This is a genomic window from Streptomyces zagrosensis (assembly GCF_014203645.1).
Lineage (GTDB): Bacteria > Actinomycetota > Actinomycetes > Streptomycetales > Streptomycetaceae > Streptomyces > Streptomyces zagrosensis.
Genome location: NZ_JACHJL010000015.1, coordinates 115,344 through 214,212, shown reverse-complemented (window position 1 = coordinate 214,212; position 98,869 = coordinate 115,344). Strand labels below are relative to the sequence as shown.

Annotated in this window: 71 protein-coding genes, 1 tRNA gene and 5 pseudogenes (1 of these 77 running past the window's edge); 40 read left to right on the top strand and 37 right to left on the bottom strand. The window is 69.9% G+C overall.

What is annotated here, in order from left to right:
- Window positions 1–182 precede the first annotated feature (182 nt).
- Window positions 183–1,862, bottom strand: a complete 1,680-nt coding sequence (locus FHS42_RS26015; protein WP_184576064.1) for a hypothetical protein — start codon at window positions 1,860–1,862, stop codon at window positions 183–185.
- Window positions 1,863–2,466: 604 nt separating this feature from the next.
- On the opposite strand from FHS42_RS26015, the gene FHS42_RS26010 reads away from it, so the two are divergent.
- Window positions 2,467–3,630 carry a Rieske 2Fe-2S domain-containing protein gene (locus tag FHS42_RS26010; protein WP_184576010.1) on the top strand — a complete coding sequence of 388 codons (1,164 nt, stop codon included), beginning with the start codon at window positions 2,467–2,469 and terminating at the stop codon, window positions 3,628–3,630.
- Between the two features lie 13 nt (window positions 3,631–3,643).
- On the opposite strand, the gene FHS42_RS26005 is transcribed toward FHS42_RS26010, so the two are convergent.
- From FHS42_RS26005 to FHS42_RS25995, 3 genes are all read right to left on the bottom strand, one after another.
- Entirely contained in the window at window positions 3,644–4,459 is an 816-nt protein-coding gene (locus tag FHS42_RS26005) for an SAM-dependent methyltransferase (RefSeq protein WP_184576008.1), read from the bottom strand.
- Between the two features lie 126 nt (window positions 4,460–4,585).
- Entirely contained in the window at window positions 4,586–5,551 is a 966-nt protein-coding gene (locus tag FHS42_RS26000) for an aminoglycoside phosphotransferase family protein (RefSeq protein WP_184576006.1), read from the bottom strand.
- 126 nt (window positions 5,552–5,677) lie between these two features.
- A complete protein-coding gene (locus tag FHS42_RS25995) occupies window positions 5,678–6,157 on the bottom strand; it encodes a GNAT family N-acetyltransferase (RefSeq protein ID WP_184576004.1) in 480 nt (159 codons plus the stop codon).
- Window positions 6,158–6,418: 261 nt separating this feature from the next.
- On the opposite strand from FHS42_RS25995, the gene FHS42_RS25990 reads away from it, so the two are divergent.
- Both FHS42_RS25990 and FHS42_RS25985 read left to right on the top strand, forming a co-directional pair.
- A complete protein-coding gene (locus FHS42_RS25990; protein WP_184576001.1) occupies window positions 6,419–6,718 on the top strand; it encodes a hypothetical protein in 300 nt (99 codons plus the stop codon).
- A 53-nt stretch (window positions 6,719–6,771) separates the two neighbouring features.
- Window positions 6,772–7,569 (top strand): exodeoxyribonuclease III, encoded by a 798-nt coding sequence (locus tag FHS42_RS25985; protein WP_184575999.1) that lies wholly within the window; start codon window positions 6,772–6,774, stop codon window positions 7,567–7,569.
- A 167-nt stretch (window positions 7,570–7,736) separates the two neighbouring features.
- Here the strand turns inward: FHS42_RS25985 and FHS42_RS25980 are convergent, their stop codons facing one another.
- Window positions 7,737–8,504, bottom strand: coding sequence for a MerR family transcriptional regulator (locus FHS42_RS25980; RefSeq protein ID WP_184576062.1), 768 nt, complete (start codon window positions 8,502–8,504; stop codon window positions 7,737–7,739).
- 461 nt (window positions 8,505–8,965) lie between these two features.
- Between FHS42_RS25980 and FHS42_RS25975 the strand changes: the two genes are divergently transcribed.
- From FHS42_RS25975 to FHS42_RS25965, 3 genes are read left to right on the top strand one after another with little or no spacing between them, the layout of a single operon-like run.
- Window positions 8,966–10,615, top strand: a complete 1,650-nt coding sequence (locus FHS42_RS25975) for a flavin-containing monooxygenase (protein ID WP_184575997.1) — start codon at window positions 8,966–8,968, stop codon at window positions 10,613–10,615.
- Complete coding sequence (locus FHS42_RS25970; RefSeq protein WP_184575995.1) at window positions 10,612–11,637, top strand: alpha/beta fold hydrolase; 1,026 nt, start codon at window positions 10,612–10,614, stop codon at window positions 11,635–11,637. The genes FHS42_RS25975 and FHS42_RS25970 overlap by 4 nt, the downstream gene beginning before the upstream one ends.
- Complete coding sequence (locus tag FHS42_RS25965; protein ID WP_184575993.1) at window positions 11,634–12,530, top strand: SDR family oxidoreductase; 897 nt, start codon at window positions 11,634–11,636, stop codon at window positions 12,528–12,530. Before FHS42_RS25970 ends, FHS42_RS25965 begins: the two co-directional genes overlap by 4 nt.
- 214 nt (window positions 12,531–12,744) lie before the next feature.
- On the opposite strand, the gene FHS42_RS25960 is transcribed toward FHS42_RS25965, so the two are convergent.
- Entirely contained in the window at window positions 12,745–12,939 is a 195-nt protein-coding gene (locus tag FHS42_RS25960; RefSeq protein WP_184575991.1) for a hypothetical protein, read from the bottom strand.
- 217 nt (window positions 12,940–13,156) lie between these two features.
- Window positions 13,157–16,585, bottom strand: coding sequence for a S41 family peptidase (locus FHS42_RS25955; protein ID WP_184575989.1), 3,429 nt, complete (start codon window positions 16,583–16,585; stop codon window positions 13,157–13,159).
- 291 nt (window positions 16,586–16,876) lie between these two features.
- Here FHS42_RS25955 and FHS42_RS25950 point away from each other — a divergent pair, with 291 nt between their 5' ends.
- Window positions 16,877–17,506: a TetR/AcrR family transcriptional regulator gene (locus FHS42_RS25950; protein ID WP_184575987.1), complete on the top strand. Its 630-nt coding sequence runs from the start codon at window positions 16,877–16,879 to the stop codon at window positions 17,504–17,506.
- Window positions 17,507–17,621: 115 nt separating this feature from the next.
- On the top strand, window positions 17,622–19,850 hold the full coding sequence (locus FHS42_RS25945) for an MMPL family transporter (RefSeq protein ID WP_184575985.1): 2,229 nt from the start codon (window positions 17,622–17,624) through the stop codon (window positions 19,848–19,850).
- A 335-nt stretch (window positions 19,851–20,185) separates the two neighbouring features.
- On the opposite strand, the gene FHS42_RS25940 is transcribed toward FHS42_RS25945, so the two are convergent.
- Window positions 20,186–22,219, bottom strand: coding sequence for an MDR family MFS transporter (locus FHS42_RS25940; protein WP_184575983.1), 2,034 nt, complete (start codon window positions 22,217–22,219; stop codon window positions 20,186–20,188).
- Window positions 22,220–22,616: 397 nt separating this feature from the next.
- On the opposite strand from FHS42_RS25940, the gene FHS42_RS37455 reads away from it, so the two are divergent.
- From FHS42_RS37455 to FHS42_RS25925, 3 genes are all read left to right on the top strand, one after another.
- The gene (locus tag FHS42_RS37455; RefSeq protein ID WP_184575981.1) at window positions 22,617–23,957 is read left to right on the top strand and encodes a serine hydrolase domain-containing protein; all 1,341 of its coding nucleotides are present in this window, start codon (window positions 22,617–22,619) and stop codon (window positions 23,955–23,957) included.
- A gap of 178 nt (window positions 23,958–24,135) precedes the next feature.
- The gene (locus FHS42_RS25930; RefSeq protein WP_184575979.1) at window positions 24,136–24,918 is read left to right on the top strand and encodes an SDR family NAD(P)-dependent oxidoreductase; all 783 of its coding nucleotides are present in this window, start codon (window positions 24,136–24,138) and stop codon (window positions 24,916–24,918) included.
- 226 nt (window positions 24,919–25,144) lie between these two features.
- Window positions 25,145–28,321: an ABC transporter substrate-binding protein gene (locus FHS42_RS25925; RefSeq protein WP_184575977.1), complete on the top strand. Its 3,177-nt coding sequence runs from the start codon at window positions 25,145–25,147 to the stop codon at window positions 28,319–28,321.
- A gap of 130 nt (window positions 28,322–28,451) precedes the next feature.
- On the opposite strand, the gene FHS42_RS25920 is transcribed toward FHS42_RS25925, so the two are convergent.
- Entirely contained in the window at window positions 28,452–29,276 is an 825-nt protein-coding gene (locus tag FHS42_RS25920) for a maleylpyruvate isomerase family mycothiol-dependent enzyme (RefSeq protein WP_184575974.1), read from the bottom strand.
- Between the two features lie 197 nt (window positions 29,277–29,473).
- The gene (locus tag FHS42_RS25915) at window positions 29,474–30,325 is read right to left on the bottom strand and encodes an EamA family transporter (protein ID WP_184575973.1); all 852 of its coding nucleotides are present in this window, start codon (window positions 30,323–30,325) and stop codon (window positions 29,474–29,476) included.
- Between the two features lie 206 nt (window positions 30,326–30,531).
- Between FHS42_RS25915 and FHS42_RS25910 the strand changes: the two genes are divergently transcribed.
- Window positions 30,532–31,323, top strand: coding sequence for a maleylpyruvate isomerase family mycothiol-dependent enzyme (locus tag FHS42_RS25910; protein ID WP_184575971.1), 792 nt, complete (start codon window positions 30,532–30,534; stop codon window positions 31,321–31,323).
- A gap of 74 nt (window positions 31,324–31,397) precedes the next feature.
- Here FHS42_RS25910 and FHS42_RS25905 read toward each other — a convergent pair whose 3' ends face one another.
- Together FHS42_RS25905 and FHS42_RS25900 are read right to left on the bottom strand one after the other, a co-directional pair.
- Window positions 31,398–32,258 carry a maleylpyruvate isomerase family mycothiol-dependent enzyme gene (locus FHS42_RS25905; RefSeq protein ID WP_184575969.1) on the bottom strand — a complete coding sequence of 287 codons (861 nt, stop codon included), beginning with the start codon at window positions 32,256–32,258 and terminating at the stop codon, window positions 31,398–31,400.
- Window positions 32,259–32,399: 141 nt separating this feature from the next.
- Window positions 32,400–32,798, bottom strand: a complete 399-nt coding sequence (locus tag FHS42_RS25900) for a DUF4873 domain-containing protein (protein WP_184575967.1) — start codon at window positions 32,796–32,798, stop codon at window positions 32,400–32,402.
- A gap of 199 nt (window positions 32,799–32,997) precedes the next feature.
- On the opposite strand from FHS42_RS25900, the gene FHS42_RS25895 reads away from it, so the two are divergent.
- Window positions 32,998–33,906 carry an AurF N-oxygenase family protein gene (locus FHS42_RS25895; RefSeq protein ID WP_184575965.1) on the top strand — a complete coding sequence of 303 codons (909 nt, stop codon included), beginning with the start codon at window positions 32,998–33,000 and terminating at the stop codon, window positions 33,904–33,906.
- Between the two features lie 101 nt (window positions 33,907–34,007).
- Here the strand turns inward: FHS42_RS25895 and FHS42_RS25890 are convergent, their stop codons facing one another.
- Both FHS42_RS25890 and FHS42_RS25885 read right to left on the bottom strand, forming a co-directional pair.
- Window positions 34,008–34,211, bottom strand: coding sequence for a DUF397 domain-containing protein (locus FHS42_RS25890; RefSeq protein ID WP_184575964.1), 204 nt, complete (start codon window positions 34,209–34,211; stop codon window positions 34,008–34,010).
- Window positions 34,212–34,223: 12 nt separating this feature from the next.
- Window positions 34,224–35,075, bottom strand: coding sequence for a helix-turn-helix domain-containing protein (locus tag FHS42_RS25885; RefSeq protein WP_184575961.1), 852 nt, complete (start codon window positions 35,073–35,075; stop codon window positions 34,224–34,226).
- Between the two features lie 143 nt (window positions 35,076–35,218).
- On the opposite strand from FHS42_RS25885, the gene FHS42_RS25880 reads away from it, so the two are divergent.
- Window positions 35,219–35,665 (top strand): ATP-binding protein, encoded by a 447-nt coding sequence (locus FHS42_RS25880; protein WP_184575959.1) that lies wholly within the window; start codon window positions 35,219–35,221, stop codon window positions 35,663–35,665.
- A gap of 117 nt (window positions 35,666–35,782) precedes the next feature.
- Here the strand turns inward: FHS42_RS25880 and FHS42_RS25875 are convergent, their stop codons facing one another.
- From FHS42_RS25875 to FHS42_RS25865, 3 genes are all read right to left on the bottom strand, one after another.
- Complete coding sequence (locus tag FHS42_RS25875) at window positions 35,783–36,715, bottom strand: aminoglycoside phosphotransferase family protein (RefSeq protein ID WP_184575957.1); 933 nt, start codon at window positions 36,713–36,715, stop codon at window positions 35,783–35,785.
- Window positions 36,716–37,057: 342 nt separating this feature from the next.
- Entirely contained in the window at window positions 37,058–38,704 is a 1,647-nt protein-coding gene (locus FHS42_RS25870; protein WP_184575956.1) for a penicillin-binding transpeptidase domain-containing protein, read from the bottom strand.
- A 789-nt stretch (window positions 38,705–39,493) separates the two neighbouring features.
- Complete coding sequence (locus tag FHS42_RS25865; protein WP_184575954.1) at window positions 39,494–39,967, bottom strand: MarR family winged helix-turn-helix transcriptional regulator; 474 nt, start codon at window positions 39,965–39,967, stop codon at window positions 39,494–39,496.
- Window positions 39,968–40,235: 268 nt separating this feature from the next.
- Here FHS42_RS25865 and FHS42_RS25860 point away from each other — a divergent pair, with 268 nt between their 5' ends.
- Both FHS42_RS25860 and FHS42_RS25855 read left to right on the top strand, forming a co-directional pair.
- Complete coding sequence (locus FHS42_RS25860; protein WP_376772697.1) at window positions 40,236–40,985, top strand: DODA-type extradiol aromatic ring-opening family dioxygenase; 750 nt, start codon at window positions 40,236–40,238, stop codon at window positions 40,983–40,985.
- Window positions 40,986–41,063: 78 nt separating this feature from the next.
- Entirely contained in the window at window positions 41,064–41,999 is a 936-nt protein-coding gene (locus tag FHS42_RS25855) for an NADP-dependent oxidoreductase (RefSeq protein WP_184575950.1), read from the top strand.
- 289 nt (window positions 42,000–42,288) lie between these two features.
- Here FHS42_RS25855 and FHS42_RS25850 read toward each other — a convergent pair whose 3' ends face one another.
- Window positions 42,289–44,055: a dolichyl-phosphate-mannose--protein mannosyltransferase gene (locus tag FHS42_RS25850; protein ID WP_184575948.1), complete on the bottom strand. Its 1,767-nt coding sequence runs from the start codon at window positions 44,053–44,055 to the stop codon at window positions 42,289–42,291.
- A gap of 279 nt (window positions 44,056–44,334) precedes the next feature.
- Here FHS42_RS25850 and rsmI point away from each other — a divergent pair, with 279 nt between their 5' ends.
- The 6 genes from rsmI (at window position 44,335) to FHS42_RS25820 (ending at window position 50,775) form a co-directional block, all read left to right on the top strand.
- Window positions 44,335–45,195 (top strand): 16S rRNA (cytidine(1402)-2'-O)-methyltransferase, encoded by an 861-nt coding sequence (gene rsmI / locus FHS42_RS25845; RefSeq protein WP_184576060.1) that lies wholly within the window; start codon window positions 44,335–44,337, stop codon window positions 45,193–45,195.
- Window positions 45,196–45,858: 663 nt separating this feature from the next.
- Entirely contained in the window at window positions 45,859–46,407 is a 549-nt protein-coding gene (locus FHS42_RS25840; RefSeq protein WP_246495399.1) for a hypothetical protein, read from the top strand.
- A 278-nt stretch (window positions 46,408–46,685) separates the two neighbouring features.
- Window positions 46,686–47,840: a TatD family hydrolase gene (locus FHS42_RS25835; protein WP_184575946.1), complete on the top strand. Its 1,155-nt coding sequence runs from the start codon at window positions 46,686–46,688 to the stop codon at window positions 47,838–47,840.
- A 151-nt stretch (window positions 47,841–47,991) separates the two neighbouring features.
- The gene (gene rsmA, locus FHS42_RS25830) at window positions 47,992–48,834 is read left to right on the top strand and encodes a 16S rRNA (adenine(1518)-N(6)/adenine(1519)-N(6))-dimethyltransferase RsmA (protein ID WP_184576055.1); all 843 of its coding nucleotides are present in this window, start codon (window positions 47,992–47,994) and stop codon (window positions 48,832–48,834) included.
- Entirely contained in the window at window positions 48,831–49,073 is a 243-nt protein-coding gene (locus FHS42_RS25825; protein ID WP_184575945.1) for a hypothetical protein, read from the top strand. Before rsmA ends, FHS42_RS25825 begins: the two co-directional genes overlap by 4 nt.
- Before the next feature lie 970 nt (window positions 49,074–50,043).
- The gene (locus FHS42_RS25820; RefSeq protein WP_184575943.1) at window positions 50,044–50,775 is read left to right on the top strand and encodes a hypothetical protein; all 732 of its coding nucleotides are present in this window, start codon (window positions 50,044–50,046) and stop codon (window positions 50,773–50,775) included.
- Here FHS42_RS25820 and FHS42_RS25815 read toward each other — a convergent pair.
- A pseudogene (locus tag FHS42_RS25815) lies at window positions 50,765–51,682 on the bottom strand (RNA-guided endonuclease InsQ/TnpB family protein); the annotation flags it as partial. The gene FHS42_RS25820 and the pseudogene FHS42_RS25815 sit on opposite strands and share 11 nt — an antisense overlap.
- Before the next feature lie 332 nt (window positions 51,683–52,014).
- Between FHS42_RS25815 and FHS42_RS25810 the strand changes: the two are divergent.
- The 4 genes and pseudogenes from FHS42_RS25810 to FHS42_RS25795 all read left to right on the top strand — a co-directional run.
- Complete coding sequence (locus FHS42_RS25810) at window positions 52,015–52,983, top strand: 4-(cytidine 5'-diphospho)-2-C-methyl-D-erythritol kinase (protein ID WP_184575941.1); 969 nt, start codon at window positions 52,015–52,017, stop codon at window positions 52,981–52,983.
- Window positions 52,984–53,252: 269 nt separating this feature from the next.
- Window positions 53,253–55,115: an ABC-F family ATP-binding cassette domain-containing protein gene (locus FHS42_RS25805; RefSeq protein ID WP_184575938.1), complete on the top strand. Its 1,863-nt coding sequence runs from the start codon at window positions 53,253–53,255 to the stop codon at window positions 55,113–55,115.
- 346 nt (window positions 55,116–55,461) lie between these two features.
- Window positions 55,462–57,474: an outer membrane protein assembly factor BamB family protein gene (locus FHS42_RS25800; RefSeq protein ID WP_184575936.1), complete on the top strand. Its 2,013-nt coding sequence runs from the start codon at window positions 55,462–55,464 to the stop codon at window positions 57,472–57,474.
- Between the two features lie 335 nt (window positions 57,475–57,809).
- Window positions 57,810–58,469: pseudogene (locus tag FHS42_RS25795) on the top strand (response regulator transcription factor); the annotation flags it as partial.
- A gap of 602 nt (window positions 58,470–59,071) precedes the next feature.
- Here FHS42_RS25795 and FHS42_RS25790 read toward each other — a convergent pair.
- Window positions 59,072–59,305, bottom strand: a pseudogene (locus tag FHS42_RS25790) (hypothetical protein); the annotation flags it as partial.
- 70 nt (window positions 59,306–59,375) lie between these two features.
- Window positions 59,376–61,073 (bottom strand): sodium:solute symporter family protein, encoded by a 1,698-nt coding sequence (locus FHS42_RS25785; protein WP_184575932.1) that lies wholly within the window; start codon window positions 61,071–61,073, stop codon window positions 59,376–59,378.
- Between the two features lie 106 nt (window positions 61,074–61,179).
- On the opposite strand from FHS42_RS25785, the gene galT reads away from it, so the two are divergent.
- The 4 genes from galT to FHS42_RS25765 all read left to right on the top strand — a co-directional run bounded on the left by galT (window position 61,180) and on the right by FHS42_RS25765 (window position 66,068).
- The gene (gene galT, locus FHS42_RS25780; protein WP_184575930.1) at window positions 61,180–62,256 is read left to right on the top strand and encodes a galactose-1-phosphate uridylyltransferase; all 1,077 of its coding nucleotides are present in this window, start codon (window positions 61,180–61,182) and stop codon (window positions 62,254–62,256) included.
- Window positions 62,253–63,218 carry a UDP-glucose 4-epimerase GalE gene (gene galE, locus FHS42_RS25775; protein ID WP_184575928.1) on the top strand — a complete coding sequence of 322 codons (966 nt, stop codon included), beginning with the start codon at window positions 62,253–62,255 and terminating at the stop codon, window positions 63,216–63,218. The genes galT and galE overlap by 4 nt, the downstream gene beginning before the upstream one ends.
- Before the next feature lie 119 nt (window positions 63,219–63,337).
- A complete protein-coding gene (gene galK / locus FHS42_RS25770) occupies window positions 63,338–64,492 on the top strand; it encodes a galactokinase (protein WP_184576053.1) in 1,155 nt (384 codons plus the stop codon).
- A 790-nt stretch (window positions 64,493–65,282) separates the two neighbouring features.
- Window positions 65,283–66,068 (top strand): response regulator transcription factor, encoded by a 786-nt coding sequence (locus tag FHS42_RS25765; RefSeq protein ID WP_184575926.1) that lies wholly within the window; start codon window positions 65,283–65,285, stop codon window positions 66,066–66,068.
- Here the strand turns inward: FHS42_RS25765 and FHS42_RS25760 are convergent.
- Entirely contained in the window at window positions 66,027–66,524 is a 498-nt protein-coding gene (locus tag FHS42_RS25760) for a MarR family winged helix-turn-helix transcriptional regulator (RefSeq protein ID WP_184575924.1), read from the bottom strand. The genes FHS42_RS25765 and FHS42_RS25760 overlap by 42 nt on opposite strands.
- A gap of 134 nt (window positions 66,525–66,658) precedes the next feature.
- Between FHS42_RS25760 and FHS42_RS25755 the strand changes: the two genes are divergently transcribed.
- Window positions 66,659–67,576 (top strand): methyltransferase domain-containing protein, encoded by a 918-nt coding sequence (locus FHS42_RS25755; RefSeq protein WP_184575922.1) that lies wholly within the window; start codon window positions 66,659–66,661, stop codon window positions 67,574–67,576.
- A pseudogene (locus FHS42_RS36305) lies at window positions 67,573–67,926 on the top strand (VOC family protein); the annotation flags it as partial. The gene FHS42_RS25755 and the pseudogene FHS42_RS36305, both read left to right, overlap by 4 nt.
- A 466-nt stretch (window positions 67,927–68,392) precedes the next feature.
- Here FHS42_RS36305 and FHS42_RS25745 read toward each other — a convergent pair.
- From FHS42_RS25745 to FHS42_RS25735, 3 genes are all read right to left on the bottom strand, one after another.
- Window positions 68,393–68,983, bottom strand: a complete 591-nt coding sequence (locus tag FHS42_RS25745; protein ID WP_184575918.1) for a Uma2 family endonuclease — start codon at window positions 68,981–68,983, stop codon at window positions 68,393–68,395.
- Window positions 68,984–69,119: 136 nt separating this feature from the next.
- Window positions 69,120–69,809, bottom strand: coding sequence for a TetR/AcrR family transcriptional regulator (locus FHS42_RS25740; RefSeq protein ID WP_184576051.1), 690 nt, complete (start codon window positions 69,807–69,809; stop codon window positions 69,120–69,122).
- Window positions 69,809–70,819, bottom strand: coding sequence for an acyl-CoA desaturase (locus tag FHS42_RS25735; protein ID WP_184575916.1), 1,011 nt, complete (start codon window positions 70,817–70,819; stop codon window positions 69,809–69,811). Before FHS42_RS25735 ends, FHS42_RS25740 begins: the two co-directional genes overlap by 1 nt.
- A gap of 352 nt (window positions 70,820–71,171) precedes the next feature.
- Between FHS42_RS25735 and ppc the strand changes: the two genes are divergently transcribed.
- Complete coding sequence (ppc, locus tag FHS42_RS25730) at window positions 71,172–73,919, top strand: phosphoenolpyruvate carboxylase (RefSeq protein WP_184576049.1); 2,748 nt, start codon at window positions 71,172–71,174, stop codon at window positions 73,917–73,919.
- A 217-nt stretch (window positions 73,920–74,136) separates the two neighbouring features.
- On the opposite strand, the gene FHS42_RS25725 is transcribed toward ppc, so the two are convergent.
- The 6 genes from FHS42_RS25725 to FHS42_RS25700 form a co-directional block, all read right to left on the bottom strand.
- Entirely contained in the window at window positions 74,137–75,318 is a 1,182-nt protein-coding gene (locus FHS42_RS25725; protein ID WP_184575914.1) for a sialidase family protein, read from the bottom strand.
- 489 nt (window positions 75,319–75,807) lie between these two features.
- Window positions 75,808–76,968, bottom strand: a complete 1,161-nt coding sequence (locus tag FHS42_RS25720; protein WP_312867038.1) for a serine hydrolase domain-containing protein — start codon at window positions 76,966–76,968, stop codon at window positions 75,808–75,810.
- A gap of 327 nt (window positions 76,969–77,295) precedes the next feature.
- The gene (locus FHS42_RS25715; RefSeq protein WP_312867037.1) at window positions 77,296–77,955 is read right to left on the bottom strand and encodes a hypothetical protein; all 660 of its coding nucleotides are present in this window, start codon (window positions 77,953–77,955) and stop codon (window positions 77,296–77,298) included.
- Between the two features lie 162 nt (window positions 77,956–78,117).
- Window positions 78,118–78,708, bottom strand: a complete 591-nt coding sequence (gene pth, locus FHS42_RS25710; RefSeq protein WP_184575912.1) for an aminoacyl-tRNA hydrolase — start codon at window positions 78,706–78,708, stop codon at window positions 78,118–78,120.
- 209 nt (window positions 78,709–78,917) lie between these two features.
- On the bottom strand, window positions 78,918–79,508 hold the full coding sequence (locus FHS42_RS25705) for a 50S ribosomal protein L25/general stress protein Ctc (protein WP_184575910.1): 591 nt from the start codon (window positions 79,506–79,508) through the stop codon (window positions 78,918–78,920).
- 379 nt (window positions 79,509–79,887) lie between these two features.
- Entirely contained in the window at window positions 79,888–81,549 is a 1,662-nt protein-coding gene (locus FHS42_RS25700) for a penicillin-binding transpeptidase domain-containing protein (protein ID WP_184576043.1), read from the bottom strand.
- Between the two features lie 182 nt (window positions 81,550–81,731).
- Here FHS42_RS25700 and FHS42_RS25695 point away from each other — a divergent pair, with 182 nt between their 5' ends.
- Window positions 81,732–82,907, top strand: a complete 1,176-nt coding sequence (locus FHS42_RS25695; protein WP_184575908.1) for a LysR family transcriptional regulator — start codon at window positions 81,732–81,734, stop codon at window positions 82,905–82,907.
- Between the two features lie 173 nt (window positions 82,908–83,080).
- Window positions 83,081–83,938 (top strand): serine hydrolase, encoded by an 858-nt coding sequence (locus tag FHS42_RS25690; protein ID WP_184576041.1) that lies wholly within the window; start codon window positions 83,081–83,083, stop codon window positions 83,936–83,938.
- 320 nt (window positions 83,939–84,258) lie between these two features.
- Here FHS42_RS25690 and FHS42_RS25685 read toward each other — a convergent pair whose 3' ends face one another.
- From FHS42_RS25685 to FHS42_RS25675, 3 genes are all read right to left on the bottom strand, one after another.
- Window positions 84,259–85,236 (bottom strand): ribose-phosphate diphosphokinase, encoded by a 978-nt coding sequence (locus FHS42_RS25685; protein ID WP_184575907.1) that lies wholly within the window; start codon window positions 85,234–85,236, stop codon window positions 84,259–84,261.
- Window positions 85,237–85,309: 73 nt separating this feature from the next.
- The gene (glmU, locus tag FHS42_RS25680; protein ID WP_184575905.1) at window positions 85,310–86,767 is read right to left on the bottom strand and encodes a bifunctional UDP-N-acetylglucosamine diphosphorylase/glucosamine-1-phosphate N-acetyltransferase GlmU; all 1,458 of its coding nucleotides are present in this window, start codon (window positions 86,765–86,767) and stop codon (window positions 85,310–85,312) included.
- 136 nt (window positions 86,768–86,903) lie between these two features.
- A tRNA-Gln gene (locus FHS42_RS25675) sits at window positions 86,904–86,975 on the bottom strand.
- 1,625 nt (window positions 86,976–88,600) lie between these two features.
- Here FHS42_RS25675 and FHS42_RS25670 point away from each other — a divergent pair.
- A pseudogene (locus tag FHS42_RS25670) lies at window positions 88,601–90,022 on the top strand (sensor histidine kinase); the annotation flags it as partial.
- Window positions 90,023–90,979: 957 nt separating this feature from the next.
- Here FHS42_RS25670 and FHS42_RS25665 read toward each other — a convergent pair.
- The 3 genes from FHS42_RS25665 to FHS42_RS25655 all read right to left on the bottom strand — a co-directional run bounded on the left by FHS42_RS25665 (window position 90,980) and on the right by FHS42_RS25655 (window position 92,713).
- Window positions 90,980–91,330, bottom strand: coding sequence for a hypothetical protein (locus FHS42_RS25665; protein WP_184575901.1), 351 nt, complete (start codon window positions 91,328–91,330; stop codon window positions 90,980–90,982).
- Between the two features lie 330 nt (window positions 91,331–91,660).
- A complete protein-coding gene (locus tag FHS42_RS25660; RefSeq protein ID WP_184575899.1) occupies window positions 91,661–92,164 on the bottom strand; it encodes an SUKH-3 domain-containing protein in 504 nt (167 codons plus the stop codon).
- A 3-nt stretch (window positions 92,165–92,167) separates the two neighbouring features.
- Window positions 92,168–92,713: a YwqJ-related putative deaminase gene (locus FHS42_RS25655; RefSeq protein WP_184575897.1), complete on the bottom strand. Its 546-nt coding sequence runs from the start codon at window positions 92,711–92,713 to the stop codon at window positions 92,168–92,170.
- A gap of 189 nt (window positions 92,714–92,902) precedes the next feature.
- Here FHS42_RS25655 and FHS42_RS25650 point away from each other — a divergent pair, with 189 nt between their 5' ends.
- The 4 genes from FHS42_RS25650 to FHS42_RS25635 form a co-directional block, all read left to right on the top strand.
- A complete protein-coding gene (locus tag FHS42_RS25650) occupies window positions 92,903–93,748 on the top strand; it encodes a hypothetical protein (RefSeq protein WP_184575895.1) in 846 nt (281 codons plus the stop codon).
- Between the two features lie 135 nt (window positions 93,749–93,883).
- Window positions 93,884–94,858, top strand: a complete 975-nt coding sequence (locus tag FHS42_RS25645) for an SMI1/KNR4 family protein (RefSeq protein WP_184575893.1) — start codon at window positions 93,884–93,886, stop codon at window positions 94,856–94,858.
- A 5-nt stretch (window positions 94,859–94,863) separates the two neighbouring features.
- On the top strand, window positions 94,864–98,142 hold the full coding sequence (locus tag FHS42_RS25640; protein ID WP_184575891.1) for an SUKH-4 family immunity protein: 3,279 nt from the start codon (window positions 94,864–94,866) through the stop codon (window positions 98,140–98,142).
- A gap of 337 nt (window positions 98,143–98,479) precedes the next feature.
- Window positions 98,480–98,869, top strand: partial view of a cellulose-binding protein gene (locus tag FHS42_RS25635; RefSeq protein WP_184575889.1) — the 5' portion only. 1,008 nt of this gene lie beyond the right edge of the window; the window shows 390 of its 1,398 coding nt (coding positions 1–390); it begins with the start codon at window positions 98,480–98,482; its stop codon lies off the right edge, out of view.

Below are 98,869 nucleotides of genomic sequence, written 5' to 3'. Positions count from 1 at the left end.
AGACGACACGACACGTCATCCCTGCCGCCGAAGCGCCGATCTCATTCCTGACCAGCGGAAACGCAGCGATCACCTTCGGAAAGACAACGGGTTCTAAGGGCCGCTGCGGGTTTGTGGTCTGGTCAGCGACCGCGAGGGTGGGGGCATGGCGGCCGGCGGCGGTGGGGTTGTGGCCCTGACGGCTAGGGCGCGGGCGCTGGGGGGCGCAGGCGCAGGACCACGTCTTCCTCGCGTACGGGCATGGAGCCGATGTGCAGGGTGACGCACACGTCGCTCAGCGGAAGGCCCGCGCGCAGGCATGTATAGATCAGCGCGGCCGGCAGCCCGGGGTCCAGTGGCGGGCCGGTGAGCGCGACCTCCACCACCCGTCCGTCGAGCAACCCCACCAGGCAGCCCCCATCGGGCAAAGCGACGGCGGCCAGCAGACTGCCGGGTAGGCGGTGCAGGGTGTCCCGGACCCAGCGCAGGGCGGCGACCGTGGTGGCGGCGGGGCGGTGGCAGAGCACTACGGACGCGCTCTCGATGCGACGGCGGTTCCGCTCCTCCTCGTCGCAGGCCAGATGCAGATAGGTGCCGTCCTCCTCGTCTCGGTCGGTGGCGACGGCCGCGGGCTGCCGGGACACGGCCACGGTGTGCTGCCCGCTGTCTGACCTGCTGACCGTGGTTGTCACGAGCCAGGATGTGACGGGTGCGGCCGGTGGGTCAGGAGGCGCCAGGGTCAGCACGGGCGGCCCGGCCGGGCCCGGCTCGGGGAGTTCCAGCAAGTGGTAGAGGGCGTTACGTAGTCGGTCGAGGGCCTGGCCCGGCTCGGCGAAGGCGAGGTCGGCGATGGTCGCGTAGCGCGTGGGGGTGTGCTCCTTGATGGCGGACTCGATCTGCTGCCGCACGTCGCCGTGGGGGTCGAGGCGGGGCGCGACCTGCCCCAGCCGGGCGATCGCCGTGTCTGAGACGGCGTCGGTGCCAAACGCCGCGAGCAGCAGGGGCTTGCCGAGCGCCGCGCCGTACAACGACACCGAGCCGTGATCGCCGACGACGGCCGAAGCGGCGACCAGCGCCGAGCGCCAGGCGTGGATCGTCGGCACCAGCAACAGGCCCGCCTCAAGCGCTGCGGCCTGCGCGGTACGGATCTGCCAAGAGCCGTGCGCCGCCCATACGTTGGGGTGCAGTATCGCGGCCACGCGGTACTCGTCGTACGGCAGCGCGGCCAGCACCCGCGCGGGCAACTCCGGGTCGCGCCCGAGGAGCGATGTCGGGCCCCAGGTGGAGCTGAGCACCACAAGGCGCTGGCCATCGGCAACGCCCAACGCGCGCCGGTAGCTCGCCGCGCTGGGCAAACTGGCGGACAACTCGTCAAAGCACGGATCGCCGATGAGCAGGGTGCGGCCCGCGGCCTTCGGGTGCTCGGCCAACAACTGTTCTGCCTGATCCGGGTGGGAGACGGCCAGCCACGCACGGCCGGCCTCAAGCAACGCGTCCGGCACGACGCCGGACAGCCGGGTGTGCGGAGTGTGGGAGTCAGGGACGAGTTTGTGGAATCCCACACCGTGCGGCAGCACAAGAACGGGGCAGTCGCTCTCCGGTAGGGCGATGTTCTCGCTGGCCGAGAGGATGAGGTCGGGCGTGCAGGTGGTGAGTTGCGACCAGGGCATGACCCGGCAGCCGGTGTCCCGCAGAAGATCGAGGACGCCGTCGCTGAAGGCGGACGTGGGGTCGTACGCGAAGACGACGGTGACCCTGCTGTCACCGCGGAGCAGGGCGGGCAGCGCCTCCAGCACCCGTACGGTCGAGGTGACCGTACGCGCCGCCACGACCACCGTGCGCTCGCCGCCGAACGTACGCCACCGATGGGCGTCTTCCCCCACCGGAACGCGCAGCTCACGGAGGTCTTGCGGGTCCCGGACGTCCTGCAGGTCGGGGCCGTTACGCGAGCTCACGGCCGCCCCGAGTAGCTACCGGCATCCCGCCGTCCGCCACGGCGGACGAGCGGCTTGCGGCTTGCGGCTTGCGGCTTGCGGCTTGCGGCTTGCGGCTTGCGGCTTGCGTTGACGGTCGCCTTATCGTTTTTCACAACGCGTCGCAACCTCTCTGGCGCACACATGTGCTGATGGGACGAGTACACCGTACTGGCCTCGGTCAGCCGCCGGTCGTGGTCTGTCGTACCCGCCTCGGCCCGTTCGGTCGGCCCAGGGGCTTCAACAGGCCGAGTTCAGGACTCCCCAGTCATACGCACGAGCCGCACACACCGCGTGCGCAGCGGTCGTGGCGCAAACCTCTTGCGGGCCCATTTCACGTCTTTCAGTGAGATGCGGGGGAAGGACCGTTTCAGCGTGCGCGGCGGTTGTCACGCTGAGGTGTGCGCGCGCATCGCTCGGCTGCCACTACCGAGGCGAGGCGCGCGTCCCAGCCCAGCCCAGACAAGCCCAGCCCAGCTGAACACCAGCTGAAACACCAGCTGAAAGGAACGTCATGACTCTGCCGAAGCCGGGCCACTTCGATGAGCAGCCGCCTGTGCCCTCTCCCTCGGCGCGGCAAGGGAAGGCGTCAGAGATATCACCGGCGCAGCGAGCCGAGGAAGCCGGGCAAGCCGAACGCGCCGAGGAGGCACAGCAGATGCGACCGGAGCGGCGACCAAAGCCGGCGTACCCCGTACAGCAGTTGCGGGTACCGGTGGCGCGTCCGTGCCCGGATGGGTGGTTCGCGGTGGCGTCGAGTGCTGAAATGCGGCCGGGGAGGGTGGTGACGCGGCGGTTGGCGGGGGAGGACGTGGTGCTGTACCGCACGGCGAGCGGACAGTTACGGGCCGTGCGGCCGTTTTGCCCGCACCTGGGGGCGCATCTGGGGCATGGCGGGCGGGTGCGAGGTGAAAACCTCGTGTGCCCCTTCCATCACTTCGAGTTCGGCCCGCAGGGGGCCTGTGTCAAGACGGGGTACGGCACGCCTGCGCCCAAGGCCCGGCTGGCGGCTCTGGAGTGTCGAGAGGTCGCCGGGCTGGTCTTCGTATGGCGGCATGCGCGGGGCGAGGGGTCTTCGTGGGAGATCGTCGCACCACCGGCTGAGGACTTCTGTCAGCCGTACCTCACGGTTCGTACCCTGGTGGCACACCCCCAGGACTTCATGGAAAACGTCATTGACACCGGGCATTTCGCACCCGTCCACAAGATCGCCTTGAAGGTCATCGACGCGCCGCGGTTCGACGGACCGCGGATGGAGGCCGCATACCGGCTCGGGCGTACCCTTCGCACGGCGGACACGCCCGCCCCGGCGGGGTCCTCGATGCGGGCGGTGGTGCAGGGGCTTGGCATTTTCTTCACGGAGTCCCACGTCGAGAAGGTCGGCCTGGACTTTCGTGCGTGGTTTTGTGTGGTGCCGCTGGACGCCACCCGCATCGATCTCCGGCTTGCCGTCTCCCTGCGGTTTCCCCGGGTACCCCACCGCGGGGCCGCACGCGCACTGGCCACCGTGCTCGCTGGGCCGCTCTCGTGGGTGAGCACATGGGATACCAACAAGGACATCCGCATCTGGAGCAACAACACTTATCTGGAACATCCCCGGCTTGCCCAGGGCGATGGGCCGATCACGAAGTACCGCCGGTGGGCCCGGCAGTTCTACAGCGATTGGCCCACCGGCTAGCGGCCCGCCGTCGTCAGTTCTTCCGCGCGACGCCGCCGTACATGGCGATGTCACGGTCGTCGATGGCCGGGTCGGTGGTGGCGTCCGGCTTCCAGCGGTGGACCTGGGTCACGCCCGGCTCCATCAGGTCGAGGCCGGCGAAGAACTCCTCGGCCTCTTGCTGGGTACGCAGCCGCATGGGCATGCCGCGCCGCTCGTACTCACGGGCGACGCGGCCAACCTCCTCCGGGGCGAAGTCGGCCGTGCCGATGGTCATGGCAAGGAAGCTGCCTGATGGAAGCGGGTCCAGCAGGCGCCGGACGATGCCCATCGCGTCGTCCTCGTCCAGGAGGAAGTGCACGATCCCGATGATCATCAGCCCCACCGGTTCCGCCAGGTCGAGCGTGTCGCTCACCTCGGGAGCGGCCAGGATCGCGGCGGGGTCGCGCATGTCGGCGTCGATGTAGGCGGTGCGGCCCTGGGGGGTGCTCACCAGCAGGGCCTGGGCGTGGGTCAGCACGATGGGGTCGTTATCGACGTAGACGACGCGCGAGTCGGGCGCCGTGCGCTGGACGACCTCGTGGAGGTTGGGTTCGGTGGGGATGCCGGTCCCGATGTCGAGGAACTGGCGTACCCCTTGCTCGCGGGCGAGGTACTGCGCGGCCCGGTGCATGAAGAATCGATTCTCTCGCATGTGTACGGGGAGGGCGGGCCACTCCCCACACATCGACTCCCCGGCCTCCTGATCGACGAGATAGTTCGTCTTGCCGCCCAGGATGTAGTCGTAGACGCGCGCGGAATGCGCTTCTTGGGTGTTGATTCGGTCGGCGGGGTAACCATTTTTAGCCATCGTGCTCGCTCCCTCGTCGCTGACCGCCCACGGTGTGCACGGCGTAGGGGGAGTCTACGGATTACATTGAGGGGGCACGCAGTTGGGAGCCGGGTTGCGGTAGGCCGGAGACAGGGTTTGAAGGGCTTACGGGGCAGGTCGGGTGGGCTGTGCGGTGGGCAGGGTGAGCCAGGCGCGGTCGCGCTGCGCGCGCAGGAGGGGCAGCGGGCTGTCCTCTCCCTCGTAGCAGCGGTCCGCGAGTCGCACCAGCGTGTCGAAGCGCGCGAGCAGCACCCCGCGTAGCCAGATTGCCGGCCCGTAGCCGGCGAGTTCGGCCGCGCGGACGGCGGCCGGGGCACCCACCGAGATGGTAAGACCCGCGATGTCCTCGGCCGGGTCACCCAGCGCCGCATCGGTCCAGTCGAGTACCCCGCCGACCCGTCCACCGGCTGTGACCAGCAGATGCTCACCCTTGAGGTCGTGATGCCCCACGGTGGCCACTGGATCGGGCGCGGACGGTTGAGCTTGGTCGGGCGGTACGGCAAACGCTGCGTCACGCGGGTGGTGGGTACGCGAAAGGCCGGCCGGAGCCGCGCTGAGTTGGGCTCGGTGAACTGGCGAGAACTCGCCGTCCCGAACCAGCCGTTCACCGGCCCGCAGCGCGGTGCGCCACAGCTCGTCCAGCGCCCGCGGCGTCGGCTGGGGGAGGCCGACCGCCACGGCCTTGGCCGGCTCCACCGAGCGCAGCCCGGCGAGCAGCCCGGCCAAGTCGGCCTCGCCGGCGCGGGATACGGGGCGGCGTTCGGCGGAGGTACCGGGCAGCTTGGTGTCGAGGGTGTAGGTGCGGCCGGCGGTCCATTCGCCGTGCGCGACGCTGGCCGGCACCGCGGCCCCTACCCGCGGGCGGACGAGGTCGCGCAGCGCGATCTCGCGCCGCTGGCGCACGGAGCCGTCAATGTCCAGGGCGAGCCGCAGCACATGATCGGCGCCGACCCACCAGGAGGAGTGCTCGCCACCCTCCTCGATGGGGCGGACGTCGGCGTGCGCGCCGCCCGGCAGAGCGGTGGTGGCGAGGAGTTGACGTACGGCGGCGGGCGACGGCAGGTGGGGCATGGGCGCTTCGTTTCATTCGGCAGCGGCAGCGGCGCCGGAAACCGCCGGAGCGCGCGCAGGACGTGCGGCGGCCCGCAGGCGCGCGCGGCCGGCCAGGCCAGGCCGTGATGTGAGCGAGGCGAGGCGCTACGCGAGGGCTTTGGTGTAGCAGCGGCTCTCGGTGTGGAAGCGGTAGAACCCGAACTTCTGCTCCTGGAGCGCGTAGGCGCACGACGCGTAGAGCGCCATGGCCTCCGGTTGCTCGGTGCCGGTCTCCAGCACCATGCGGACGCGCCCCGCGGCGCGGGCGCTGTCTTCGAGGGTGGCGAGTATGCGGCGGGCCAGGCCCAGGCCACGGGCCGCGGGGACGACGTACATACGCTTCAGCTCCGCGTCACCGGTGGCGTACCCCTCGTCGATACGGTCCTGGACTCGCCAACCGCCGCTGGCGACCGGGCTGCCATGCGCGTCGTACGCGAGCAGATAGAGACCGTGCGGCGGGTCGAACTGCCGGGGGTCCATCTCGGTGAGATCGGACTCGCCGTAGCGCTCGACGTACTCCTGTTGCACCAGGTCGTTGAGTTTCGTGGCATCGGGGTGGTCATACGGCACGGGCACGATCTGCATTCTGGTTATCGTACGGGCGTGCTGTTTGCGGTGTCCTGGGCTTTTCGGCGCGGCCTGGCAGTGAAGTGGCCACGAGGTGAGCGGCCAGCGAGGCGGTAACGTCCCTAGCCGCCACGGGCCGGGGACAGTCTGAGACGTTGGTCACACTTTGTTCGTCTTTGTGGGCGTGGTGCCCGCTTTCCCCCTCCCTCTCGGTGTAGAGGCGAGTCCCTCACGGTGGAGGGGCGCGGCGACTGCGCTGAGCGACGGAGAGGAACCACCATGACCGAGCCGCAGACCGACGCGGAGATCCTGCGTGCGGTGCGCCGCGTCCAGGGCTTGGAGCAGCATCACGAGGCGCTGCGGGCCCGCTTGGACGGCATGCACGAGGCGCGGACGCCGGAGGACGTGGCCGAGCAGAATCGCTGTGGTGAGGCGATGGCTGCCGCGGCCGAGCGGCTGCTAGCCGAGTCCGTGTTCGCGCTGGAGGAGATCGGCCTGTCGCTGGCCGCCCGTGCCGTTGAGGTCACCGCCGAAGCGGAGGGGATCGCGATTCCCCAAACGGCGCTGGGCCGGGGCTGAGCTGCGCGCCGCGTAGGCTGCTTGGCGTTTGGCTGGCGACTGGGGAGCATGAGTTGCGTACGGTGACGACGGTGAACGTGAACGGTCTGCGGGCCGCCGCGAAGAAGGGCTTCGTGCCCTGGCTGGCGGCGACCGAAGCGGATGTGGTGTGCCTCCAGGAGGTGCGGGCCGAGCCGGGCCAGTTGCCCGCCGAGGTGCGGGAGCCCGCCGGTTGGCACGCGCTGCACGCCCCCGCGGCGGCCAAGGGTCGGGCCGGGGTGTCGCTGCTCACGCGGGAGCGCCCGGAGCGAAGCCGGGTCGGCTTTGGGTCCACGGAGTTCGACGGCAGCGGGCGCTACCTAGAGGCGGACCTGCCCGGGCTGACCGTCGCGAGCCTCTACCTTCCCTCCGGCGAGGTGGGCACGCCGCGGCAGGAGGAGAAGGAGCGCTTTATGGGCGAGTTCCTGCCCTATCTGAAGGAACTGCGCGAGCGGGCCGCTGCCGAGGGGCGCGAGGTGCTGGTGTGCGGCGACTGGAACATCGCCCACCGCGAGACCGACCTCAAGAACTGGAAGGCGAACCGCAAGAGCGCCGGTTTCCTGCCCGAAGAGCGGGACTGGCTGGGCCGGGTCTTCGATGAGACCGGCTATGTGGACGTCGTACGCCGTCTGCATCCGGACGCCGAAGGCCCGTACTCCTGGTGGTCATATCGGGGTAAAGCCTTTGATAACGATAGTGGCTGGCGCATTGACTACCAGGTGGCGACTCCCGGTCTCGCCGAGCGCGCCGCCTGCGCGCTGGTGGAGCGCGCTGCCTCTTACGATCTGCGCTGGTCGGACCATGCGCCGGTGACGGTCACGTACGACCGGTGACGGCTGCGTATGGCCGTGGCCGTTGCGTATGACCGGTGGCCTTCGCGTACGAGATTCGCGTACGAGAGGTGACTTTCGCGTACGAGGGGTAGGGCTTTCGCCCGCCGCGGCCCCGGCCCCCGCTGCCCGTGCTCCGGGGATGTGCGGTTGTCCGCTGCCGTTTAGGTTTAGGCGCTCGGGCTCGGTGGGGGCGCGGGGGTGGGGCCGGACTCCGCCGCTGGCTGGCCGAGCCACTTCTCCAGTTCTGTACGGATTCTGCGGTCCATGGCCAGGGACAGTTCCGCATCGACGATGCTCTTCGCGCTCTGCCGCAGGCTCTCCAGCGTCTTGGTGATGTGCGTTGCCTCGTCCTGGGTCAGGCCCTCGCCGGCGGAGGCGCGCGCGATGGCGTCGGCGAGGACATGGGTGCGTACGAGCTCCGTGAAGCTCTCCGTGACGGCTTCCATGTGGTGCCGCAACTCCCGCCCGGCGGCGAGGACTTCGGACAGCGGGACGCCCTTGACGACCAGGTCGTGGGAGGCGTCGAGCAGTCGGCGACTCACATGGACGAGGTCGTCGCCGTCCACGGCCAGATAGCCGAGGTCCAGCGAGGTGGCGAGGTTGTCCGGGGTGACCTCGCCGGTGAAGTAGTCGGCCAGTTCCTGCGGGGTCAGCTTGACCGGGGTCTCCTCCGGCCAGGGAACCGTAATGGTGGCCTCAAGGCCGAGGACCTCGCCGACGTCGCGGCCACTTTCGAAGGCGGTGAGCAGCTCCGCGATGCCGCCCAGGGTGTGGCCGCGCTCCAGGAGGGCCGCGATGGTGCGCAGCCTGGCCACGTGGTGCTCGGTGTACCAGGCGATGCGACCCTCGCGGCGGGGCGGCGGGATGAGCTTGCGCTCCCGGTAGAAGCGCAGCGTCCGCACGGTGATGCCGGCCTCTTCGGCCAATTCCGCCATGCGGTACTCGCGCTCCTGTTGAGCCTTCGTCGTCTTCGCCACCCAAGCAGCCTATGTCGAGCCGAACGGTTGTCGTGGGGGCGTGACGTGCGGTGGAGGTGCGGGGGCGGAAAGGACGCCAAGGGCGGGAGGGACGCCAGGGGCGGTAGAGGCCGGGGCGTACCGCGTACGACGTGTGGTGTGCGGCCAGCCGCGGCGCTCTGCCCCCGTGCGGGGATCGCCATCGGGCTGTTTCGGTGCCGCCTCGCGACCTCGGGTGCCGCCGCCCCGGCGCGCTCGCGTGGGGCATCCGCACTGCACCGGTACTGCCCCTTCGGCGCGCTCCCGGGCTCGAACAGTGCGGATGCAACCGGCGGTAACTTCCCTCTGTCCAACCCCTACCGCTCGGTATGTTCCTGCCTTACGCTCCTAACCGTGCCAGTGATTGCTGGCGCGGTTCCTCGGATTCGGGAGGCGGCGGCATGGCCGAGCATGAGCGGGTACGGGTGGCGGTGATCGGTACCGGATTCGGTGGACTGGGAGCGGCGGTTCGGCTGCGCCGCGAGGGCATCACCGACTTCGTGGTCCTGGAGCGGGCTGACTCGGTGGGCGGCACCTGGCGCGACAACAGCTATCCCGGCTGCGCCTGCGACGTGCCCTCCCACCTCTACTCCTTCTCCTTCGCGCCGAACCCCGAGTGGCCGCGTAACTTCTCCGGCCAGCCACACATCCGCGCCTACCTGGAGCGGGTCACCGACACCTTCGGGCTGCGCCCGCACATCCGGTTCAACTCCGAGGTGCGTGGCATGCGGTGGAACGGCGACGAACTGCACTGGGAGATCGACACCGCGGGCGGCTCGTACACCGCCGACGTCGTCGTCTCCGCCACCGGGCCGCTGTCCGACCCCCAAATCCCCGCCATCCCAGGACTGGACAGCTTCCCAGGGCGGGTCTTCCACTCGGCGCGCTGGGATCACGACTACGACCTGCGCGGCAAGCGCGTGGCCATGATCGGAACGGGTGCCTCCGCCATCCAGATCGTGCCCGCCATCCAGCCCACCGTTGACCGGCTCACCCTCTTCCAGCGCACCCCGCCGTGGATTCTGCCGCGCGCTGACCGCAAGATCTCGGGCGTCGAGCAGTGGCTGCACGGCAAGGTGCCCGCGACCCGGGTGCTGCGCCGCGGACTGCTGTGGGGCATGCGGGAGTTGCAGGTCAGCGCGTTCACCAAGCGCCCCAACCAGCTCGGCCTGGTCGAGACGCTGGCCAAGGCGCACATGCGTAAGGGCGTCAAGGACCCGGCGCTGCGCGCCAAGCTCACCCCCGACTACCGCATCGGCTGCAAGCGCATCCTGCTGTCCAACAGCTACTACCCGGCGCTCGCGCAACCCAACGTGGACGTGGTGGCCGCCGGGCTCAAGGAGGTGCGCGGCTCCACGCTGGTCTCCGCGGACGGCACCGAGACCGAGGCGGACGCGATCGTCTTCGGCACCGGCTTCCACGTCACGGACATGCCCATCGCCAAGCGCGTCACCGGGGCCAACGGCACCACCCTGGCCGAGGAGTGGAAGGACGGGATGGAGGCGCTGCGTGGGGGCACCGCCGCCGGCTTCCCCAACTTCATGACCATCATCGGCCCGAACACGGGCCTGGGAAACAGCTCGATGATCCTGATGATCGAGTCACAACTGAACTACATGGTGGATTTCGTGCGGCAGCTCAACGTCCTGGGCGGCAAGGCCGCGCTCGACGCCCGCCCATCGGCCGTGCATGCCTGGTCGCACCGGGTGCAGGAGCGGATGAAGCGCACCGTGTGGAACGTCGGTGGCTGCGACAGTTGGTACCTGGATGCCAACGGCCGCAACACCACTGTCTGGCCGGGCACCACCAGCGAGTTCCGCAAGGCCACCCGCGAGGTCAACCTCGCCGAGTACGAGGTGCTGCGCGCGCCGGTCCGCCCGGTCAACGAGCCCGTGGGCGTGGGGGGCGCGAAACGTGCTGACATGGGTAGGTCTCCCAAGCCCACTCACACCACCCAGTCCACCCAGTCCGCCAAGCGAGCCACCGCGTCCGCGGCCACGGCGGCCACGCGGCCGGCGGCCGGCGGCCCATCTACGGAGGCCACAGCGTGAACCGGCTGAGCCACGCCACTCAGGGCAGGTACGCCCCGCCCGCCCCGGCCCGCGAGTTGACCGTCACATCTGCTGATGGCGCCCGCATCTACACCGAGCAGCACGGCCTCGACGATGCCCCCGCCGTCGTCCTCGCGCACGGCTGGACCTGCTCCATCGCCTTCTGGGCGCCGGTGATTCGGGAGCTTCGTGACGACTACCGGGTCATCGTGTACGACCAGCGCGGGCACGGCCGTTCCGCTGCGCCCCAGTACGGCGGCTACACCACCGACACCCTCGCCGACGACCTGGTAGCGGTGCTCGACCAGACGCTGGGCACGGCGCCGGACGGCACCAAGGAACAGGCCGTCCTGGTGGGCCACTCGATGGGTGGCATGACCATCATGGCCGCGGCCAGTCGCCCCGAACTCCGCGAGCGGACCGCCGCCGTCTTGCTGTGCAGCACGAGCGCAGGCCAACTGCTGGCCGAGGCGCTGGTGTTGCCGACGCCCAGAGGCCGGGTCCGTGCGCGATTGCACACCGCGGTGTTGGGCTCCGCCGCGCCGCTCGGGCCCGTCACGCCCCTCGCCCGCCGGGTGCTCAAGTACGTGACGATGGGGCGCGGCGCGACCGTCGAGATGACCGACGCCTGCGCCCGCATCGTGCACGCCTGTCCGCGCCAAGGTCGCGCCAAGTGGGGCCACATGATGGGCGATATGGACCTGGATCGGTATGTCGGTGAGCTCACCGCGCCGACCGCGATCATCGTCGGGACTGCCGACCGGCTCACCCCGAAGGTGCACGCGCGAAAGATCGACGCCGCCCTGCCGAACTCGCTGGGCCTGACCGAGCTGCCCGGCATCGGTCACATGACCCCGATGGAGGTCCCCGACACGGTGGTAGGTGCCATCCGTGGCCTGGCCACCACCTACCTCACCCCATCCGCCCTGGCCACGGCCACGGCACCAGCACAGACGGCACCAGCACAGACGGCAGCCGTGCCCGACGCGGCGACAGCGACGGCGAAGGAGCAGACGGCATGAGTGGACGCAGCAGCCTGGAGGGACAGGTCGCGGTAGTGACCGGAGCGGCACGCGGGGTGGGAGAACTCCTCGCCCGCAAGCTCTCCGCACGCGGTGCCACGGTGGCGCTGGTCGGCCTGGAGCCGGAGGAGCTGGGGCGGGTGGCCGACAGCCTGCACGGTGACGGCGCGTACTGGCACGCCGACGTCACCGATCACGCCGCCATGTCGCAGGTCGCGCGGGAGGTGAAGGATCGGTTCGGCAAGGTGGACATCGTCGTGGCCAATGCGGGTGTCGCCACCGGCGGCCCGTTCATTGACTCCGATGAGCGGTCGTGGAACCGGGTCATCGAGGTCAACCTCATCGGCAGCGCCACCACGGCCCGCGCCTTCCTGCCGGTCCTGCTGGAGAGCCGCGGCTATCTGCTCCAGATAGCGTCCCTCGCCGCGATCACGCCCGCGCCGCTGATGACCGCGTACTGCGCGTCGAAGTCCGGCGTCGAGGCGTTCGCCCACAGCCTGCGCGCCGAGGTCGGCTACAAGGGCGTGCGGGTTGGCGTCGGCTATCTGAGCTGGACCGACACCGACATGGTGCGCGGCGCCGACGAGGACGAGGTGCTGCGCGACCTGCGCGCCCGGCTGCCCTGGCCGTCCAACCGCACCTACCCGCTCGGCCCCGCCGTGGACCGCATCGTTGCGGGCATCGAGCGCCGGTCATCGCATGTGTACGCGCAGTGGTGGCTGCGGGGCATGCAGTCCTTCCGCGGTTATCTGCCCGCCCTCATCGGCACCGTCGGCCAGCGCGAGATGCGGCACTTCGCACCGCGCCTTGAGGCCAACCGGGCCGCCCGTACCGGCCTGGTCGGCGCGGGCGGCGGCGCGGACGAAAAGGCCAGGAGCAACCGACTGGACTGACCCGCCCGGGACCGGCTCCGGCGATTGGCTCCAGTGGCCGGCTCCGGCGGCCGACTCCAACGACCGGCAGCGAATATCGGCAGCGGATATGGAAGAAGAGGGACGCGCCGGCAAGCGCGTCCCTCTTCTTCGTGCAAACGTCCCGTCCGTGCCCGTGCCGTGCCAGGCCCGCATCGGGTGGCGGGCGCTGGCGTCGGCGTGGCGAGCCGCGTCGTCAGGTCAGGCGGTCGTCCACGTCGTTCACGGTGTCCTGGCCGCGCTCCTTGGCCTTGTCCATGCCCTTGCGTCCGCGCTCCTTGGCGTCGCCCTGCTGGCCTTTCTGGCCCTTGTCCTTGGACTGGCCGAGCTTGTCCTTGGCCTGCTTTTGTGCCTGTTCGGCCTTGTCCTTGAACTGGTCGGAAATGCCCATGCTGTTCACTCCCTGGGGATGGTCGAGGGTGGGCCGAGATCAGCCTGACATGGCTCAACATTCTTCGCATTTCGGGCAGTATCTCACCGTGCTGGGCGCGCGCTGCCGCGACGGTCAGCGCACCGCGGCTGTGCTCAGCACGCTGCCGCGCCGGACGAGGGCCGCGCCCGCTCGGGGCGGGCGCGCCGCCGGCCCCTGGTCCGTCTCCGCCGCCGTCCTAGGCGCGCGGGGGCAGCGGCGGGCGGCTGCGGTCGGGTACGTCGGAGTAGTTGGGGGGCTCGGTGGCCGGGTGGCGCTCCAGCAGGTCGAGCGCGGTGCGTACGGCGACGGCGAGTTGCGGATGGCGGCCCTCGGCCCAGTCCAGCGGGGAGCGCGGCGCCTCGATGTCCGGCTCGATGCCGTGGTTTTCCACGCCCCAGCCGTACGCGTCGAACCAGGCCGCGTTCATCGGCACGGTGATCAATGTGCCGTCCACCAGTCGATGCCTGCCGGTCATGCCGACGACTCCGCCCCAGGTGCGCTGCCCGACCACCGGGCCGAGGCCAAGGAGTCGGAACGCGGCGGTGATCATGTCGCCGTCGGATGAGGTCATTTCGTCGGCGACGGCCACCACGGGCCCGCGCGGCGCGTCGCTGGCGTAGCTGACCGGCTGTGCGTCGCGGGTCAGGTCCCAGCCGAGGATGGTACGGGTCAACTTCTCCACGACGAGCTCGCTGATGTTGCCACCCGCATTGCCGCGTACGTCCACGATCAGCGCGGGCCGCGACATCTCCACTCGCACATCCCGGTTGAACTGCGCCCAGCCGGAGCCGCCCATGTCGGGGATGTGGAGATAGCCGCACTTGCCGCCGCTGAGCTCCCGTACCACCGCGCGCCGCTTGGCCACCCAGTGCTGGTAGCGCAGCGGCCGTTCGTCGATCAGCGGCACGATGGCGACCCGGCGCGGCGGCCCGTCGCCCTCCGCGGGCTGGAACGTGAGCTCCACCGTCGTTCCGCCGGCCGCGGCCAGGAGCGGCGCGGGGCCGGCCACCGGATGTACCGGGCGCCCGTCCACATGGGTGAGCGTGGCGCCCTCGCGGATGCCGGAACCGGCCAGCGGGGAGCGGGCCTTGGAGTCGGACGAGTCGCCTGGCAGGATGCGCGACACCACCCAGGAACCGTCCTTGGCGTGCAGGAAGTTGGCGCCAAGCAGGCCGATGGCCCGCTGATAGTGCGGCGGGCCCTCGTTGCGGCGTGCGGGCACGACGTAGGCGTGGGAAGTGCCCAGTTCACCGAGGACCTCACGCAGCAGGTCGGCGAACTCGTCGGGCGATGCGACACGGCCCAGCAGCGGCCGGTACTGGTCGAGGATCGCGTCCCAGTCCACGCCGCCAAGACCCGGCTCCCAGAAGTACGCGCGGATCAGCCGCCCTGCCTCCGCGTACGCCTGCCGCCACTCGGCCGCCGGATCGACGTCGTGCAGGATGCGCCGCAGGTCCATGAAGACCGTGGTGTCCACGTCGGGGCTCTCGCTCGCGGGCACCACGCGCAGATCGCCGTCGTCGTTGACGACCAGCCGCGAGCCGTCCCCGCTGACCGCGAACCAGTCCACGGCGCTGGTGAGCTCGGTGCGTCGCGCCTTCGCCAGGTCGAAGTGTTCCAAGGTGGGGCGGCCCGAGGTGTCGGCCGGGTTGGCGAACGTCTCGCCGAGCGCGCCGGAGATCGGCCAGCGCAGCCAGACCAGGCCGCCGCCGCTGACCGGTCGCAGCGAGGAATATTTGGACGCGGCGACAGGGAAGACCGTGACCCGGCTGGCGAGGCCCTCCACCTCTACCAGCACCGTGCTGTCCAGGTCGCCCGTGGTGACCGCCGGGTCGAGCCCGCCGGCTGCCGGGCGGCCCTCGGGCGAGAGCGCGAACGGCGAGGGGGTGGCCGAGGAGAGCGGCACCAGGTACGGGCGGCAGCCCAGCGGGAAGGACAGGTCCCCGGTGTGGACGTCGTAGACCGGGTCGAAGCCGCGCCAGGAGAGGAAGGCCAAGTAGCGCCCGTCGCGTGTGAAGACGGGCTGCTCGTCCTCGAACCGCCCATCGGTGACGTCCACGATGGCCCGGCCCAGGGTGCCGGTGGGTCGCAGCCGGGCGATCTTGATCTTGCGTAGGGAGCGCCCGATGTGCGGGTGTGACCAGGCCAGCCAGGCCGAGTCGGGGGAGAACGCCAGATCGCGTACGGGCCCGTTGGTGGACCGCGCCAGCTCGCTGACGTCGGGCTCATCGGGCGCGTCGGACGCTGCCCCGTACTCGGTTGCGGTGCCCACGCCCGGGATGGGGTCGGTCATGGCCCGGGCCTCGTCGTCGGCGTCGGGGGCCGCGTCCACCAGGAGCAGCCGCCCGTCGTGGGTGGCGACGGCCAGCCGCTCGCCGTCCGGCGATGCGGCCAGCTCGCGCACTCGGCCCAGCTTCCCGGTGGCCAGCCTGCGCGGCTCGCAGGGCCCGGAGGCCCGGGGGAGCTGCACGATCTCGATCGCGTCCGCGCCCTCCGCGTCGGTCACGTACGCCACTCGCCCGGTCGGCCCGAGCATCTGCGGCAGCCGCACCCGCACCCCGGGTGTGTCGGCGATGGTGCGGGCCGGGCCGTCGCGGTGGGTGAGCCAGTACAGGCTGCCGCGCACGCCCACCGCGCTGGCCCGGCCGGTCTCGTCCACGGCCAGCGCACCGATGTGCGCGGCGGCGGGAATTTGGTACGAGCGCCGCCCAACGCGCGGCCCGCCGAGCCGCACCGGCAGCTTGCGGGGCACGCCCGCCGGGCTCAGATCGTCCACCAGCCACAGATCGCCCGCGCACTGGTAGACCACGCGCGAGCCGTCGGTGGCGGCGTGCCGTGCGTAGAAATCGGCGTGGTCGGTGTGTCGGCGCAGGTCGGAGCCGTCGGGCAGACAGGAGTAGAGGTTGCCGATGCCCTCGTGGTCGGAGAGGAAGCCGATCCGGCCGCCGACGAACATCGCGCAGTCCAGATGTCCGTACACCTCGGGCACCAATCGGGTGCCGTGGAGCCACAGTCGGCCCATCGCCCCGCCGCGATACCGCTTCCAGGAGGCGGGCTCGTGCGGTGGTTTCCCCGTCAGCAGGAGGGTGCACCGGTTCGCCGGGCCTTCTCCGCACAGCTCTTCGCCGCTGAGTTCGACCGCGCCCAAGTCGGCGGAGTCCAGGTCGGCGACGGCGATGTCGGAGACCGGCCCCCACGGCAGCCGCCCGCCCGGGCTGCCATCGGTGGGCAGGCTGTAGGCCCAGGAGTAGTACGAGAACGGCTGGCCGTGCGAGGAGACCGCCAGGACGTCCGAGCGCCGGTCCTTGTCCGGCGGCGTCCAGCCGCACACCCGGGTGTCGGTGCTGCCCCAGTAGGTGAGCCGCCGGGCCGAGCCGCCGCTGACGGGGGTCAGATAGACCTCCGGGTCCAGGCTGCGCCAACTGGTGTACGCGATCTGTGAGCCATCCGGTGAGAACCGTGGGTGCCCCACTCTGGTGCGATCGACGGTCAGCCGCCAGGACCGCTCGGGCGTCGCGCCGGGGGCGGGCAGCGGTGCGACCCACAGATCGTCCTCGGCAGCGAAGCAGAGCAAGTCCCCGTGCAGATGCGGAAAGCGGAGATACGCGCCGTCGCTAGCAGTCACCCGCCCATGCTTTCGGTCCTGGAGGCATGCGGCAACTCGGTCGGTGGCGGGGTCAGCGCGGTGAGTGCGGCCAGCGCGGTGAGCGCAGCTAGTGCAGCCAGCCCGGGCAGGCACAGCCAGCACAGCCAGCCCCGGGCAGGCGCAGAGAGGCGCACTCCACGCGTGCGAAGTGTTTTACCCGCGCATGGTTGCGTTGTGATGCAGGACACGATCGAAACGGAAACGTTTCGCTGAACCTCGTCGTATGCTGAGCGGGTACGAAACCGTTTCGTTCGGATAGGGGGTTACTACATGCAGATCGCAGAGGGCAAGACGCCGACGCGGCGGAGCAGGTTGACCCCCGAGCGAGAGGGCGAGCTTTACAACGCCGTCATCGATCTGCTCCGCGAGGTGGGCTATGAGGCGCTGACGATGGACGCGGTTGCCACGCGCACGCGAGCCAGCAAGGCCACGCTCTACCGACAGTGGAAGGGCAAGCCGGAGTTGGTCGCCACCGCGCTGCGGTCGCTGAAGCCGGTCGCGCTCAGAGAGATCGACACCGGTTCGCTCCGGGGCGATCTCCGAGAGATGGTGCGATGCGGAGAGCACAACGCGGAACGTGACGCCGATCTGCTGCGCGGGCTCGCCCACGCGGCGCACGACAACCCTGACCTAGAGCAGGCGCTTCGGGAGCTGTTGATCGCACCCGAGCTCATCGCTCTTGACGCGCTGCTGACGCGCGCCGTCGCTCGGGGGGAGATCGCCGAGGGAACGCCCGCCACGCACTTCGTACCGCACATGATGACCGGGGCCTTTGTGGCCCGGCCGCTGATTGACGCCGCGTACGCGGACGACGCTTTCCTCTACGAGTACATCGACGCCGTGATTCTCCCCGCTCTCGGTGCCGACCCTGACGTCACGCCTCGAACTGTCGTCACCTAGATTCACCTACACCCAGTAGTTGTCGCAAGACTCCGTCCTGGCGCGCCGCTCTCGTCGCCGGGTTGGCCCCGCACGTCCCTGCCACTCCACTATTTCGACGGGAGCACCCCTTCTCGTGGCCACCTTCCTATACAAGCTCGGCCGATTCGCCTTCAGGCGACGCCGGTTCGTCGCCTTGTTCTGGGTAGCGCTGCTGGCGGTCGCCATCGCCGGCGCCATCGCCGCCCCCAAGCCGACCAACGAGAGTTTCTCCGTACCGGGCACCGAGGCGCAGGAAGCCTTCGACCTGATGGAGAAGCGCTCACCCGAGGCCAATGCCGATGGCGCCAGCGCGCGCATCGTCTTCAGCGTTCCTTCCGGCCAGAAGATTAGCGACGCGAAGAACAAGGCTGAGGTCGAAAAGGTCCTTGAGGAGGTCAAGGCTAGCTCGGACCAACTGGGCGCCATGCCTGACCCGTTCAAGGACGACACCATCAGCGAGGATGGTACGACCGCCTTCGTCTCGGTCACCTACAAGGTCACCTCAATGGAACTTGAGGACGAGAGCAAGGACGGCCTGAAAGACGCGGTTGACGAGGACGACAAGGCCAACGTGACCGTCGAGGTCGGCGGTGACGCGCTGGAGGCCATGCCCGAGCAGGGCGCCACCGAGATCATCGGTATCGCCGTCTCCGCCGTGGTCCTGGTCATCACCTTCGGCTCGCTGGTGGCGGCCGGGCTTCCGCTGCTCACCGCCCTGATCGGCGTCGGCATCGGCATCTCGTCTATCGCCGCGCTGGCCAAGGCCCTCGACCTGGGCAACACCACATCGACGCTGGCGATGATGATCGGCCTCGCAGTCGGCATCGACTACGCGCTGTTCATCGTCTCCCGGTACCGAGCCGAACTGTCCGAGGGCAGGGAACGCGAGGAAGCGGCCGGACGCGCCGTGGGCACCGCGGGTTCCGCGGTCGTCTTCGCCGGTCTGACCGTCGTCATCGCCCTGGTCGGCCTCGCGGTCGTCAACATCCCGGTCCTCAGCAAGATGGGCTTCGCCGCCGCAGGCACCGTGGCCATCGCCGTCCTCATCGCGATCACCATGATCCCCGCGATGCTGGGCTTCGCGGGCAAGCGGGTCTACGGCCGCAAGGACCGCAAGAAGAGCGAGAACGGCATTCCGCCAGTCTCCTCCAAGCCCAAGATGGGCACCCGCTGGGCCCAGTTCGTGCTGCGCCGCCCGGTGGCCGTGCTGCTCTTGGGCGTGGTCGCGCTCGGCGCGGCGGCGGCCCCGGTCAGCAAGCTGGAACTCGGCCTGCCTGACGACGGTGTGCAGCCGACGAAGACGACACAGCGCAAGGCGTACGACACGGTGTCCGACAGCTTCGGCCCCGGATACAACGGACCGCTGCTGGTCGTCTTGGACGCGGCCAAGGCCGCCGACGCGAAGGGCGCGGGCAAGACCGTTGTCAGCGCCATCGACAAGCTCGACGACGTCGCCAGCGTCACCGAGGCGCACTTCAACGATGCCGGCGACACGGCGACGATCACCGTCATCCCGAGCTCCAAGCCGAGCAGCTTGGAGACCGAGGACCTGGTCGCCAAGATCCGTGACGAAGCGGACGGCTTGCAGGCCAAGACCGGGGCCAAGGTCCTGGTGACCGGCACCACGGCGATGAACATCGACATCTCGGCGAAGCTCGACGACGCGCTGGTGCCCTACCTCGCGCTCGTGGTCGGCCTGGCCTTCGTGCTGCTGATGATCGTCTTCCGCTCGGTCCTGGTTCCGCTCAAGGCGGCGCTCGGCTTCCTGCTCTCCGTCGTCGCAGCGCTCGGCGCCGTGGTCGCGGTCTTCCAGTGGGGTTGGCTGTCTGGCCTGTTCGGTGTCGAGCAGACCGGCCCGGTGATGAGCATGATGCCGATCTTCATGATCGGTGTGGTGTTCGGTCTCGCGATGGACTACGAGGTCTTCCTCGTCACCCGGATGCGGGAGGCGTACGTCCACGGCGAGAGCGCCCACGAGGCCGTGGTCACCGGCTTCACGCACGGTGCCCGGGTCGTCGCAGCGGCGGCAGTCATCATGATAAGTGTCTTCGCGGGCTTCATCGGCTCGCACGACCAGATGGTCAAGATGATCGGCTTCGGCCTCGCCATCGCGGTGCTGTTCGACGCGTTCATCGTCCGCATGACCATCGTTCCTGCGGTGCTCGCGCTGTTGGGCAAGAGCGCCTGGTGGCTGCCCGGCTGGCTGGACAAGATCCTGCCGAACGTGGACGTGGAGGGTGAGCAGCTTCAGAAGCAGCTCACCTCGCCCCCGAACCAGTCCGGTGGCGACTCGGACCAGGACTCGCGCCTGACCCGAGTGTGAGCGCGGGTCCGCGCGGTCCTCTTCGGGGTCCTCGTGCGGACCGGCCGGGTCTGCCGCCAGTCGGCAGGCCGCGGTGATCGTCCCCACCGACCAAGACGTCTGGGAACGCGAGAGGGTAGCGATCCTCCCGCCGCCCCGGGCAGTGCCTGCCCGTGGGGACGGGGACAGGCACACACAGTGAGATACGGCGGCGGCTCCCTAGGGCAGGGGGCCGCCGCCGGCGTTAGCCGACCGGGGCGCGCGGGCGACGCAGCGGCGGGCCGACTCCAGTGCCGGGGTGCCGGGGATGCCGGGGCGGCGGGCCGCTGCTGGTTGGGTGGTGGAGCGGTGGGTCGTCAGACCGCTGTGCGTTCCCTGTTCCGGGCGTCCTCGTCCAGGAGGCGGGCGGCGATGCTGTCCAGGGCACGGTCAAGGCGGGCCCGGTCCTGCGGGGTGCCTGCCAGGTCCCAGTCTTCGAGCCGGTCATCGAGCCAGCGCCGCCAGGCTGCGCTGAGCCGGTCGAGTTCGCGCTGCCCGGCTGCCGTGACGCTGTACCGGTCGCCGTCACGTTCCGCGAACCCCGCCCCCACCGTCTGGTCGAAGGCGGGCACCAGCACCTCGGGCGGCATCCGGTGCGCCGCCGCCACCTCGCCGATCCTCGCCTCGCCGCGGATGCGAACCCGCCAGTGGACCTGACCGAGCACCCAGGCGTCGGCAGGGGTCAGCCGGCTGCCCGAGTCGGCGAGGATATCGCTGCTCACCGCGGACTTCGCATGCCGCATCACCGTGGCCACGGCCCGCTCCAACCGCTGGTCGGCGTCGGCCGAGTCCGGCGGGGCGAAGCCCTCACCGAGCTCGGCGGCCCCGGCGCGGGCGCTGTCCCGCAGCGGCACTTCCTTGAGGAACCAGGCGATCAGGAACCCGGCGAGCGCGACCGGCACGACCCACTGGAAGACGTAGTTCACGGTGTCCGCGTACGCCTCGATGATGGGGCGCGCTCGGTCGGCGGGCAGTGCATGTAGGGCCTGCGGACTTTGTACGGCGGTGGCCGGGGTACCGGGGGAGTCGGCGAGCCCATCGGCGAGGTTGGGTTCGAGTTGGCCGCTGTAGAGGCTGCCGAAGACGGCGGTGCCGAAGGCGCTGCCCAGGGTGCGGAAGAAGGTCACGCCCGAGGTGGCCGAGCCCAGTTCGTGGTAGGCGACGGTGTTTTGCACGGCGATGGTCAGCACCTGCATGGCCAGGCCGATGCCAAGGCCCAGGATGAACATGTACAGCGACTCCAGCCAAGGGCCGGTGCCGGGCCCCATCGTGGACATCAGGTACAGCCCGAGCGCCATCACCGCGGTGCCGATGATGGGGAAGATCCGATACCGGCCCGTGCGGCTGACGACTATGCCCGACAGCATCGAGGTGCCGAGCAGGCCGACCACCATCGGCAGCGTCCGCAGCCCCGACGCGGTCGCCGAGACGCCGTCCACGTACTGGAGGTAGGTGGGGAGATAGGTCAGCGCGCCGAGCATCGCGAAGCCGACGATGAAGCTGAGGGCCGAGCAGACGGTGAAGACCGGATTGCGGAACAGATGCATGGGCAGCATCGGTTCCTTGGCCCGTAGCTCTACGAACACGAAGGCCGTGAGCAACACGAGGGAAGCGGCGAACAGGCCGATGATGGTGACCGAGCTCCATGCGTACTCGTTGCCGCCCCACTCCAGCCCGAGGACCAGGCCGGACGCGCCGAGCGCCACCAGCACGATGCCGATGTAGTCGATCACCGGCCGCATCGCGGACCTGACCACCGGGATCGTTCGGGCCGCCATCACCACCATCACGATGGCGATGGGGATGTTGACGTAGAAGCACCAGCGCCACGAGGCGTGGTCGGTGAACAGTCCGCCCAGCGTTGGCCCGACCACGGTGGTCACGCCGAACACGGCACCCAGCGCGCCCTGGTACTTGCCGCGCTGCCGCAGCGGAATCACGTCCGCGATGAGCGCCATTGCGGTGACCATCAGTCCGCCGCCGCCGACGCCCTGGATGGCGCGGGCGACGACGAGCATGAGCATGCTGTTGGCGGCGCCCGCGAGGATGGAACCGCCGACGAAGACGATGGCACTGATCTGGAAGACGATCTTCCGGCCGAAGAGATCGCCGAACTTGCCGGCCAGCACCGTGGCGACCGTCTCGGCGAGCAGGTACGCGGTCACCACCCACGCCATGTGCCCGCCGCCTCCGAGGTCGGCGACGATCGTGGGCAGCGCCGTGGAGACGATCGTCTGATCGAGCGCGGCCAGCAGCATGCCGAGCACGATCGTCACGAAGACGAGGTTGGTTCGGCGCTTGCTCAGGGGGGCGGGCGGGGCGGCTGCGGGCTCGGCGGTGACCGTGGTCATGGGCGATTGCCTTCGACGGGTGCTCGCGGGGGCGCTTTCGGCCTGCTCGCGCGGTGTTCGCGGGCCGTTCTCGGATCGCTTACGGGCGCGTTCGCTGGCTGCTGGCGGGCTGCTTTCGGGATTCTGTGGGGGTTTCGGGGTCCCTTACGGGGGCTCGCGCGGCCCGCTGGGCACGGGCCGTTACCGGAGTGGGGGCCTCCAGCCTTGGTGGTTTCGCACCGGTTCGCCACTGTTGGTGCTGCGGCAGTGTTCGACTGCCCGCTTCCCCCGCGATCATGCCCGCGGTGTCCTGCCGCCGACCCGCCCGCCGGGACCCGGCATAAGACGGCCACCGGGCGCATTGCACCATTGAGGGTGCACAGCGCGGCGAATCGGAAAGTGGAAGTAGGCAACAGTGGTGGACGTCCAGGGCGCGGTGGCGCCCGGTTTTGAACCGGTCCGGGACGCCTTCGCGGCCAACTTCGCGCAGCGCGGCGAGCAAGGAGCGGCGGTGGCCCTCTACCGCGACGGCCGTAAGATCGTCGATATCTGGGGTGGGACGCGCGACGCCTACGCTCCCGCTGACCAGGGCTTGCCCACTCAGCAGGGGCATCTCGCCGAGCGCAGTGGCGCCGAGCAAAGTGGCGCCGAACCGTGGGCCGCCGGTACGGCGCAGGTCCTGCACTCCGCGACGAAGGGTCTGTCAGCCGCCGTGCCGCTGCTGCTGCACCAGCGCGGTCTGGTGGACCTGGACGCGCCGGTCGGCACGTACTGGCCCGAATTCAAGGCGAACGGCAAGGAACGCGTTCTCGTTCGTCACCTGCTCTCCCACCGGGCCGGCCTACCGGTCATCGATGCGCCGCTCAGCCCGGCCGAGGCGATCGACGGGGTCAGCGGCCCGCGGGCGCTCGCGGCGCAGGCGCCGCAGTGGGTGCCGGGCACGGAGCACGGCTACCACGCGCGGACGTACGGCTGGCTGCTCGGCGAGTTGGTGCGGCGGATCACCGGCCGCACCATCGGCACCTGGGTCGCCGATGAGATAGCCCGCCCGCTGGGGCTCGATCTGTGGATCGGGCTGCCGGACGCCGAACGCGAGCGCGTGGGCCGCCTCGCTCCGATCCAGGCGCCTGAGCCATCCGTGACGCCGGGGCTGCGGGTGCGGGCGAAGCAGACCGTTACCGATGCGTACCAGGACCCGCGTTCGCTCACCCGGCGGGCGTTCGGCGCGATCGACCCGCTCCCCGACCAAAACGCCCCGGTCTTCCGCGCCGCTGAACTCCCCGCGTCGGGCGGCATCGCCACGGCCCGGGCGCTGGCCCGCTGCTACGCCGCGATGCTCGGAGATGTGGCGCCGGACGCGGGGTATGGCCTGGTCCAGGGCGCGGGGCGCGACGTGGTCGGGGAGGCCGGGCGAGGCCCGGACGCCGAGGCCGGGAGCGCCGGCGGGGCCTTGCCCGGCGGCCGGCGGCTGTTCGCCCCGGCGACGCTGACCCTGGCGCGCACCGAGGAGTCGGCGGGCCCCGATCGGGTGCTGGTGGTGCATACGCGCTTCGGGCTCGGCTACATGCTGCACGGTTCGGCGTCGCCGCTGCTGGCCCAGGGGTCCTTCGGGCACCCCGGCAGCGGTGGTTCGCTGGCCTTCGCCGACCCGGAGTCGGGGATCGCCTTCGGGTACGTCACCAACGGCATGCAGAAGAACGTGACGGCCGACCCGCGGGCCCAGGCGCTGGTGCGCGCGGTGCAGCGCAGCCTGGCCTGACGGGGCGCGTGGCGGGCTGTGGCGAGCCGGCGGCCGGGCTGCGTGTCTCCTGGTTCGGTGCTGCTCGGTGCTGTTCGGTGCTGCTTGGTGCTGTTCGGTGCGGCCATCTCTTACCGCAATCCCACCCGCCACTTAGGCTGCGGATGCGGAGTGATCAACGGCTGAAGGGTGGCACGCGATGCGACGGTTCGAGGGTTACGGCGTACTGATCACCGGCGCGGGCCGTGGCATTGGCGAGGTCACCGCTCGCCGGTTCGCCGACGAGGGGGCGAGCGTGCTCGTGACCGACCTCGACGGGGCGCGTGCGGAACGGGTCGCTGAGGGCATTCGGGCGGCGGGCGGGGTGGCCGCTGCGCTGGCGTGTGACGTGGGGGATCGGGCGGCCGTGGAGGCGGCCGTGGAGCATGCCGTCGAGCGGTTCGGCAGGCTCGATGTGCTGGTCAACAACGCGCTTTCGTGCCACCCGGACACCGAGCACTTCGAGGACCAGCCCGACGAGGAGTGGGAGCGGGACCTCGACATCACGCTGACCGGCGCGTTCCGTTGCGCCCGGGCCGCCCTGCCACAGCTCGCCAAGGCCGGCGGGCGGGGCGCGATCGTCAGCGTCGGTTCGGTCAATGGCGAGCAGGACTTCGGCAACCACGCCTACAGCGCGGCCAAGGCCGGCCTCGCCAGCCTGACGCGTACGTTGGCGGGCCGCGCGGCGGCACAGGGCGTACGGGTCAACCTCGTGGCTCCGGGCACCGTTCGCACGCTCGCCTGGGAGGGCCGCGAGGACAGCCTGCGGCGCGCGGGTGCGGCGTATCCGCTGGGCCGGGTGGGCGAGCCGGCGGACATCGCGGCGGCGATCACGTTCCTCGCGTCGCGCGACGCGGCGTGGATCACGGGCGTCACGCTCCCGGTGGACGGCGGGCTCTTGGTGAGCAACATCGGGCTGCGGAACGCGCTGTCGGGGCAGTGAGGCGCGGGAGGGGCCGCTTTCGTATCGAGTGTGGACCGCCTTCGTGCGCCGGGGCAGAATCGGGGCTCCGCGACGTTGCTTGAGGGGGACCAGTGCGGTTCGACGTGCAAGAAGGCGACACCCAACAGGGGTTGGGGTCGCCCGGGGGTGGGCTTGAGGTTCGGGGCACTGACTGCTTCCGTTTCGGTGGAGCGTCCGCTGCTCCAAGGGGGCGTTAGTGGTGGTCATGCCCGATCCGGCCGCGTGCAGGGCCGTACTCATCGGCACCGGCGACTACGCCAAGGCCCAGGGCGTGCCCGCGGTGGCGAACAACCTCACCGCGCTCGCCGACGTCCTCACCTCGCCCGGCTCGTGGGGGCTCGCCCGCGAACACTGCCGCGTGCTCGCCGGACCGTCCGCGGCGCAGGCCATCGACGCCGTGCGCACCGCCGCAGCCGAGGCCACCGATGCCCTCCTGGTGTACGTCGCTGGGCACGGCCGCTGCGCGTCGGGTGGCGGCGACCTGTCCTTCGTGGCGCCCGATACGGTGGAGGCCGGGCCCGCCACCGGGCCCGCCACCGCACTCGCCTACGGTGCGCTGCGCGATGCCGCGCTCGCCGGGCGGGCGAGTCATCGGGTGATGCTGCTCGACTGCTGCTTCAGCGGCCTGGGGACCGACCAGCCGGCCGGTCCCGCGGCGGTGGCCGACGCGGCGCAGTTCGCGGGAGGTCTCCTGCTCGCGGCGGCCCCCAGCACCGTCGCCGCGTACGCGCCCGCGGGCGACAGGTACACGGCGTTCACCGGTGAGTTGCTACGCGTCGCCGCCAACGGCATCGCGTACGGGCCCGAGTCGCTCCGCCTTGACACCGTCTTCGAGCACGCCGCTACGGCCCTGGTGGCCAGGGGCCTGCCGCGGCCCGAGCGCCGCGCGCACGAGCACGCCACCGCGGCCGGTCGCATGGCATTCGTCCACAACGCGACCGCGGCGCCCGGGAGTTCCGGCGCAACGACCATCCTGCGACGGGCGCCACAGCAGGAGGAGACACCGCAGGACAAGGCGCCGCCTGTGCTCGCGCCTGCACCTTCGTCCGCGCCCGCGCAGGGCCCCGAGCAGCCAACGTCGTACGAGCTGTCCCCGCCCGCACCGGCCGCCGGGTCCCCGGCGGCGTCCCTCGCAGCACCGCCGCCCGCTCCCGCAGTGCCGGCTTCCCCTCCCGCAGCACCTCCGCACTCACCTCCCGCAGCGCATCCGGCGCAGGTCGCGCCGGGAGCGGCGGCGCCACCTGGCGCCTTCGGGGCGCCACCGGCCGCTTTCGGGTCCGCCCCGCCACCGTTCGGCGCGGCACCGGGCCAGTCCGCCGCGCCCGCCGCGCCCCCGGTAATAGCCGCACCCCCTGCACCCCCGGCATCCCCCATCGCCCCCGCGCCCCCTGCCACCCCCGCGTCCGCCGCCCCGTACGGTGCCCCGCCCGCTCCTCCCTACGGCCAGGCCCCCTCGTACGGTGGCGTCCCCGCCGACCCGTATGCCGTCCCGCACCCCCAAAGCGGCGGACCCGACGACCCGTTGCGGCGACGGAAGAGGGTGCGGTACATCAGTGTGGCGGTGGCGCTCGTCGTGCTCATCGCGACGGCCGTCACCGTTCTGGTGTGGCCGGATGGTGACTCGTCCAAGGACGATCAGGTGAAAAAGCCGCGGGTGAGCCCTAGCGCGAGCGACGCGTCGGACCCGGAAGAAGGCGGCGAGTCGGGCCCATCGCCCAGTGCCCCGTCGTACGACGCCGCGACCAAGGGCGTGGTGAACGCGTCGAAGCGTACGGGTGGCACGCTGAAGTTCGTCGGTACGACGGACGCCGACTCCTGGGACCCGCAGCGCGGCTACTACGGTTTCATGTGGAACTTCGCCCGCTTCTACACCCGCCAACTCGTCACCTACGCGGCCGAGCCGGGCGCGGAGCAATCTCGTCTCGTGCCGGATCTCGCGACCAGTCGGGCCAACGTGACGAACGGCGGCAAGACGTACACGTACACCCTGCGCAGCGGACTCAGCTGGCAGGACGGTACGCCGATCACCTCGCGTGACATCAAGTACGGCATCGAGCGGGCGTGGGCGAGCGACGTGATCAGCGGCGGCCCGACGTATCTGGTGGAGACGCTCGACCCCAAGGGCGAATACAAGGGCCCCTACAAGGACAAGGCCACGAACAAGCTGGGCCTGCGCGCGATCGAGACGCCCGACGACCGGACGATCACCTTCAAACTGCCGCAACCCAACCGGGACTTCGAGCACATGCTCGCGATGCCCGCCGGTTCGCCGGTGCCGTCATCGGAGGACACCCGGGAGAAGTACGCGCTGAAGCCGTTCTCTTCGGGCCCGTACAAGTTTGTGTCATACGACCCGAACGAGTCGCTGGTCCTGGTGCGCAACGAGGAGTGGCGGCGGGAGAGCGACCCCGTCCGTGCTGCGCTGCCGGACCGGATCACCGTGGACCTCGTGACCAGCCCCAGCATGCGCGACAACGCGCTGCTTTCGGGCGGCTATGACCTGGACCTCAACGCGTACGGCATCGACGCCGCCACGCGCGCCCGAGCGTGGCGCGACCCGAAGCTGAAGGCCCAGCTGGACAATCCGTACACCAGCACCATCCGGTACGCGGCGCTTGCCACGAACGTCCGGCCGTTCGACAACGTCCACTGCCGCAAGGCGGTCTTCTACGCGACCGACAAGAAGGCCATCCAGATCGCGGCCGGCGGCCCGGAGCAGGGCGGCGAACTGGCCCCCCACCTGCTGCCACCGGGCGTGGCGGGCAGCGAGGAAGGCTACGACCCGTACGGCACCGGCCAGTCGAACGGCGCGCCGGATCTGACCCGGGCGCGGCAGGAGTTGAAGGAGTGTGGCAAGCCGGGCGGATTCAGCACCACCCTCACGGTTTCGGAAGACCGGCCGCAGGAGGAGGCGGTCGCGCAGACGCTCCAAAGTTCGCTGTCGCGCATCGGCATCAAGGTGAAGATCGAGCGGCTGCCCATGGCGGAGTACTTCACGGCGATCGGCGCGCCGGACAGGGTCAAGAGCAAGGGCTACGGCATCGTCTTGATGCGGTGGAGCCCCGACTACCCGACCGCGTCGGGCCTGTTGACGCCGCTGGCCGATGGCCGGCGCATCACACCGCAGGGCAACGTCAACGTCGCCCTCCTCGATGACCCCGCGATCAACAAGCTGTTCGACAGCACACGGACCGCCGCCGACGACCAACAGGCCACGCGCACCTACGAACAGCTCAACCGGAAGATCTCGGATGCTGCCGTCTATCTGCCGATGACGTACCAAAAGTCGCTGAGCTGGCGCGGAACTCGGCTCACCAACGCCTCCACAAGCAGTGCGTACGGCGGCGGCTACGACTTCGCGTCGCTCGGCGTCGCTCGGTGAACGCGCGGGGGCGGGGCGCCCGCCACCGATGACGGGCTGGGGCCGGCTTCGAAGCCGGCCCCGACCCAGGTCTCAACCCCGACCCAGGTCTCAACCCCAGCCCAGCCCCAGCGCAGCCCCGGCCCTTGGATCACACCGGAGGTACGAGGGTGAAATAGCGGTCGATGAGGGCGCGGTCGCCCTTGGCCTCGGTGAGCCGGTCCGCGGGGAGCCGCTGCCAAAGAAAGAGCATGAGGTCCGACGCCGTACCGGCCAACTCGACGTCACAGGGCCCGGCAACCTCCTCGTACCGGACGGTGTCGCCGTCGAAGCACACGGTCCACTCAGCGGCGCCATCGGTCTGCCGGAACCGGTACCGCTCGCCCGAGCCGGTCGCGACGTCCGGCGTCCAGGCGCGCCGGGCGGGGGCCATCACCGTGAGGCTGTGGTGAACGGCGTCCACCGCGAGTTCGGCGTCCACCGGTCGGGCCGCACCGAGCGCGTTCTCGGCGTCCCAGCGGTGTACGGCGGCCTCAATGGCCTGTATCCGCAGCCAAAACCCAACGGTTCGGTCATCCGACCAGGTCCACACCGGCTCGCTGACGTGGACCTCCCGGAACAACCTCTCCAACCTGGCCGCCCCGTCCGCGTAGTGATCCACCATGCTCACCGGCACCGGACCGCGATGGGGCTGGGCGTCCCCTGGCAGTGGCCAGCCCTCGTGGTCGGCGGGGAGTTCGCGCAGCAGCGTTGCGGCGTCCGGCGGTTCCGCGAGCCGGTCCTCGATGACGCGGATCACGAACCGGTGTACCCCGCCGAGGTGTACGACCAGGTCGGCCATCGACCAGTTCGGGCAGGACGGTACGAGGGGCGCGGGCTGGCCGACGCCGCCGCCCGCGTCGTGCGGGTCAGCAGCCCGGCGTGCGGCGGCCTCGAAGGCCAGCGCTTCGCGTTGGAAGTGGGAGATGTGGTCCATGGGTTCACCCTGCCGCTCGGTCGGTGTTGGACGGTGGTGCCACGGGCCGTGTACGGGCCCTGCCGCGCATGTGGAGGGGGTGCAGTGATGGTGGGCGCCGGCTGTGGCGGAATACCGAACAGTGTCCCGGATCGCGGGCCCGCCGACCGGGGATCAGCCAATCCCGGGGCGTGGTCAGGCGGTTCACTGAGTGGGCATCACCCCGCATGCAGCATGAGCCCGATGCCCGCGACCATCAGCCCGGCCGCCGCGAGGCGGGCCGTACCGAAGCTTTCCTTGAAGAAGAGTGCGCCGATCGCCGCACCCACGATGATGCTCGACTCGCGTAGCGCGGCGATCGGGGCGAGCGGGGCCCGCGTCTGGGCCCACAGGACGAGTCCGTACGCGAACACCGACAGCACGCCACCGAGCAGCCCGCGCACCGCGACGGGTTTGAGCTGAGTGCCGAGTGCGCGGCGCCGGGTGGCGAGCGCGTACGCGGGGATCACCAGCCCTTCCAGGATCATCAGCCAACCGATGTAGCCGATGGAGGTGCCGGACGCTCGGACGCCCACGCCGTCCACGACGGTGTAGGCGGCGATCGAAAGACCCGTCGCCAGCGCGGCGGCGAGCGCGGGCCAGTGCGGCCGGGCGCCCGAGCCTCGAATGCCCCACAGGGCGACGCCGACGAGGCCGGCCGATGCGACGATGACCCCCGCCGTCTGCCAACCGTCCGGCGTCTCATGGACGAAGATCGCGGCGAGTACGGTCACCACCAGCGGCGCGGTGCCGCGCGCGATCGGATACATCTGCCCAAAGTCGCCGAGCTGGAACGAGCGCATCAGCAACGCCTGATAGACGATGTGGAGCAGGGCCGACGCGATGAGATACGGCCAGGCGCCGTCCGCCGGCATCGGCGCGAAGGCGGCCATCCCCAGGCCACACACCAGGCCGCCGCTGGACACCAGCGTGAACGCGAGCAGTTGGTCCTTGATCCCGTGCGCGATCGCGTTCCAACTCGCGTGCGTGACGGCGGCGGTCAGCACCGCCGCCGCGACGAGGGGCGTCACGTCCGCGACCCGTGGATGACCTCGACCGGCCTGCTTCCCGTAACAGGGAGAGATAGGTCCATGACGACCACGTTAACTTAAGTTGTATAGCCAACATGATGAGGTGCGTCACCCTGGCTGCCACCCCGAGCACCTGAACGGTCGGGTCTCGCTGACTCCTCGCCACCGCCCCCTACGCAGGCGGCGCGGACTCTAGGGTGACGGTCATGACACTGTTGGAGTACGGCCACTATTGCGATGAAGTCACCCGTCAGTCCAGGGAGTTGGTCGCGTTAACCGATGGCGCCGACCTGTCGGCGACCGTGCCGAGCTGTCCGGACTGGACCCTGGAACAGCTCATACGCCATGTCGGCAGTTCGCACCGCATGGTCGATACGGTCGTCCGTACGAGGGCTGCCGGCCCGGTGACCGACGACTTCTCCGGAATCACCGATGGCCCGCAGACCGGCGGCGCGTCCGCCCTCGTCGGGTGGTTGCTGGACAGTGCGGAGCAACTCGCGGAAACACTGCGGGAGGCGGGTCCTGACGTCGAGGTCTGGACCCCGATCCCGGGCGGCACCTCGGGGTTGTGGGCCCGCCGCACGGTCCACGAGACCCTCGTCCACCGGGCGGATGCCGCCCTCGCGACGGGGCGCCCGTTCACCTGCGACCCGCAGGTTGCCGTGGACACGATCGACGAATGGCTGGAGATCCTCACAAGCCCGGTGATGGCCGCGCGCAACGCGCAACTGGCCGACCACGGCCGCCCCGGAACCAGCATCCATCTGCACGCCACCGACACCGCGCCGGAGCTCGCCGCGGAGTGGCTGATCGAACTGGCCGACAACGGATTCACCTGGCGCCGCGCCCACGCCAAGGCGACCGTCGCCGTACGCGCTCCGCTGGCCGATGTGCTCCAGGTCCTCCTTCGGCGGCTGCCCGCGGACAGCGAGCGGGCAGAGCTGATCGGCGACGCGAAGCTGCTGGACTTCTGGCTGGAGCACACGGCCTTCGGCTGAGGGGTGACGGGCGGGGCCGGGGGCGGGGGTGTGTGTGGCTCGGTGTGTTGTGGCGGGGCCCGAGCCGCCGCACCTCAGCGGATGATCGAAACGAGCTGGCACACGGCCGCAGCCAGCCGCTGGTCCCCCTCGACGCTGCCGCGTGCCAGGGCATCCGCGGGCTCGATGCCGCGTACGCACACCCGCCAGGTGGTCTCAGCGTCCAGGCGTACGGTGGCGGCCCACTGCCCGGACGCCGGTGGCGCCAGCGACCAGCCCCGATCCCCGGCGGTCGCGGTCCACTCGCCTCCGGCCGGGCCCGGCACGCTCAGCCTGACCTGGGTGCCGGGGTCCGCGGCCGTGTCGCGCAGCGTGTGCGGCAGGGCCCGCGCGAAGGTGTCGATGACAACGGCCAGGGGGCGTGGGTCGGGGTCCGTTGGCTGGCCCGTCGCGTGGCGGATCTGCTGCCGGTGCACCCAGTGTTCGGTGAACTCGCGGGCGCAGTCCAGCCACGCGGGGGCCGGTTCCGCCCCCGCCCAGGACACTCCAATGGGCGCGTTTTCATGCAGGTCGGCGGCGCGGAAGAGGTCGGCGACGGCGGCGCCCGTCAGCTCCAGCGTCTGCGTGAGCACGGCTGGGCTGAGCCGCGCGCAGGCGTCCACCCACTGTTGGTTGAGGCGGTGGATGTACGCCTCCAACGTCTCGCCCGCCGCGAGCCCGGGCCCACCCCGATGCCCGTCACGGTCCCGGGAGATCCGCCCGTAGTCGTCCCCCAGGAGATGGGCCACCAGGTCCCGTACGCTCCAGCCGGGCACGGCCTCCCTGTTCCAGTCGTCGGGCGCCAGGCCCCGCAACTGTGCGAGCAGCACAGCACGCTCGGGCGCGAAGAGTGCCCGTGCGTCGAGGGGAGCACCGAGCCAGGCGAAGCCGTCGTACGGATGAGGCTGGGAGATCATCCTGCGATGCTGGCAGCGGCCTGGCCGCACCGCCACCGAAATACGGCCCCCGTGGGCTGCTCTCCCGGGGTGTGGGCTGGGTTGATGGGTTGGGTTGATGGGCTGGATTGCCGGGTTGGATTGACGGGCTGCGCCGATGCGTCAGGTCACGCTCGGCGGGTCGTACGGGCCGGCGACGCGGAAGGGTGGCGTGCTGGTGCCGGTGATGCGGTAGCGGTGCCACAGGTCGGGGTCGGAGAGTTCGCCCTGTGCCTCGCCCTGCGGGGTGCGGATGCGCGCGGATACGCGCTTGCCGCCGCACAGGGTCACGAGCTCCGGGTCACCGGCTATCCGCCCGTACCAGTGGAAAAGCCCGTCGATCGGCTGAAACGTCCCGCGCAACACCACCTCAACGGGCCGCTCTTGGCCCTCGACGAGGAGGGTCGCGAGGCCGCTATAGCCCGCGGCGTCCTCCTGATCCGCGTGCTCGTCCCGATCCTCGTCTGCGTCCACCACATCAGGGCTGGCCGACGACTGCTGCGGTGGGGGAATGCTGGACATGGGCAAGGCTCCTTGCAGCGTTCCGTGACGCCGTAGTCGGTACGCGAGGAGGGCGCGCTGCGCGAACCCTCCCGGTTCGCGGGAGCGTTGACGGCCCCGTCGAATGCCGGGCCCTTGACTCCCGCAACGAGAGATTCCATGCTCCTCGGAGTGGCTGTTACCTCCAGTAACACCTTAGATCGCGAAGGAGTGGAGCGCCATGGTCCGTTCACTGCCCGATACGAAGGTGGGCGACAGGGAAAAGACCGCCTCGCGCCTACTGGCCTCATCGGCGAAGAAGTTCTACGACCCCGAGGTGGACATCGACTGGGATGCGCCGCTGATCGACGGCAAGCACTACATGCTGCCGCACCGCATCTCCCTCTACGGCACCCCCCTATGGGACCGCATGAGCGAGGATCAGCGGCTGGAACTGGGCAAGCACGAGGCGGCGACCATTGTCAGCGTCGGCCTGTGGTTCGAGCTCCTGCTGATGAAGCTGCTGGTCAAGGCCGCGTACAACGGCGACACGACCACCCGACACATCCAGTACGCGCTGACCGAGGTCGCCGACGAGTGCCGGCACGTGACGATGTTCGCCCGCTTCGTCGAACGCATCGACTGCCCGGCGTACGGCCCGCAGCCCTACCTCCACCAGATAGCCAAGATCCTGCCGACCATCGCCTACGGCCCGGCGATGTACGGCTCGATCCTGGTCGCCGAGGAGATCACCGACCGCCTCCAGCGCGAGACCGTCAACGACGAGTCGGTCCAACCGCTCATGCGCATGGTCAACCGCATCCACATCATGGAAGAAGCGCGGCACGTCACCTTCGCCCGCGAGGAGGTCCTACGCGGCATGTCAGGTCTAGGCCGCGCGGAACTGCGCTACCAGCGGCTGCTGATAGCCACCGTGTCGTACTGCATCTGCCGCAGCCTGATCCACCCCCGCGCCTACGCGGCGGCCGGCCTCAACCCCAAGGAAGCCTGGCACGCGGCCCACGCCAACCCGAACTACCGAGAAACCATGCGCTTCTACGGCGAACGCATCATGCCCTTCCTCCAGGACGCGGGCCTGGTAGGCGCCCCGGGCATGCGGCTTTGGCGCCGGTCGTACTTGCTGTCCTGAGCGGAGGCTACGGGTGCGTGGGGGCACCCGTAGCCACCCGGCACCCGGGCGGTGCGCACCATACGGGCTCGCCTTCCGGTGGCACCCTCGGTACGCACGCGTCAGGGACGCGCCCCGAGAGCGCTTAACTCGCCAGCCTTGATCGCGCGTACGAAGGAACCCAACGGCCCTACCGTGGTGCGGATGACCACGGCAGGGGCTTCGCTCTCGCGGAGGTGGATCGTGCCGTCCGGGGTGGCGGCGAGGTTGATGCAGTTGTTGGCCTCTTGGCAGTAGGACGACTTTTGCCAGTTCAATGTGGGCACTGCAATTGCCTTTCATAGCGACTGTGCGATGTCTCGAATGAACGTACGTGACTCCGCTGGCCCGAGCGCCAGAGCCTCCAAGCCATCGAGAACATCGCGGTACTTGTCCAGTTGTGTCGGAGCGTCCACGAACAGGGCTCCATGCGACTCGTCGAGTTGGACGGTGTCGAGCTGAGCAACCGGCCCGTGAGCGTAGAAGATGGTCTGCCCACTACCGGGGAACGCGCCGGCTTCGAACGGGAGGGCCAGAACGGTGATGGAGTCGCGCTCGCTCATCGTCAGGATGTACTCCAACTGCGCACGAGCGGTGGCCTTGCCGCCAAACCGCATGCGCAGTGCGGCTTCATGAATGATCGCGGTGTACTCAATCGGTGGGTCTTGATGGAGGACGGCCTGGCGCTTCATGCGGTGAGAGACGCGGTGCTCCAACTCATGCGGCGGCAGAGGCGGACGGCCTTGCCCGAAGTTAGCTCGCGCGTGATCAACGGTTTGAAAAAGCCCAGGCAACGAGGCGACTTGAGCCGTGCGCATCTTCACCGCGTGATGTTCCAACTCCGCCAAATCCTGGAAGCCGCTGGGCAGAACACCCCGATACTCATCCCACCAGTAGCGCGCTCGGTCGCCGGTCATCGCGGTGAGTGCGGCGATGAGGTCCTGGTCGGCACAGTCGTAGTGGCAGGTGAGGCTGCGTACCCGTGCAGCGCTCAGCCCGACGCGGCCTGTCTCGATGCTGCTCATCTTCGCGCGATCGACGCCGAGCATGGACGCCGCTTCGTGCATCGACAGGCCGGCGCGCTCCCGCAACTTGCGTAGCTCGCTCCCTAGGCGCTGCTGACGGTACGTGGGTGAACTCCGTGGCGGCATGGGCTTCCTCTCGTCGGTCACGCACAGTCTGCCGACGTCAACTCAGCGAGTCCACTGGAGTAGTAGTTTTTGGCAATTCGTAGTAGGTGTACTCCGTTGTGCTCTACCGTGTGTCGCACGGCACTCACTCTACGGAGGCACGTATGAGCTGCGACCCGCGTCCCCGGTCCGAAGACTGGGACTACACCCTTGAGTTCGGCCTGAATCCGCTTGCCCCCACCGTCGCCCGGCGCGCCCTGCGGTTGATCCTCGACATGCACGGGGTGCGTGAAGTTGCCGGCGAGGCAGGACTGTTGGCGGCCGAACTGGTCACCAACTCCCACCGGCACGCCCCGGGGCCCGCGTTCCTGAGTGTGCGGCGGCATGGTGAGCGAGGCGTGCGCGTAAGCGTCTTCGATACGAACTCGACGCTGCCCGCACTGGACGCCGATTGGGACCAGCGCCCCGACGCCGAGTACGGGCGCGGGCTGGGGCTCATCGACCGGTGTGCCGACAAGTGGGGCGGTGTCGCCATCGGGGAAGAGGTGTTCGGGCTCGGCGGCAAGGCGATCTGGTTCGAGCTGGCGGAGGAGGGGCGCGACGGTGCGTAGGGCCCATGCGCTGCCCCGTAACACGTGGGCCAGGCTCCGCGCAGTAACACGTCAACCACGCACCGCCCACGGCACGTAAGCCAAGAACCGCCCCGAAAGAGGCGGTGGCGTGGGCCGCTACGTCCCCTCCGTGAGCGTCTTCGCCATGTGCTCCGCGAATCCGATGATCCGGCCCAGGTCCAGGCCGCCACGGGCCACGCGGAATCCGTGGCGGCGGCCCCAGAACGCCCCCTGGACGGCATGGAACTGGGCCCACCGCTGGACGCGTACGCGATCGAGTTCCGCCGCCTCGGTGAAGACGTCCAGCGCGCGGCGGAGGGCCTTGGGCAGGTCGTCCGCCTCGAAGAGCGTCAGGGCGCGTGACTTGAGCAGCGTGCCCGCGTCGTACGCGGGATCGCCCGCGCAACCCTTCGGATCGACGGCCAGCCATGGTTCGCGGTCGGCCCGCAGGATGTTGCCGGGGTGGAGGTCACCGTGGATGAGGGTGTCCGGCTGGGTACGGCCCAGCTCGCGTACGGTCGCCACGGCGGCGTCCACCACCGGGCGCGAGAGCGCATGCGGCAGCTCCTGCGCGTCCTTGCGTAGCTGCTGCTCCCACGCGTTGGCCTGCTCGCGCAGCCGGGGCAAGTCAGGCGGCGCGGGGACGGCCAGCCGACGATTGATCCGCCCCGCGGTCAGCACCACCTCGTCGTTGTCCTCGATCTCCGCGAGCCGGGTCGTGTGCACCCGCTCCAGCAACATGGCGAACTGCTCAGCGTCGCGCTCGTACAACAGAACCGCTCCGTGCCCGCCCCACGCCGCGAAGGCATCCGGCTCATGGACGTTGCCGGGGTGCGGGAACGACACCTTCAGTACGGCCGTCTCCCCGGACCGCCGCCGCACCGGTACGACGACTCCGACGCCCCCGTGCATGATCGCGCCGTCCGGCACGCATTCCCAGCGCATCAGCAACTCGTCAACGATGCTCGGAAGCGCGGCGATCCAGGTTGCCCCGGACTCTCCCTCGCGCTCGACGGTGGTGTGTGCGAACGCCTCTGGTACTGCGATCACCGATGTGTCCCTCCCCGTTTCCTGCACAGCCGACCCTCGCGCAGCGGAGCCCGTCGCCGGTGCCCACCCAGTGCCAGCAAGGGCAAGAGCCGGCCCTCCGCGCGCAGTGACTGCCCGATCCTCCCGCAGGAGCGCCGCGGGCGCGCACGCAGGCGTGAGGTGCTGCCCAGCGCAACCACGACGGCGCGGGGGCCAGGCCCCCGCGCCGTCATACGCCATGCGTGCTGCGTCGTGCACCCTGCGTACTGCGTCAGGTGTGACGCGTACGAGCGACTACCCGCGGGTGTCAGCTCACCGCCGCCACGATACCCCGCCCCATACCGTGGGCAGCAGCGAAACCCTTCACCGCAGCAGCGCCGCGACGAGCGGGCCGGCTGTGTCGCCGCCGTGGCCGCCTTGCGGGACGACCGCGGCGGCTGCCACATCGCCGCGGTACGCCGTGAACCAACCGTTCGGCTTCTTTTGGCCATCAACCTCGGCCGAACCCGTCTTCGCCCCCACGTCACCGCTCAGGCCCGACATGGCCTGGGCGCCGGTGCCCGATGTCGCCGTCAGCTTCATCAGGGACTTGAGCTGCTTGACGGTGGTGGGCTTCATGGCGCGCGGGGCCTTGGCCAGGGCGCGGTTGTCCACGCTCGGGGCCACGAGGTACGGCTGGCGGAACGTGCCGGTGCTCGCGGTCGCCGAAATCGAGGCCATTGTCAGCGGGTTCATGCGCACCCCGCCCTGACCGATCAGTGATGCGGCCTTGCTCGCGCCCTCCTGGACGGGCACGGCGCCGTCGAAGGTGGGCACACCTGTCTGCCAGTTGAGGCCGATCCCGAAGACGTCGCGCGCCTCCTTCGTCAACGCGTCATCCGGCAGCTTGTCGGCCTGGGAAATGAAGGCCGTGTTGCAGGAACGCGAGAAGCTCTGGTCGAAGGTTCCGCCCTTGATCTCGAACTTGTCGAGATTTTGGAACTTCCAGCCACCGTACGAAGCGAACTTGGGGCACGGATGCGGCTTCCCGGTGCCCGCCAGGCCCTTGTCGATGAGCATCGCTGCCGAGAGGACCTTCATCGTGGAGCCGGGGGCGAGCGAGCCTTGAAGGGCGGTGTTGAAGCCCTCCGCCGGGGAGTTGGCAAGGGCCAGAATCTCGCCGGTACTCGGCTTGATCACGACTGCCGACGCCTTCGGCTTCTTCGCCACCTGCTGCTCGGCGGCCCGCTGGAGCCCGGCGTCCAGCGTCGTACGCAGCGTCCCCGGCGTGCCCTTGGACAGCGTCTTCAGCGTCTCGCTCGGTGCCTTGCCGGCCCGATCGATGTACAGCTCCACATCCGCCGTGCCGCCCGCCTTCGCGCCGTACTTGTCGCGTAGCCCGGCCAGCGCCACCTTCAATGTTGGGTGCTCGGCCGGCACCAACTCCTTGCCGTTGCGGTCCACGGCCTTGATCGCCGGCTTCTCCGCTGCCCCGGTACGCACCGTGTCCCCAGCTCGCAGCTTGGGAAAGACCACCGCGGGCTTCCAGTTCACGAGAACCTTGCCGGTCTCGGTGTCGCGTGCGACGGTCAGCGCGGAGTCGTACGTCCACGTCGCGCGCTGCCCCTTGTGGTCGATCGCGGCGTTGACTTTGAACGGCAGCGTGGCGCCGGCCGGCGTACCGGGGGTGAGCGTGACCTTTTCGATGTGCGCCTGCTTGTTGTAACCGGTGAGCGCCGCGAGGGCGGCCTTTTCATCACTGGTCAACGCCGCCGCCTCGGCAGCCTTCCCGTTGGCCCATGCCGTGAGGAAGCCCCCCGTGGTGGCCTTTATCTCGGCGGCGCTCGGCGGCCCGGTCTTCACCGGGTCGGCCTTCTTGTCTGTCGTACGGTCCGTCTTCGCGCTCGTGACCGTGCCATCACCTGGTGAGCCGTCTTCGTCCATGGTCAGGCTGTACGCGCCGTATCCGGCCGCGCCGACCACCGCAACGATTACCCCACCGATGACGGCGGCCTTCGCACCACTCCGCATTCGAGAACCCCCACAGTTCATCAGACCCCTCATCAGTTGCTGAAGGGGGCGGCGCGGGGCACTCTACCGGCACTCTTCGTATGCCTTTGCCCGCCCTCTGTCGCAGGACGGCCAACACGCCGCCCCGGCCCCGCCCGGCACCCGATGAGTTGCCACCGCAACGCGTGAGCGGTGAGCCCGTAAGCCGCGGAAGGGGTTCGTGGGCGCGCGGCCGAGCTGGTTGGAAGCGGTCGTGACGGCCGCTGGCCTTGGCCTGATGGAGCGCCTGCGCACAGAGCGCGATCGCGAATGCCTGTCCCCTCGAAATCACCCACGGCCGCGGCCCGAGGGCCCGACACGGTCGCGAGGTTCATCGCCTCTGACGGGGTGTGGAGTGGGCCGCCCGGCAGTGTGGGGCCGGCGTTCGGCAGCGCTGCGTGGGGGCAGTCGAACGCCAGGCGGCGGACATCACCGAAGGCCCAACTTCGGGAAGGCCGCCGCCGAGTTGGGGGTGGTCGTACGCGGTGCTCGCTCACGCGGTACGCCAGGTCGCGGCGGAGCCGGGTGAGACCCTGCGGACGCACACGTGCTGCCCGCCGCCGCAGGTGGGCCAAGCGCATCAGGGCTGCAAGAACATCTCGCTGCTTCGGCGCGTATCTCGGTCACACCCCACACCGCCGATGAGCGTCCGCACCTTCTCCACGCACCGCATCCACGCACCACATCAACGCACCGCATCAACGCACCACATCAGCACACCGCATCACCGGCGTCACAGAGCTGACGAGGGGCCTCGCCTGACGACGGCGCTCAGCCTCCTTCGAGTTCCCGGCGCACGGTGGCGGCGATGTGGGTGAGTGCGCCCCCGAGGTGGCGGCGCTGAGCGGCGCTGAGCGGATCGAACACGAGCCGCTTCACCTGCGCGACGTGTTCAGGTGCGCTTTCGATGAGCTTTTGCCGGCCGGCGTCGGTCAGGGTGCCGAAGGTGTATCGACCGTCGCTGGGGTCGGGACGGCGGGTGACCCACCCGCGGGCTTCGAAGCGGTCCATCACCTTTGACAGGCGGGGCTGGGTGCTGTCGCAGGCTCGGGCCAGGTCGCTGAGCCGCATCGTGGCCTCGTCGGTCATGGACAGCTGGGCCAGAACCCCGTACTCGAAGTTGGAGATGCCTGCGTCTCTCTGCAACTGGCGGTCGAGGGCCGCCGGGAGGGCGATGACGACCGTGAGCAGCGCCTGCCACAGGTCCTGCTGGTCGTCGTCGAGCCAAGGTGACTGGGTGTCCATGACCCTCATCGTACGTGCCCGGGGACCTTGCGTCACTTGCCTAGGCAACTCTTAACGGCTATATTTTGACTTGCCTCGGCAAGTAAAAATATTTGCTGAGGCAAGTGAAGGAGCTGATTCGATGACCACCACGAGCGGTCTGCCCTCCCCGGGCGGCCTCACTTTCCCCCTCCCCTCGCGCATCCCAGCCGCGGCGTACGACGAGCTCCTTGCCCGGGTCCTGCCACAGGCTCGTGAGCAGCGGGTATGGAACCCGTCCGACGGTCCCCTGCCCAGCCTCTTCGTCAGCCACGGGGCCCCGTTCACCCTCGACGATCCGCAGTGGCTCGGTGACCTCTTCGCCTGGGCCCAGTCGATGCCCAAACCCCGGGCCATCGTCGTTATCTCGGCCCACTGGGAACAGGCACCGGTCGCGATATCCGGAGCTGCGGCCGGGTCCCCGCTCTACTACGACTTCAGCGGCTTCCACCCCCGCTACAAGACCCTTCCCTACGCGACCCCGGACGCCACCGACCTGGCTCGGCGACTCACGGGCCTGCTGGGCCGGACGCCGGTGCACGAGTTCGCCGACCGCGGCCTTGACCACGGCGCCTTCATCCCACTCATGGCCATGTACCCCGCGGCCGACGTCCCGGTCGTGCAGTTGTCGATGCCCAACCTCGACCCCAGCGCTCTGCTCAAGCTCGGGGCACGCCTGCGGCCCCTGCGCGAAGAAGGCATCCTCGTTCTCGGTTCGGGCTTCATGACGCACAGCTTCGCCGTCTTCCGCCAGCCGGAGCTCGCCGCCGACACCACGGCCTTCGACGAATGGGCCGTTGACGCCCTCGCCCGGGGCGACGCCGATGCCCTCAGCGACTACCGGAACAAGGCGCCCGGTGTCGCGGTCGCCCATCCCACGGCCGACCACTTCGTCCCGCTGTTGCTCACCGTTGGTGCCGCCAACGACCCCGGCAGCGCCGTGAGCGCCATCGACCGCATGGTGATGGGGAACTCCACCCGGTCAGTGCAGCTGACCTGAGTGCTTCGACGTGTTTCACCTTCCCGACTGGTCGCCTCATCCCTTGGCGCGACACCCATACACCCTGGAGAAAGTGCCATGAAGGCAATGCGTTTCCACGAGTTCGGCAGCAGCGAGGTTTTGCGTTACGAGGACGTCGATCGTCCGGTCCCCGGCCCCGGGCAGGTGCTGGTGCGGGTGGCGGCCACGTCGTTCAACCCGGTCGATGACCACATACGCGCCGGTGTCCTGGCCGAGATGGTTCCGATCACTCTCCCGTACGTGCCGGGGATCGACCTGGCGGGCACCATCGCTGAACTCGGCGCGGACGTGACGGGGCTGGAGGTCGGCAACCGGGTCGTGGCGATGCTGCCCATCGACTCCGCTGGCGGCGCCGCCGAGTACGTGCTCGCCTCGGCCGGGACCCTGGCCCCGGCGCCCCAGACGACCGAGCTGGTCGATGCCGCGGCGCTGCCGCTGACCGGCCTGGCGGCCTGGCAGACGGTGTTTGAGCTCGCCGAGCTGAAGCCCGGCCAGACCGTCCTGGTGAACGGGGCGGGGGGTGCGGTGGGCAGCCTCGTGGTGCAGCTCGCCGCCGACGCGGGAGCGCACGTGACCGCGGTGGACGAGCCACAGCACGCCGACCGCCTTCGGGGCTACGGCGCGGACCGGGTCGTGGGCCCCCTCGTCCTGGCTGCGGGTCCGGCCGCCGTGGGCGGTCCGTTCCAGGTCGTGGTGAACCATGTGCGCGTCTCCCCGCAGGAGCTCGCGCAGTTGACGAACTACGTCGCTGACGGCGGGGTCGGCGCCAGTACAGCCGGCCCGATTCCCGAGGACCCCGCCCGGGGAGTGCGCAGCGCGAGCCTGTGGGTCCGCAGCGACGGAGCCCAGCTGACCGAGCTGGTCGCCAAGGTGGATGCCGGCACGCTTCGGGTGCACGTCGCCGCCCGCCGCCCGGTGGCCGAGTTGGCCGCCGTGCACGCGGACGCCGACGCCGGGCGGCTGCCCGGCAAGACGGTCGTGCTCGCTCCCTGATCGCACCCGACCGGGCTGCACGCTGTTCGCTCTCCCGCCGGGGGGCGGCCCGGACTGTTCGACGGCGGTCGCACCCGCGACCCGCCTTCGGGCCGTTTGTGGGCCGCCCGGGGCCCAGCCGCCACGACCGATGACGACCAACGCGACCGATGCCAACCAAAGACGATCAATGTGACCGAATGAGGCCAACGGCAAGCAACAGCAAGCAGCGGTGACCCACGCCAACCAATGCCAACCAACGCGGCGATTCAGCGAAGTGCCTCCCCCGCGCCCCCAAAGTCCGCACCCTTTAGATCCACGTGTCCAGCCATATCCGGTCTCGCCAGGTGTCGATGGGGATGGGCTGGCCCGTGTAGATGGGGAAGAAGTAGATGAAGTTCCAGACGATCAGCAGGACCAGTCCGCCCGCGGTGACCGTGCCGATGATGCGGCGGCGTTCGGTGGAGCCTGGGGGGCCGATGATGGCGCCGAGCATCATGGCGACCGCAAGACAGAGGAACGGGATGAAGACCACCGCGTAGAAGGAGAAGATCGTGCGCTCCTGGTACGCGAACCAGGGCAGTAGCCCGGCCGCCGTGCCGCACAGGATTGCGCCCGCGCGCCAGTCGCGGCGCAGGGCCCAGCGGTAGAGGAGGTACAGCAGCGCGAAGCATGCCGTCCACCACAACAGCGGGGTGCCTAGGGCGAGTACCTCGCGGGCGCACTTCTCGGTGGCGTCGGCCGGGCAGCCGTCTTCGCCGGGCTTGGGGGACTCGTAGAAGTACGAGACGGGGCGCGACTGGACGAGCCAGCTCCAGGGGTTCGACTGATACGTATGCGGCGAGTCGAGGCCCACGTGGAAGTCGTAGACCTCCTTCTCGTAGTGCCACAGGCTGCGCAGGGGGTTGAGCAGCCACGCGAAGGTGCCGTTGTCCGAGTGGCCGCCATCGGTTTCGGCCCAGTGTCGGAAGTAGCCGCTGTGTTGCCAGCCGCGCTGCTCGCTGTAGCTGCCGCTGTTGGCGAACCAGCCGGCCCAGGTGGCGACGTACGTGCCGATGGCGACCGGCACGGTGGCGAGGAACGCCCACGGCACGTCCCGGCGCAAAGCGGTGCGGTAGGGGCGCCAAGCGCCAGCCGTGCGTCGGGCGCCCGCGTCCCACATCACCGTCATCAGCCCGAACGCGGCCAGCACGTACAGCCCGTTCCACTTGGTGCCGCAGGCCAGGCCGAGGCAGACGCCAGCCGCGATCCGCCAGGGCCGCCAGCCGAGCCCAAGGCGTTCGGCAACCGTCTCGTCCGGCCTGGCGAGGCCGTCGGGGCCGATTGGAAGCGCCCTTGCGAGCCGGGCGCGCGCGCGGTCGCGGTCCACGAGGAGAGCGCCGAACGCCGCCAGGATGAAGAACATCAGCACCAGGTCGAGCAGCGCGGTGCGGCTCATCACGAAGTGCAGCCCGTCCACGGCCAGCAGGCCGCCCGCAAGGCAGCCGAGTGCGGTGGAGCGGAAGAGTCGGCGCCCGATGCGGCACAGCATCAGCACCGAGAGCGTACCGAGGACGGCCACCATGAACCGCCAGCCGAACGGATCGAGCCCGAAGAGCTGTTCACCGAACGCGATGACCCACTTGCCGACCGGCGGATGCACCACGTAAGCGGGGGCGTCGCCGAGCGGGATGCGTCGCGGGCTGTCCAGGATGTGGTCGTTGGCGTCCTTGTGCCAGGTGCCTTCGTACCCGAACTGGAGCAGCGACCAGGCGTCCTTGGCGTAGTACGTCTCGTCGAATATCACCGCTTTCGGGCTGTCGAGCCGCCAGAACCGCAGGAGGCCCGCGAACAGGGCGACCAGCAGCGGCCCGCCCCAGCCCGCGCAACGGGCCAGTCGCTGCGCCACCAGTGGGCTCATGCCGAGAGCGGTCCACAGCCGGGTGCCGGGTTCGGGGTAGGGCGGCACCAGCCGGTCACGGACATCGGTCCGCGCCCGGCCCGCGTAACCGAATCGGCGCAGCCGCAGCTGCCAGGGCAGCGGCTGCTGATCGGCGGCTTGGCCCCGCTGGGCATGGGTCGCGATGTCACTCGTCACCGCGCCATCGTAGGGAACGCTGTTGTGGGAGTCGCGAGTGCGGCACTTCGATGACCGTGTCGATGCCGGTCGTCCTGGTGCGTGTACGGGTGCGAGTGTGTGTACGAGTGCCCGGGCCGGACCGGTTTGGGTTCGGGTCTGGCCGGTCCGGGTTCAGCTTCGGGCCGGTGTCGATCCGCCGGTGCGTTCAGGCGCACACCCGCACCCCCGGTCCGTCTCGCTGTGAGCGTGCCGGGTTGGTGTCCGCGCGGCTGGGAGGATGGGCGGGTGACTGGAACGGTGAGCGGAACACTTGTACTCGCAGGGACCCCAATCGGCGACCCGGCCGACGCGCCGCCGCGGCTGGCCGTCGAGCTTGCCGCGGCTGAGGTGATCGCGGCCGAGGACACCCGGCGGCTGCGCCGGCTGACCCAAGCCCTCGACGTGCGGCCGACCGCCCGGGTGGTCTCCTATTTCGAGGGCAACGAGTCCGCGCGTACGCCGGACCTGGTGGAGGCGCTGCTGGGCGGGGCGCGGGTGCTGCTGGTGACCGATGCGGGCATGCCATCGGTCTCCGACCCCGGCTACCGGCTCGTTGCCGCCGCCGTCGAACACGGCATCACCGTGACCGCCGTTCCGGGCCCGTCCGCCGTGCTCACCGCGCTTGCTGTCTCCGGGCTGCCGGTGGACCGCTTCTGCTTCGAGGGTTTTCCGCCGCGCAAGTCGGGCGAGCGGCTCAGCCGACTGCGCGACGTCGCGGCTGAACGCCGCACCCTCGTGTACTTCGAGTCGCCGCACCGGGTGGCCGAGACGCTGACGGCCATGGCCGACGCGTTCGGCGCGGAGCGGCGTGCGGCCGTGTGCCGGGAGCTGACGAAGACGTACGAGGAGGTCAAGCGCGGCCCGCTGGCGGAGTTGGCCGAGTGGGCCGCCGGTGACGTACGCGGGGAGATCACCATCGTGGTCGAGGGGGCGCCGGAGCCCGGGCCACAGGACCTGACGCCCGCGGAGCTGGCCCGCCGTGTCGCGGTCCGCGAGGAGGAGGCGGGGGAGCGGCGCAAGGAGGCCATCGCGGCGGTTGCGGCCGAGACGGGGCTGCCCAAGCGTGAGGTGTTCGACGCGGTCGTGGCGGCGAAGAACGCGGGGCGCGGGACTGGATGAGGGGCTCCGCGAAGGCGTGGGGCTCCGCGGGGGCATGGGGCGTGAGTGCACCACAGGGGTCGGCGTGGCTCGTGCCCGAAGGATGGCGTGGGGAGTGCGTACAGCGCAGGGGGTATTTTTCGCGGCCGGCGCCTCAGGGTGCCGTATGAATTTCGTCGTAACCGCTCGGCGGAGAGTTGTGACCGCTCCGCGGAGATTGTTTTGGGAAATCTCGTGGCCGCCAGCGGTAGGTTGACCCGGCAGGGATATGGGGTGGCCGCTGCGTGAATGATTGCCGCAGTATTCGTCGTAGCCGTAGCAGGAAGCCGTTGCGGGATTTTCATGGTAGCTGCACGAGATATGGCGCAGGACGTTCCGTAGCCTCTGGGGCTGGTGGGTCGTGGGGGCTCGGATGAGCGGGGCTGAGCTAACAATGAGCGCATACGCTGCGAAAACATGGTCACTTCCGCTATGGGCGTCTCCGGCGGAACCCCATGGGAGGTAAAAGGGTCTCCGCGGAATGTAAAGGTTCGACCGCGTAACAGGGTGCTTGTGGCATGGAGTATTCAAATCTCCATCAAGGAGCGGGAACGGCTACTGCGGACCCGCTGAAAGAGGCGTCCACTGGAGGAGGGGGAAAGCCCCAATCCCGAAAGGCTTGTCTTACGGACAAGAGGAGCTGCCATGAGCGAATCCGCAGGAACTCCAGGCGGTAGCCACTCCATAGCCCAGGCATTGGCCCAGTCCAATGCGCTGGCTCGAACACAGGCGCTGGCCTATGGCGATGTGGGTGCTGAGCCCGTCGTACACGAGGCGTACGCGTTCGCGTGCATGCGTTGCGGATACGGCTGGGAGCAGTCGTACGACATCGAGCACCACGCGGACGCCCTGGGGCAGCCGCACGTGAGCTATCACACGGACGGTGAACGCGTGCCCTCTCCGCTCACCAGGCCGAGTTGTGTCAAGTGCGGTGCCCATATCGTGCGCATCATGCGATCGGGTCAGGTGTCCTCGGTCTCCTCCGCGGCGGGCGCCCGGCGCGAGCAGGCACCGCGCCAGCGCACCGTGGACAGGGGCGTGCCCAGCGCTGCCCGGGGCAAGGGCCCCGGGCTTGGTGGAGCGTTGGATGGGCCCGGCCTCGCGCCGACGCCCGAACCGGCAGCGGGTCCGCCCACCAAGGACCGCGGAAACCACTGGCACCTTGCGGATATCTGGCCCTTCCACCGCAAGTGAGCAAGCGAGCAAATGAGCTATGCGTGCTGTGAGTACGCGGACTCTGCGCGCCTGAGTGCGTGAGTCGTACGTGCCCAGCGCGTGCACGGGCAACAGGGGGTGGCGGAGCGGTCACCCTGCCGGCCAGCCTCCGATCCGGTTGGCCCGACGCTGCATCTGTCTGAGCGCGCCCCACACGCGCCCCCTGGACACCCGCTGGCCCTCGGGCCCCAGCCCAAACCCTCGGGCTCCCGGCCCAACCCATGCACGCCTCCGTAGGGCTTCATAGAATTGCGGCCATGGCGGAAACGGCACACACCAGCGGCGACAGCGATACGAGCCGCGACGGCAATACCCCGGGCCCGAGCGCAGGCCAGGGCATCGGGCAGCGAAGCGGCCGTGCCGGTGTCGGTGTCGGTGTCGGTGCCAAGAGTGCTGGCAGGAGTGCCGGCGGTGGGGCCCGGTCCAAGGACAGTCCGCCGCCGCTCCCTGAGCCCTTGCGGGTGCCGGTCGCCGACTCGCACACCCATCTCGACATGCAGCAGGGCACGGTCGCCGAAGCGCTCGCCAAGGCGGCGTCGGTTGGCGTGCACACCGTCATTCAGGTCGGCTGCGACCTGGCGGGCTCGCGTTGGGCGGCGGAGACGGCCGCCGCGTACGACAGCGTGTGGGCGACCGTGGCCCTGCACCCCAACGAGGCCCCGCGCATCGTGCTCGGCGATCCCGACGTCCCCCAGGTGGGCGGCCGGCCCCGGCAGGGGCGCCCGCCCGGTGGCGATGCCGCGCTCGATGCCGCGCTGGAGGAGATCGACACGTTGGCGGCGCTTCCGCACGTGCGCGGCGTCGGCGAAACCGGGCTCGACTACTTCCGTACCGGCCCGGAGGGCGTGGCCGCACAGCAACTCTCCTTTCGTCGGCATATCGACATTGCCAAGCGGCACGGCAAGGCGCTGGTCATCCATGATCGCGAGGCGCACGAGGACGTGTTGCGGCTGCTGGAGGAGGAGGGCGCGCCGGAACGGGTCGTCTTCCACTGCTACTCGGGCGACGCCACGATGGCCAAGATCTGCGCGGAGTACGGCTACTACATGTCCTTCGCCGGCAACATCACCTTCAAGAACGCCCAGCCGCTACGCGACGCCCTCGCGGTCGCCCCGCTCGACCTCGTCCTGGTGGAGACGGACGCGCCGTTCCTGACCCCGATCCCGTATCGGGGGCGCCCCAACGCCCCGTATCTGATCCCGCTGACGCTGCGCGCGATGGCCGCGGTACGTGGCATCGGCGAGGACGCCTTGGCGACGGCGGTCGCGGCCAACACGGCGCGGGCCTTCGCTTACTCACCGTGCTCCGACCGTGACCACGGGGCTTGCGGGGGCGGCCGGCCGACCCCGGCGGGCGGCCGGGGCGCGGGCCGGGCCGCGGCCGTAAACTCAAGCGGTGAGCTCCGCCCCTGACGCCGATCCCCGCGTCCCCCAGCCAACCAACGCCGAAGCCATCCCCAACCCCACCCCCAACGCCACCTCGGGCACCACCTCCGGCGCTGCCGCGCCGGCCGCCGCCGGTAGCGCCGCCGAGGCGGGCCCCGGTGCCGAATCGTCCGTCGCGCTGCTCGGGCCCGCCGACGTTCGCGAACTGGCCGCCGCGCTCGGCGTACGCCCCACCAAGCAGCGCGGTCAGAATTTCGTGATCGACGCGAACACCGTGCGCCGCATCGTGCGCACCGCGGGGGTACGGCCCGATGACACGGTCGTGGAGGTCGGGCCCGGCCTTGGCTCGCTGACCCTGGCGCTGCTCGAAGCAGCCGCGTGGGTCACGGCGGTGGAGATCGATGACGTGCTCGCCGATGCGCTGCCCGCGACGGTGGCCGCCCGGCTGCCGGAGCGCGCCGGGGACTTCGCACTGGTGCACTCGGACGCGATGCGGATCACCGAGTTGCCCGGGCCGCCGCCGACAGCGATGGTCGCCAACCTTCCGTACAACGTCGCCGTGCCCGTCCTGCTGCACATGCTCGCGACCTTCCCCACCGTCGAGCGGACGCTCGTGATGGTGCAGGCCGAGGTTGCCGACCGGCTCGCGGCGCCGCCGGGCTCCAAGGTGTACGGGGTGCCCTCGGTGAAGGCCGCCTGGTACGCGGAGGTCAAGCGGGCCGGGGCGATTGGCCGCAACGTCTTCTGGCCGGCGCCGAACGTGGACTCCGGGCTCGTCTCGCTGGTCCGGCGCGCAGCGCCGCCGCAGACGAGCGCGACGAAGAAGGAGGTGTTCGCGGTCGTGGACGCGGCCTTCGCGCAGCGCCGCAAGACGCTGCGGGCGGCGCTCGCGGGCTGGGCGGGCTCGGCGGCGGCAGCCGAGACGGCGTTGGTGGCCGCCGGGATCTCGCCGCAGGCGCGGGGGGAGTCGCTCACGGTGGAGGAGTTCGCGGCGATCGCGGAGCACGCTCCCGGCCGGTGACCGCGCCATCCCTCGCTGCGCTCGGGATGGGCCGAGTCCCAGGCACCAGGCGACGGGGGCGCCTTCGGCGATGGCGCGGCAGCTCGCATACGCGGCTGGTCTGCCCGAGCCGGATCACGACGTTCTTCGTCTGCGAGGAGTACCCGGGAGCGGGGCACGGCCTCTTCATCACCCACGCCGAGCGCATCAACCAGGAATTGCTTGGCTTCATCGAGGACATCTCGACCCGTGCCGAGTGAGCGCTGGTTATCGGTGGCGTCACTCGGATGAGCTCGTCGTGAGCACTTATCGCCGCTGGCCCGTATGACCTCCCGTACTCGCCGCTCCTTCGCACCCTTGTCTGTCGCAGCGCGCCAGGTGACTCGGCACGTTCTCAGCGGGCAGCGGGCAGCGGGCAGCGGGGAGCGGGGAGCGGCGAGCAGGAGGCGGTGCCGGGGAGGTGGCGGACGACGGCACAGACGCGTCGCCAGCCCCGAGCGAGCACAACCGACCTCCGTCACCGGCGCGTTTCGGGCCGGCGGGGCGGCCGGCGCCGGGCCGAGACTGGTCTTGGTTCCCGCCTGGTCCGCGGTGGTGTCCGCCATGCGGCGAACAAGATGCTGACAGCGCCGATCACCGCCTGAAGCGCCGCCACACCAACTGATAGGCAGATCGCGGTGCAGGCGGCCAGGATGCACACGAGCGCGATCAAGTCGACTTTGCGGTGATCGGAATCCGCCGTGAATTCCGGGGCGGTACGTGACGGGGCAAGATCCTCGCCCGATGGCTCAACCTGTGGCGACAACGTCGGTCCTTCCCAGTTGGGAAGGGCGGGCGCGAGGAAAACAGTCCCCGGAAAAGCAACAAGCCGCTTCGCGCCGCATGTCTCCTGGGGTTAATTCCCCGGCTTCCTATCGCTTGCGCGATGAAGCCCGCCCCCCAAAAACATGCAGCCAAGCGGCTACACACGAGAACCATAAGGCGGCCACCGATGCGACGTCAACTCCCCCTACAGGCATGGTTATTGCCTGTCAGGTCCGGCCCCGGTAGTGCCACGTTGAGTTCGGACTCTGGTGCTGATATAAGCCTGAGATCGGCCGAAGAAGATCTAGTCCATACGCGCATACAGCGGATGGAATGCATACGCATCCGCCCATTGGGGGGTTGCGCACCGTTGCTCTTCCCGCGATCGCTCACAGGGTGTCGCGGCCGACGATCAGGAGTACGGACTTGCACCGCACCTCGCGTCTTCGCACCACACTCCTCGCGCTGACCGCCGCAGCGGCGGTCGCCATGACTGTCGCCACCCCAGCGAGCGCCGCCCCGGCTTCTACACATCGGGCCACATCGGCCACATCGGCCACCGCGACCAATGTCGGCCCGGTCGTGGTCTACCTCACCGGTATGGGTGGCGGCCCGGCGAATATCGCGGGCGCCGCCGCGGTCAACCACTTCGTCCAGCAGGCCGCCGAACTGGGATTCAGCAACTCGCAGTGCCGCATCACGGACGGGCCGCTCTTGCAGCACGTGACCGGTAACTACTACAACGCCATGGTCAAGGGCACCTGTTCGGGCGACCCGGCATCGAGCCCCCCCACCCGGAGCCTCAACCGGCTGATCGGACCGAACGGCGAGCACATCAGCACCGTGTGGAACGTGCCTCCGGGCTACCGCGTCGAAGGCAGCCTCGGCCATCTGTACACGTCCCCGCGCGAGGGCACCGTGCCGCTCTACCACTGCGTCGTCCGCAAGGACAATTTCCTGTCCGGCGACGTGAACTGCGAAGGTCAGACCTATGTGACCCGCCTCGGCTGGATGTACCCAGGGCAGCCGTCCGACGTGGGCACGCTACCGCTGATGCGGTGCATGGTCGGCAGCCACCGTGAGTTCTTCGAGTCCAACCAGGCCAACTGCGAAGGCCAAGCCTCCGGCGGCCAGCTCGGCTGGATCTTCACGGGCTGACGCACACGCGCAACCCTGGCGGTCGGCCTCCGTGCGACGGGGGCCGACCGCCAGGCACCTTCGCGCCTTGGCGCAGCGCGGGTCGTGATGGCGCAGCGCGGCTCGCGACGGCACAGTACGAGTCGCGACCGGAAGCCCGCGGTCGGCCGCCAGGGCGCGGCGGTTGCCTATTGACTTCCGCTCCCTGGGCTACGCGAATGCGCAGGGGCTTGGGGCCGTCCTTGACGCCGCACTGCGAGCAGACCTGGGGGGTCGGCTCGAACCGCCCGATGCGCAGGAAGCCGCGGCCGAACTTCACGGCCTTGTACTCCAGGTACTCCAGCATCGTCACGAATGCGGACCATCCCGCGTCGTGGACGGACGTGGCCAAGCGCGTACGGGCGAGCCCCTTCACCGCCAGGTCCTCAACGGCAATCGCTTGGTTATCGCGAATGATCCTCGTTGAGAGCTGGTGGTGGAACTCGTGCCGTGCGTCGGCCACCTGCGCGTGAGCGCGGGCGACCTTGATGCGGGCCTTGTCCCTGTTCTTCGACCCCTTGGCCTTGCGGGACAGGCGGCGCTGTTGCCTCTTGAGTTTCTTCTCGGCCCGGCGCAGGAAGCGCGGGGCGTCGATCTTCGTGCCGTCGGACAGGACCGCGAAGTGCCCAAGGCCCAGGTCGATGCCGACGGCGGATGCCACCTCGGGCAGCGCCTGGGGGTCGGTTGCCACGACGAAGGGCGCGAAGTACCTCCCGGCAGCGTCTTTGATCACGGTTACCGTGGACGGCCTGGAGGGCAGGCTGCGGGACCATGTGACCCGCACGTCACCGATCTTCGGCAGACACAGGTGTCCGCCCATCGTGATCTTCCATCGGGCGTTCGCAGTAAACCGTACGGCCTGCCGATTGTCCTTGCGGGACTTGAACCGGGGCGCTCCCGTGCGCGGGCGCTTCCCACAATCGCTTCACCACCGGGCTGAAGCCCGGTGCACTGCGATCAATCCCGGTAGCCTGACGGCGGAGACACCTGGCCCGATCGCGCGAAGCTGCACGGACGCGCAGGTTCGCCAAGAGCCGCCGGTAGCCGCCGGTATCTATCGGACGCCTGTCGGCGCCCGCCGGGAGCTGTTGCCGTCCGGTGTGCGAGACGCGCAGCCCCATCGGTCCGCGGCACCTGGCCGAAACTCCGTAGGGTGCGATCATCACCAACCGCCGTTGCCCGCGCCGTGCTGCGGCCATCGATTCGAGGAGCCAAGAGACCGTGACTGCCTCCATCGCCGTTCGCGTCCCGGCCAAGGTCAACGCCCAACTCGCGGTGGGTGGCCGCAGGCCGGACGGATTCCACGACCTGGCCAACGTCTTCTTCGCCGTTGGCCTGTATGACGAGATCACGGTCACGCCGGCCGATGAGTTGCGGATCACGGTCGAGGGCCCGGACGCCGACCAGGTGCCGTGCGACCGTACGAATCTCGCCGCACGCGCCGCCGAACTGCTCGCCGCCCGGCACGGCATCGAGCCTCGCGTGCATATCCACATCAGCAAGGACATTCCGGTCGCCGGTGGCATGGCGGGCGGCAGCGCCGATGGCGCCGGGGCGCTGCTGGCCTGCGATGCGTTGTGGGGCACGGGGGCATCGCGTACCGAGCTTTTGGACATGTGCGCCGAGTTGGGCAGTGATGTGCCGTTCAGCCTGGTGGGCGGGGCGGCGCTAGGGCGGGGGCGGGGCGAACTGCTCACCCCGCTCGCCGTGGGCGGCACGTTCCACTGGGTCTTCGCGGTGGCAGACGGCGGCCTTTCGACGCCCGCGGTCTACGGCGAGTGCGACCGGCTGCGCGCCGAGCACGGCACCGGGGCCACGACGGACGACGTGCCGGACCCCGAGCCATCGGCTGCCCTGCTGAGCGCGCTGCACGACGGCGACACCACGGCGCTGGCCGGCGCGCTGGCCGCGGGCACCGCTGGCTCCAGCAATGACCTTCAGGCGGCGGCCATCTCGCTGCGCCCCGCGCTGGCCGACACCCTGCGGGCCGGTACGGAGGCGGGGGCGCTCGCCGCCCTCGTCTCGGGGTCGGGCCCGACCTGCGCCTTCCTGGCCAAGGACGCGGCAGGCGCCGAGCAGGTAGCGGCGGCGCTCCGCGCCTCCGGAACGTGCCGGACGGCCCGGGTGGCCGCGGGCCCGGCGGCGGGAGCCACGGTCGTACGGGACAGCCGGAACGCTGCGGACGCCTGAGCCTCCGCCGGGAGCCCTGGGGCGTACGGAACCGCTGGTCCGCGTACGGAACCGTCGGCCCGTGTACCGCAACGTCGGCCCGTGGACCGGAACGCCGGGGCAAGCGAGGCATGCGGGGTGGCCGGGAGCACGTGGACCGTACGCAGGCGTCGAGATGCCCAGGATGGCCGGCGTGTCGCGTCGATCCGCCCGGTGCGCACCGGCGAGATTCGGCGGGCGCCGGGCGACGACTACGCTGGGACCCGAACGTCCCCCGCACCAGGAGTGAGATGGCAACGAACCTCGTCAATCTGGAAACCGTCGGCAAGGTGTACGGCACCCGTGCCCTGCTCGACGGGATCTCCCTCGGCGTCAGCGAGGGCGACCGGATCGGCGTCGTCGGCCGCAACGGAGACGGCAAGACCACCCTCATCCGGATGCTCGCCAAGCTGGAGGAGCCCGATCGAGGACGCGTCACGCACTCCGGCGGGCTACGGCTCGGGGTGCTGACGCAGCACGATTCGCTGGACCCGACAGCCACCGTGCGGCATGAGGTGATCGGCGATCTCGCCGACCACGAGTGGGCGGGCAACGCCAAGGTCCGCGACGTGCTGACCGGTCTGTTCGGCGGGCTCGACCTGCCCGGCTTCCCGCAGGGTCTGGACACGGTGATCGGGCCGCTGTCCGGCGGTGAGCGGCGCCGGATCGCGCTCGCCAAACTGCTGATCGGCGAGCCCGGGCTGATCGTGCTCGACGAGCCGACCAACCACCTCGACGTCGAGGGCATCTCGTGGCTGGCGAGCCATCTGCGGGCGCGCCGCTCGGCGCTGGTGGTCGTCACCCACGACCGGTGGTTCCTGGACCAGGTCTGCACCCGGATGTGGGACGTCCAGCGCGGCCAGGTGCACGAGTACGAGGGCGGGTACAGCGACTACGTCTTCGCCCGCGCCGAGCGCGAGCGCATCGCGGCCACCGAGGAGACCAAGCGGCAAAACCTCATGCGCAAGGAGCTGGCCTGGCTGCGGCGCGGTGCTCCGGCTCGTACGAGCAAGCCGCGCTTTCGCATCGAGGCCGCTAACGCGCTGATCGCCGACGTGCCGCCGCCGCGTGACAGTGCCGAGCTGATGAAGTTCGCGAACTCGCGGCTCGGCAAGACCGTGTTCGACCTGGAGGACGTGACGGTCCAGGCCGGACCCAAGACCTTGCTCAAGCATCTGACCTGGCAGCTCGGGCCGGGTGACCGGATCGGTTTGGTCGGTGTCAACGGCGCGGGCAAGACGTCGCTGCTGCGGGCGATGGAGCAGGCGGCCCGTACGGACGGTGAGGTACAGCCCGCGGCCGGCCGGGTCGTGGTGGGTAAGACGGTGCGGTTGGCCTACCTGTCGCAGGAAGTTGCCGAGGTGGAGCCGACCTGGCGGGTCCTTGAGGCCGTCGAGCGGGTGCGGCAGCGGGTTGACCTCGGTAACGGCCGGGAGATGACCGCATCGCAGCTGTGCGAGAAGTTCGGTTTCACCAAGGAGAAGCAGTGGACGCCGGTCGGTGATCTGTCCGGCGGTGAGCGGCGGCGGTTGCAGATCTTGCGGTTGCTGATGGACGAGCCCAATGTGCTCTTCCTCGACGAGCCGACCAACGACCTCGACATCGAGACGCTGACCCAGCTTGAGGACGTACTCGACAGTTGGCCCGGCTCGCTCGTGGTGATCAGCCACGACCGGTACTTCATCGAGCGCACCACGGACCGGGTGCAGGCGCTGCTCGGCGACACCACGCTGCGGATGCTGCCGCGCGGCATCGAGGAGTACCTGGAACGGCGGCGGCGCATGCAGGCCGCGGCCGTTGCCGCGCCGGCCGCCTCAGCTGCTTCGTCCGCGTCATCTGCATCATCTGCATCACCGGGCGGTGCCGCCGGGGGCGAGCAGGATCGGCCGCGGGAGAAGTCGGCGGGCGAGTCCCGTGCCGCGCAGAAGGAGTTGCAGCGCATCGAGCGCCGCCTTGGCAAGATCAATGAGCAGGAGACCACGCTGCACGCCCAGATCGCCGAGCACGCCACCAACTTCGAGCGGGTTGCCGAACTCGACGGCCGACTGCGGGAGCTGTCGGGCGAACGGGACGAACTGGAATCGCGTTGGCTGGAACTCGCCGAAGACGCATGACCGTTCGCCCGCATCGCCCCGCGGCCTGACGGCTCGATCGGTGCGGGCCCGGCGGCCCCTGCGGCCGGGTCGCCCACGTTCCGCCCCATGATGGGGGCGGCGGCGCGGACTCGGGGATTCCCGTCCCGGGTGGTGCAACAGTCTCGTCACGGGCCGGTATCAGCTCTCAGGTGCGGCTGCTACCGGCACCTGCCATGCGATGACCGGGTGATACAAAGAACCTCCGCTCGCCTGCCCATTACCAGGCCGCAGTCATGTCCGATTCGCTCCTTCTCCGATGGATTTCAGCCAATGGGGGCCGCGGGGGAGGCCACTCGTCCATGGACCCGCACGAGAAGGAATGTTGATGTCACAGCCGCCCAACCAGCCGCCGTCGAGCGGTCAGCCGCCGCAGGGCGGCTTCGGCGCCCCGCAAGACCCCGGCACCGGGAAGACGCCAGGCTTCGGTGACGCCGCCGAGGGATACCCGCAGCAGACCCCACAGCCCGGTTACGGCTATCCGCAGCAGCCCCCGGCGCAGGCGGGCGGTTACGGCTACCCGCAGCAACAGCCCGGCCAGCCCCCGCAGGCCCCGCCGCCGCCGGGGCCGCCCGGCACTCCGCCACCGCCAGGGCCGCCCGGCGCACCGCCGCAGGCCCCGCCCGCTGGGGCCGGTGGCTACGGCTATCCGCAGGCACCGCCGCCCGGCGCCGGTGGCTATGGCTACCCAACACAGCCGGGCGCGCCGGGCCAGCCGTACGCCCAGACCTCACAGGGCGGGTACGGGCAGTCGCCGTACGCCCCGACGCAGATAGGCCAGCAGCCTTACGCTCCGGCGCAGTACGGCCAGCCCGGGCAGCAGCCCTACGGACAGGCCCCGCAGGGGAACTACCCGCCGGGCGCGCAGGTCCCCGGCGCCGCACCCGCCGGCGGCGGCAACCGGCCGGGCAAGCAGCGCATGGCGCTCATCGTCAGTGCCGTGGTGGCGATCGCGTTGGTCGTCGGCGGAGGCGTGTGGCTCGCCACCAAGGATGGCGACGCCGACACCAAGGCCGAGAAGAAGAACGGCAGCAGCCAGGGCGCCGAAGGCGGCGAAAAGGGCGAGAACGGCGAGAACAACGGCGTCAAGAAGCGGCCCAAGCCGAAGTTGGTGGGCGGCAACCTGATCGCCAAGGTCCCGATGCCCAAGGTCAAGGAGCAGGCGAACTCGCCCGGTCTGTGGGCCACCGACACGGTGTGGGCAAAGGGCCAGATCGACAAGATCGTCGGTTACCCGGCCAGCGGCGGCTCGGCACCGCAGTGGGAGATTCCGCTGGGTGGTGAGCTGTGCTGGGGCAGCAGCCAGGTCACCAAGGAGGGCCTGACCACCGTGGTCTTCCAGGACGGCAAGCCGACCGTGGAGAACAAGTACCCGGACTGTAGCGAGGTTGGCCTGGTCGATCTGGCCAACGGCAAGCTCGTATGGCAGCGCAGCATCAAGGAAGCCGACGAGAAGCTGGAGTTCGACGAGGTCACCATCGGCGGTGGCACCATCGCCGCGGGCGGCCTGGACGGCGGCGCCGCCTGGTCGATGAAGGGCGACAAGCTCTGGTCGCCGCAGCCGAACGAGGAGTGCTCGGATTACGGGTACGGCGGCGGCCCGAAGTTGGTCGCGGTGCGCGGTTGCGGCGAGTTCGGCGAGGCGCGGATGTCGGTCCAGCTCATCAACCCCAAGGACGGCAACGTCCTGTCGGAGTACAAGCTCACCGACGGCATCGAAGACGTGCACGTGATCTCCACGGAGCCGATGGTCATCGGCGTCAACGCGGGTGACTCATCGGGCGCTGCGGTCTCCGACTTCATGACGATCGACCCGTCCCAGAGCAAGGGCAAGCTGGTCAGCAAGATCGCCACCGGCAACGGCAAGTTCACCCCGGAGTGCTCGACCAACGAGGTCGAGTCGTGCAGCAAGGTCGTCGTCACCAAGGACAAGCTGTTCATGGCGACCGAGGAGCGCAGCAGCAGTTCCGACACGCTGCCGGAGAACGAGATCGTCGCCTACTCGCTACAGACCGGCAAGTCCGTGGGCAAGACCGATGGCGTGCCGGACGCGAGCATCACCCCGGTTGGCCTAGACGAGGACGGCTACCTCATCGCGTACCAGGACACCACGTACAACAAGGGCGGCGCGATCTGGCAGGTCGATCCGACGAACTACGAGAAGGCCAAGCTGATGCAGAACGCGACGGCCACCGCGGAGACCGAGTCGAACTACAGCATGGGCCACGAGCTGTTCTTGTACGCCAACAAAAAGCTGTACATGGGCGACATTTACGCCACCGAGCCGCGCGACTATCAGCGCGGTGAGGATCTGATCGCCATGGTTTTTGGCCCCAACTGACCCGTGCAGCACTGATGCACATGTGGCGGCCCCGCCGGTACGTTCCGTACTGGCGGGGCCGTTGTCGTGCTGCGGCACGGCACGGCATGGCACGCCGCGCCGTGACGTGCCCTTCGCGGCGCGAAGTAAGCGCTATGGGATGTATTTCGACATTCCGGGACGCTTCTTCCTGCTAAGGGGCGCGCAACGTCGAACGAGCGTGTAGCTTCCGGGGGCAAGAGGTCGGGGGCCGTGCGCAGCAGGGGGGCTTGCGCAGCCACGGTGGCGCGACCTCGGTCAGCGCGGGGGCCACGGACATCCGGGACTGTCGTCCCCGGGCGGATGGGGGGGAGTTCATGGGCGTGAGAGTCATGGTGGTCGATGACCACCGACTACTCGCCGAGGCACTCGCCTCGGCGTTGAAGCTCCGCGGGCATCGGGTGCTCGCCGCTGCCGCGCCGAGTGCGGGCGCTGCGGACCTCGTGGTGAGCCGGGCACCCGAGGTGTGTCTGCTCGGCACCGGAACCCCCGCGGAACCGGGCGCATTTGAGCCGGTGATACGGATCAAGCGGGAGCGACCCCAGGTCGCGGTCGTGGTGCTCGGCCCGGTGCCGAGTCCGCGGGGCATCGCCGCCGCCTTCGCGGCGGGGGCATCCGGTTATGTGCGCCACGACGAACGCATCGAGGGCGTCGAGCGCGCCATGATCAAGGCGCGTGCCGGGGATGCGGCGGTGGCGCCCCAGCTCCTCCAGGGGGCGTTCGCCGAGCTGCTGAACCCCGCAGCCCAGCCCGATGACGAGGGCGCCCGGTTGCTTCAACTGCTCACACCACGCGAGGTGGAGGTGCTGGTACGGGTTGCTGAGGGGGAGGACACCCGGCTGATCGCGGCGGGCATGGCCATCGCCCCGAGTACGGCTCGTACGCATGTGCAGCGCGTTTTGATGAAGTTGGGCGTCGGCTCCCGCCTTGAGGCGGCGGCGCTTGCCGCCCGTACGGGGCTGCTCGACCGGGCCGCGGCCAGCCGGCGCGCCATCGACCTCCCCAGCGCGCTGGGCGAGGGCGGCGTGGGCCACGCCACTCCAGGTGAGACGGGCGCTGCGGGCGCTGCGGGCGCTGCGGGTTTTGGGGGCGCGGCGGGCCCGACCGGGCACGGGCCTGGCGCTGTCGGAGGCCAGCCGCCATCGGGTCAGGCGCCGCCGGGTCAACTGCCGCCGGGCCAGGTGCCGCCGGGCCGGGGTTCCGCTGGGCAGGGGCCTTACTACGGTCGGGGCGCGTCGGGCCAAGGCGCCGCGGGGCGCCCATGGGGGCGCGGATTCCCCGGCCAGGGCCACCCGGGCCGCCCCGAGGCCGGCCCTGGCACCGGCCCAGCGCCTGGGGCTGCGGGCAGGGCCTGAGCGAGGGCGCGACGTACTGGGGCTGGGACGCAACTGCCCAGCCCAGCCCAGCCCCGTACTGCACGACACAGCACCGTACGGGCCGTGCCGGAGGCGCCGCGCCGTACCGTACGGTGGCGGGCTCAGTGGCCGGAAGTGTTCCGTTCGGGGCCGGCTGCGGGATCTGCGGCTGCTTCCGCCGCTGCGTCCGGCGCCGGGGGCGGCGGGGGCATGGGGCGCAGCTAGAGCCAGCCGAGGAAGAAGAGGCCGAGGGCCAGCATGCCCAGGCCCGTCCAGAGGTTGATGTTGATGCCCTCGGCCTTCTTCAGGTCCGCGTCAGATGCCGTCAGGCCCGCGATGGTGACGATGACGCCGTAGACCACGAACAAGCCGCCGATGATGCGGCGTACGTCGAAGAGTCGCGCGGCGGTCGCGGACGTGCGCTCAAGCTCTTTGACCTCGTGCTGATAGTCGCTCATGCGGATGCATCCTTCGCGTGAGAGTGCGCGTAAGCGGGCGGGTGGCCGTCACGCAGCGGGTGGGCGGGGGTCACAGCGAGAACGGGATGTAGCACAGCGCGGCCAACACCACGGCGCCCCAGCCGAGCAGCGCGGGCTTGCGGTACCAGGCGTCGTCGCCTTCGGCCGGCGCTTCCTCCAGGCCGGGCGACTTGGTGCCGTAGACGAGGCCGGCCAGTTGCTCCACCGGCTTTGGCTTGGTCACCAGGGTGACCACCAGCATCACCACGGCGCCGACGACGAAGGCCACGATCGCCGAGACGAAGTTCGCCCCCTGGTCGGAGGGGATGTCGATGACGTGCTGCTTGTAGAGCCAGAAGTAGTTGAGCATCGCGGCCAGCGTGCCGGACAGCAGACCCCAAAAGCCGGCCGGCCCTGTGCTGCGCTTCCAGAACATGCCGATGATGAAGACGCAGAACAGCGGCACGTTGAAGAAGGAAAACAGGGTCTGGAGGTAGTTCATGATGTTGCTGAAGCTGGAGGCGATGAACGCCGTGCCCATGCCCAGGATGACGCCGACTGCGGTGACCCAGCGGCCGGTTGCCAGGTAGTACGCGTCGGCCCGGTCCTTCTTCACGTACGCGGCCCAAATGTCGTTGGTGAACACCGTGTTGAACGAGGAGACGTTGGCGGCCATGCCTGCCATGAACGCGGCCAGCAGGCCGGTCACCGCGATGCCGAGCACGCCGTTGGGTAGCAGATCGCGCATGAGGACCGGAATGGCGTCGTTGTACTGGAGGCCGCTGCCCTCCTTGCCCAGCGTCGGTTCCATCACGAGGGCGATAAGGCCGGGCACGATGACGACCATCGGGATGAGGATCTTGGGGAAGGCCGCGATCAGCGGGGTCCGCTTGGCGGCCGAGAGGTTCTTCGCGGAGAGCGCGCGCTGTACCTCGGCGAAGTTGGTGGTCCAGTAGCCGAAGCTCAGCACGAAGCCAAGGCCCAAGACGATGGTGAGCCAGTTGGCGCCGAGCGCGTTGGCCTCGCCGATGCCGGTGCCGTCCCAGGCGCTGAGGAAGTTCTCACCCTGCGAGCCGTGCGAGCCCTGCGCGCCGCCCTTGCCGGTGAGCGAGTCGGTCAGCCCGTCCCAACCGCCGACCCGCTTGAGGCCGACGATGGTCAGCGGAATGAGCGCGGCGAGGATAACGAAGAACTGGAGTACCTCGTTGTAGATGGCCGAGGACAGTCCGCCCAGCGTGATGTAGCCGAGCACGAAGAAGCCGGCCACGACGATGGCCACCCACTGCGGCCAGCCGAGTAGTGCCTCAAGCACGATCGCCATGGCGTACAGGTTCACGCCGGCGATCAGCACCGATGACACCGCGAAGATGAGGGAGCTGAGCAGGTGCGAGGAAGGCCCGAAGCGGTGCAGCAAGAACTCCGGTACGGACCTGACCTTCGACCCGTAGTAGAAGGGCATCATCACCAGGCCCAGGAACACCATGGCCGGGATGGCGCCGATCCAATACCAGTGCACGGTGTATGCGCCGTACTGTGCGCCGTTCGCGGCCATGCCCAGGATCTCCGTCGCCCCCAGGTTGGCAGCGACGAACGCGAGACCGGTGACCCAGGCGGGCAGTGACCGTCCGGACAGGAAGAAGTCGAGGCTTGTCTTGACGCTGCGCCGGGCCGCGAAGCCGATGCCCAGGACGACGACGAAGTAGATGGCAAGGATCGAGTAATCGAGCCAGTTGGTGGAGAGCCGGAGTCCTTCGGCTAGCTGATACATGGGCTTCTCGCTTCTTCGCGCGAACGGAACGGCAAAAAAGTACGCGCTATTGTTGATTTCTGAAAGCTTATGTTGGAATGTTTTCGGATCGTGACAGGGGTGCAGGGTGAAGAAGACGTCGGTCAGGCTCGCGGATGGCCGTGAGCTGATCTATTACGACTCCCGGGACGACCTGGTGCGCAGCGAGGAGGACCCACGCCCGCTGGAGCCCGTCGCCACGTCGTCCGAGATTCGCGTCGATCGGCTGCTCGGCGACAGCGTCGCCATCGCCTCGCACCGACAGACCCGCACCTACCACCCGCCCGCCGACGCATGCCCGCTGTGCCCCTCGCTCCCGAGCGCCCCCGGGGAGAGCGGGTCGCGCTGCGCGCGGCGCAGCGAAATCCCCGCCACCGACTACGACGTGGTCGTCTTCGAGAACCGCTTCCCCTCGCTCGCCGGAGACTCGGGCCGCTGCGAGGTCGTGTGCTTCACCGCCGACCACGACGCCTCCTTCGCTGACCTCACCGAGCAACAGGCCGCCCTGGTCCTGGACGCCTGGACCGACCGCACGGCGGAGTTGGCCGAACTGCCCGCCGTGCGACAGGTGTTCTGTTTCGAGAACCGCGGCGCCGAAATCGGGGTGACACTTGGTCACCCGCACGGCCAGATCTACGCGTACCCCTTTGTCACCCCGCGCACCGCGCGCATGCTGGAGTCGCTTGCCGCGCATCGCGAGCGCACTGCTGGCCGCAACCTCTTCGATGACGTGGTCGCTGACGAGGTGGCCGATGGGCGGCGGATCGTCGTGGACGCCGAGCACTGGACGGCCTTCGTTCCCTATGCCGCCCACTGGCCGTACGAGGTGCACCTCTACCCCAAGCGGCGCGTGCCCGATATGCGCGCCCTAGACGAGCCGGCGCGCGCCGAGTTTCCGCGGGTCTACCTGGAGTTGCTGCGCCGTTTCGATCGGATCTTTGGCCCCGATGAGCCGCCCACGCCCTACATCTCGGCCTGGCACCAGGCGCCGTTTCGCACGCCTGACCGTGCCGACTTCGCGCTTCACCTTGAGCTTTTCACCATTCGACGCACTTCCGGCAAGCTGAAGTTCCTCGCGGGTTCCGAATCTGGCATGAATGTGTTCATCAACGATGTGCCGCCGGAGGACGCGGCGCAGCGACTGCGAGAGGTAGCGAGTACGTGAGCGATGGACAGAAGTACCTGGTCACCGGCGGAGCGGGATATGTCGGGAGCGTGGTCGCCGCACATCTGCTGGCGGCCGGACACCGGGTGACCGTCTTGGACGACTTGTCCACCGGGCACCGGGTGAGCGTGCCCGAGGGCGCGGAGTTCATCGAGGGGCGCATCCAGGACGTGGCGCGCTGGCTGGACTCCTCGTACGACGGCGTGCTGCACTTCGCCGCGTCCTCGCAGGTCGGCGAGTCGGTCGCGCACCCCGAGAAGTATTGGTCGAACAACGTCGGTGGCAGCATGGCGCTGCTCGCCGCCATGCGCGACGCGGGCGTACGCACCCTCGTCTTCTCCTCCACGGCCGCCACCTACGGCGAGCCCGCCACGTCCCCGATCACCGAGGACACCGCGACCGCGCCGACCAATCCGTACGGCGCCAGCAAGCTCGCCGTGGACCACATGATCAGCAGTGAGTGCACCGCGCACGGCCTGGCCGCCGTCTCGCTGCGCTACTTCAACGTCGCCGGCGCGCACGGCAGTTACGGCGAGCGGCACGACCCCGAGACGCATCTGATCCCGCTGGTGCTCCAGGTCGCCCAGGGCAAGCGCGAGGCGATCTCCGTGTTCGGTGACGACTACCCGACCCCGGACGGCACCTGCGTACGCGATTACATCCACGTCGCCGACCTCGCCGAGGCCCATCTGCTCGCCCTCACCGCGGCCACCGGCGGCGAGCACCTGATCTGCAACCTCGGCAACGGCAACGGCTTCTCGGTGCGCGAGGTCATCGAGACGGTGCGCAAGGTCACCGGGCACCCGGTGCCCGAGGTGACCGCACCGCGCCGTGGCGGCGACCCGGCGGTCCTTGTCGCCTCTGCCGAGCGAGCCAAGGACCGACTCGGTTGGCAGCCGACCCGCGCCGACCTGGCCGGGATCGTGGCGGACGCCTGGGAGTTCGTCAGGCAAGGAGAGTAGGAGAGCGTGTGAGTGACAGCGGTACGCGGCGGCCAGAGCCGCAACGAGACAGCGGTGCGCGGGGGCCTGCTGTGGATTCGGGTGGCGCGGCCACTGATGGCGCGCCCGGACCTGCGGAGGTGTCGGCCGTTGTCGCCGGGTTCGATGAGGTCTACGGCGCCGAACCTGCCGGCGTGTGGGCGGCGCCCGGCCGGGTCAACCTGATCGGCGAGCACACCGACATCAGCGAGGGCCTCGTCATGCCGCTCGCCCTGCCCCACGCCACGCTGGCCGCCGCTTCGCCGCGCGAGGACGGGGTGCTGCGGCTGCACTCGGCCGATGTGCCCGGTGGCGTCGTGGAACTACGCTCCGACGCGCTGGCTCCCGAGTCCGGCGCCGGTTGGGCGGCCTACCCGGCCGGGGTGCTGTGGGCGATGCGCGAGGCGGGCCTTGCGGTCGGCGGCGCCGAACTGCACTTCACCAGCACGGTACCCACCGGCGCCGGGCTCTCCTCGTCGGCGGCGCTTGAGGTGGCCACGGCGAGCGCGCTGAACGAGCTGTACGGGCTCGGGCTGACCACCGAGCGAATCGCCCAGCTTGCCCAGCGTGCGGAGAACGGGTTCGTCGGGGTGCCCTGCGGGATCATGGACCAGATGGCATCCGCCTGCTGTACGGCGGGGCACGCGCTGTATCTGGACACCCGGGACCTCACCCACCGGCACGTCCCCTTCGATGTGGCAGCCCAGGGGCTGCGCCTGTTGGTGGTCGATACCCGGGTCAAACACGAGCTCGGAGACGGCGCGTACGCGAACCGGCGCGCCGCATGCGAGCGAGGTGCGCGGGCGCTCGGCGTGCGCGCCCTGCGCGATGTTCCGTACGCGCTTCTCAACGCTGCCCTGGATAAGCTGGCCGATAACCCCGCCGTCCAGCGCAGGGTGCGGCACGTCGTGACCGAAAACCGGCGGGTGGAAGAGGTCATCGCGCTGCTCGACGCGGGCGACACCCGAGCGATCGGCCCGGTGCTCACCGCCGGCCACGTTTCGCTCCGCGACGACTACGAGGTGTCCTGTGCCGAACTCGACCTTGTGGTGGAGTCGGCCAACGCGGCGGGCGCGCTCGGGGCGCGGATGACCGGCGGCGGCTTCGGCGGCAGCGCCATCGTGCTCGTGGAAGAGGCAGCCGCGGACCCGATCGCCACGGCCATCAACGAGGCGTTCGCGATGGCACACGCCCGCCCGCCGCGCATCTTCCCCGCGCTCCCCGCCGCGGGCTCTCGGCGGCTACTCCTCCGGTAGCCAAGAGCGGCGAACCTGGCCCGCTCCCATGCGGACCACCATGGCCTGCGGGAGCGGTCGCCCAGGTCTGCGTCTTCGCCTGGCCAGTGCCGAGCCAGCACCGTGTTCGGCGCGCGCAGTGCGGATAGTCTCGGCCAGTCACCGCGTACCAGCGGTGTTCGTCGCGCCGCTGCTCGTCCCTCCACGGCAGCTTTACGCACCTTGAGTAACCTCCCACATGCCTCACGATTCCGTCGGCTAAAGCGCCGTCCGTACTGGCCCGTAAGAGCTGAACGGGCTGCTCCGTATCCGCTTCCGTTGCGTGGAGAGTGCATAGGGCACCGATGTAGGCGGCGTAGGAGTCTTCCGGCCATTCCTCGATCGCTTTTCTATGGCTGATTGACTTCTTCCTTAATGTGGAACGCAGGGCCCAGCCTCAACAGTTACGCGGGCAGTTTCGTCAATTCGCTTCCGTTGCCCGACCCCGGTCGTAGGCTGATGCACAGTGCCGATGGGGGCCGGCGCTTATCAGGGGGCGAGACAGGCAGGTGCGACGCTTGGGGCAGCGTCTTCGTCACCGCACGGCGGCGGCCGTGGGGATGAGGACGCATCCCGTGGGATTCGGCCAGGGGGCTTGAGTTCCGGGCGCCGTACCCGCACTGTTTGCTCGTGCCACGCGTTCTACCTGGCCACTCGCCAGGTTTGCACGGTTCTCCTTACGTACCGTTTCGTGGTTATCGCGCTTTCTGTTCGACGTTCTTCGTTTCTCTGTATCCGCGTTCGCGGACATGGGCAGTCCATGGGGGTGGCTATGGCACGTATCCGAGTTCTGGTGGCCGACGACCATCGCATCTTCGCCGAGTCGCTCGCCGCCGCCCTCGCTGCGGAACCGGACGTGGACGTCGCGGCAGCCGGGAGCGGCCCGGCCGCCATACGTTGTCTGGAGCGGGCGTCTGCCGAAGGGCGCCGCTTCGACGTCCTTTTAGTGGACGCGGACTTAGGCGCCGCCATCACCGATATCGCGCCACCCAGGCCCGAGCGACTCCCCGACGGCGCACAGGAGCGTGCCGAGCGCCGGGTGGTCGATGGGATCACGCTGGTCAGCGGGGTGCGTACGAGCCAGCCCGGAGTGCGCACCGTGGTGCTCGCCGAGCGCGATGACCCGCGCCGAGCGGCGCTCGCCCTCCAGGCGGGGGCCAGCGGCTGGGTGGCCAAGGACTGCTCGCTCTCGCGGCTCCTCGCGGTGATCCGGGGCGTGCTCCGCGATGAGACGCACCTGCCGCCCGCACTACTGACGGGCGTCCTACGGGAATTGACCGCGGCACGTAAGCACCGCACCGAAAGCGAGCGCCTCGTGGAGTCGCTGACGCCGCGTGAGCGCGAGGTGCTGCGCTGCATGGTGGCCGGGCTCGGCCGTAAGGCGGTCGCGGAGCGGCTGTATCTGTCGCCGCACACGGTGCGTACGCACATGCAAAACGTGCTTGGCAAACTGGGCGTGCACTCCACCTTGGCGGCGGTCGCGCTGGCTCGCCGGGCGGGGGTCGGCCCGGTGGATCTAGCCGGGGAGGTTGTCGAACGGGGCGGTCAGCTCGCGTAGCAGACTTGCCAGTTCGCGACGCTGCTCGGAGGACAGCTCGGCCAAAATGGCCCGCTCCTGGGCGAGCAGCCCGGCCAGCGCCTGATCGGCGCGGTCGCGGCCTTCCGGGGTCAGCCGGACCAGCACACCACGCCGATCGCTGGGATCGGGCAGCCGCTCAACGAGCCCCTTCTTGGCGAGCCTGTCGATGCGGTTGGTCATGGTGCCCGAGGTGACCAGCGTCTGAGTGAGTAGTTGCCCGGGCGAGAGCTGGTACGGGGCTCCTGCGCGCCGCAGCGAGGTCAGTACGTCGAACTCCCACGGCTCCAACTGATGCTCGGCGAAGGCGAGCCGCCGCGCCCTGTCCAGGTGCCTGGCGAGCCTGCTGACGCGGCTCAGCACCTCCAGCGGTTCCACGTCGAGGTCCGGGCGTTCCCGCCGCCACGCCGCGACCAGCCGATCGACCTCGTCCTCCATGACGATCAGTGTAATGGGTCTGTCGATATGAAGTCTCTTGACGTCAAGAGATATTTGCGTCGATGCTTGGGCATCGAAGGGCGGGAAGCGTCCCGGCGCTTCGGATCGTCCTGAACCTGCAAGGGGGCTCGAACATGCACGCCGCACCACAATGGGACCCGCAGCAATATCTCCGCCACTCCGTCCACCGCACCCGCCCATTCCTCGATCTCCTCGCCCGCATCCCCGACTTACCGGGGACCACCGCCGCAGCGCCCGCCATCAGCGCCACGCCCGAGACCGCCGCAACGCCCGCCACCAGCGCTAGAACAGGCGCCAGCGCACCGACCCGGACCGGCACGACCGCCCCCCGGATAGCCGATCTGGGCTGCGGCCCCGGCAATGTCACTGCCCTCCTCGCCACCCGCTGGCCCAACGCACACGTCACCGGATACGACAACTCCACCGACATGCTCCGCGAGGCCCAGGTGTACGCCGGGCCCACCGAGGGCGGCGGCAACCTCGACTTCAAGCCCGCCGACGCCGGCACCTGGGTGCCCGAGGAGACCTTCGACCTGATCGTGTCCAACGCGGCCCTACAGTGGGTGCCCGACCACGCCGACTCCTTCGAGTCGTGGGTCAACGCGCTGACCCCCAACGGCACCTTCGCCTTTCAGGTGCCCGGCAACTTCACCTCGCCCAGCCATGCGCTCCTGGGCGACCTGTGCGACACCCCGCGCTGGCGCGGACGCCTGGACGGACTCGGCCGCCGCTTCGTGCACATCCTCACACCCGCCGCCTACCTGGAGCGTCTCATCGGCCTCGGCTGCGCGGTGGACGCGTGGGAGACCACCTACGTACAGGTGCTCACCGGCGCCGACCCGGTACTCGAATGGGTCAAGGGCACCGCACTGCGCCCCGTCCTGACCGCCCTGGCAGACGACCCGGCAGCGGCCGAGGAATTCCTCGCCGAGTACCGGGACCTGCTGCGCAAGGCGTATCCCCAGGGGCCATACGGCACGGTCTTCCCCTTCCGCCGCATCTTCGTCGTGGCACATCGGGTGGGCGGATGATCACCGCGTTCGACCATGTGCAGCTCGCTGCCCCGCCCGGCAGCGAGGCGGCGCTGCGCGCCTACTACGTGGGGATACTCGGCCTGACCGAGGTGCCCAAGCCCCCATCGCTCGCGGCCCGGGGCGGTTGCTGGTTCGCGGCTGGTGCGGTCTGCCTGCACCTGGGCATCGACCCGCACTTCCGCCCCGCAGCCAAGGCGCACCCCGGGCTGCGGGTCCAGGGCATCGACACGTACGCGCGGCACCTCGAAGAACGCGGGGCGAAGGTGGTCTGGGACGACAACCTTCCAGGCCACCGCCGCTTCTATGGCGAGGACCCGGTGGGCAATCGGCTGGAGTTCTTGGAACCCGAGGCCGCAGCCACCCAGCCGGAACCCGCACGGACGACGTTCACAGCCTCCGATGCCACAGCCCCCGATGCCACAGCCCGCGATGCCACAGCCTCCGGCACCTTGGCGGCGCCCACCTACGGGGAGTCCCGAGCGAGACCGGCGAGCGAGCCGGGCGCTGTGAGCGAACTGGACGCCGCGAGCGGGCTGGACGCCGCGGGGGAGCCGGGCGTCGTGGGCGAGCCGGGCGCCGTACGGGAGCCGCGTAACTGAGCTCCCCGTGCGACCCCGCCTCCACTACGCGCGGGTGTCCAGCGCCCGCATGGCTCCCCACGCCGTGTGCGGCGCCGGCGCCCGCGCGTGCCTGGTGGCGGGGCTGCGCCTTGGGGGCGGCCATGGGTGTGGCCCGATCACCGAGCGCCGGGGGCCGCCCTACGGCGGGGCCTGCGATGGGCCGGTCGCGGGCCGCGAGGCGCCGAACGGCTCGCTACGCGTCGAAGATCCGACGCAGCTCGATCTCCACGGGAAACGGAACGTCCGTACGGAGCACGTCGGTGTGCACGGCACCCGCAAGGGCAGGGGCGTACACGCCGGTCTCCGCGTCCAGGTGGAACTCGTGCACCACCGGCGCGTTGTCCTCGCCCCGCTCCACCCGCCAGAAGTGGGGCACGCCTGCTTCCGCGTACATCGCGGGCTTACGGAACCGGTCCTCGCGGCGCGAGCCCCGCGAGACGACCTCCACGACGAGCGCCACGGCGGAGCTGGGGACACACTCCAGCGAGAAGAAGTCAAGACCGGTCCGGTCGAAGACCACCACATCCGGCTTCGGAGGGTTGTACGCATCAACCAGGACGCAGCGCTCGGCGTTGACGGCGTACGGGGCACGCCGGGAGCCGCGTAAAGCGAAGTACAGCTCGTCCCGCACCGTGTCATGCCACTGGCAGGTCCTGCCTCGGACCGCGATCGCTCCATCCACCAGTTCCCACTCGAAGGGCAGATCCAGGTCCTTGACCTGTTCGTAGGTCCAGCCCTGGGCCGGCGGACGTTTCCAGTCGATCGGCTCGGCGGTCACGGCCATCCCCTTCACGGCGCTTTGGCCCAGCCTAGCGACCGCCTTCACCGGAAGATTCGTTCCGGCGACGCCCTTGGCCCACCCGCTCAGCCCGTTCGACGAGCGGCACCCACCCCGCCTACCCCCGCCCGCGCCGCAGGGCTCAGTTCTTGCGGTGGCCGATGAGGCGGGGCTTGGGCTCCAGACCGTCTAGGCCGTGCCAGGCGAGGTTCACCAGGTGGGCCGCGACCTCGGCCTTCTTCGGCTTGCGGACATCCAGCCACCACTGGCCGGTGAGAGCCACCATGCCCACCAGGGCCTGTGCGTAGAGCGGGGCCAGTTTGGCGTCGAAGCCGCGGGCCTTGAACTCCAGGCCCAGGATGTCTTCCACCTGGGTGGCAATGTCGCTGATCAGGGACGCGAAGGTGCCCGTGGACTGCGCTACGGGGGAGTCCCGCACCAAAATGCGGAAACCGTCCGTGTACTGGTCGATGTAGTCCAGGAGTGCGAACGCCGCCTGTTCGAGCAGCTCGCGTGGGTGCCCCGCCGTCAGGGCGCTCGTCACCATGTCGAGAAGCTGCCGCATCTCGCGGTCCACCACGACGGCGTACAGGCCCTCCTTGCCGCCGAAGTGCTCGTAGACCACCGGTTTGGAGACCCCGGCCTTGGCCGCGATCTCCTCCACCGATGTTCCCTCGAAGCCGCGCTCGGCGAAGAGCATGCGACCGATGTCCAGCAGTTGCTCGCGGCGCTCCTTGCCGGTCATCCGGATACGGCGGGCACGCCGACCCCCCGCGCCCCCGGACCGGCTTTTGCTGCTGCTGGTGTTGCTGTCGATCGCCACGTCACCCATCATGCCGCGCCGGCGGCGTCCTTCACCCGATCGGCGGAGGCTGTGGTGGTGTCTTGGCGTCGTGCGTCGATCCGGTTCGTGCTGGGCCAGCGCACGTCGTAGGCCCAGCCCGCCTTCTCGAACCAGCGGATGATGCGGGCGCTGGAGTCCAGCTGGCCCTTCATCACGCCGTGCCGCGCGGAGGTCGGGTCCGCGTGGTGCAGGTTGTGCCAGGACTCGCCGCAGGACAAGATCGCCAGCCACCACACATTGCCCGAGCGGTCGCGCGACTTGAACGGGCGCTTGCCCACCGCGTGGCAGATCGAGTTGATCGACCACGTCACGTGGTGCAGCAGCGCCACGCGCACCAGCGAGCCCCAGAAGAACGCGGTCAGCGCGCCCTGCCACGACCAGGTCACCAGGCCGCCGATCAGCGGCGGCAGGCCCAGCGAGATGACCGTCCACAGCACGAACTGGCGGGAGATGCGGCGCAGTGCGGGGTCCTTGATGAGGTCCGGCGCGTACTTCTGCTGGGAGGTCTGCTCCTCGTTGAACATCCAGCCGATGTGCGCCCACCACAGGCCCTTCATCAGCGCTGAGAGGCTTTCCCCGTACCGCCATGGCGAGTGGGGGTCGCCCTCGGCGTCGGAGAACTTGTGGTGCTTGCGGTGGTCGGCGACCCAGCGGACCAAGGGGCCCTCTACGGCCAGCGAACCGGCGATCGCCAACGCGATGCGCAGTGGTCGTTTCGCTTTGAATGAACCGTGCGTGAAATAGCGGTGGAAGCCGATGGTGATGCCGTGGCAGCCGATGTAATACATCGCGACCAACAGTCCAAGATCCAGCCAGCTCACTCCCCAGCCCCACACCAGCGGGATGGCCGCCAACAAGGCGACGAAGGGAACGGTGATGAAGAGCAGCAGGGCGATCTGTTCGACCGACCCCTTGCTGTCGCCGCCCAGCGTCGCTGGCGGAAGCGGAGATTCTGAGGCTTTTGGCACGTCGTCGATTACGCCGGGGCTTGCAGTCATGGATTCCCTCAGGGGGGTCGGGACACGGCTACGCATGCGTAACCTACGGCTCCGTAAGTATGGCAGGGCCGTGACTCAGGGCAAGGGGGCTGTGGATAACCGGGGAGACGGTGTCTTTCGCGTGGGGTCCTATCCTGGTGCCGTCGGACAGCGCGGTCCGCAAACCCGCCCAAAGTGCTCGTACTCGCGAGGAGCCGCACCTGTGAGCAGTGCCGAGACCGCCAGCAATGCCAGCTTGGTGACCGAAGACGTGTTCCCCACCGATCGTGCAGAAAACACCGAGAGCACCGGGGGTGCGCCAAAGGCCGCAGATGCCGACAACGCCGCAGGCGCCACTCGGCGCCGTGCGGCCCTGCGCGCCGACATCCGCCGGCTGGGCGACCTGCTGGGTGAAACCCTGGTACGCCAGGAGGGTCGCGACCTCCTTGACCTGGTCGAACGCGTCCGCGCCCTGACCCGCGCCACCTCCTTTGGGTCCGACGACCCGGCGGCGCATGCCGCCGCAGGGGACGGCGTGGAGCCGGGTGAGTCGGCCGCGGAGCTGCTGGCTAACACCGATCTTGAGACCGCCGCCAAGCTGGTACGGGCCTTCTCCACCTACTTCCACCTCGCCAACGTCACCGAACAGGTGCACCGCGGACGGGAACTGCGCGCCCGCCGCGCCGCCGAGGGCGGCATCCTCTCCCGCACCGCCGACCAGCTCAAGGACGCCGACGCTGACCACCTGCGGGAAACCGTCGCGCATTTGAACGTGCGCCCAGTGTTCACGGCGCACCCCACCGAGGCGGCCCGCCGCAGCGTCCTCAACAAGCTCCGCCGCATCGCATCCCTCCTCGATACGCTCGCCGCCGAAGGCGACAGCCGACGCGCCCAGCTCAGGCTGGCCGAGAACATCGACCTGCTGTGGCAGACCGACGAGCTGCGGGTGGCCCGGCCCGAGCCCGCCGACGAGGCCCGTAACGCCATCTACTACCTGGATGAGCTGCACGCCAACGCCGTGGGCGACGTCCTGGAGGACCTGGCGGCCGAGTTGGAGCGCGTCGGCGTCGAGCTGCCCGCCGGCACCCGACCGCTCACCTTCGGCACCTGGATCGGCGGTGACCGCGACGGCAACCCCAACGTCACCCCCCAGGTCACCTGGGATGTGCTGATCCTCCAGCATGAGCACGGCATCACCGACGCCCTCAAGGTCATTGACGACCTGCGGGCCGCGCTGTCGAACTCCATCCGCAACTGCGGCGCAACCGACGAACTCCTGACCTCGCTCCAGGAGGACCTGGATCGGCTGCCGGAGATCAGCCCCCGCTACAAGCGCCTGAACGCCGAAGAGCCGTACCGCCTCAAGGCCACCTGCATCCGGCAAAAGCTCATCCACACCCGGGACCGGCTGGCCGCCGGCACGGTGCACCAGCCAGGCCGCGACTACCTCGGCACCGCGGAACTCCTCGCCGATCTCCTGCTCATCCAGCGGTCACTGCGCGAGCACCGCGGCCAGCTCATCGCCGATGGCCGGCTAGAGCGCAGCATCCGCACCCTGGCCGCCTTCGGCCTCCAACTCGCGGTCATGGACGTACGGGAACACGCCGACGCCCACCACCACGCGCTCGGCCAACTCTTCGACCGACTTGGCGAAGAGTCCTGGCGCTACGCCGACATGCCGCGCGACTACCGGCGCAAGCTGCTCGCCAAGGAGTTGCGCTCGCGCCGTCCGCTCGGCCCGTCCCCGGCCCCGTTGGACGCGGCGGGCGCCAAGACCCTGGGTGTCTTCGGCACGGTCAGGGAGGCGTTCGAGCGGTTCGGGCCCGAGGTCATCGAGTCGTACATCATCTCGATGTGCCAGGGCGCCGACGACGTGTTCGCCGCCGCGGTCCTCGCTCGTGAGGCCGGGCTGATCGACCTGCACGCCGGGTGGGCCAAGATCGGCATCGTGCCGCTCCTGGAGACCACGGACGAACTCCGCGAGGCCGACCGCATCCTCGATGACATGCTCGCCGACCCCTCCTACCGGCGTTTGGTCGCGCTGCGCGGCGACGTACAGGAGGTCATGCTCGGCTACTCGGACTCCTCCAAGTTCGGTGGCATTACCACCAGCCAATGGGAGATCCACCGGGCCCAGCGCCGGCTGCGTGATGTGGCGCACCGGCACGGGGTGCGGCTGCGGCTCTTCCACGGCCGCGGCGGCACGGTCGGGCGGGGTGGCGGCCCCACGCACGACGCGATCCTCGCCCAGCCCTGGGGCACCCTGGAGGGCGAGATCAAGGTCACCGAGCAGGGCGAGGTCATCTCCGACAAGTACCTGGTGCCGTCCCTGGCCCGGGAAAACTTGGAGCTGACGGTCGCCGCCACGCTCCAGGCGTCCGCGCTGCACACCGCGCCGCGCCAGTCGGATGAGGCGCTGGCCCGCTGGGACGCCACCATGGACACCGTCTCCGACGCCGCGCACGATGCGTACCGCGCGTTGGTGGACGACCCGGACCTGCCCGCGTACTTCTTCGCCTCCACCCCCGTGGACCAGCTCGCCGAGCTCCACCTGGGCTCCCGGCCCTCGCGCCGTCCCGACAGCGGCGCCGGTCTCGACGGGCTGCGGGCCATCCCGTGGGTCTTCGGCTGGACCCAGTCCCGGCAGATCGTGCCCGGTTGGTTCGGCGTCGGCTCCGGCCTCAAGGCCGCTCGCGAGGCCGGCCTCGACACGGTCCTTGAGGAGATGAGCGAGCACTGGCACTTCTTCCAGAACTTCCTGTCCAACGTGGAGATGACGCTCGCCAAGACTGACCTGCGCATCGCCCGGCACTACGTGGACACGCTCGTACCGGACGACCTCAAGCACGTCTTCGCGACCATCGAGGCCGAGCACGAGCTCACCGTGCGGGAGGTGCTCAGCATCACCGGCGGCAAGGAACTCCTGGATACCAATCCGGCGCTGAAGCGGACCCTCCGGGTTCGGGACGCCTATCTGGACCCGATCTCCTACCTCCAGGTCACACTCCTTGACCGCCAGCGGCAGGCCGCCGCACGCGGCGAAGAGCCCGACCCGCTGCTGGCCCGCGCCCTGCTCCTCACCGTCAACGGCGTGGCCGCTGGTCTGCGCAACACGGGGTGAGTGCGCGGGCGCGCGAGCGCGCCAGTGCGTGAGTTCGCGAACGCGTGAGCGCTTCTACGCTTCTGCGCTCATGACCTGAGTGCCTGAGTGCCTGAGTGCTTGGGCGACTGGGTGCGTGAGTGCTTGAGCGGTGCGGAGGCCGGGCCGGTTCCCTCTTTGGGGGCCAGCCCGGCCTCCGCTGTATTCATCGCCCCTGTGTTCTGGCCGCCATTGCGGACTATCGACAGGTCAGGGGCACGCGGCGCAGGTCGATGCGCTCGGTGGCCTTCTTCCTCCCCGTCTCGTAGAGGGCGGCGACGGTCTTTGCGCCCGTCATCGCGAGATCGGAGTACGCGGCGGGGCCCGCGGCGAGCACGGTGTCGCTCACCCAGGTGGCGCCGGAGTTGCTGCTGCGCCGCAGCGTCAGGTGGCGGCGCTCCTTCGGGTGATCGGGCGCCGAGAAGAGCAGGGCCGGGCAGTTGGTGGTGCCGCTGTGCAGCAGGGCGCCCTTGACCACGGGGGCCACGAGGTCGGGCCGGGGCCGGTAGGGCGCGGAGAAGCTCGTGCCGCCATCGGCGCTGTACGTGTCGAGTCGGGTTGCGGGGTCGGTGCCGCCCTGGTCGCGGGCGTTGACGTACAGCCGGCCGTCCGGCAATTCGGCCACGGCATTCTCGTCCGGCCTGAGTTTTTTGCCGTTGTGGTGATCGACGGCGCCGATGTGCCAGGTGCCACCGTGGTTGTCGCTGTAGAGGAGGTGCGCGCCCGACCCCTTCGCCGTCGTGTGGTTCGCGGCCACTACGAGCCGCCCCGGGCGCTGCCGGGTCAGCGCGATGCCGTGCCCGGGGCCGGTCGCGTACCAGCGCCACTCCGGGCGCTTGACGGCCGAGGTGATCTCCGTAGGCCGGGACCAAGTGGCCCCCGCGTCACCACTGCGCTGGACGTACACGCGCCGGCTGGCGGCGGACGCGACCGTACCCGCCTCGATCTGCGGCTGGGTGACGGCAGCAGGCTGTCGTACCGTCAACAAAATGATCCGCCCGCTGGCCGGATCGACGACCGGGGCGGGATTGCCCGCCACATTCCGTCCGTTGTCGGAGACCCGGGACAACGGCCCCCAACTGCACCCACCATTGGTCGAACGCTTGCTGACGACCTCGATGTCCCCGTGGTCCTCGGCGCTGGTGCGCCGCCCCTCGGCAAAGGCGATCAAGGTCTTGCCGCTGCGTACGAGGGCGGGAATGCGGAAGGTGTGGTAGCCCTCGGTCCCCGACGTGAATGGAGTGGAGGTGCTGCATAAGGCGTCGGGGCGTGCGTCGTTATCGTTCTTCGACGCATTGGCAGTTATGGGTACGGCAGCGACCGTCAACGTGCAGATGGCGCTGGTCCACGGGCGTCTTCGCAGGAAGGAGAAAGGGGCCATGTCGGGACTATGGCACCGGGCGGGTGCGCACCATCCCAAATTGGCCATTTATGGTGTGTCTGCCCCGCGGAGAACCGTACAGATGGCGGAGTGAACTCGTGGGGCACCTTGCGCCCGCAGTTCGCGTGCGCCGCATCGGCGCCGTAGGCCCGTTCCCAAGGAGCGCTTTCGCCATCACGCCTGCGCCGCCCGCGGCGCACTTGTCATGTCGCCCATCCACCGTGCTTGTGCCCGCCGCCCCCGGCGGTGTGGCGGCGTTGATGGATTGGACATGGATAGCTCCGGCGGAATGTTCCGAAGTCGCAACGCTAGAAGACCGCCCAGCGGCGATGCGAGAAATGTTCCGTAGGAAATGAAGTTGATCTACCTTGGGTGCAGCTGATGGCCTCACCGGAATGATCCGGTGAGGCCATCAGCGCGGTGTAACGGCAACGGCCATAAATTCGCGCCTGCTGCGGAAGCTGGGGTTGTGAGTGAGTGGGGGAACGGTCACTTCCCGCAGAACTCGGCCTCGGTGATGGGGTCGAGAGACGCTTGCCAGTCACCGTTGAGGTTGACCGACAGTGCGTGTTTGCCGTCCCTGGTTGCCATGGAATTCGACGTGGAGCCCTGGATTCCTCCGCTGTGGCCCCACAGTTCGCCGCAGGATGACTTCCACTTCAGCAGGCCGAGGCCGTAGGAATAGTCCGATCCCGCGATGACCGGTACGGTGGTGGTCATTTCCTTGAGCTCGCGGGGCCCTAGAAGCTTGCCCGAGAGCAGGGTCCGGTAGAACCGGTTGAGATCGTTGGGGGTGGAAATTATTTCGCCTGCCGCATTCGCCAAGGAGGGGTTGAGGTCGGTGACGTCGTACGTCGCGCTGCCTGGCTTCGCAGGTCCTCCGAGGTCCCCGGTCAGTTTCGAATACGCGCGACCGCTGGGCTTGGCCATCCGGGCCTTGGCGCCCGGTAGCGTGGTGGAGTGCAAACGCAAGGGACGCAGGATGCGGCGCTCGATCTCATGGGCGTACGAATGACCGGCAGCCTTTTCGATTACCATCCCGGCGATGACGTAATTGGTGTCGGAGTAGTGCCAGCCGTCGCCGGGCGCGAAGTCGGGCCGGTGGTTCATGGCCACCTCGACAATGCGGTGCGGAGTCCAGGTGTCGTAGCGGTGTTGGAGAAAATCGGTGCCGAAGGTCAGGCGCTTGAATTCCTGGTCCTCGGTGTAGCTGTAAATTCCGCTGGTGTGTTGGAGGAGTTGTCGCACGGTGATGCGACTGCCGTCGTGCCCATTGCCCTGCACCAGGCCGGGCAGCCAGTGGTCCACCGTGTCGTCCAAGCTCAGTTTCCCTTCCGCCGCCAATTGGAGCGCCACCGTGGCGACGAAGGTCTTGGTGATGGAGCCGACCCGGTAGCGCTGCTCGGCCTGCCGCGGTGCGCCGGTCCGTAGGTCGGCGGTGCCCGACTGGCCGGTCCAGGTATGGCGCCCTTCCTGGGCCACCGCAATTACCCCGGGCACGCCGTTTTCGACGGTCGCCTCGATGGCCTCCTGGGTGGCCCGGTGGCTGCCCCCGCCCCTGGCCGTCTCGGTGTCCGCTGCCGAGGCGGGGATCGCGAAGGCCATGGTCAGTGCGACCAAGCCGACCAGGCCGGTCGCGAGTCGCGGCACCCGCGTCACCTTGCCCGACCGACCGGACAAGGCGGCTGCTCCCTGTCCGCCTGTGGGCGATGCGGCTGGGGGCCTGGGGCCGCGTTGCCGGGAGGGAGGAAAAACGCTGCGTTCGTGCTCGGACACGGAAAATCTCCTGCGAGAGGTGGGAGCCAATTGGCGTGTGAGGCCAGCATTTCCCAGCCACTCCCGCGTGGGGAGCCAGCTATCCCCCCAGCTCACGGTGGGGTTGGCACCCGTCGATGAGCCCGGTGGGTAGACCATGACCGCCCGCGAAAAGCCGCATCGGCACGGCCCGGCACTCAGTTGTCGTAGGCGGCCCGACCTCTACAGCAACGCGAACGCCGCCCCCAACAACCCCAGCCCCGCCAGCCCCGTCGCCCACGCCGCGCGGCACATGCGTAGCCCGCCGGCGAGGAGGACGGAGGCCAGGAGGAGGGCGCCGCCCAGGGGGGCCCAGGCGTAGAGGAGGCCGGGAGCGCCGGTGCGGACCGCTTCGTGGGTGCCGGGTTTGAGGACCACTGGCAGGTGCTGGCCCTTGCCGTCGATGACGGTGGCGTCGATGCGTACGGAATGGTGATCGGTGCCCGATGTGTCGCGGGCCGCGAACGGGCCCGCGCACCAGTCGCGGTGGCAGGAGGCCACCGTGAGGGTGCCGCGCTCCTTGCCCTTGGTAAACGTGGCGTGCTGCGCCGTGCCCCAGGAAGTCCACACCCCGGCCACCACGATGACCAGCACGAACAGGGCCATCACCAGATTCCTACCGAGCAGCAGCAGCCCGTACGCGCTGTCGCCCGCCCTGCGCAGCCGACCCCGCCGCGTGGAGCCGTGCCGCCGCCCCGGGCGTCCCGGCCCGGCCAGGTGCGCGGGGGTGCCGCACGGCGCGTCACCGTGGGCCGCGGGGGTGTCCCGTGCCGTCAAGGCAGGGGGAACGGCGGGGGAGGCGCTGCGGGGCGTGCTCTCGGATTTCGTTCCGGTCGGCACCATGGCGGCGATCCTTGGCCATGGGAGCGGGTGCGTCAAGGCTCCGGTGAGGCTTCGGTAGTGTCGGCTACCGCATGTCCGCTATGCCGGGCACGGGCGAAACGAGCGCCGGGGTGCAGGCCAACGCCCCTATGGCGAGGGCTGGTTGGCGAAGCTGACGGGGCGTCAGGAGTTGTACGTGCCCTGCGCGCGCTCCAGGCCCTCCAGGATGAGCGCCTCGACCGCGTCGGCGGCGCGGTCCACGAAGTAGTCCAGTTCCTTGCGCTCGGTGGACGAGAAGTCCTTGAGTACGAACGCTGCCACGTCCATCCGGCCCGGTGGGCGGCCGATGCCGAAGCGGACCCGAAAGTAATCGGGGCCAAACGACTTGGTGAGGGACTTGAGGCCGTTGTGGCCGTTGTCGCCGCCGCCGAACTTCAGGCGCAGCGTCCCGTAGTCGATGTCGAGTTCGTCGTGGATGGCGACGATGCGGGTGGCGGGCACCTTGTAGAAGTCGCTGAGCGCCGTCGTCGGGCCGCCGGAGAGGTTCATGTACGACAGCGGTTTCGCCAGCACGACGCGGCGGCCCGCGGGGCCGGGCGGGCCGATGCGCCCCTCGACGACCTGGGCCCGCGCCTTGTGCGCCTTGAACCGGCCACCCGTCCGCTGCGCGAGCAGGTCGGCCACCATGAAGCCCACGTTGTGCCGGTTGGCCGCGTAGTCGGGACCCGGGTTGCCCAGGCCCACCACGAGCCAGGGGCCGTCTGCGTCGCTCATCTGCTGCACTCCGATGGGTGGCGGGTGGGGCTGGTTCTCGTGCGGGGCCCGGTCCGGGAGCCCGTGCGGAGGGTCCGGTCCGGGAGCCCGTGCGGAGGGTCCGGTCCGGGAACCGTGCGCCGCCGCCGTTCCGCTCCCGCGTGGGGAGCGAAACGGCGGCGGCGGAACAGCGCGGGACGGCACCGTAACGGTGCCGCCGAGCAGAGGGCTTAGCCCTCGGAGCCCTCGCCCTCGGCATCTGCACCCTCGGCCGGGGCCTCGGCCTGGGCGGAGACGACCTGGAGCACCACGGTGTCGTCGTCCACGGCCAGCGTGGTGCCGGCCGGCAGGGTGATGTCCTTGGCCAGCACCGAGTGACCGACGTCCAGGCCCTCGATGGAGACGGTGACCGACTCCGGGATGTGGGTGGCCTCGGTCTCGACCGGCAGCGCGTTCAAGAGGTGTTCCAGCAGGTTGCCGCCCGGAGCGAGGTCGCCCTCGGTGTGGATCGGGATGTCGACGGTGACCTTCTCGCCGCTCTTGACGGTCAGCAGGTCCACATGGACCAGGAAGCCACGGATGGCCTCACGCTGCACCGCCTTGGGGATGACGAGCTCCTTCTTGCCGTTCAGGTCGAGCGCGATGAGCACGTTCGGGGTCTTGAGCGCCATCATGAGCTGGTGGCCCGGCAGCGCCACGTGCACGGACTCGGCACCGTGACCGTAGATGACGCCGGGAACGTACTCGGTGCGGCGCAGCCGGCGGGCGGCGCCCTTGCCGAACTCGGTGCGGAGCTTTACGGGAACCTTGACCTCAGCCATGACTGCACTCCTCGTATATGCGAAGGGATCTGGAAGCCGTCACTCGGCCTACAACAGACCTGCTACGAAGAGCGCGTCGATAACGGATGGGCTGTGTGGGGACACAGCCTCCCTCGCCGAGCAACTCCACCACTCTACCCGGCCGGCTGTCCCTTACCAATTCACCCACCGCCCGGGCAAGATCACCGCGTCCGGAGACCGATCGGCCGGGCGAGACGGGAGCCTCGCCCGGGCTGGCGGGTTGGGCTGCGCTGGGCCGGCGGACTGGGTGCGTGGGTCGCGCCCGGCCAGGTCAGGCCGGGCTGTGCTGGTTCGGGCTGGTCCCCGCTGGTCGGGCTGGTCGGGCTGGTCGGTCCAGCCGCGCCGGGTCCGATCGCTGCTACTGGACCGCCTCCAACACGTCGTGGATCACCGGGCCCGCCGAGTCCGAACCGTGCTGGGCGCCCTCCACCACGCAGGCGATGGCGATCTCGTCGTCATAGGCGACCAGCCAGCCGTTGTTCGGGCCCTCCGCGGTGACCTCCGCCGTACCGGTTTTGGCGCCTATCTCGCCGGGCAGATCGGCCAACACCTTCGCCGTACCGTCCGTCACGGTGTCCCGCATCAGCTTGCGCAATTCGGTCACGACATCGCCGGGCAACTTCTTGGTGGTGGGCCCGTCGCCGCGGCGCTGGTCACCGCCCGCACGTATCAGCAGCGGTTGCTGGAACCGGCCCGATGCGGCCGTCGCCGTCGCCGACGCCATCACCAGCGGATTCGCCCGCAGCTTGCCTTGTCCGAACAGTGCGGCCGACTTCTCCGTCTCGTCGCCAGGCACCGGCACCTCGCCGTCGAAGGAGGGCACGCCCGTCGTCCACTCCTGGCCGATGCCAAAGTACGTGGACGAAAACTCGGTCAGCTCCCCATTCCCGAGCTTGTCCCGCAGGCTGACGAAGGCCGTGTTGCAGGAGTGGATGAAGTCCTCACGGAAGGTGGCCCCACGGATCTCGGAGGTCTCCACGTTGTGAAACTGCTTGCCGACCGTCAGATATTTGGGGCAGTCCACGACGTCGGTCGGTTTCACCGCATCCTTGGCCAACAGCGCCGCCGTCGTGATCACCTTCATCGTGGAGCCGGGCGCGTATGTGCCGAGGAAGGCTCGATTGAAGCCCCCAGCAGGGGAGTTGGCGACCGCCACCACCTCGCCATCGGCGATGCGCAGCGCCACGAGGCCGGCATTGCGGCCCCGCGCGTGCCGTTCCATCGCCCGCTCCGCCGCACGCTGTACCCGCGCGTCGATCGTCGTACGCACCGGCCCCTGCGCCGCCTGCGGCCCACCGAACCGCGCCTCCGTGCCGCGTACCTCATCGGTCTGCCGGTCGATGAGCTGCACGGCGCCCCGCGGCTTTCCGCCGCCCATGCCCAGCGCCTGCGCCACCGAAGGATGGTCGGCGCCGGTCAGCTTCCCGCCGTCGCGATCCACGACCTCGGGCGCCCCGTCCTCTCGTACCAGCCGAAACTTCGCCTCCTCGCTCAGCTTGGGATGCACCAAGGCCAGCTCCCAGCGCACCTTCCAGCCGTTCGCTCCACCACCGGCCTTACCCGCCGTGGCACCGCTGTCACCGCTGTCACTGTTGTCGCTGCCGTTGTCGCCGCTGGCACCGCCGTTGTCGCCGTCACCGCCGTTATCGGTCGTACGTATCAGCGGCAGCGCCGACTGGTACTGCCAGGTTCCCAGGCCGCTGACCGGCAGCTTTGCGGCGAAGCTCACCGTCACGCCGGCTCCGTCTGGCGCCGCGGCCCGCTGTGCGGTGAACGCCGGGCGTTCGATGTCCAGGCCCACGGTGAAGTTACGTAGCGTCGTCTCGGCCCGCTCCGGGGCGTCGGTCAGCGCCGCGGCCTTGCCCAGCTCGCCCGCCGCCCAGTGGTCGAGGAACGCGCGGGCCGTACGCAGCGCCTCCGGATCGGCCTCGCGCGCCGCGCTCTCGCCTCCTGAGTCCCACCCGACCGCAGCCCACGCACCGCCCCCGGCCACCACCGCACCTGCGAGCGCCACCGCCATCCACCCGCGCCGCCTGCGACGCCCCGCCTCATAAGTGCGCACCGCGCCCCTCCCTCACTTCGCCCCGTACCGGACAGCGCCAGCCGCGCCACCGTCCTCGGCAGCAGAACAGAAGAAGCGCCCTTCAGTCCAAGACCCTTATCAACAGGAAAGTCATAGGGATTTGCCTATCATTGCTGCTCATGGACCTGCTGCGGCATCTGCGCTACTTCCGCACCGTGGCCGATGAACAGCACTTCGGCCGCGCGGCGGAGCGGCTACGGCTCGCCCAGCCGTCGCTGTCCCAGCGCATCCAGCGCCTGGAACGCGAGCTGGGCGTACGACTGTTTGACCGGGGCAGTCGCGGCGTGTCCCTCACCCCGGCCGGACGGCTCGTACGTGAAGAGGCGGACGCGTTGCTCGCCGCCGCCGACCGGCTCGACTCCATCGTCGCCCGCGTTCGCGACGGCGCCGCGGGCACCTTGCGCGCGGCCGTACCGCCCGACCTCGGTGGCGCCACCGTCGCCGCCCTGCTCACCGGCTACCAGCGCCGTTCCCCGGGCAGCACCCTGGACCTGCGCGAACTCACCACCGCCCAGCAGGTACGTGAACTCGCCGCCGGCACCCTGGAGACCGGCATCGTCCGCCACCCCTGCCCCGCCGAGGGCCTCGACTTCGGGCCCCTGCTGCACCAGCCTCTCGGCGTACTGCTGCGCGCGGACGATCCGCTGGCCGCCCAACCACACCTGCCGCTCGCCGAACTCTCCGGACGCGACCTGGTCCTCTTCCCTCGCGCCGCCGCGCCCGCGCTTTACGACGAGACCCTCACCGGGTGCGCCCGGCACGGCTGCACCCCCGCCGCCATCCACGAGGCACGCGGCGGCGACTTCGCCCAGGCCCTGGTCCTCTCGGGCACGGCCGTCGCCTTGGTGCCCAGCGCGGCCGGCGAGCCCGGTACGGTGTGGCGTCCGCTCGCCGGTACGCCGCTGACCTGGCGCACCTCCACGGCCTGGCCCAAAGACCGGGACAGCCCTGCGGTGCAACGCTTCGCGGAGACGGCCTACGAGGCGCTCCGGACGGGCGCCGGCATGCTGCTCGACCACCCACCGGGCCAGCATGCGGCGCCGTACGCATCGCCCGCCGCGGGTGCGAATTCGGACCCGGGCGCCAGTTCGAAGACAAGATCGGGTGGGGATACGGCTTCGGATGGAGCTTCGGATAAAGCTTTGGATACGGGGCCGATTTCACCTACGGATGCGGATGAGGAGCCGGGTTCGGCCGGGCCCCTAAAGGGGTCCGTACGGGCCGTGGATGAAGCCCACCGCGCCCCACCGTCCCGCCCGCTGTACCCCCGCCCCGCATCGGAGTTCCCGCTGTGACCGACCACGATCCCGGCCGCACCGGTTCCGGCGCCGACCGCCCCGCCACGTCCGAACGAGACGCCACCTTTGGCAAGCGTCCCGCCCCCGGGACGGGACCCACGCCCGGGCGCCCTCCCGCCTCCGGCCGCGGTGCCGCTCCCAGCCGGGGCGCCGCTCGCGCCGCCGCCCGGATCAAGGACGCCTTCGCCGATGCTGGGGCATCCGGCCTGCTGCACGCCCGGGACATCGACACCGGGGCCGAGATCGGGCTCGGCGCCGACACGCTCATGAGCACCGCGAGCGTCCATAAGCTGTGCCTGGTCAGCACGTTGTTCCGGGAGGCTGCGCAGGGCCGTATCGACCTCACCCGGCAGATCGAGGTGCCACCGGGCCAGCGCACCAAGGGCCCCACCGGCCTCGCCGTACTCCTTGACCCGGTCCGGCTCTCGCTACGTGACCTCGCCGCGCAGTCCATCGCCGTCAGCGACAACACCGCCGCCGATGTGCTCTGGGACGAACTCGGCCTCGACACGGTCAACCGCACCATGGCCGACCTCGGGCTAGGGAGAACCCGCGCCGTACACGCCATGCGTGACCTGTACGCGTCCATGACCGCGGACGCGGGGGCCGCCGGGGCCGCAGCGCTCGTGGAGCCCGCGACCTTGGCCAGGCTCCGCGTTCTCGACCCCGCGCACACCAACCACAGCACCGCCCGCGAGCTGACCCACTTGCTCGCCGCCATCTGGCGCGACGAGGTGTGCGCAGGCGAGCACGGCCGGCTTCTGCGGCGCGTTCTGGGCCTTCAGGCGTGGAGTCACCGACTCGCCTCCGGCTTCCCCTTTGACGACGTCCGCGTCTCCGGCAAGACCGGCACCCTGCCCACGCTTCGCCATGAGGCAGGCGTCATCGAGTACCCCGATGGGGGGCGCTACGCCGTTGCCGTCTTCACTCGCTCGGCAGGGACGGCCATCACCCTGCCGGGCGTCGATGCGGTGATCGGCACGGCCGCCAGGATCGCGGTGGACGCCCTGCGCGCGAACGCCCGCTAGCACCCCACCCCAGCGAGCGACGTGACCGCGCGGCCCGCGGGCGGGCTCGGGGCCTTGAGCAGGTCCGTACGCCCGCATGCCCTCCCGTCCGCTGCCCTCTCGTGCGTCGTACGCGCCCCAGGCTCCCGCGGCCCCTGTGCAGCCCTACGCCCTACGCCGCTACGCGCGAAGGGCCGCTCCCCAAAGAGGGAAGCGACCCTTCGTGGCCGATGGCTGGCGGCCGATGGCCGAAGGCCGATGGTTGCGGGCGTGTGGCCCGCGGTCGTGGTTCGGGTGCGGTGGGCCCGAAGCGGTGCCGGGCTAACGAGCCCGGCACCAGATCACGCCTGCTCGTCGAAGAGGCTGGTGACAGAACCGTCCTCGAAGACCTCGCGGACGGCACGCGCGATGGTCGGCGCCATCGACAAAACGGTGACCTTGTCCAGCTGGATCTCGTTCGGGGTGGGCAGGGTGTTGGTGAAGATGAACTCGCTGACCTTGGAGTTCTTCAGGCGATCGGCGGCCGGTCCGGAAAGGACGCCGTGCGTGGCCGTCACGATGACGTCCTCAGCACCGTTGGCGAACAGGGCGTCGGCGGCAGCGCAGATGGTGCCACCCGTGTCGATCATGTCATCGACCAGGACACAGACCCGGCCGCGTACGTCACCGACGACCTCATGCACGGTGACCTGATTGGCGACGTCCGGGTCGCGCCGCTTGTGCACGATGGCCAGCGGTGCGCCCAGCCGGTCGCACCAGCGGTCGGCGACCCGTACTCGGCCCGCGTCAGGCGAGACGACGGTCAGCTTCGACCGGTCCACCCTGGCGCCCACGTAGTCGGCGAGGATCGGCAGCGCGAACAGATGATCCACCGGACCGTCGAAGAAGCCCTGGATCTGGTCGGTGTGCAAATCCACGGTGAGAATCCGGTCGGCGCCGGAACACTTGAACAGATCGGCAATCAGCCGGGCCGAAATCGGCTCCCGGCCACGGTGCTTCTTGTCCTGCCGCGCATAGCCGTAGAACGGCACGATCACGGTGATGCTGCGCGCGGACGCCCGCTTCAGCGCATCGACCATGATGAGCTGCTCCATGATCCACTTATTGATCGGAGCCGTGTGGCTCTGGATCAAAAAGCAGTCGGCGCCGCGTGCGGACTCTTCGAAGCGAACGTAGATCTCGCCGTTGGCGAAGTCGAATGCCTTGGTCGGGACCAGGCCGACGCCCAACTGCTGAGCGACCTCCTCGGCCAGTTCGGGGTGGGCGCGGCCGGAGAAGAGCATCAGCTTCTTCTCGCCGGTCGTCTTGAACCCGGTCACAGCAAATCTCCTTGGATTTCACTTCGCATGCGTTTCCCCACGGTACGCCCCGCACGGCGAACCTCTCGCACGCTCACTGATCGGTCTCAGGTTCCGGATCGGCGGCCTGAGCGGCCTGCGCGGCGGCGCTTCCTGGACGCTTTCGAGCCACCCAACCCTCGATATTGCGCTGTTGTCCACGGGCGACAGCCAACGAGCCCGGGGGCACATTCTTGGTGATCACCGAGCCTGCCGCGGTGTAGGACCCGTCTCCAATGGTGACGGGAGCCACAAACATGTTGTCCGACCCGGTCCGGCAGTGCGAGCCGATGGTGGTGTGGTGCTTCTTCTCGCCGTCGTAGTTCACGAAGACGCTGGCGGCGCCGATGTTGGTGTACTCGCCGATGGTGGCATCTCCAACGTACGACAGATGCGGCACCTTGGAACCCTCGCCAACCTGCGCGTTCTTCATCTCCACGTACGCACCGGCCTTGGACTTCTTGCCCAGGTCCGTACCCGGGCGCAGATAGGTGTACGGGCCGACCGTGGCGCCCTCACCGATCCTGGCGCTGTCCGCAACGGTGTTGCTGACCGTCGCACCGACGCCGACCGTGGTGTTGGTCAGCCGCGAGTTCGGCCCAACCTCGGCGTGCGCGGCGATGTGCGTGAAGCCGATGAGTTGAGTGCCGGGGTGCACCAGCGCGTCCGGTTCGAAGGTGACGGTCACATCCACCCAGGTGCTGGCCGGGTCGATGATGGAGACCCCGCTGAGCATCGCCGCCCGCAGCAGCCGCTCATTGAGCAGCTTGCGGGCCTCGGCGAGCTGAATGCGGTTGTTGATGCCGACGATCTCGTGGTGCTCGGTAGCGATCGCGGCGCCCACCCGGTGCCCCGCCTCGCGCAAGATGCCCAGGACGTCGGTCAGATACTCCTCGCCCTGACTGTTGTCGGTGCGAACCTTGCCGAGCGCGTCGGTGAGGAGCTGCGCATCGAACGCGAAGACACCCGAGTTGATCTCCCGGATGGCGCGCTCGCTGTCGCTGGCGTCCTTGTGCTCCACGATCGCGGTGACGGCGCCGCTGGCGCTGTCGCGCACGATGCGGCCGTAGCCGGTGGCGTCGGGAACCTCGGCGGTGAGTACGGTCACCGCATTCCCATCGGCGGCGTGGGTGTCCGCGAGCGTTCGCAGCGTCGCGCCGGTCAGCAGCGGGGTGTCGCCGCAGACGACGACCACGGTGCCATCGAGGGCAACACTGCTCGCGCGCAGCTCGTCAAGGCCCATCCGCACGGCGTGCCCGGTGCCGTTCTGCTCGTGCTGCACGGCGGTGCGCGCATCCGGGTCGATCTCGCCAAGGTGGCCCTTGACCTGCTCGCGGGCGTGCCCGACGACGACCACGAGGTGCTCGGGGTCCAGTTCGCGGGAGGCGGCGACGACGTGCCCGATGAGGGAGCGACCGCAGATCGAATGCAGGACCTTGGGGGTCGTTGACTTCATGCGGGTGCCCTCACCCGCTGCGAGAACGACGACGGCTGCCGGGCGTTTGGCGCTCACGGGGGTGCCCTTCGGCTTCTTCGGGTGGTGGACATTCGCAGGATACCGGTGCGTATAGCAGCCGACATGCGGCCGGGTCCCGATAAGGGCCCTGACGCGGGCCGTGAGGGGCCGGTGTTGCGAAGTGGAACGGGGGCTCCCCTGCCAGGACTCGAACCCGGACTAATGACTCCAAAGGTCACTGTGCTGCCGATTACACCACAGGGGATGGAAAGGCAAGCCATGCCGGACAATCTCATCGGCTGGCCGCTCGGCCCCCAACACTATGCCGTATGCAGCGCCCTCGATGCGAGGGCAAAGGTTTTGTACCGGCGAGCGAGGCGGGTTCCGGGGTACGAGGCGGGCACCGGAGCGTGAGGCCCGGGAGCGCGGATGCGGGCTTGGGCTTCGCGTGGCGAGGTGCTGGGTGCGGCGTTGCAGGTCCGTGGGTCGCACGTCGCACGTGACGGGCCGCACGTCACGGGTCGCGGGTCGCCGGTGTGAGTGCGGGTTTGGGTGCTGGTGACGGCGGTGACGGCGGTGACGGTGGTCGGTGACCGGCGAGGGCCGGGAGGCGGGCCGTGGGGTGGCAGGGTGGCGAGGCCCGTGGGGTGGCAGGGTGGCGAGGCCGCGGGGTGGCGGCAGCGAGGTGGCGCGGTGGTGCCGGCAAGGTGGCGGGGGGTGGCTGGGCTGTGCCGGATGTGGGCCGATATGGCGTCGAACTCGCCATCAGTGGCAACGGGCGGGGATGTGTAGTGGGCGGGGGTGAACTCCTCGCCATTGATTGGGGCGTTCGGCATCGTTCGAGGGTGACGTCGTTGCCGAGGTGCGCGGCGGTGAAGGGGCCGCAAAACTTCGGGCTCGGGGACGCCGAGCCCGAGCAGGTCGGCGATGCGGTGGGCCGATGCGGCGCGGTCGGGGCTGTGCGGTCGGAGCTGTGCGCAACGGTGCGGTCGAGGCTGGCCACGCTGGGGCGGAGCGTCGTGCACGTCGCGCACCGCATCCACGTTGGCGCTCGCCCGCGCCGTGGGTCTGTCGGCGGACGACTGCCCCCTTCCGTAGTCGCCCTCGGCAGTGCCTCCTTCGTCGGCTGCGCGTCTCCCCGGCCCGTCCCGGCACTCGGCCTCCTGCCTCCTCCTCCCTACGACCGACCTCCTCCCTATGACCAACCTCGCCTTGGCGAGGGCGGCTCGTCCCCATGCCCCGGCTCGTCTCCACGCCTGGCCCGTCCCCAAGCCCCGACCCACCCGCGCTTCCCGACTCAACTCCACACCCCGACTCAGCTCCACACCCCGACTCAACTCCACACCCCGACTCAGCTCCACACCCCGACTCAGCTCCACACCCCGACTCAGCTCCACACCCCGACTCAGCTCCACACCCCGACTCAGCTCCACACCCCGACTCAACTCCTCATCCCGGCCCACCCCCACGGCCATCCCCACGCCCGACCCCTCCCCGCACCTGAACCCGCCCCCGGGTACCGCTTCCCCCGGTGCTCCGCCTCGTCCCCTGAGTTCGCCTCATCCCTGTGCTCCGCGACGCAACCTCCCTCCCCTCGCCCCGCGCGATGCGAGGCCCCGCTCCCCGGCGCTCCCCGACCCGTCTGCCCTTCGCGCAGGGCAGATGCAGGCCATGCGTAGGCGCAAGGACGCCATGCGAGCAAGCCCGACGCGGTCTGCCTCGTGAAGGCCGCCGCTCACTCCATGGTCACCCGGACGGACGCGCTCCGGGTCGAAAGCATGAGCGATTCATCAGTTCGAGTGACGGGGTTAATTCCGTCCCGAAATCGCCCGAGTTCCCGCCAGGCGCTCGAACGGAAAAGAAGTGGCCGCCCCCCGTACGCTGGCAGGTATGACGACGACGGGGGAATCGGTGGAGTCGGGTGCGCGGGGCGCACCCGGCGGGCCGTGGTGGTGGGCACGGCGCCGGAGCATGGTTCTCGATGTCCTGATAGCCCTCGCGTCGGTGGTCGAGTGCGTCTTCGAAGGGCTGGACTTCGCCGGTGAGGCGGGGATTCCGAGCGGCGCGGGCGTCTCGCTCGGCGTGATCGTCGGCTCGGTGCTGGTGCTTCGGCGGCGGTGGCCCATAGCGGTGGTGCTGGTCTCCATCGCGGCATCGGCGGCCTCGATGGGGGTGCTGCTGACCGTCATCGGTCTCTACACGATGGCCGCCTCCGGTCTGCCACGGCGGGTCACGGGCGTGCTGTCCGGGATGTCCATCACCGGCACGCTGATCGTCACGGTGGTCAGGTTCCAGCGGGACATGGCCAAGGACGGCTACCACCCCCCTTTTTGGGTGGCGGCGCTGGTCGCGGTGTTGATGGCGGTGGGCATCACGGTGCCGCCGACGCTGTCCGGGCTGTACGTGGGGGCGCGGCGGCGGCTGGTGGAGAGCTTGCGCGAGCGTGCGGACGGGCTGGAGCGCGAGTTGTCGCTGCTGGCGGACCGGGCCGAGGAGCGTGCCGAGTGGGCGCGTAACGAGGAGCGAACCCGGATCGCACGGGAGATGCACGACGTGGTGGCGCACCGGGTGAGCTTGATGGTGGTGCATGCGGCGGCATTGCAGGCGGTGGCGCTGAAGGACCCGCAGAAGGCGTCGAAGAATGCGGCGCTGGTGGGTGACATGGGGCGGCAGGCGCTGACGGAATTGCGGCAGATGCTGGGCGTGCTGCGGTCCCACGAGGGGCAGGGCACGGGGCGTAGCGCTGGGGCCGCCGATCCGCTGCCGCTGGCCTCCGTGGCAGCTGCCGCGTCGGCCGCCTCGTCGTCGGCCTCCGCCGCGCGGGCCGGCGCCGCTGCGCCATCCGGTTCCTCGGCCTCGGATGCTGCTACGGCTGCCGGCCGGGGTATCGACGCTTCGGCGCCGCCCAGGCTCCGCGACGAAGCCATCGGCGGGCCGTGTCTTGAGGAGCTTGAGGCGCTGATAGAGCAGTCGCGGGCGGCCGGAATGGTCGTAGATCTGCTGGTGGAGGGCGCGGAGCAGACGTACGCGGCGATGGTGGAAACGACCGCGTACCGCGTGGTGCAAGAGGGACTGACCAACGTGCACAAGCACGCGCCGGGCGCCGAGACCCGGGTGCGGCTGGCACGGCGCCTTGGCGAGGTGGCGGTCCTAGTGGAGAACGGCCCGTCCGATCGGGCGGTCGCCGACGCGGGCCTGCCCAGCGGTGGCAATGGTCTGGTCGGCATGCGGGAGCGGGTGGCTTCACTCGGTGGCGGCTTCGTGTCGGGCCCGACCGACGCGGGCGGCTTCCGGGTGTCGGCGGTACTGCCGGACCAGGCGGCGCGGCGGGAACAGGCAGCTAGAGCGGAACGGGAAGCCACAGCGGAACAGGCTGCGCGACCGGACCAGGCCGCTTCGTCGAACGAGGCGGCGCGTTCGGAAGAAGCCGTCCCATCGGAACAGGCGGTCAGGGCGGAACAGGATGGTCGATCGGACGAGGCGGCGCGATTCGGCCAGCCGGCCGCGTCGGAGCAGGCGGCCCCCCTTCCGACGAAGCCGGTCGCCGATTCCCTGAAGGGGCGCGGGCCTGCGGCCTAGCGGGCGCGGTGAACGCCAGCGGCAGGGCTACGAGCAGCGCGGACTCAAGGGTCCGCGATTCGTGACCGTGCCGCACCTTCGTCTGTCCGCCTGGTGCGGTCTCTCCACCCGGTGCACCACATCACCGCAGCCGCAGCCGCAGCTTAGGCAGTGGTGAACACCTTTGACGGCGCGTCCCCGACGGAAGAAACACCCCGGGGACGCACACGATGGTGAAAGCGGTTCATCGTCGTACGCGGGGCAGCGCTCTGGGTAATCCCGCTGGTGCATAACGCTCAGCTATGGGCCAGTCCGGCGGGGCGCGTCGATGCACCGGGGCGCACGGTTGTGGTAACTCGCGCCGCACGGGAGCGAATTCGTGGTGCCGGGCGTGGGGCGATCACTGCACCGAGGCCGCGCCGAGTGTTCTTGGCCGCTCCCGAAAGGGGTTGGTTAGATCCGTTTCGTCGGCGGTCGGTGACCTGTCGGGTAGGTGACGGCAATGGGGGGATGGCTGTGGATCAGGCTGGCGTTGTGGGTGGCGCGCGGAGCCCAAGTCCCGGCCCGCCGCTGGATTTGCTCGATGGCTTTCGGTGAAGGAAGGTGCTTACGAAGGCGGTTCGGCTTGGGCGCCTCGATCTGCTGGCCGAGCCGTAGGCCGTTGCGCGCCGCCGAGGTGCCCGCGGTGCTCGACGTACGCGAGCGGCCCGCTCAACTGCGGCTGATTGCCTGCGCTTCGCTGGAGTTGCTGGGGGCGATGCGCGGGTAGGTTTTCGCAACAGTCCCGCGGTGCAGGCGTTCTTGGTCTCCACGGCCGTCCGCTACCTCGGCGGATTCGTCCATCTCGTTGAGGAGCAGCACTGCGAGGGTTGGGGCGAGTTGCTGACCGCCGCACGAGAAGACCGGCCCGCGGTGTGGGACTCGGCGGGGTAGGAGGACACGTTCGCCGGCCAGGGCGGTGCCGATGGGGTCGATCGCGCTCTTTTGGGAGGCCATGGCGGCGGTGTCGTCAGTCATCGCGGATGTCATCGCCGCCTCGTACGACTTCTCGCCGTACCGCAAGCTCTGGACGTTGGCGGCGGGCCCGGCTACCTCAATGTGCGGCTGTGCGAGCGGGTGCCGGAGTTGCGGGCGACGGTGTACGACGTGCCGCAGGCATGTGAGTTGACCGAGCGCAGGACGCGTGAACTCGGCATGACTGATCGGTGGCCGCCGTGGGCGGAGATCTGCCGATGCTGCCCCGCCCTGAGCCACACGGCGGAGGTGCCCCGCCCATGTGCATCGCCACCATGGCGCGGGCAGGCCGCTCGTACCCGTAACGCGCATACCCGTAACGCGCGCACCCCAAGGCGCCCCGCTCCGTCAGCCCCGCTCCGTCAGACCCCCGCTCCGTCAGTCCTCGCTCACCGTCAGCCGGGCGGGGCGGCTGCCCGTGACGAGGGTGCCGAGGGCGCGGTCGATGTCGCCGCCGATGAACCAGTCGCCGGTGTGGTCGAGGCTATAAACGCGCCCCTCGCTGTCGATGGTCAGCAGGGCCTGGCCGTCCGCTTCCTGGCCCAGTGGGCAGACCTCGGTGTCCAGTGCGCGGCCGAGGTCGGTGAGGGTACGGGCCAGGTGCAGGCCGTGCAGCGGATCGATGCGAAACGGTGTGGGCGCGAGATGCTTGCCGGTACCCGGTGGCTGGATGTGGAGCCCACCGAACTCGGCCCACGCCTCGACGGCGGCCGGAAATATGGTGTGCCGATGACCGCCGGGGGAGACGTGGGCGCGCAGCGCGTCGGCCCAGGTCTCGGCCTGCCGTATGTTCCAACGGCCCGGGACCCAACCCGCGTCGCGCAGCGCGGCGTCCACAGCGATGGGGAAGCGGGTGGCCGCCGTACGGTCGAAGGCGCGCATGCGTCAGCCTCGCTTCCTGAGCGGCCCGGCCGTGGCCGGGGCGGAGAGGTCCACCGCGCGGACGCCGAACTGGGCCAGCAGCGCGTCGCAGGAGCGGCAGGGGGGCGCGTACGAGCCGTGGGCCGGGTCGCCGTCCTCGCGGATGTGCCGTGCGGTGATCTTGGATTGTTTGAGCGCGCGTCTGGCCTCGCCCGAGGTGAGCGGCTTGCGGGACGCGCGCTTGCTGCGATTGTCCTCGGCGCTGGTCAGGAACCGGGAGAGCAGGATGGCCTCCGGGCAGCGGCCGGTGAACCGTTCGCGCTGGCCGTTGCCCAGCGTGTCCAAAAAGTCCTGGATGAGCGGGTGTAGGGCAGGTGGCTGGTCGGCCTTGCCCGCGGTAGAGGTGAGCGTCTGGCCGCGTACCGACAGTGCGGCGGCGACGGTCGGCAAGATGCCATCTCTGCGGTGGAGTAAGGACGGCGGCTGGTCCCTTCCATCGGTGCTACTCCAGCTCAGCCGGGGGTCGCCCGGCGTTGGTGCGGCTTCGCCGCGGTCTTGTGCGGTGTGCATGGTGGTGCTTCCCTCCCGGTGCAATCCCCCTGTTGCGGGGGTCAGCCTGCCAAATGGGGCGCGTGGTGCGGAAGTCAGGTGTGCACCTGATGCGGGTTCCTGTCCGGTACGTCACCGTCGGGTGACGGGTAGTCGCTGGCCTTGCGACAGGTCGCCCCTTTTCGGTCGATGGCTGGGAAAGTGCGGAGCATGCGTACGCACATTCAGCGCGCCATGGTGGCTGCCCTCGTCGTCCCCGTACTGATGTGGTCAACCGCGTGCTCCGGCGGTTCCGGCGACGGGAGCGGCAGGAGCGACGGTGGTGACGGCCGTGGTGACGGCCGTGGTGACAAAAGTGGTGACAGCCGTGGTGACAAGAGTGGTGACGAAGACGGCGACCGGGGCAGGGGCCAGGAGGGCGGCAAGGCAGCGGGCGGTGGTCCCGGGCGTGCGTCGGGGACGCCGCCGTTGAGCGAAGCGGGGCTGCGACAGGCACTGCTGACGCAGGCCGATGTGCCCGGCTACGCGGTACGCCGCGGCCCTGCCGACGCGCTGCCCGCCGCGGCCACGGTCACCGCCGATCGCCCGGAGTGTCGCCCGATCGCCGACACCATCGGGTCTCGGCCGAAGTATCCGCGGACCGCCTACACCTCGGGCAGTTTGACCAAGGGTGACCTCAGCGGCGGGGGTGGCGGGACGCTGAGCCAACTGCTGCTGGCCGCGTACCGGGGCAATAACGCCGAAAAGTGGGTCACCGAACTGCGCCGGGCAGTCGAAGTGTGCCGAAGCTTCACGGCGACCGGCGGCGCGGGCGGCCGGGAGTCGCTGGCGATCTCGCCGGGCCGGAACCTGACCGTGGGCGATACGTCCGTGACCTTCCTCATGCGCGACAAGGCCGGAAAAAGCGCGCCGGTCGTGATCACCGTGGTACGGACCGGCGGGAACACGGCGACGTTTATCTCCGGCGGTACGAGCGGCAAGGCCGAGCCGGTGGCGCGGGCGGTGGCGTACGAGCAGCACCGTCGCATCGTAGAGGTCGGGAAGGTATCGAGATGAGGTTTGCGGGGGTGAAAACCCCGGCTTGAGACGGTGTGTCCCCGCTCGCCCGAGCCCGTTACCGGGGGCGGCTTCGCCTGTTGCGCCACCACATAGGCTGTCGGTAGTAGCCAGCAGCAGCAGGGGGCAACCGCCATGACGACAGGTCGGCTCGGGCAGACCGCGCCACCGAACACGGCCTACGCCGGGCAGGTCGTGCACTTCCCGGACCCGGTGCGTGCTGCCCGGCACCCGAAGGGTGTGCGGGTGGACGACAACGGCTATCCGGACTTCTCGCCGTACGCCAAGGCCGCCGTGGAAATCGCCGAGCCCCCGGAGGGGTTCGGCGTCGATGAGCTGCGACTGACCGACTTCGTATCGGCCAACGCCGCGCTGCACGCCGCTGGCCACGAGCTGTGGGAAGGCGGCTCATCGGTCGCCACGCCGCACGGCTGGACCTGGCACCACGTCGCCGGGACCCGGCGGGTGCAGTTGATCCCCGTCGAGGTGAAGGCGCTGCTTCGGCACCATGGCGGACTGGCGACGGCCGCTGTTGATCAGGCCAAGCGCGGTACCCGTCCGCTCCAGGAGACCCGCCCGGCCCACTTCGGACTGCCCAAGCGTGGTCTGTCCGTCACCGAGGACGAGGTGCTCGGCGTCGAGGAGGACCTCGGCTACCGGCTGCCCGACGCCTACCGCACCTTCCTCAAGGCCGCCGGCGGCTGCGCCCCGGTGGGGGCCGCGCTGGACCCGGAGCTTGGCCTCCTGGTGGATCAGCCGTTCTTCACGGTGCGCGACCAGGCGGCGATCAACGATCTCGTCTACGTCAACAAGTGCCTGCGCGACCACTTCACCAAGGACTACCTGGGGGTCGGGTTCGTACAGGGTGGCGTGCTCGCGGTGAAGGCGAGAGGTGAGGGGATCGGTTCCGTGTGGTTTTGCGCGTACGACGACGCACGGGACCGGGACGGCTGGAGCGTCCGGGACCGGGTCGAGGAGCTGATGCTCCCCTGCGGTGACGACTTCGACGCCTTCTTGTTGCGCCTGGCGGGCAATCCGCCGGAGCTGGAGACCGTAGCGAACTTGATGGTGGACGGCGGCTTTGCGTACGTCGTCCCGGTGGAGGGATGAGCGCGATGGTGACCTTCGCGCAGGCGCAGGAGCGCGCGGAGCAGTGGGTCAACGCAGACGTCCCCCGCTACCAGCAGCGCGAGGTGCGGGTACGCGAGTTCGGCATGGGCTTCGTCGCCTGGGCCGAGGACCGGCCCGATGGCCCGTCGCGGGCCGCGGGTACGCAGAGCGCGCGGCTGGTCATCGCCCGCGACAGCGGCGAGACGACGCTGTGGCCGGGGCTGCCGGTGGGCGAGGTCATCCGCCGGTACGAGGGGGAGTACGGCGTCACCCCGGATGAGACGCCGGCGCCGCCCAAGCGCATCGACCTAGAGGCCACGTCCTTCCTACTGACGCCTCCGGAATGGCTCCAGGAGGCGGCAAACACGCTGGGCGGCGGCCTGCCGAGTAGCTCAGGTAGTTCTAGTAGTTCTAGTAGGTCTAGTAGGCGGTCAGCGCCGAGCACATCGGATGCGGGAACGCCGTCAGGGTCGCTGCGGGCTGGGTCGAGCGCAGGGCCCATTTCGAGTGCGGAATCGGGACCGGGTTCGGGCGCGGAGTCGGCGCCGGATGTGCTGGCGGCTTCCGGGGAGTTTGCGGCTTCCGAGGCCGGGGCGCCGGGCGGGACGGAGAGTTCTGCGGGTGCCGCTGGCTTCCCGGGGCCCGCTGGCTCCGGGGGTGGTGCTGGCGTCGCGGGGTCGGCGGGTTCCGGTGATGCGTTGGGCGCGGCGGCTTCGCTGGGCGGCATGTCAGATGGCTTGTCGGGCGGTGCGTCCGGTGACTCGTCGGCTGATTCGTCCGACGATGGCGCGTCGAGCGGTGCCTCCGGTGGGCTGTCGCGGGGTGCGGGTGCTCCGGCCTCGGCTGCCGCGCCGGCTGCGGGTGCGGGTGCGGGTGCCGGTGCCGGTGCCGCCCCGGCGTACCCCGGTGCGCCCGGCTCATTGGGCTTTTCTGGTACTCCCGGCGTCCCCGCCGCTCCGGCCTTTCCCGCGGCGCCCGGCTCTACGGGCTTTCCCCACGCCTCCGGCTCGTCCGCGGGCTCGGCGTCCGGCGGCCCGTCCTGGGAGGACACCAACGCCAGGGGCGACGACGGCGACCGCTCCGTCGCACCGCCCGCGACCGTTTTCGCGCCGCCGCTCGCGGGCTTCGACGACGAGGACACCCCGGTGCCGGGCGTCGCGTCCGAGGCCAAGACCGAGCTGATGTCGGCGGGCAGCGTGCTGCCGCCCACCGCCATCGCCCCGGCCATCGACGGCCGTTACGCATTGGCCGCCCCCGGCGTTCCGGGCGCCCCTGAAACTCCGGGCGTCCCGGGTGGCCCGGGTGCGCCGGGTGGCGCGCAGGCCGCTGGCTCTCAAGCCGCCAGCGGCCAGGCCCCAACTCCGCTGACTCCTCATGGCCCCCAGCCCCCGGGAGCCCCCCAGCCCCCGGGAGCCCCGCACTCGATGGGCGGCCCCGGGCCGGTCCCGGCCATGCCACCTGGCCCGCCGGCGTCTCCGGCGAGCCACTCGTCCGGCGCTCTGGGCGTTCCGGGCGCCCCCGGAGCCGCTGGCCCCGCGAGCCCTCCCGGCGCCGCCGATATCGCGGACGCCGCCACCAGCAAGGCGTCACCCGGCGGACCCGGCACACCTCCGCCGCCCAGTGCGCCCGGCGCTCCGGCTGGTGGGTACGTACCGACACAGTTCGTTGCGCAACTCGGCCCCGATGGCCTGGGGGGCGGGGCGCCTGGTGGTTCGGGTACGCCTGCGTCGCCGGGCGCTCCGGGCATGCCCGGAGGCGGTGCTACGCCGCCAGGCGCTCCAGGTGCTCCGGGGCAGCCCGGTGGCACGGGCGGTGGCGTCCATGCTGCCGCGACGATGTTGGCTGCGGGTGGCCCGTCCACTCCGGCGCCCGGGGCGCCTGGTGGTACGGGTACGTCTGCGCCGCCCGCGGCCCCTGGCGCGCCCGGTAGTGGCGCAACGCCGCTAGGTGCTCCCGGCGTCCCGGGTGCTCCGGGCCAGCCCGGTCAACCGGGTGGCACGGGCGGTGGGGTGCACGCTGCCGCGACGATGTTGGCGGGCCCGGGCACGCCGAGCATGCCGGGCGCTCCCGGTACGCCGGGGGCGCACATGCCGCCTCCGCCCGCCCCCGGCCAACCAGGCGGGCCGCAATACGGCGCACCCGGCGCACCCGGCATGCACAGTCACCCGGGGATGGCCCCACCTGGTGCCCCCGGGGCTCCCGGGATGCATGGCGCTCCTGGGATGCACGGTGGCCCGGGAGTGCCCGGCGCGCCCGGCATGGCTGCGCCGTACGGCTATCCACAGACGCCGACCGGGCTGCCCACGGTCGGTCCCGGCTATATGGCGGTGCTCCGCTACCGTGCGCACGACGGCTCCGAGCAGCAGATCATCCGCCGCTCCGCGCCGGGAACTCCGCATCCGGAGTGGCAGATCCTGCACGAGCTGCGCGCAATGAACGTGCCGCCACAGCAGGTGCTCGAACTCCACACCGAGCTGGAGTCCTGCGATCTGCCCGGCGGTTACTGCGCCCGCATGATCCGCGAGTCCTGGCCACAGGTGCGCATCAGCCACACCGCTCCGTACGGTCGCGATCACGCCACCCGTCAGCAGGGCGTACACCACCTGATCGAGCATCAGGGCGAGCTGCACCAGGTCGCGGACGGGCCCGCCAGGCCCGCGCCGGTCAGGGTGCCGCTGCCGCACCCCAGCCAGTTGCAGCGGGCGCCCGCGATTCCGCCGGAGGGCATCGCTCACGAGTTGCTCAATGCCTTCGGGCCGCAGGGTGTCTTCCGCTTCGACCAGCGCGCGGTCTCCCGGCAGGGTGTGCCCGAAATCGTCGCCCAGACGCTCGTGTGGGCGGGCCTTCCGGTGGACTTCGGGCCGTTCTTCTGGGCCCAGGCGCAGCCAGGTCGGCCGGTGCCCACGCTGGCCGAGTTGGCCGCCGAGCGGCAGGTGCAGCCCGCGTCCGACGCCGGCTCGTATCTGGTGATGGGCAACGACTTCGGCCGTCAGTTGTGCGTGCAGTACGGTACGGCGCACATCGTCGCCGTACCGGTCGAGGGAGGCCCTGGTGGGGCCCCGATGCCGCCGCAGTTCGTGAACACCGGGCTGCCGGAGTTCGTACGCTGCCTCGGTTTGCTCGGTTGGATGTGGCGCCTGCGGGCCACGCTGACGCCGGAGCAGGCGGGCCGCTGGACGGTGGACTTCCAAACCCAGCTCGCCGCGCTCGATCCCGCGGCCCTGGCCTCGCCGGAAAACTGGTGGGCCGTGCTGCTTGAGCAAATGTGGGACGGCCTGCTCTAGCCGCGCCCATGCCCATGCCCATGCCCATGCCCGTGCCGCTCGCCCACCTATCGCGGCGGGCGGCGCCTGGTAACGGGAATATATGGGGCCATACGGCTGGTCCGTGTCAGATACCTGATGTGTGGTGCTCGGCTCGTACCACCCGTACCGCGCGTACCACCAATACCGTGATGGCACGCTGCATGGCATAAGAATCCCCGAGATTACGACTTCTGGCGTCAATTGCCGCATCCTTGGCCGAGTGGTCGGGCGGAGTGTCGCGTTATGGGCATTTCGCTCGCATCCACAAAGATGTCGCCGGGAACACCGGATGGAACCGGACAGAGGGGCTTCAAGGATGAGCGGGACGGAATCACCTCACGGCTTCACGACCACCGGGCGAGGCGAGCGCGGCTACCGTCCCGCGCAGGTGGACCGGTATCTGGAGGGCGTGTCCCAGGACCGTGATGTGGCGTGGGAGCGGGCTGCCCGGTTGACCGTGCTCGCCAACGAGATGGTCGTCGAGATGAACCGGCTCCACGAGGTCATCGCACAGCTTCCGCCCCAGCGCTACGAGACGCTGAGCGACGGCGCCCAGCTCATCCTGACCACCGCCGAGCAGGAGGCCGACCGGCTGCGGACGGCCGCGGAGCGGGAGGCGACAGAGGGCACGAATGCGGCGGGCGAGTACGCCGACGCCGTATGGGACGCGGCGAGCGTCGCGGCTGCCGAGCTGCGAGCCGAGGCT

Coding starts and splice junctions, on each gene's coding strand:
- FHS42_RS26010 (WP_184576010.1), top strand. CDS start 2,467: ATGACTCTGCCGAAGCCGGGCCACTTCGATGAGCAGCCGCCTGTGCCC.
- FHS42_RS26005 (WP_184576008.1), bottom strand. CDS start 4,459: ATGGCTAAAAATGGTTACCCCGCCGACCGAATCAACACCCAAGAAGCG.
- FHS42_RS26000 (WP_184576006.1), bottom strand. CDS start 5,551: ATGCCCCACCTGCCGTCGCCCGCCGCCGTACGTCAACTCCTCGCCACC.
- FHS42_RS25995 (WP_184576004.1), bottom strand. CDS start 6,157: ATGCAGATCGTGCCCGTGCCGTATGACCACCCCGATGCCACGAAACTC.
- FHS42_RS25990 (WP_184576001.1), top strand. CDS start 6,419: ATGACCGAGCCGCAGACCGACGCGGAGATCCTGCGTGCGGTGCGCCGC.
- FHS42_RS25980 (WP_184576062.1), bottom strand. CDS start 8,504: ATGGCGGAATTGGCCGAAGAGGCCGGCATCACCGTGCGGACGCTGCGC.
- FHS42_RS25975 (WP_184575997.1), top strand. CDS start 8,966: ATGGCCGAGCATGAGCGGGTACGGGTGGCGGTGATCGGTACCGGATTC.
- FHS42_RS25965 (WP_184575993.1), top strand. CDS start 11,634: ATGAGTGGACGCAGCAGCCTGGAGGGACAGGTCGCGGTAGTGACCGGA.
- FHS42_RS25960 (WP_184575991.1), bottom strand. CDS start 12,939: ATGGGCATTTCCGACCAGTTCAAGGACAAGGCCGAACAGGCACAAAAG.
- FHS42_RS25950 (WP_184575987.1), top strand. CDS start 16,877: ATGCAGATCGCAGAGGGCAAGACGCCGACGCGGCGGAGCAGGTTGACC.
- FHS42_RS25940 (WP_184575983.1), bottom strand. CDS start 22,219: ATGACCACGGTCACCGCCGAGCCCGCAGCCGCCCCGCCCGCCCCCCTG.
- FHS42_RS25930 (WP_184575979.1), top strand. CDS start 24,136: ATGCGACGGTTCGAGGGTTACGGCGTACTGATCACCGGCGCGGGCCGT.
- FHS42_RS25925 (WP_184575977.1), top strand. CDS start 25,145: ATGCCCGATCCGGCCGCGTGCAGGGCCGTACTCATCGGCACCGGCGAC.
- FHS42_RS25920 (WP_184575974.1), bottom strand. CDS start 29,276: ATGGACCACATCTCCCACTTCCAACGCGAAGCGCTGGCCTTCGAGGCC.
- FHS42_RS25910 (WP_184575971.1), top strand. CDS start 30,532: ATGACACTGTTGGAGTACGGCCACTATTGCGATGAAGTCACCCGTCAG.
- FHS42_RS25905 (WP_184575969.1), bottom strand. CDS start 32,258: ATGATCTCCCAGCCTCATCCGTACGACGGCTTCGCCTGGCTCGGTGCT.
- FHS42_RS25900 (WP_184575967.1), bottom strand. CDS start 32,798: ATGTCCAGCATTCCCCCACCGCAGCAGTCGTCGGCCAGCCCTGATGTG.
- FHS42_RS25895 (WP_184575965.1), top strand. CDS start 32,998: ATGGTCCGTTCACTGCCCGATACGAAGGTGGGCGACAGGGAAAAGACC.
- FHS42_RS25885 (WP_184575961.1), bottom strand. CDS start 35,075: ATGCCGCCACGGAGTTCACCCACGTACCGTCAGCAGCGCCTAGGGAGC.
- FHS42_RS25880 (WP_184575959.1), top strand. CDS start 35,219: ATGAGCTGCGACCCGCGTCCCCGGTCCGAAGACTGGGACTACACCCTT.
- FHS42_RS25870 (WP_184575956.1), bottom strand. CDS start 38,704: ATGCGGAGTGGTGCGAAGGCCGCCGTCATCGGTGGGGTAATCGTTGCG.
- FHS42_RS25865 (WP_184575954.1), bottom strand. CDS start 39,967: ATGGACACCCAGTCACCTTGGCTCGACGACGACCAGCAGGACCTGTGG.
- FHS42_RS25855 (WP_184575950.1), top strand. CDS start 41,064: ATGAAGGCAATGCGTTTCCACGAGTTCGGCAGCAGCGAGGTTTTGCGT.
- FHS42_RS25840 (WP_246495399.1), top strand. CDS start 45,859: ATGAGCGAATCCGCAGGAACTCCAGGCGGTAGCCACTCCATAGCCCAG.
- FHS42_RS25835 (WP_184575946.1), top strand. CDS start 46,686: ATGGCGGAAACGGCACACACCAGCGGCGACAGCGATACGAGCCGCGAC.
- FHS42_RS25805 (WP_184575938.1), top strand. CDS start 53,253: ATGGCAACGAACCTCGTCAATCTGGAAACCGTCGGCAAGGTGTACGGC.
- FHS42_RS25800 (WP_184575936.1), top strand. CDS start 55,462: ATGTCACAGCCGCCCAACCAGCCGCCGTCGAGCGGTCAGCCGCCGCAG.
- FHS42_RS25785 (WP_184575932.1), bottom strand. CDS start 61,073: ATGTATCAGCTAGCCGAAGGACTCCGGCTCTCCACCAACTGGCTCGAT.
- FHS42_RS25765 (WP_184575926.1), top strand. CDS start 65,283: ATGGCACGTATCCGAGTTCTGGTGGCCGACGACCATCGCATCTTCGCC.
- FHS42_RS25760 (WP_184575924.1), bottom strand. CDS start 66,524: ATGGAGGACGAGGTCGATCGGCTGGTCGCGGCGTGGCGGCGGGAACGC.
- FHS42_RS25755 (WP_184575922.1), top strand. CDS start 66,659: ATGCACGCCGCACCACAATGGGACCCGCAGCAATATCTCCGCCACTCC.
- FHS42_RS25745 (WP_184575918.1), bottom strand. CDS start 68,983: ATGGCCGTGACCGCCGAGCCGATCGACTGGAAACGTCCGCCGGCCCAG.
- FHS42_RS25740 (WP_184576051.1), bottom strand. CDS start 69,809: ATGGGTGACGTGGCGATCGACAGCAACACCAGCAGCAGCAAAAGCCGG.
- FHS42_RS25735 (WP_184575916.1), bottom strand. CDS start 70,819: ATGACTGCAAGCCCCGGCGTAATCGACGACGTGCCAAAAGCCTCAGAA.
- FHS42_RS25725 (WP_184575914.1), bottom strand. CDS start 75,318: ATGGCCCCTTTCTCCTTCCTGCGAAGACGCCCGTGGACCAGCGCCATC.
- FHS42_RS25715 (WP_312867037.1), bottom strand. CDS start 77,955: ATGGTGCCGACCGGAACGAAATCCGAGAGCACGCCCCGCAGCGCCTCC.
- pth (WP_184575912.1), bottom strand. CDS start 78,708: ATGAGCGACGCAGACGGCCCCTGGCTCGTGGTGGGCCTGGGCAACCCG.
- FHS42_RS25705 (WP_184575910.1), bottom strand. CDS start 79,508: ATGGCTGAGGTCAAGGTTCCCGTAAAGCTCCGCACCGAGTTCGGCAAG.
- FHS42_RS25700 (WP_184576043.1), bottom strand. CDS start 81,549: ATGGCGGTGGCGCTCGCAGGTGCGGTGGTGGCCGGGGGCGGTGCGTGG.
- FHS42_RS25695 (WP_184575908.1), top strand. CDS start 81,732: ATGGACCTGCTGCGGCATCTGCGCTACTTCCGCACCGTGGCCGATGAA.
- FHS42_RS25660 (WP_184575899.1), bottom strand. CDS start 92,164: ATGCGCGCCTTCGACCGTACGGCGGCCACCCGCTTCCCCATCGCTGTG.
- FHS42_RS25655 (WP_184575897.1), bottom strand. CDS start 92,713: ATGCACACCGCACAAGACCGCGGCGAAGCCGCACCAACGCCGGGCGAC.
- FHS42_RS25650 (WP_184575895.1), top strand. CDS start 92,903: ATGCGTACGCACATTCAGCGCGCCATGGTGGCTGCCCTCGTCGTCCCC.
- FHS42_RS25645 (WP_184575893.1), top strand. CDS start 93,884: ATGACGACAGGTCGGCTCGGGCAGACCGCGCCACCGAACACGGCCTAC.
- FHS42_RS25640 (WP_184575891.1), top strand. CDS start 94,864: ATGGTGACCTTCGCGCAGGCGCAGGAGCGCGCGGAGCAGTGGGTCAAC.